This window comes from Mesorhizobium sp. CA15 (genome assembly GCF_020165215.1).
Classification (GTDB): domain Bacteria; phylum Pseudomonadota; class Alphaproteobacteria; order Rhizobiales; family Rhizobiaceae; genus Mesorhizobium.
In genome coordinates this window covers 55678-161723 of sequence record NZ_JAIUHQ010000012.1, presented here as the reverse complement: position 1 = coordinate 161723, position 106046 = coordinate 55678, and the positions used below count along the sequence as shown (strand labels likewise).

The window sequence follows — 106046 nt, the reverse complement described above, 5'->3', positions numbered from 1 at the left end:
TCTCCCCCGATCGACGGGGTAGAGGAAAGGCGCCAAGCTTTTTGCCTCAACGCCCGTCCAGCAACGCTCCTTTCCTTTCCCTCCGGAGGGGGGAAAGGTGGCGCTGCGAAGCAGCGACGGATTGGGGGAACAACGTGGCAATCAAGCCTCGGCCTGATCAGTCGCGCCAGTCACAGAAGATGTGTGCATAGCGTAGCCACATTCTGGAGGGAGGAAACGCCAACCGCCGAGATTGCGGCCTCGAAAAGCCTGGCTTTCCTCTCCGCCATGAACATGGGTGAGAGGTGAACGCGCAGCGGCCGGAGTGGGGGCTGGCGCTGCCATATGCGATTTACCCTGCCCATTTTGGGGGTGCTATCCGCTCACCTTGAAGAAATCCACGAACGCCCTGAGCGCCGGGCGCATCTGCCGGCGGCTAGGATAATAGACGAAGAAGCCGTCGAAGGGCGGGCACCAATCCTCCAGCACGCGGATCAGCCTGCCGTCGGCGAGCGGCGCCCGCACATAGGGCTCGAAGACGAAGGCCAGGCCGGCGCCGTCGACTGCCGCCTGGGCGATAAGATGATCCTCGTCGAGGATCAGCGGTCCTTCCACCGCGATCTCGATTTCCTCGCCGTCCTTCTCGAACTCCCAGCGATAGAGAATGCCGCTGGAAAAACGGAAGCGGATGCAGCGATGGCCTGCGAGATCGCGCGGATGACCTGGCTTCGGCATGGAAGCGAAATAGGACGGCGCTGCGACCACCGCGCCGCGGATGTCGGGCCCGATCCGCACCGCGATCATGTCACGCTGCAGGCTTTCGCCGAGCCTGACGCCGGCGTCGAAGCCGCCCTCGACGACATCGGTGAAGCGATCCTCGATGACGATCTCCAGCACGATGTCGGGATAGGCGGTGGCAAAGGCGCCGAGCCGTGGCGTCAGCACCAGATGCGCGGCGGTGCGCGGCACGCTGAGCCTGAGATTGCCGGCCGGCCGGTCGCGCGCCTCGACCGCCGTTTCCAGCGCGAGATCGATCTCGGACAGGGCCGGCCGCAGCCGTTCCAGAAGCTGCGCGCCTTCCTCGGTCGGCGCGACGCTGCGCGTGCTGCGCGCCAGCAGTCGCACGCCAAGCCGTGCTTCCAGGCTCGACACCGCATGGCTCACCGCCGACGGCGCGATGCCGAGCTCGCGGGCGGCGCCGCGGAAGCTGGCGCATTGGGCGACCGCGGCCAGCACGGCGAGTTGCGAGAGGTTCGTCCGATTCATCGTTCCATTTTATAGAGCAACCCGTACAAAAGAGAAAGAATTATCGAACGCATCGCGAGGCGCTATCTCTCCCCCATCGCAACAAGGAGATGCGCCATGAAAACCCGCAAACTTGGAACTGAACTCGAAGTCTTCCCCGTCGGCCTCGGCTGCATGGGCATGAGCTTCGGCTATGGCGGCCAGCCGGAGGCGGAAGCGATCGCCACGCTGCGCCGCGCCGTCGAGATCGGCGTGACCTTCTTCGATACGGCCGAAGTCTATGGTCCATACGAGAACGAGATCCTGCTCGGCAAGGCGCTGAAGCCGGTGCGCGACAAGGTGACGATCGCCACCAAATTCGGCTTCAAGATTTCCGAGCACGGCGAGGGCACCGACCGCATGGTCGGCGTCGACAGCCGCCCCGAGCACGTCAAGGCGGTGGCCGAGGCTTCGTTGAAGCGGCTGAACACCGACGTGATCGACCTCTATTACCAGCACCGCGTCGATCCGAACGTGCCGATCGAGGACACGGTCGGCGCCATGGCGGAATTGGTGCGCGAAGGCAAGGTCCGGGCGCTGGGCCTGTCGGAGGTGAGCGGCGCGACGCTGCGCCGGGCGCATGCCGTGCACCCGATCGCCGCGGTGCAGAGCGAATATTCGCTGTGGAGCCGCGATCCCGAGGATGAGGTGTTCGACGTCTGCCGCGAGCTCGGCATCGGCTTCGTTCCCTACAGCCCGCTCGGCCGCGGCCTGCTCACCGGCGCGATCGCCAAGCCGGACGCGCTCGGCGCCGGCGACTGGCGCCTCACTCTGCCGCGCTTCCAGGCCGAGGCGATGGAAGCCAACAACGCGGTCATCGCAGTGCTGGAGAAGATGGCGGCGCAGAAGGGCGTGACAGCGGCGCAGCTGGCGCTCGCCTGGGTGCTGCATCAGGGCGATTTCATCGTCCCGATCCCCGGCGCAAGGAAGATACGCCACCTTGAGCAGAACACGGCGGCGGCGAATATCGAGCTGAGCGCGGCCGAGGTCGCGGCGATCGGTGACGCGCTGTCGCCCGACAAGGTGGTCGGCAAGCGCTACACGGGGGAACTGCTGGCGCTGGTGAACGGGTGAGCGACAATGGAAGGGGCGCTTCGGTGCCCTTTTTTTGAGACGTTGGCGCGAGGCACCCCCCTCTGGCCTGCCGGCCATCTCCCCCGCAAGGGGGGAGATCGGATGTCGCGTCCGCTTTCGCCAATCGCCAACGCTACGAGGAGAAGCGCCGGCGCCCAAACTGCCAATCTCCCCCCTTGCGGGGGAGATGCCCGGCAGGGCAGAGGGGGGTGCCTCGCGCCAACTTATCCTACCACGCCACCACACTAACCTCCGGCCAATACTCCTGCGCCCTTCTCCCCTTCGCCTCATGCGTCCGCTGATTGTCCAGCACCCGGTTCGGCGTGATGCGAAACGAAAAAAGATCGTCGAGCCCGAACGGCGCCACCAGCTCCAAAGCTCCGTCGGCGTCGTACCGCACCCCGACCGCATGTGTCTTCGACGCGAAATAGCTCACCGACTCGCTCGCGCTCGCATAACGCGGACATTCCTGCCCGAACTTCACCGGATACCACAAATGCACCCGCGCCTGGTTGCGCACCTCGACCGGCAGCGCCATCCCCGCGAAATGCTCAGCCGCCCGGCGGATCACGGCATCCTCTGCCTCGTAGGAGAGGTCGGCGTCGTCGAAATAGAACAGGTCGACGTCCTTGATGCCGTAGCCCGGCGGCTTGCCGGTTAGGTGATTCCAGACGCTGTTGTAGAGCGCGCCGGAAACCACCAGCCAGCCGGGAAGCGCAAGCTCGCGCACTCGCGCCAGCGTTTCATCCAGCAGCGGATCGGCCGCGATGATGGCGAGGAACGCCGCGCGCTGTTCCTCGAAGGGGAGGCCGGAATAGCGGAGATGGTGCATCGCCCTTTGGAGAGCGATTCGCCATCTCTGCGCAATGCCTTACGCCCTCAGCACGCCGCCCGTCTGTTTGTTGACGTTCTCGACGATGCGTCTTGCGAGGGCCTCGAAGTCCTCGTCGGTCAGCGTCTTTTCGACCGGCTGGATCGACACCTCGATGGCTATCGACTTCTTGGCCGTCCCCAGCGAGGCGCCTTCGAAGACGTCGAACACCGAAACGCCGGTGACCAGCTTCTTGTCGGCCGCGAGCGCTGCCCGCACCAGTGTGCCGGCTTCCACCGACCTGTCGACCACGAAGGCGAAGTCGCGCTTCACCGCCTGGAAGGGCGACAGCTCCAGCTTCGGCTTGGTGCGTGTCGGCTTGGCCTTCGGCTCAGGCACGGCGTCGACGAAAACCTCGAAGCCGCAGATCGGACCTGACGCGTCCAGGCCGTCCAGCGTCCTCGGATGGAACTCGCCGAACGTGCCGAGCACCGTCTTCGGCCCGAGCTTGATCGTGCCGGAGCGTCCCGGATGATACCAAGCCGGGCCGCCGGGCTCGATCTGCAGTCGGTCGACCGGCGCGCCGCAGGCCTCGAGCGCCGCGATCGCGTCCGCCTTGGCGTCGAACACGCCCACCGGCCCGGCATTGCCGGCCCAGCTGCGGCCCGAGCCGTCGAGCTTGGCGGTGCCGCGCCGCACGCCGGCGGCGACGCGCCGCTGCTGGTCGGCGCCATCGCCCTCATAGGTGCCCGATACCTCGAACAGCGCCACATCGCCGATGCCCTTGTCGGCATTGCGCTGCGCGGCCGCGATCAGCCCCGGCAGCAGCGACGGCCGCATGTCGGACATGTCCGCGGCGATCGGGTTGGCGAGCTTGAGCGCCGTCTGGCCGCCGCCGAACAGCTCTGCATGCCTGGCGGGAATGAACGACCATGTGACGGCCTCCATCATGCCGCGCACGGCCAGCGCGCGCTTGGCGGCGCGGGTGCGCACCTGCAGCGTGGTCAGGATCTTGCCGTTAACCGCGTCATGCGAGGTAAGCGGCTGGGCCAAGATGTTATCGACGCCATGGATGCGCATCACCTCCTCGACCAGGTCGGCCTTGCCGTCGACATCCGGCCGCCAGGACGGCACCTCCACCTTGACGACATCGCTCAGTCCTTTCGGCTCGAAGCCGAGCCGGGTCAGGATGCCAAGGGCTTCCTCTCTCGGCACCTCGATGCCGGTCAGCCGTTTCACTTCCGACAGCGGGAAGGAGACGATCTTCGGCTTATGGCCGGCATAGCCGGCAACCTCGATTTCAGAAGGCGTGCCGCCGCAGAAATCGAGCACCAGCTTGATCGCCAGCTCGACGCCCGGCACCATGAATTCGGGATCGACGCCGCGCTCGAAGCGGTAGCGCGCGTCGGTGATAATGCCGAGCGCGCGGCCGGTGCGGGCCGTGGCGATCGGATCCCAGAGCGCCGATTCGATCAGCACGTCGGTGGTGTTCTCGTCGCAGCCCGAATGCTCGCCGCCCATGATGCCGGCGATCGATTCCACGCCATTGTCGTCGGCGATCACGCACATCTCCGGCGTCAGCGTGTATTCGCGCCCGTCAAGCGCCAGCACCTTCTCGCCGTCCTTGGCGCGGCGCACCACGAGATTGCCGGCGACCTTGGCGGCATCGAAGACATGCAGAGGCCGGCCGCGGTCGAAGGTGACATAGTTGGTGATGTCGACCAGCGCGCTGATCGGGCGCAAGCCGATGGCGATCAGCCGCTGCTGCAGCCATTTCGGCGACGGGCCGTTCTTGACGCCCTTCACCAGCGCCAGCGCGAAGCCGGGGCAGAGTTCCGGCGCCTCGATCCTCGCCTTGACCGGGCACAGGCCTTCGCCGGCATGCGGCATGATCCCGCCGCCGGTGAGCCGGCCAAGCCCGCTCGCCGCGAGGTCGCGCGCGATGCCGTAGACGCTGGTCGCATCCGGCCGGTTCGGCGTCAGATTGATTTCGATGACCGGATCGTCGAGATGCGCGTAGGCGGCGAAGCTGGTGCCGACCGGCGCATCCTCAGGCAAATCGATGATGCCGTTATGCTCGTCTGAGATTTCCAGCTCACGCTCCGAGCACATCATGCCGTGGCTCTCGACGCCGCGGATCTTGCCGACCGAGAGCGTCACGTCGATGCCGGGAACGTAGGTGCCGGGCGCGGCGAAGGCGCCGATCATGCCCGCGCGGGCATTGGGCGCGCCGCACACCACCTGCACCGGCGGCTTGCCGTCGCCGGTGTCGACGGTCAGCACGCGCAGCCGGTCGGCGTCCGGATGCTGCACTGCCGTCAACACTTTGGCGATGACGAAGGGTTTCAGGCCGGCCTTGTCATCGACATGCTCGACCTCGAGACCGATCGCGGTCAGCCGCTCAACGATCTCGGCAAGCGAGGCGTCGGTCTCGAGATGGTCCTTGAGCCAGGAGAGGGTGAATTTCATGACTGTGTTTCCGAGGGTCTTTGTTCTTCGGGCCGGGGCACGCTGGTCTTCAGCTCGCGCGGCAGCGCGTCGGGCATGTGCAGGAAGGGCAGTTGCTCGCGCACATGCGCATGCACTGTCGGCCTGAAATAGGCCGGCATGTCCATGGCGCCGAGCATGAAATAAACCTGGTTGTCGAGCCGCTGATCGAGATAGGCGATCGGCGAGCCGCAGATGCCGCAGAACGTGCGCTCCACCGGGCCGTTGCGATAGCTCTTCAGCGATTTGCCGTTGAGCGCGACCTGATCGGCCATGAAGCCGACAAAGGCCGACACCGGCGCGCCGCTGGCGCGCCGGCAATCGCCGCAATGGCAATAGCTGATGTGGTGCGGCTCGGCCGAGGCCTCGAACCGCACCGCGCCGCAGCGACAGCCCCCGGTGTGGGGTGCGGTCATGTCGACAGCCCCCCGAATAGCGTCGGCAGGTCGAGCGGCCGGAAGCCGTAATGCGACAGCCAGCGCACGTCGGCGTCGAAGAAGGCGCGCAGGTCCGGCATGCCATATTTCAGCATAGCGATGCGGTCGATGCCCATGCCCCAGGCAAAGCCCTGATATTCGTCGGGGTCGAGCCCGCCGGCGCGCAGCACGTTGGGATGCACCATGCCGCAGCCCAGTATCTCCATCCAGTCGGAGCCTTCGCCGAAGCGCACTTCGCCGGGACGCGAGCGGTCGCACTGGATATCGACCTCGAGACTGGGCTCGGTGAACGGGAAGAAGGACGGACGGAAGCGCATCTTGACCGACGGCACCTCGAAGAAGGCCTTGCAGAACTCCTCCAGCACCCACTTCATGTTGGCGACGTTGGCTGATTTGTCGACCACCAACCCCTCGACCTGATGGAACATCGGCGAGTGCGTGGCGTCGGAATCCTGCCGGTAGGTCTTGCCGGGGATGACGATGCGGATCGGCGGCTTCTGCTTCTCCATGGTGCGGATCTGCACGGGCGAGGTGTGGGTGCGCAATAGCTTGCGCTCACCCTTCTCGTCCGGCTGGAAGAAGAAGGTGTCGTGCATCTCGCGCGCCGGATGTCCCTCGGGAAAATTCAGCGCGGTGAAATTGTAATAGTCGGTCTCGATATCGGGGCCTTCGGCGATGGCGAAGCCGAGGTCGCCGAAGATCGCCGCGATCTCGTCGATCACCTGGCTGATCGGATGGATGCGGCCGCGCTCGGCCGGCGATTGGCGAACGGGGAGGGTGACGTCGACCTTCTCAGCCGCGAGCCGGGCCGCGATCGCCACATCCTTCAGTTCCGCCTTGCGCTGTGTGAGCGCTTCGGTGACGCGGTTCTTCAGGCCGTTGATCGCCGGCCCCTTCACCTGGCGCTCCTCGGCGCTCATTGCGCCCAGCGTCTTCAGCATTTCGGAGACGGAACCCTTCTTGCCCAGCGCCGAGACGCGCACCGCCTCGATCGCGGCCTCGTCCGCGGCCGCCGCGATTTCGGCGAGCAACGAGCCTTCCAGGGCTTCAAGATTTCCAGCAGTGGCGTTCACGGCGAAGCTCTCTCGGTCGGGCGACTGTCACCATTTCGGTTTCGTCGTCGCCATTTTGGTTACATCAGGCATAAGAAAAACCCGCGCCAGCCGTGCCAGCGCGGGTTCCCCAAATCAGAATTGCGTATGCTTGGGAAGCGCTGGCTTAGGCGACAGCGCTCTCAAAAGCATTCGGCGTGGTGTTCTTCAGATATTCGAGCGCGACCTTGGCCTTGGCGACCAGCGCGGCGAAAGCCTGCGGCTCGTGGATGGCCATGTCCGAAAGGACCTTGCGATCGATTTCGATGCCGGCCTTGTTGAGGCCGTCGATGAAACGGCCATAGGTCAGGCCATGCTCGTGGGTCGCGGCGTTGATGCGCTGGATCCACAGCGCGCGGAACGAGCGCTTGCGGTTCTTGCGGTCGCGGTAGGCGTATTGCAGCGACTTCTCCACCGCCTGCTTGGCGATGCGGATGGTGTTCTTGCGGCGGCCGTAGAAACCCTTGGCGGCCTTCAAAACCTTCTTGTGCTTGGCGTGGGCGGTAACGCCTCTCTTTACGCGTGCCATGTCATGATCTCCTTAAAAACGTTGTCCAAGCCGAGGGATTAGAGGCCGTTCGGCAGAAAATTCTTGATGACCTTCTTGCCGTCCGGTTCAGCCAGAACCATCGTGCCGCGGGCATCGCGAATGAACTTGTTGGAACGCTTGATCATGCCGTGGCGCTTGCCGGCGGCAGCCGACAGCACCTTGCCGGTGGCAGTAATCTTGAACCGCTTCTTGGCGGCCGATTTGGTCTTCATCTTGGGCATTTTGCTACTCCGTATTGGTGGCGCACCATCGCGCTTCTTGTCTCGCTTCGGGCCGACCAAAGCCCGAAAAGCAAATGAAACCGCCACGGCATGCCCTGCCGGGCGGTTTTCTTGGAACGGCGGTCCTATAGATCAAAGATGGCCGGCGTGCAACACCTGAAGCCATGCGACGCGCTGTCCTCGCCGTGCGCCGGCGGGAACGGTTGAGATTCAGGTCAGGCCGAGTCGAAAATGGTGGTTCCGAGAACCGGAGCGGAGCGTACTTAAAGTACGTGAGCACCGGAAGCGCAGGAAGCCGCCATTCGCAGGCCGGCCTCACCTGAATATCAGCCACCCTAAGGCAGCGTGAACCACACCGGCAGCATCCCCGACTGCTGCATGCCGTCGATCAGCTCAAAAGCGGGCAGCGCCACCAGGAAAACCAGGCCGTCGAGCAGCGTGTTCAAGAGCAGGCGCGGCCTGAAGCTGCCGGTATCGCCTTCCTGGTAGAGCGCCAGGTTCGGGAAGAACCGCGGCACCTTGGCCAGATAGGCCTGGTAGGGCGCGCCGAGCAGTTCCTTCAGGTAACGCTCCTCGCGCAGGATGACGATGTGGAAGGCGCCGGCGCAGAGCAGCGAGAACAGGATGATGCCGCTGAACGAGCCGATCTGCGCCCCGACCCCGGCGGCAGCCAAGGTCGAAAACAAATAGAGCGGGTTGCGGGTGATCGAATAGGGTCCGCCGGTGACCACCTCGGCTGATTTGCGCCCGCCGATATAAAGCGTCGACCACAGCCGCCCGACAATGCCGAGAAAGATCAAAAGCACGCCGAACATCTCGATCGACTCGTGCACGGACGTGTCCGGCGGAAAGGAAGACTGGCCGAACAGAAGCGCGCAGAACAGCACCACGATCAGCACCGCCAGCACGATCCGGCGCATGTGCTGGTAGCCGCCCAACCCCTCAGTCTGGTTGTCGGCTGAGACCTTCACTTCATCGACCATGACCCATCCGATCGTCGATTGGTTCGCGATCGGCAAAAGCCGATCGTCGATTGCTCGCGATCGCGAAGGGATCGTCGAGGTGGCTGGCGATCGGGTTGAAAACAGGCGCCCCGCCGATCGTCGGGACGCCGTGCCCGGCAATTCGGGCGGATTTTAGAGCGGGATACAAAGAGCCCGGCAACTCTCGAAACCGTGATGGACGCGACGCTTTGGCGGCCGCGCCATCCCTGGTCAGCGCGGCGCCAGAACCATCATCATCTGGCGGCCTTCGAGCTTCGGCTCCGCCTCGACCTTGGCGATCGTCGCAACTTCCTCGCGCACCTTGTTCAGAAGCTGCATGCCAAGTTCCATATGCGCCATCTCGCGGCCGCGGAAGCGCAGCGTCAGCTTGACCTTGTCGCCTTCCTCGAAGAAGCGCCGCACGGCCTTCATCTTGGTCTCGTAGTCATGGCTGTCGATGTTCGGGCGCATCTTGATCTCCTTGATCTCGATGACCTTCTGGTTCTTGCGCGCTTCGGCCGCCTTCTTCTGGTTGGCGTATTTCAGCTTGCCGAGATCGAGGATCTTGACGACGGGCGGCACCGCATTGGGCGAAATCTCGACGAGATCGAGCCCGGCCTCTTCGGCCAGCAGCAACGCGTCGTTGATGGAAACATCGCCTCGGTTCTGGCCGTCGGCGTCGATAAGCTGGACCCGGGGCACCCGGATGTCTCGGTTGGAGCGCGGCCCGTCCTTGGTGGGTGCCGCTGCTTTGAAAGGTCTGCGAATGGTCGTGGTCTCCTCGGCCGTTTCGTTCTGGGTTCTTTAGACAAAAGTAGGTGGACGCGCCTATGTGGGAAGCGCGGGGCGTGAGTCAATAGCATAGCCGCGCCGCAAAATCACCTGCTGCCTGGTAATTGTCTGCACCAAGCAAAGAAACGCCGCGAGCACTTTTCGTTGAACCACCGCCTGTGCCAAAAGACCGGCGGGAAGGACAAGCTCATGACCGCCAGCGCTCCGGTTTTCATCGATGTGGACGGGTCGGGCATCGCCGTCAGGCAGATGCCGGGCGCGGCGCCCGGCGTGGTCTGGCTCGGCGGCTACAAGTCCGACATGCAGGGCACGAAGGCGCAGACGCTTGCCGCCTGGGCTGCGAGCGAAGGCCACGCCTGTCTGCGCCACGACTATTCTGGCCATGGCGAGTCGGGCGGCGAATTCGCCGACGGCACGATCTCGAAGTGGTTGGCCGAGAGCCTCGCCGTCTTTCGCCGGTTCAGCAAGGGCAAGCAGGTATTGGTCGGCTCCTCGATGGGGGCGTGGATCGCGTTGCGCATGGCGCAGGAACTGCGCAAGGCGGGCGACACGAGGGTTGCCGGCCTGGTGCTGCTCGCTCCGGCGCCTGATTTCACCGTCGAGCTGATCGAGCCGGTTCTGACCGACGCGCAGCGGCAGGATCTGAGGGAAAAAGGCTTCTTCGCCGAGCCGTCCGACTATTCGGACGAGCCTTATATCTACACGCGCGCGCTGATCGAGGACGGCCGCGCAAACCGGGTGATGACCGGGCCGATCGACACCCATTGCCCGGTGCACATCCTGCAGGGCCTGGCCGATCCGGACGTGCCGTCCGGCCATGCCTTGAAGCTCGCATCCATGCTGCCCGCCGACGATGTGACGCTGTCGCTGATCCCGGACGGCGATCATCGCCTGTCCCGCCCCGAGGATCTCGACATGCTCAAGCGGGCCGTCGGCGACATGGTCAAGCGGGCGGCCGGATAATGCGCATCTCCATCCCGATATCCGCCTTCGTCGCGGCGATCGTCGGCTTCGGCGGCACGCTGGCCCTGGTCATTGCCGCCGCCGAGGCGGTCGGCGCCACGCAGATCGAGACCGCGAGCGGCGTGACGGCGATCTGCCTGGCCATGGTCGTTGAATGTCTGTGGCTCTCCTGGCGCACCAAGATGCCGGTCATTACCGCCTGGTCGACGCCCGGCTTGGCGCTGATCGCGGCCTCCAGCGGATTTACGATGCCGCAGGCCGTCGGCGCCTTCATGGTCACCGGCATCCTTCTGGTCGCCACCGGCCTGTTCAAGCCGTTGACCAGGCTGATCGCGAAAATCCCGGCCTCGGTCGCGTCCGGCATGCTGGCCGGCATCCTGGTCAGCTTCGCCGTCAATGCGGTGAAGGCTATTCCGGCCGACCCTTGGCTGATCCTGCCGCTGATCGCCGCCTTCTTCGCCATCCGCCTGTTCAATCCGGCTCTGTCGGTGCTGGTGGTGCTGATCGGCGGCGGCCTCGCCGCTTTCCTCACCGGCCGCGTCGGCAGCCTGCCGGCGCCGGAACTGTCGACGTTGACATTGATTGCGCCGCAATTCACCGCATCGGCGATCATCGGCCTTGCCCTGCCGCTCTATCTGGTCACCATGGCCTCGCAGAACCTTTCCGGTCTCGCGGTGCTGCGCGCCGCGGGCTATCATCCGGAGCCCGGTACGCTGATCGGCGTCACCGGTCTGTTTTCGCTGCTCTCGGCGCCGTTCGGCGCCGCGACCACCAATCTCGCGGCGATCTCGGCCGCTATCTGCACCGGTCCCGATGTCCATCCCGACCCGGCCGAACGCTGGAAGACCGGCCCGTTCTACGCGCTCGCCTATCTCATCTTCGCGATCTTCGGCGCCTCGCTGGTGGCGATCTTCGCCGTCCTGCCGCAAAGCCTGATCGTGCTGGTCGCGGGGCTCGCCTTGACGGCGCCCTTGGCCAACGCGCTGTCGATCGCGCTGAAGGACGAGGCCGAACGCATGCCGGCCACCGTCACCTTCGCCGTGACGGCTTCGGGACTCACGCTCCTTGGCGTCGGCGCGGCATTTTGGGGGCTGGTCGCCGGAATGGCAGTGCTTTTCCTCGAGAAGCTCAAAAAGCGATAATCATTTCAGGTGCTTCGCCGGTTTTGGCGGGGTTTGTCTTGAATCGCCGATTTCGCCTTCCCATTTCGATTCCACGCAGCCGGTTTGGCTGTCTCCAATGGAAGGATTGGGAGAAAATGAACACAAGTGCATTGATCCGTCCGGCCTGGACGCCGGCCACCATCGCGCTGATGGTCATCGGCTTCATGGTGTTCTGGCCGCTCGGCTTCGCCATGCTCGCCTACATCATCTGGGGCGATCGGTTGGAAGGCTTCAAGCGCGACGTCAACCGCGCCACGGACGGCATCTTCGCCGGTTGCCGTCGTCGCTCCGAGAAGGCGGCCCGCTGGGGCCACGGCTCGGCCCGCACCGGCAACGTCGCCTTCGACGATTGGCGCGAGAAGGAGCTGGAGCGCCTCGCTGAAGAGCGCCGCAAGCTCGACGAGATGCTCTCCGAGTTCGACGAGTACGCCCGCGAACTGCGCCGCGCCAAGGACCAGGAAGAGTTCGATCGCTTCATGGCCAACCGCAACAAGTCGACCGCGCCGAGCTCGACCGGCTCGAGCGACAAGGCGGGTCCGGAGGGCGGCAAAGGTACCAACCTGCTCGACGACTGAGATCCGGCGACACGTCTCGGTATGATATGCGGCGTCGCGTTTAGCGGCGCCGTTTCTTTTTTGTTCTCTATGTAGCTTCCCTCCACTGGCCGTTTTTTTCGAATCGCGTATCGTCCAGCCATGACCCTCGGCTTCCTTCGCAATCTGACCAAGCCAAAGCCTACGCCTGTCGTCGAGCGCGAGCATTGCGTCGCCGGCCGCACGCTGCCGCTCAAGATCGTTGAGAGCGCCAGGGCCCGGCGGCTCACGCTGCGCATCGATTCCGGCGGCCAGGGCCTGCGTGTCACCGTGCCCCCCGGCCTGCGCCGCGGCGAGGTGGAGAAATTCCTCGACCGCCACCAGGACTGGCTGGAGCAGCGGCTGGCCAAGGTGCCGACGAGACCGCAGGTGCGCCCAGGCATCCGGATCCCGATCCGGGGGGTGCCTCACCGGATCGTGCACGAGCCTTCTCGGCGCGGCACCGTCACCGTCGCGCGCGACGATCGCGGCCCGCTCCTGATCGTCCATGGCGAGCGTATCCATTTGCCGCGCCGCATCGGGGATTACCTCAAGCGCGAGGCCAAGAAGGAGATCGAGAGGCTAGTGATCAAGCACACCGAAACGATCGGCAAGCGGGCCAAGGCGATAAGGTATAAGGATACCTCCAGCCGCTGGGGGTCATGCACCTCGGAGGGCAATCTCTCCTTCTCGTGGCGCATCATGATGGCGCCGCCGGCGGTGATAAACTACCTTGTGGCGCATGAGGTGGCGCATCTCAAGGAGATGAACCACGGCCCGAAATTCTGGAAGCTGTGCGAAAAACTCTGCCCGGATACCGACCGCTGCAAGGACTGGCTGAAGCGCAACGGCGGCGCCTTGCAGGCGATTGTGTTTGAGTAACTCCTCTGATGTTGCGCGCGGATGCGCGCAACATCTAAACGCCGAGTTTCTCCGCGCCGGGTTCACGGCATAAGCAGTTCAGTCGTCATTCGCCGCGTTCAGCTCCTCCGGCCGCAGTCCTTCCTCGGTATGCGGCCACGGCAAAAAATCCCGGTCGAACGTATCGCTGCCGAAATAGTCCAGAGCCCGATGCGCCTCGGCACCGTTGAAGGCGGCCTTGTCCATCAGATGCGCGATCACCTCGCGCGCCTGCGCGATCTTCTGCTTCAGTTCGGCGACGGTCCGGTCGGCCATGATTATTCTGCTCCCGCCTGTGGTTCCTATATGAAGGTAGTGTTTTCCGCCGGACCGGCAACAGCATGCTTTTTCTCGACTCTTTTCCCGTTTCGTGCCAAGCCCGCGCCATGACGCTCGACATCAAGATCTGCGGATTGAAGACCGACGCTGCGATGGCCGCCGCGCTTGCGGGCGGCGCCAGCCATGTCGGCTTTATTTTCTTCGCCAAGAGCCCGCGTTATGTCGAGCCCGCCGAGGCCGGCCGTTTGCGTCAGGCGGCGCGCGGCAAGGCCCTGGCGGCAGCCGTCAGCGTCGACGCCGATGATGGCTTTCTCGACGAGATCGTCGCGAAAATGCAGCCCGACATGCTGCAAATGCATGGTTCGGAAACGCCTGAGCGCGTGGCCGAGATCAAGGCGCGTTACGGCCTGCCGGTGATGAAGGCGCTGCCCATCAGCGAGGCGGCGGATCTCGACCGCATAAAACCCTTCATCGGCATCGCCGATCGCTTCCTTCTGGATTCCAAGCCGCCGAAGGGGTCGCAATTGCCGGGCGGCAATGGCGTTTCCTTCGACTGGCCCATCCTTGCCGGCCTTGACGCCGGGCTCGATTACATGCTTTCCGGAGGGCTCAACGCCGCCAATATCGGCGATGCCCTGAGACAGGCCGACCCGCCCGGAATAGACGTTTCGTCCGGTGTGGAAAGCGCTCCGGGCGTCAAGGATCCGGCGCTGATCGAGCAGTTTTTCCGGGCCGTCAGGGCCGCGCGCGACGACCGCGCCGCCTGAATACAATTCACATCAGGAGATCGGCGATGAACAAGCCGGCAATGCCCAATTCCTTCCGCACCGGACCCGACGAGCAGGGCATGTTCGGCATTTTCGGCGGCCGCTTCGTCGCCGAGACGCTGATGCCGCTGATCCTCGATCTGGAAGAGCAGTGGAACAAGGCCAAGACCGATCCCGAGTTCAAGGCCGAGCTGCAGAACCTGTCGACCCACTATGCCGGGCGGCCGTCGAAGCTGTATTTCGCCGAGGGCCTGACAAAGCATCTTCGTGAGGTTTCCTCGGCCAAGGGCCTCGGGGGTGGCGCAAAAGTCTATTTCAAGCGCGAGGACCTCAACCACACCGGCTCGCACAAGATCAACAATTGCCTCGGCCAGATCCTGCTCGCCAAGCGCATGGGCAAGAAGCGCATCATCGCCGAGACCGGCGCCGGCCAGCATGGCGTCGCCTCGGCCACCGTCGCGGCGCGCTTCGGCTATCCTTGCGTCGTCTACATGGGCGCCACCGATGTCGCCCGCCAGAGCCCGAATGTCTTCCGCATGAAGCTGCTCGGCGCCGAGGTGCGGCCGGTCACCGCCGGTCACGGCACGCTGAAAGACGCCATGAACGAGGCCCTGCGCGACTGGGTCACCAATGTCGAGGACACCTACTACCTGATCGGTACCGCCGCCGGCCCGCACCCCTATCCGGAGCTGGTGCGCGACTTCCAGTCGGTGATCGGCACGGAAGCCCGCGCCCAGATGCTGGAGCAGGAGGGCCGGCTGCCCGATGTCATCATTGCCGCCGTCGGCGGCGGCTCCAACGCCATCGGCCTGTTCCATCCCTTCCTCGACGACAAGGACGTCCGCATCATCGGCATCGAAGCCGGCGGGCGCGGCCTCGACGGCGTCGAGCATTGCGCCTCGATGAATGCCGGCAAGCCCGGCGTGCTGCACGGCAACCGCACCTATCTGTTGCAGAACTCGGACGGCCAGATCCTCGACGGCCATTCGATCTCGGCCGGCCTCGACTATCCGGGCGTCGGTCCCGAGCATTCCTGGCTGCGCGATTCCGGTCGCGTCCAGTATGAGCCGATCCTCGACGACGAGGCGCTGGAAGCCTTCCAGCTCACCACCCGCGTCGAAGGCATCATCCCGGCGCTGGAATCGGCGCATGCCATCGCGCATGCGATGAAGATCGTGCCCACAATGGACAAGGACCAGATCGTCATCGTCAATCTGTCCGGCCGCGGCGACAAGGACGTGCACACGGTGGCGAACATGCTGGGCATGGAGATCTGACAATGACCACCCGCATCGATCGCCGCATGGTGAAGCTCAAGGCCGAAGGCCGCCCGGCTTTGGTCACCTATTTCATGGGCGGCGACCCCGATTACGACACCTCGCTGTCGATCATGAAGGCGCTGCCGATCGCCGGCGCCGACATTATCGAGATGGGAATGCCCTTCTCCGACCCGATGGCCGACGGCCCGGCGATCCAGGCCGCCGGCTTGCGCGCGCTGAAGGGCGGCCAGACCCTGGTCAAGACGTTGAAGCTGGCGGCCGACTTCCGCGCCGGCGACGACGAGACGCCGATCGTGCTGATGGGCTACTACAATCCGATCTACATCTATGGCGTCGACCGCTTCCTCGCCGACGCCAAGGCGAGCGGCATCGACGGACTGATCGTCGTCGACCTGCCGCCGGAGATGGACGAGGAGCTTTGCATTCCGGCGCTGAAGGCCGGCGTCAACTTCATCCGCCTGGCGACGCCGACCACCGACGACAAGCGCCTGCCCAAGGTTTTGGAAAACACCTCCGGCTTCGTCTACTACGTCTCGATGACCGGCATCACCGGCTCGGCGTTGGCCGACACGGGCAAGGTAGCCGCGGCTGTCAACCGCATCAAGGGCCACACCGACCTGCCGGTCTGCGTCGGCTTCGGCGTCAAGACCGCCGAGCAGGCGCGTGTGATCGGCGCTAATGCCGACGGCGTCGTCGTCGGCACCGCGATTGTCAATGCGGTCGCCAATGTGCTCGGCCCCAAGGGCGACAAAACAGCCGATCCGGCGGAAGCCGTCGCCACTTTGGTCAGCGGGCTTGCCCAGGGCGTCCGCTCGGCCCGCCTTGCTGCTGCCGAATAGCCCGACTATTTGTTCTTGAGCAATTCCGGCCGGAAACCCCCACAGACTTTCCCTGGAATTGCTTGAAGTCCTTTACAGGACAGGAGCCGAAGCCATGAACTGGATCACCAATTACGTCCGCCCGAAGATCAATTCGATGCTCGGCCGGCGCACCGACATGCCGGAAAACCTCTGGATCAAGGATCCCGAGACCGGCGAGATGGTCTTCCACAAGGATCTCGAATCCAACCAGTTCGTCATCCCGGCTTCCGGCCACCACATGAAGATCTCGGCCAAGGAGCGGCTGAAATATTTCTTCGATGACGGCAAATACGAGGTGCTGGAAAACCCGAAGGTCGTCCAGGACCCGCTGAAGTTCCGCGACGAGAAGCGCTACACCGACCGCCTGAAGGAGGCCAAGGCCAAGACCAGCCTCGAGGATGCGATCCTCAACGGCGCCGGCACCATCGACGGGCTGCCCGTCATCGTCACCGTGCAGGACTTCGCCTTCATGGGCGGCTCGCTCGGCATGGCCGCCGGCGAAGCCATCGTGCATGCTTTCGAGGTCGCGCTGCAGCGCAAGCGGCCGCTGATCCTGTTCGCCGCTTCCGGCGGCGCCCGCATGCAGGAAGGCATCCTGTCGCTGATGCAATTGCCGCGCACCACGATCGGCGTCGACCGGCTGAAGGAAGCCGGCCTGCCCTATATCGTGGTGCTGACCAACCCGACCACCGGCGGCGTCACTGCGTCCTACGCCATGCTGGGCGACGTCCACATCGCCGAGCCCGGGGCGCTGATCGGCTTTGCCGGCCCGCGCGTCATCGAGCAGACCATCCGCGAAAAACTGCCCGACGGTTTCCAGCGCGCGGAGTATCTGATGGAACACGGCATGGTCGACATGGTCGTGTCGCGCCTCGAGATGCGCCGGACCATTTCCCGTCTCTTGAAGATGCTGCTCAAGATGCCGGAGGCCGAGAAGCCGCTGGAGCCGGAGATCCTGCCGCCGGCGGTGGTCAATGCCGAGGCGCGCGCGCAAGCCTGAAGCGATATATCGGCTTGGCGCGACATCGCTCGCCGCGAACCGCGAGTTGCGCCGCCTGTTGCGTGCTGTAGCCTCTGATTTGCGCACGGCTCGTTCGAACCGATTCCCGGTTCGGGAACCGCCCGCCAAAGCAATTCCAGGAAAAGTGTGGAACGGTTTCCGTTCGGAATTGCGCCAACAAAAAAGAGAGAGCGGTTCTGCATTCCATGAGATGATGAACCGCTCTAGGATTCCATCATGACAACGCTTTCCGCCGAACGCGAAATCGAACATCTGATGACGCTGCATCCGAAAGGCTTCGACCTTTCGCTGGACCGCGTCACGGGGCTTCTCGAGCGCCTCGGCAATCCGCAGGATCGGCTGCCGCCGGTCATCCACATCGCCGGCACCAACGGCAAGGGCTCCTGCGCCGCCTTCGCGCGCGCGCTGCTGGAGGCCGCCGGCCACCTTGTCCACGTCCACACCTCGCCGCATCTGGTGAACTGGCATGAGCGCTACCGGCTGGCGGCCGAAGGCGGCGGCAAGCTCGTCGAGGACGATATTTTCGCCGAGGCCATCGCGCGTGTCGCCGAGGCCAATGGCGGCCAGAAGATCACTGTCTTCGAGATCCTCACCGCCGTCACTTTCATCCTGTTTTCGGAGCATCCGGCGGAGGCGGCGATCATCGAGGTCGGCCTCGGCGGCCGCTTCGACGCCACCAATGTGATCAAGCAGCCGGCGGTTTCGGTGATCATGCCGATATCGATGGACCACGAAGCCTATCTCGGCGACCGCGTCGAGCTGATCGCCGCCGAGAAGGCCGGCATCATGAAGCGCGGCTGCCCGGTGGTGATCGGCGCCCAGGAAAGCGACACCGCGCTTCAGGTGCTGATCGAGTCGGCCGAGCGGCTGGATTGCCCGACCGTGATCTATGGCCAGGATTTCCTCGCCTTCGAGGAAAACGGCCGCATGGTCTATCAGGACGGGGACGGGCTGATGGACCTGCCTTCGCCGCGCCTGCCGGGGCGCCATCAATACGCCAATGCCGCGGCTGCGATCGCCGCCGTCAAGGCGGCCGGCTTCGAGATCGGCCACCGCGCCGCCGAGCGGGCGATGACCCATGTCGCCTGGCCGGCACGTATGCAGAAGCTGACCCAAGGCAAATTGGTTGACCTGGCGCCGAAGGGCGCCGAGATCTGGCTGGACGGCGGCCACAACCCCGGCGCCGGCATCGTCGTCGCCGAGGCGCTGGCCGAGCAGGAGGAAAAGAACCCGAGGCCGCTGGTCCTGATCTCCGGCATGATCAACACCAAGGACCAGACCGGCTATTTCAGCGCCTTCAAGGGGCTTGCCCGCCACGTCTATACCGTGCCGGTGACCAGCAGCGACGCCGGCGTTCCCAACGACGAGCTGGCCTTGCGTGCCGAAGAGGCCGGCCTGTCGGCCGAGCCGGTCAGCTCCGTCGCCAACGCGCTGATGCTGTTGCGCGACTCTTGGGACGGCCCGGCGCCGCGCATCCTGATCGGCGGCTCGCTCTATTTCGCCGGCGCCGTGCTGGCCGAAAACGGCACGCCGCCGACCTGAGGCGAAACCGGGACAGCATTGCGGATTTCGGCGGGGGCCGAAAGGAACCGGCCATGATCAAGGTGAAGCAGCTCGCTCACGTCTGCATCTTCGCGCACGACCTGGAGGCGACGCGCGACTTCTACCGCGATGTGCTCGGCATGGACACGCGGTTCAATTTCCTGCGCGACGGCAAGATCTTCGGCTTCTACCTCGACTGCGGCGGCCGCAGCCATGTCGAGGTGTTCGAGAAAAGTGAATCCAGCTACAGCGAGGCCAACCAGATCAACCACTTCTGCCTCGAGGTGGAAGACATCGATGCGGCGATCCTTCATATCCGGTCGAAAGGCGTCGCGGTCACGCCAAAGAAGCTCGCCTGCGACGACACATACCAGGCCTGGATCAGCGATCCCAACGGCGTGAGGATCGAACTGTTCGAATACACCGCCAAAAGCGCGCAATTCACCGGCGGCGACCGTGTCGCCGACTGGTAAATTGGAGCGACACGTCGCCCGCATGAGCAGTTGAAGTTAGACGGCAAGGTGCATCGCGGCAGGCAGTGCCAGCGAGAGCCCTGACAGGAAAAGCAGAACAAAGACGATCTTTCGCATTGTCCCTTGCGACAATGACGGTGGCCAGCGGCGTGCCGCATAGGTCATCAGCACTACGGCCGGTATGGCGACGACGAGCGCGACAGGCGACATGGTCGGCAGGTTGCCGCTTGCCGTCACCAGGATAAACCGCACCACCTGCGCGGCGCCGAAAGCGGCGACCAGCGTTTCGCGGACACGTTTGTGCGGCATTGGCTGGCGAAAGAGATGATAAACGAGCGGTGGGCCGCCAGTCGCAAACAGCCCACTCATCAGGCCCGAAACGACACCGAAGCCGACGAAACTCGCGTCCGATGATCGTTTTGCCAAGCCGGCAGGCCTGATGGCCAGTTGCAGGCTGGACATCATGATGACCAGACCGAGTCCGATTTTCAGCAGGTCGGCCCGCGTGTCCGCCAGCCATTCCAGCAGGGCATACCCCAAGAGCAGCGAAGGGAGGCTTGCGACCAGGATAAGCCGCAGCTCCCGGCGCGCAATCTCGCGCCAGCCGCCCTGGATCAGCATCTGCGTGGCATTGACCAGGGTCAGCATGCCGACCATCGCGGCTGCGTCGGGCAGCGGCAGCAAGCCGACAAGCGCAATCGCGCCCATCATCACCAGGCCGAAGGCGAAGCCCGTCAGGGTCTGGACATAAGCGGCCACCGCCGCAAAACCGGCAAAGGCGAGGACAGGCGTTAGACCCACGACATCCCGCACGAGGCCGGAAAGGAAACGTGCAAGCCGGCAATCACGGCCGGCCTACTTCAGCTCGATTTCGATGAAGGCGTATTCGCCGTCATTGGCATTGATGACGTCGTGCTCGACGCCTTCCCGGCGGAAATAGGGCGCGCCTTGCTTCATCTCGGCGAAGGATTCGCCGTCCTTGGTCACCAGCTTCACCTTGCCGTCCATCAGCGGCACGACGACATAGTCGTGGCCATGGCGGTGCCAGCCGGTGTTGGCGCCCGGCGCGAAGCGGTATTCGGTGACGATGACGCGCTCATTGTCGACGTGAACTGTGGCCTTGGCGGTTCCGGTCATGGAGCTCTCCCTTTCCTGCGAACAGAGAACACGGAGTGCCCGCAGGCGAGAGCCAGAGCGCGACGAGCCATGACGCCAAAGAAAAGCCCGGCGCGATGGCCGGGCTTGGATCTTGAAAACTTCAGATTGGCTCAGGCGAGGCTGCCGTTGATCCAGTGCGACAGCGCGGTCTTCGGCGCGGCGCCCACTTTCATGTCGGCCACTTCGCCGCCCTTGAAAATCATCAGCGTCGGGATCGAGCGCACGCCGTACTGCGCGGCAAGCTCCGGGTTCTCGTCGATGTTGAGCTTGGCCACCTTGATCTTCGCGCCGAGTTCGTTGGCGATGTCTTCCAGCGCCGGAGCGATCATCTTGCACGGGCCGCACCATTCCGCCCAGAAATCCACCACGACCGGCTCCTTGGCGTTGAGCACATCGGCCTGGAAATTGCCCTTGTCGACCTTGACGGTGGCCATGCTGAAATCCTTTCGAAAATTCGGGTTGCACCAAATGTGGTGGTTGTGGCGGCGATGTTCAAGCAGTTCTTGTGTCACGCTGCCGTGAGTCGGGCAAGGGCGTCATCCATGGCGGGGGCGGGCAGCTCGATCAGTCGCGGCGCCTCGGTGAACAGCAGCGCCGCCGTCACCTCGCGCCCCGGATAGAGCGGCTGGAGCAGAGCGCGGTAGAGCGCAAGCTGCAGCACATAGGCCGGCGGCACCTCCGCCAGGTCTTTGGGGGCCGGCCGGTTGGTCTTGTAGTCGATGATCGACACCTTTTCGGGCGTGACCGCCAGCCGGTCGATCTTGCCGGAGATCGAGCGCAGCCTGCCCTTCACCTCGAGGCTGCCCATGACGGCGACCTCCGCTCGGGAGGATGGCGAGAACAGCGCGCCGAAGCGGGTGTCGGACAGGATGGAGAGCACGGCGTCCAGCGCCCTGTCGCGCTCGCCATCCGGCCAATCCGCGCCGGCGCGCGCCAGGTAGCGCTCGGCGGCGCCCCGCCTTTCCTCCTCCGCGATGCCGGGCAGCATCTGCAGCAATTTGTGCAGGGCAAGGCCGCGCATGATCGCAAAGCCGGGTTCGGCGGCGGCGTCGAGCACCGGCGAGCGCGTGTCGGGGACGGCTTCTTTCGCCTCGTCGATCAACGCCGAAGCGCCGGAAGGCGAAAGCGGCCGCGGCAGCTCCTCATAGGGCGGGAGCGGCCGGAACAGGTTTTCAGGCAGCGGCGCTGTGTGCTCGAACGGCCCTGCCTCGTCGATGCCGGTCAATGCCACCGGGGGCAGCCTGGTCATGTGGAAGCGATGTACCGCCGCCTCGGCCGTCGCCGGATGCCGGCGCTCGGAGCTCTCGGGCGCGCCGAGCAACGCGCGGCTGACGATCGAATGCCACGTGCCGGGGCTGGGCTGCCGCTTGCCGTGATAGCCGCAGACGACCAGCCGGTCCTCGGCGCGCGTCATGCCGACATAGAGCAGCCGCCGGTATTCGTCGTCGGCCAGCTCGCGCGCCCGGACCGAGGCCGCCTTGGAAACGCCATTGGCGACATCGCTGGCCGAGCGCCACAGATAGCCCTTGCCTTTCCATTGCGCGCCCGAGCTCTCGAACGGCATTAGCCGCGGCAGATGCTGGTCGCTGAACGGCGCCGAGCCGCCATCGACCAGGAAGACCACCGGCGCCTCCAGGCCCTTGGCGGCATGCACGGTCATGACGCGCACCTCGTCGCGCGTCTGGTCCATCTCGCGCTTGATCTCGGGGCCGGCATTTTCGAGCGTCGAGAGGAAGGATTCCAGCCCCGGCAGGCCGGTCCGTTCCTCGGCCAGGCAAAAGCTCAGGAATTCGTCGAGGATGTCGCCGGCTTCGGGTCCTAGCCGCGCCGTCATCTTGCGGCGCAGTCCGTCGCGCGCCAGTGCCGCGGCGTAGAATTCGAACACCGGCTTGAACGCCACTTCGGTTGCCCAGCCGTCGAGCCGGCTAACGACAGCGGCGAGGGAAACATCTTCGGCCGCATGTTGCCTGAGCGAGGCGATCAGCGACTGGCCCTTCGGCCTCGAGCCAGCGAGCGCGAGCAAGCTCTCCTCCGAGACCTCGAAGATCGGGCTACGCAGCACCGCGGCCAGGGGAAGGTCGTCCTCCGGCTGGATCAGGAAATGTCCAAGCGCGATCAGGTCCTGCACGGCGATATGGCCGGGCAGGCTCAGCCGGTCGGCGCCGGCAACCGGGATCTGCCGGTTCTTGAGGCTGCGCGACAGCGCATGGACGAAACGATCGCGCTTGCGCACCAGGACCAGGATGTCGCCGGCGGTCAGCTTCCTGCCCTTGCCTTCGATGACCTCGCCGCTGCGCAGCCAGTTCTGAATGGTCGTTGCCACGTGCTCGGCGACGCGCACCGCGGGCGCGCTGGCATGGTTGACCGGCAAGGTCCAGTCGTCCGGCTCCTCGACCATCTCGGCGCCGACCGAGGGCCACACCTCGACATAGCCCGGCGCGTCATTGCGGATCGCCTTATGGCTCAAAGGGTCTGGATCATGGCTGATGCCGCGCCTGACGCCAGGCTCAGCGAAGACGCGGTCGACCGCGGCCAGCACGTCGTCGCTCGACCGGAACGACCAGGTGAGCTTGAGATTGGCGAAGGCGGCCTCCGCGTCGCGCACGCGGCCGGCAAACAACAGCCGGCTTTCGGCAAAGGAATCCGGCGCCGCGCCCTGGAAGGAATAGATCGACTGCTTCTCGTCGCCGACGGCAAAGACAGTTCGGCGCACCGCTTCGCGCTGGCCGAGCCCGGCAAAGAACTCTTCCGTCAGCTTCTTCACCACTTCCCATTGGTCCGGGCTGGTATCCTGCGCCTCGTCGAGCAGGATATGGTCGATGCCTTGGTCGAGCTTGAACTGCACCCACGGCCCGGCATCCGGTCGCGACAAGAGACTGACCGTGCGGGTGATGAGGTCGTTGAAGTCGAGGAAACCCCGCCCGCGCTTCAACTGCTCATAGCGCGCGATCAGCCAGCCGGCGACGGTGAGCGCTGCCGCTGTCCCTTCCAGCATGCGGAACAGCGCCAGCCGGTCGGTTACGTCGAGGATTGCCTTCGCCACCACGAAATAGCGGTCCGGCAGGTCGGGCAGGCGGTCGACAAGCGCCTTCCTGAAGATTTTGGACGGATCGTAGGGGTCGCCGTCCGCACGCAGGAATGCTTTGGCGAGCAGGCGCAGCCGCCGGATCGGATCGGCCTCGGCAAAGGCGCTCTGCGCATAGGGCAGCACGTTGTTCAAAACCCGCTTGGCGTCGGCGGCCTCGGCGGCACGGGCAAATTCAGCGAGCTGGCCAGGCGAAAAGCCAGGCAGCGGCCACAGCGAAGCAGCGATGTCCTCGGCCGTCTGTCCAGGCCTGAAGCCGAATTCGGCGAACAGCGGCCGGAAGTCCCGATCCTCGCCGAACTTGGCGATGAAACCGCGCAGTTCATCGCGCTTGCCAACAATCTCGGCAAGCAGCGTATCGAGCCCGAACTCGCCGCCGCGTTCCAGCACGGTGGCAAAGGCTTCCGCCAGCCCTTCGACGCCGGCGCCTGCGCCCGAGATCATGTCGCGGCGGGCATCGGCGAACAGCGAGGCCTCCATCTGCGGATCGAGCATCTCGAAATGCGCCGGGATATTGGCTTCGAGCGGGAACTGGTGCAGCACGGATTCGCAGAAGGCATGAATGGTCTGGATTTTCAGTCCGCCCGGCGTCTCGAGCGCCTCGGCAAACAGCCGGCGCGCGCGCCGCATCAGGTCGCGGTCGGCGCCGCGGCCGTCCAGCGCCGCGATCCTGACCGCCAGCTCGGCATCAGGCAGCGCCGTCCATTCCGACAGGGTCGAGAACACGCGGTTCGACATGTTGGCGGCGGCAGCCCGCGTGTAGGTGAGGCACAGGATCTTCGACGGATCGGTGCCGTTGAGCAGGAGCCGGATGACGCGCTGCGCCAGCACATGCGTCTTGCCCGAACCGGCATTGGCCGACACCCAGGCGGAATAGGCGGGATCGGAGGCGCGCGCCTGGCTGGCGGCGGTATCGGAGGGGATCGGATATTTCATCCTTCCGCCTCGTCCTCGCTGGCGCCGCCGGCCGACCATTCGAGCACCCGCGCCAGATGATCGTAGTCGCCGTCGGCCTCGCCCTCGCGGAAGGGCAGCGCGCGCGACAGATAGCCGGTGGTCGGGTCGGCATAGTGGAAGAGCAGCCGTTCCAGCCGCGCCCAGGCCTCCTCGGAAAGATCGTTGGCGGTGCGGAACTTGCGGTTGTAGTCGAGGATCGATTCCTCGAATACCTCGCCATTCGGCTTCAGCCGCACGAAGGCGAGCTGCGAGGGTTCGCGGATGCCGAGGTCCTTGAAGGCGCCGCGCCTGAGCAACGCGCCCTCCAGCGCGAGCTGCGGCGACAGCAGCGTGTGCGCCTGCGCTTTCGAGGGCGAGGATCCTGTCTTGTAGTCGAGGATGTCGGCCATGCCGCCGGCAAGCAGGTCGACGCGGTCGGCATAGCCGGAAAGCGTCACCCCGGTGCGGCCGACCACCGTCTTCTCAGCGCGCTCCTCGGCGTAGCGCCTTGCGACGGCATCGGCGCGGCCATGCTCCCATTCGATGATGTTCTCGGCGAGCTTTTCGAAACGCGGCCACCAGATAGCCTCGATATCAGGCGGAAGCTTTGCGTCGGCAAAGCAGGTACGGCCCGATTCAATGAGGCTGGCCAGCGCGTTCGGCGCCCTTGGATCCTCGACCCGGCGTGAGAACAAATGCAGGATCTCGTGGAACAGCGTGCCGCGTTCGGCGGCGCCCGGATCGCGGATCAGCGGCTCGAGCGGCATTAGGCCGAGGATGCGCCGCGCATAGACCGCATAGGGGTCGCGGCGCAGCGTCTCGATCTCGGTGACCGAGAAATGCTGCGGGCGCAGGCTGAGCGGCGGCTTCGGCTGCGGGCGGGAGGCAAAATCCTTCTTCTCGCCGGCATCGAGCGCGCGCGCCCAGGCAAGCAGCGCGTCGCCGCGGCCGCGAAGTGCTGACGCCGGCTCCTTGCCGAGGAAGGTCAGGATGCGCTGCAGCCAGCGCGACGGCACCGCCGGCGCGTCGCCGGAGCGCGCCGAACGCGTCAGCACGACCTCTTTTGTGCCCATCGCCATCTGGAAGTCATGCGCGGCAAGGCCGATGCGCCGCTCCGGCGGCTCGAGGTCGATGCCGGTCTTCATCAGCCGCGACATGAAGCGGTCGCTCTCGGGCTTGCGCGGCCAAACCCCTTCATTGAGCCCGCCGATGACCAACATGTCGACATGCTGCAGCCGAGCCTCCAGCGCGCCCCAGATGGCGATGTTGCGATCGGTGCCTTGCGCCGGCTTGACCGTCTCCGGCGCGATCAGGGCCTCCATCACGTCGGGCCACTCCAAAGCGGCGAAGGTGAAGGGCGACGACGCCGCCACCAGCCCGCGCAACAGCTCGGCGAGTTTCTCGCCCGCATCGCCGGCATAGAGCTCCGCCAGGCCGTCGTCGACGGCGCGACCGAGACTTTCCAGCGCGACCACGCTCGCGCGCGTCAGCGTCGCAATATCGGCGCCTTTCTCGTCGCGCATCGCGGTGAGCGGCAACAGCGACTTGGTAAGGCGGCTAAGCATATCTTGGGCCTGCTCGATGCCGCGCACGGTCAAGCGCGAGAACCAGAAAGGCTGCCTTGTGTCGCCGCTCAGTTCCGCCAGCCGTGTCTCGAACAGCGCGCCGAGCGATGCGACATCGGGCCGGCCCGTGCCGCCGCGCAGCGCCACCAGCTCGACGAGCTCGGCAGCCTTGCGCATGGCCTGGCGTTCGAGACCGAGCGCGAGTAGCGGATGCTTGAGCAAGGCAAGCAGGCCTACGGGGTCGCCGGGTCGGAACGCAGCGCTCAGCGCGAGCCTGAGCAGGCTGGCGGCCGGTGTGTTGATTAAAGGCGCGCCGCCGGAATCGTCGGCGACGACGCCGAAACGCAAAAGCTCGGCCGAAACCCGCCGGGCCAGCGCGCGGTCACCGGTGACGAGCGCCGCGCGCTTGCCTGGGGCCTCCACGGCGCGCTTCAGCGCGATGGCGATTGCCGCCGCCTCGTCGCGTTCGTTCGCCGCTTCCACCAGCGTCACGCCGGCCAGCGCCTGTTCGATGTCATATGCCGTGAAGCGCGGCCGCGTCTCGGTCCAGTATTCGGTGGTTTCGGCCGGCCGCAGCGCCTCGCCGACCAGGGCCGCGCGCAACGCAAGCGGCGATGGCGCCGCAACAAGGTCCTCGACGTCGCGGCGCGGAATGCCGATGCCGCCGATCAGCTTGGCGAGGCCGTATTGCGGGTGGCCGAGCGTTGCCGGGCGCGCGCCAGGCGCCGTGATCGCCGCGAAGGATGCGTCGTCCAGGTTGCGGTCGAGCCCGGGCAGCACGACGGCGCCGTTGGGCAGGCCGGCGATCACTGCAAGCAGTTCGGCGGTGGCGGGGATGGAGCCGGTCGAACCGGCGGCAATCACCGGTCCGGCCGGCGGAGTGCGCTTCAGCCGCGCCGCCTCCAGCCGGATCAGCGCGCTGCGATGCGCGGCTGGATTGGAGCGGTCCCGCTCCTTGAGAAGTTCCGGCCAGTTGTCGGTGACGATGCCGAGGAAATCGAGCGTCACTTGCCACCAGCCGGCGAGATTGCCGGTGACCAGCGTCGCGAGCTTCGCCCAATCCGTGCCCTCGGTCTCGATCTCATCCATCAGCCGGGCAAGGTCGCGCGCCAGCCAGATGGCGTCGGCGGCCGAGCTCGGCACGACGAATTCCTCGTTGAACCGTGCCCTGACATGGTCCGGCAGGCTTTCCTTCCAGGCACGCACCAGCGGTGCCAGCAACAGCAACCGCTCCTGCGCGGCGATCGGCGGGGCGAGATCTATTGCCGGCGCCGCTTCCGCGTCGAAGGCGACCTCGTCCTCGTCGAATTCGCCAAGCGGCTGCACCGTCGGCAGGATGGCCGAGTGTTTTCCCCCGTCCATTTCGGAGAGCATGTCGACGAAAGCTCCACGCAGCGCACGCGCCGCGCGCCGCGTCGGCACATAGATGGTGGCGTCGGCAAGCGCCAGCGGGTCGCCGTCGAAGCGGAAGCCGGGGATCAGGCGCCCGTCGAGCAACGCCCCCGCCAGCGTCGGCAGGAACGGCGCTCCGGGCGGAATGGAAAAGACGCGGCGCGTGCCGCTCATACCGCCTTCGCTAGGGCGCCGGCCACGGCTGCCTCGGCCGCCGGAATGGCGTCCGGAGTGCCGACGGTGATCCAGCGTCCGTTCATCTTCATGCCGAACAGGCGCCCTGCGGCGATCGCCTTGTCGAAATAGACATTGAGCGAATGCGAGCCCATGGGCGCATCCTTGAAGATGCGCGGATGGATGATGGCGGCGCCGGCATAGATCAGGCCCGCCGGATCGCCCCTCGAGCGCCGTAGGGCTCCATCAGGGGCAACAAGGAAATCCGTGCCGACGCAATGCCCGGTCGCTGAGTCGAGATCGGTAAGCATCAGCAGAATATCCATTCTCGCGGCGTCCCATGCAAGGGCAAGACGCTCTAGGCTGGGCTGGCCACTGTCGATCCAGAAGGTGTCGGCATTGATGATGTAGAAGGGCTCGCCACCCAGAAGCGGCAGCGCCTTGACGATGCCGCCAGCCGATTCCAGCAGCGCCTGGCGCTCGTCGGAGATGACGATCTTCGGTGCGCGCCTATGGGCAACATGCGCGACGATCTGCTCGGGCAGATAGTGCACGTTGACGACGGCCTTGGCGACGCCGGCGGCTTCCAGGCTGTCCAGCCCCCAATCGAGCAAGGTCTTGCCGGCGACCTTCACCAGCGGCTTCGGCATCGTGTCGGTGATCGGCCGCATGCGCTTGCCGAGCCCGGCCGCCAGCACCATCGCGGTCGTCGGCTTCATGGGACCCGTTCCTCGAGCAGGCCGTGGGCCATGTAGAAATCCTTCAGACCGGAAAGCGCCGGATGCGCCAGCGCCCGCCTCAGATAATCGCGGATGCGCGGCAGGTGTTTCAGATAGTAAGGCTTGCCGTCGCGTTTTTCGAGCCGCACGAAGATGCCGAGGATCTTCGAATTGCGCTGCGCGGCCATGATCGCATAGGCCTCGGCGAAGCCGGCTTCGTCGAAAGCGCCGGCGGCGCGCCGCGCCGCGACATAAGCCGCGACGGTGCGCCGCTCGATCTCGGGCGAGACGGTGACGCGCGCATCCATGGCCAAGGAAGCGACGTCATAGGCGGCAGGCCCGATCAGCGCGTCCTGCACATCGACGATGCCCAGCCGGTCGAGGCCGGCGCGCTCGGCCCGCCAGATGATGTTGGGCGAATGGAAGTCGCGCAGCATCAGCGTGTATTCGCTGCCTGCCAGGCGATCGAGGAGCGCGTTCCATACCTCGTGGTAGCCTGCCCGCAACGCGTCGTTTGCCGGTTCGCCGGTGATCCATGGCACATACCAGTCGACCAAAAGGTCGGCCTCGATCAGCATGGCTTCCCGGTCGAAAGGCGGCACGTCGTGAAATAGGCCGGGCGCCGCTTCCAAGCGCGTAGGCCAAGTCTTGCCATGCATCATGGCCAGCAATTCGGCCGCCGCCTCGTAGCGTTTGGCGACGGGCTGGCCGTCGCGACCGAGGAAACCTTCGGAGCCGAGATGCTCGATGAGCAGAAAGCCCTGGTCGAGATCCTGGGCATGGATCGCCGGCACGCTGACGCCGGCCCCAAGCAGCGCCCGGTCGATGGCGACGAAGGCGGCGACGGATTGCGCCGTGTGGGCGATCACCGCATAGGGCTTGCCGTCGCGAACCGGCGGCCCGAGCACGAGCCGCGGCGAGTTCATCAGCACGCGCGGCGCCTTGCCGGGCAGCGAGACGATTTCGTAGGAGCGGGCGGAAGCATCGCCGACGAAGTAGCGGCGGCTGGCTTCGCCCCATCCGGCGGAGGCCAGAAAATCGCGCATCCCGAGCGATCGCGCCACGCGCTCGAAAGCCCGTCCCTGCCCGGAAAGCCGCGCCACGCGCCCTTCGCCCTGCTCGGCAAGATCGACCCACAGCGCCGTTTCCGGCAAACGGTCTCCGGCCCGTTCCGGCCATTCGATGAGCGCCGCGCCTTGGCTTAGCGCGTCGTCGAGGCCGAGCTCGTCGAGCTCGTCCGGCGCGGACAGCCGATAGAGGTCGAAATGCTGCACCGGAACGCGCGTCTCGTAGCTCTGCACCAAGGTGAAGGTCGGGCTCGGCACTTCGAGATTGGCGTCGTCGGCGAGCGCCCGGATCAGCGCGCGGGCCAACGTCGACTTGCCGGCGCCGAGATCGCCTTTCAGCGCGATCGCGTCGCCCGCGCGCAACGCCATGGCGAGGTCCTCGCCAAGCCTTGCCGTGGCCGCCTCGTCGGCGAGAAAACGTTCCAACACTGGTCCAGCCATATAGTCCGCGCTACTCGGCCGCGTCGCGGATGCCCGCCGGCGTATCGGGGATTCCGGAAGGCTTGTCCGGGAAGGTGCAGATTACCGTGGTGCCCCTGTCCTGGCCGGTCTCGATGCGCACGGTTCCACCATGCAGTTCGACGAAGCTCTTGACGATCGAGAGCCCCAGCCCGGCGCCGCGCCTCCGCCCGCCATTGGCGCGCGGCTCGAAGCGGCGGAAGACCGATTCCAGCACGTCCGGCGGCATGCCAGGACCGTCATCATGCACGGAGAACTCGACGCCGTCGGCTAGCCGACGGCAGGTGAGCCGGATCGTGCTTGCCTCCGGTGCGTAGTTGGCCGCGTTGCTGAGCAGGTTGTAGAGGATCTGGCGGATGCGAGTCTCGTCGCCATGGAAGCTCGCCGGCGCCTCCGCCGCATCGATCTCGAGCTTGATTTGATGCTCGTCCAGCCGGTCGGCGACCAGCTCGGCGGCCGCGGCGATCGTCCGGTCGATGTTCATCTCGGAGATGTCGAGCTGCATGATGCCGGCATCGACGGTGGCCAGGTCGAGGATATCGTTGACGATGGTGAGCAGCACCGAGGACGACGAGCCGACATGCTCGACATATTCGCGCTGCTTGGGCGTCAGCGGCCCGGTCGCGGGCAGCGACAGAAGCTCGGTGAAGCCGATGATGTTGGTCAGCGGCGAGCGCAGCTCATAGGACACATGCTGCACGAATTCGTTCTTCAGCTGATCGGATTTCTCCAGCGCCTCGTTCCTGTCCTTCAGCGCCCGCTCGACATTGACGGTGTCAGTGACGTCGACGAAGGTGATCATCACCTGGCCGTTGGGCAGATGGATCACCGCGTAGCTCAGCACCGTCCCGTCGACGAGCTCGATCTGGCCGCGACGGTCGCGGCGCTCGTCGTCGAAGCCGGTGACTGCGGCGACGAAGCCGCCCCAAGGGCTGTTCGCGGCGCGCTGGTCGCACAGGTCGCGGATCGCCGAAACATGGACGTTCGGCTTGACCGCTTCCATCGTCAGCCCCCACAGCGCGACGAAGGCCGGATTGGACAGGCGCAGCCGCCCGTCCGGACCGAACACGACCACGCCTTCGGCGAGATTGTCCAGCGTCTCGCCCTGCACCCGCACGGCGGTCTGGTAGCGGCTTTCGAGGTCCATCTTTTCGGTCAGGTTCTCGAACACCCAGGTGACGCCGCCCTTCGGCTGCGGGTTCGCCACGACGCGGATCGTCTTGCCGTCCGGCAGGTGCCACCAGTGTTCCTGCGATTCGACGGCGCGATAGGCGCTGAGCAGGTTTTCCTTCCAGCGCCGCCATTCCGGTTGCTCGGCGATCCTGCCTTCGCTGCGCAGCCTGTCGAGCAGCAGCGTGTTGGAGGGAGCGCTGAGCAGGAAGCCCGAGTCGAGACCCCACAGCTTCTGAAAGGCCTGGTTGAAGAAGCGCAGCTTTTCCTCGGTGTCGAAGATCGCCACGGCGGTGTTCAACTGGTCGAGCGTGTCGGCATGGCTGCGCACGGTCCGCTCGTATTCGGCGCGGATCGTCTCGGCCGCGCTGGTGTCGCAGGCGAGCCCCGCCGAACCGTCGACGCCGGCGAAGTCGGTGACCGCGAACATGCGGCGATCGCCTTCGATCACGGTGGATAGCGTCTGTTCGAAGACCGGGTGCGACTTATGCTGCTCGGCGATTTGATCGCGCGCCTGGCCGCCAAGGAATTCTGTCGCGTCGCGCACGGCCGCGGCGGCGCTTCCTGCTTCCACGGCCTCCGCATAGGCGCGGTTGACCCATTGCAATCGCCCGTCCGCGCTACGCAGCCATGCCGGCATCTTCAACGCGTCGAGCAGGCCGATCAAGGTGTCGTAGTCGGCGCTGAGCCGCTGGTTCTCGATCTTCAGCCTGGCCTGGTTGCGCAACGTCTCCGACAGCGAGACGAAACGCACCAGCACATGCGCCGCGCTCTTGCGCCCATGCACCTCCAGCGGCACGCCGGCCTGCGTTTCGATGACCAGGTCGAAGGTCTTCGCCTGTTCGCGCAACGCGGCAACCGCGTGCTCCAACGCCGCCGCCGAGCGCGGCATCAGCCAACGGCCGAAAGCGAGGAAGGCGGACCTGTCGTCAGGCGCGCCGCTTTCCAGCGGCAGGCTGCCGATGAGCTCGGGCTTCTTGTTGTCCGTTGTCCACACGATCAGGCGCTGGTCGCGCAGGTTGAGCAGCGCTTCGGAGCGCTGCAGCGCAGCGTTGACGTCCGCGATGCGGGCCCTGAGCTGCAGGTTCTGCGAGGCGGTGCGTGCGCGCTCGCGGATAAGGAATATGGCCGAAACCAGCGCCGCGCCCATGACGCCCACGAACATGGCGAGCTGCATGACCTCGAGCGTGCTGACCGGCGCCGCGGCCTTTGCCGGAATGCCCGTCTCGGCGTGGGCCGCAAAGGCGAGGAGCGGGCCGGCAAGCGTCGAGGTCGCAAGCAGCAAGGCCAGCCGCGAGCCGGCACGAAAACCGCCGCGGCTCACACCGGGGCCGGCATCATTCGAATCCTCATGGCCGCCGGAAACGGCCTTTCCCGCGCGTGGCGGGTAATCCCCCGGCATGTCTTGGTCCTCTTCGCCGCTTGAATGCAAGACCGCCCTGATGCGTCCCCGGCCCAACATGTCCCCGGACCGCGAATCACAACAATAACGCTTGCTGGAATCGGCGTGAAGAATCATTGGCGCAAAAAATAAAGCCGGATGGAAAGTCAACCACCCGGCTTCAATATATGGTAGATAATTTCGCTTTGGTTAATAGCGGTAGTGTTCAGGCTTGTACGGGCCCTGCGGCGTCACGCCGATATAGGCGGCCTGTTCGCCGGACAGCTCGGTCAGCTTGGCGCCGAGCTTGTCGAGATGCAGCCGCGCGACCTTCTCGTCGAGGTGCTTGGGCAGCACATAGACCTGGTTCTCGTACTGGCCGTGCTTGCTGAAAAGCTCGATCTGCGCCAGCACCTGGTTCGTGAACGAGGCCGACATGACAAAGCTCGGATGACCGGTGGCGTTGCCGAGGTTGAGCAGGCGGCCCTCGGACAGAAGGATCATACGCTTGCCGTCCGGGAAGGTGATCAAATCCACCTGCGGCTTGATGTTGGTCCATTTCAGGTTGCGCAGCGCCGCCACCTGGATCTCGTTGTCGAAGTGGCCGATATTGCCGACGATCACCATGTCCTTCATCGACCGCATATGGTCGAGCGTGACGACGTCCTTGTTGCCGGTGGTGGTGATGACGATGTCGGCGGTGGGCGCGGCGTCTTCCAGCGTCACCACCTCATAGCCGTCCATCGCCGCCTGCAGCGCGCAGATCGGGTCGACCTCGGTGACTTTCACACGCGCGCCAGCGCCGCGCAGCGAGGCCGACGAGCCCTTGCCGACATCGCCATAGCCGCAGACCACCGCGACCTTGCCGGCCATCATGGTATCGGTGCCGCGGCGGATGCCGTCGACCAGCGATTCCTTGCAGCCGTATTTGTTGTCGAATTTCGACTTGGTGACGGAATCGTTGACGTTGATCGCCGGGAAGGGCAGCAGACCCTTCTTCTGCAGCTGGTAAAGACGGTTGACACCGGTGGTGGTCTCCTCGGTGACGCCGCGGATCGCTTCCCGCTGCTTGGTGAAGAAGCCTGGCGAAGCCTTCAGGCGCTTCTTGATTTGGGCGAACAGGATCTCTTCCTCCTCGCTGCCAGGATTGGACAGCACGTCCTCGCCGGCCTCGGCGCGCGCGCCGAGCAGGATGTACATGGTGGCGTCGCCGCCATCATCCAGGATCATGTTGGAGGTACCGCCATCGGTCCACTGGAAGATCCGGTCGGTGTAGTCCCAATAGTCTTCCAGCGACTCGCCCTTGATGGCGAAAACCGGAATGCCGGCCTCGGCTATGGCCGCGGCCGCGTGGTCTTGGGTCGAGAAGATGTTGCAGGAGGCCCAGCGGATGTCGGCGCCCAGCGCCTTCAGCGTCTCGATCAGCACCGCCGTCTGGATGGTCATGTGCAGCGAGCCGGTGATGCGCGCTCCCTTCAGCGGCTGCTTGGCGCCGAACTCCTCGCGGCAGGCCATCAGGCCCGGCATTTCGGTTTCGGCGATCTCGATCTCCTTGCGGCCCCAGCCGGCAAGCGAGATGTCGGCGACCACATAGTCCTTGCTACCCGTCATGGCAGTGCTCCGGTGTGATTTTTTCTCAAGGCGCGCCGACGCCGGGAGGCGCATGGGAGGGCGCGGTTGCCGGCTTGACTACCAGATCGGTCGTCGCACGACAATGGGACATAAAGAAATCTTTATGCGCGCATGTCTTGCGTTTCGTCCAAAAGCGCGGAACGATTTTGGGAAGACGACATGTATCCAACAAAAAGCGTGACTAGATTTCCTCGCCGAAACGTGAGGCGATCAGCTGCTCCAACGCGTCCATCGCCGGCACGGCTTCCGGGCCGCTGGCGATGACGCGGATCGAATAGCCTGGGCTCGCCGCCAGCATCATCAGGCCCATGATCGAGGTGCCGCCGACCTTCACGCCGTCCTTCTCGACATGGATGGTGGCGTCGAAGCCGCTGGCGACCTGGACGAACTTGGCCGAAGCGCGCGCATGTAGGCCGCGCTGATTGATGATCGGGAACTCCCGCACCACCTCATCCGTCCGCTGCGCCGATGCGTTCATTTGCTGCTCAGGAGCTGGCTGGCGACGTTGATGTATTTACGGCCCGCCGCTTGCGCTTCGTCGAGCGCGGCTGCCATGTTGTCGCCCTTGCGGATCGAGGAGAGCTTGATCAGCATCGGCAGGTTCATGCCGGCGATGACCTCGGTGCGGCCGGATTCCATCACCGAGATGGCGAGGTTGGAAGGCGTGCCGCCGAACATGTCGGTGAGCACGATGACGCCTGCGCCGGTGTCGACGCGCGCGACTGCGTCGACGATGTCGGCCCGGCGCTGCTCCATGTCGTCGTCGGCGCCGATCGCCACGGTTTCGAAATTGTCTTGCGGCCCGACGACATGCTCTACGGCATGTCGGAACTCGGTAGCGAGTTGACCGTGCGTCACGAGCACGAGTCCGATCATTCTCTGGTGGCTCCCGTCATCGCCGCTTCACAGGCGTATCTTATGTTCGCCAGCCATTCCAGGCGGCGGGAGCGCTATCTTGTCGACGCACGGCCGGTTGACAAGCCCAAAATTGCGGCGGCCCGGGCCATTTTGACGCATCGCAGCAAAAAACCCGGGCCGGATCATGAAAAAGGCTGGATCGACAGCCGCGCCATCAGCATGGGCAACGCGGCGGTGACATTTCGCCGGGCGATGTCGACGCGGGGCAGTCGGCATCCGCCGATCGTCTCCGTGGTCTCGTCCTGCAGACGCGCCATGTCCGCCGGTTCGACAAGCCGCGCCACAAGGTCGATCACGGCGGCCGGTTCGAAAGCCAGCGGCCGCGGTCCGATGCCGTGCACCTCGGCGAGGCCGGCGATGCTCACCGGCGCGCGGCACACCAGCCGGCCGCTGTGCGCGGCCGCAAACAACTGGTCGTCGCCGACCAGCCGGGCAAAAAGGCCCTGCGCGCGGCAATGATCGACAAGCGCCAGCGCCAGCGTCGTCTTGCCGGCGCCGGACGGCCCGGTGATCAGCACGCCGCGCTCGCCGGCCAGTATGGCCGTCCCATGGATGTTGCGGGGCTTTGCGGCGGCGCCTGGCATGTCGGTTCGGCGATCAGCCTTCCGCCGGCAGCGTCACCACGAAACGCGCGCCCTTGATCTCGCCGGGCTTGGTGCCGGGGATGTTCTCGGCCGTCAGCGTGCCGCCATGTGCCTCGACGATCTGACGGCTGATCGACAGCCCGAGGCCGGAGTTCTGGCCGAACGCCTCGCCGGCCGGCCGGTCGGTATAGAAGCGCTCGAAGATGCGGTCGATCTTCTCGGCCCGGATACCCGGGCCGTTGTCGTCGACGGTGATGATGTTGAACTTGCCCCCGCGCGCCAGCGAGATCGCGATGTGGCCATGCTCGTCCGGCACAAAGGAACGCGCGTTCTCGATCAGGTTGGTGATGACCTGGCCGATCCTGAGGTCATGGCCGACGACGAAATAGCCTTTGGCGCCGGCCGGCAGCTTGGCGACCTTGAGGTCGATCTCGACGGCCTTCTTGTTGCGCGTCGTCTCGCGCGAGACGGCGATGAGGTCGGTGATGAACTTCTTCAGGTCGACGGTCGCGGCATCGTCGCGCGCCAGCTCGGCATCGAGGCGGGACGCATCCGAGATATCGGTGATCAAGCGGTCGAGCCGCCTCACGTCGTGCTGGATGATCTCCATCAGGCGTGCGCGAGAAGCATCGTTTTTCGCCAAAGGTAGCGTTTCCACGGCGCTGCGCAGCGACGTCAGCGGGTTCTTCAACTCATGCGACACGTCGGCGGCGAAACTTTCGATCGCCTCGATTCTCGCATACAGCGCATTCGTCATATCGCGCACGGCAATGGACAAATTGCCGATCTCGTCCTGACGATCGGAAAAGTCGGGGATTTCCTCGCGGCTCTTGACGCCGCGCCGCACCCTGACGGCGGCGGCTGAAAGCCGGCGCAGCGGATTGGCGATGGTGGAGGCGAGCAGCATCGACAGGATCGCGGTGACGAGCGCCGCCACCCCGAACACGCGCAGGATCGCCTTGCGCTCGGCCGCGACGATCTTGTCGATGTCGCCGCCTTCGGTGGACAGCATCAAGACGCCGAGCACGGCGCGGAAGCGCTGGATCGGCACCGCGACGGAGACGATCTGTTCGCCCTGCTCGCTCACCCGCACGATGGTCGAAGGGCTGCCGGTCAGCGCCTTGACCACTTCGGGAAAGGCCGCGCCGTTGCCGCCGGGCTGCTCGTGGTAGACCGGCAGGTCCTTGTTGCGGAAGAAGTCGAAGATGAACTTCTCCACTCGCTCCACGAGGCCCGGCTGCTCCTCGTCGACGGGCGGCAGGTCGTAGCGCAGGATCTGGCCGCGCGAATAAAGATGCCGCGAATCGAGCAGCAGGTTGGCGTCGCGGTCATAGATGCGGGCGCGGGTGCGCGTCGGCGAGATCAAGCGTCGCAGCACCGGCGCGACGCGCTCGGGATTGATCGGGAAATCGAGGTTGTCGAGCTGGTCCGACCCCGGCCCCAGGCTTTCGCCCGCTTGCAGCTCCAGCAGCTTTTCCGGGTCGATGCTGATCGAATCGGTCTCGACGGTCGCCGAAGCCGCGATGGCGCCGGCGATGATCTCGCCCTGCGTCATCAGGCTTTCGACGCGCGCGTCGATCAGCCCGTCGCGAAAGGTGTTCAGGTAAAGGATGCCGGTGACCAGCACGGCGAGGCCGGCCAGGTTGAGGAACAGGATGCGCCGCGTCAGGCTGGAGAAGATGTGATGGCCGAGAAACCGGCGCATCGGCACCGTGATTCTCGAAACGAAGGCGGGCACGATCCGCGGCGGACGCCTTGCCGCGCCCGCCCGTCTGCCTCGCTCTACTTCCACTGCCATCGAATAGCAGGCCCTGTTTAGTTAGTGAGTAGTGAGTAGGCAGTAGGGAAGTGGTTGGCTGACTTCGGCTATGGGTGGCCGCCCGCATCATTCAAAACTGACTACTGACTATTCCCTACTGCCTATCTTACGCTTCGCGGAACCGGTACCCGACTCCGTAAAGGGTTTCGATCATCTCAAAGTCGTCGTCGACGGCCTTGAACTTCTTGCGCAGCCGCTTGATGTGGCTGTCGATGGTGCGGTCGTCGACATAGACCTGTTCATCATAGGCTGAATCCATCAGCGCATCACGGCTTTTTACCACACCGGGGCGCTGCGCCAGCGAATGCAGGATGAGGAATTCGGTCACCGTCAGCGTCACCGGCTCGCCCTTCCAGGTGCAGGTGTGCCGCTCCTGGTCCATCACCAGCTGGCCGCGTTCGAGCGAGCGGGCCTGCTGACTGGGCGCCTTGGCCGCCGCCTCGCGGGCGCTGGTGCGGCGCAGCACTGCGCGCACGCGCTCGACAAGCAGGCGCTGCGAGAACGGTTTGCGGATGAAGTCGTCGGCGCCCATCTTGAGACCGAACAACTCGTCGATCTCGTCGTCCTTCGACGTCAGGAAGATGACCGGGAGATCCGACTTCTGGCGCATGCGGCGCAACAGCTCCATGCCGTCCATGCGCGGCATCTTGATGTCGAGAATGGCGAGGTTCGGCGGCCGTGCCGCCAGGCCTTCCAGCGCCGACGCGCCATCGGTGTAGGTTTCGACCCGATAGCCCTCGGATTCGAGCGCGATCGACACCGAGGTCAGAATGTTGCGGTCGTCGTCGACAAGCGCGATTGTTGCCATTTCAAGCGGCTCCCTCATGAGCTGTCCCTTCTGTCGTCGAGAAGGGGCTTTTGCAGGACAAATTGGGTACAAAATGTGGCACGGGCCTTGTCCGAAGTCACGGGCGGCCTGCCGTCACACGCCATCGCACCCATAGTGGGATTGGACGAACCGAGCCTGCCAATCCTTTGGGCAACCTCTACGGTTTTTTGCACATATAAACGATTTAAACAACTTTCAAATTTTTTAAATCGATTAATGATTTGATATCATTCGGCTTTTCTGGTTCTGAACCTGACGGCCCCAGCGCGGGCTCCGGGAAGTAACCCGTCAGATGCGGCCAAATCCAGAGAGGAAATTTGATGTCGGAAGCCGGCAAACGCAACCCCGACTGCGCCATCGACGCGATCGGCCTGAAGACAATGGGCATGGTACGCTATAATTTTGGCGCGGCCGAACTCTACGAGGAAGCGATCCGGCGCGGCGAGGCGAGGTTGACCGCGCAGGGCGCGCTGGTCGCCGAGACCGGCCAGCACACCGGGCGTTCGCCGAAGGATAAATTCGTCGTGCGCGACGAGGCGACCGGCGGCCAGGTCTGGTGGGACAACAACAAGGCGATCTCGCCGGGTGAGTTCGAAGCGCTGCTGGCGGATTTCAAGGCACATGCAGCCGGCAAGGACCTCTACGTGCAGGACCTCGTCGGCGGCGCCGACGCCAATCTGAAGCTGCCGACCCGGGTCATCACCGAATTCGCCTGGCACTCGCTGTTCATCCGCAATCTTTTGATCCGTCCCGAAGCCGCGGAGATCGAGCGTTTCGTGCCGCAGCTGACGATCATCGACCTGCACTCCTTCCGCGCCGATCCGGCGCGTCACGGCACCCGCACCGAAACGGTGATCGCGGTCGACCTCACCCGCAAGATCGTTCTGATTGGCGGCACCTCCTATGCCGGCGAGATGAAGAAGTCGGTTTTCACCATGCTGAACTATCTGCTGCCGGCAAGGGGCGTGATGCCGATGCACTGTTCCGCCAATGAAGGTGCGGACGGCGACGCAGCCGTCTTCTTCGGCCTGTCCGGCACCGGCAAGACGACGCTGTCGGCCGACCCGTCGCGCACGCTGATCGGCGACGACGAGCATGGCTGGGGCCCGCAGGGCATCTTCAATTTCGAGGGCGGCTGCTACGCCAAGACGATCAGGCTGTCGGCGGAGGCCGAACCGGAGATCTTCGCCACCACGCAGCGCTTCGGCACGGTGCTGGAGAACGTGGTGCTCGACGCCGGCCGCGTTCCGGATTTCAACGATGGCAGCCTGACCGAGAACACGCGCTGCGCCTATCCGCTGGATTTCATCCCCAATGCCTCGAAGACCGGCCGCGCCGGGCATCCGAAGAACATCATCATGCTGACGGCAGACGCCTTCGGCGTCATGCCGCCGATCGCCAGGCTGACGCCGGCGCAGGCGATGTACCATTTCCTGTCGGGCTATACCGCCAAGGTTGCCGGCACGGAAAAGGGCGTCACCGAGCCGGAGGCGACGTTCTCGACCTGCTTCGGCGCCCCGTTCATGCCGCGCCATCCGTCCGAATACGGCAATCTGCTGCGCGAGCTGATCGCCGGCCATGGCGTCGACTGCTGGCTGGTCAACACCGGCTGGACCGGCGGCGCCTACGGCACCGGCCGCCGCATGCCGATCAAGGTAACGCGCGCCTTGCTGGGCGCCGCCCTCGACGGTTCGCTGAAGTCGGCCGAGTTCCGCACCGACGCCAATTTCGGCTTCGAGGTGCCGGTGGCGGTCCCGGGTGTCGACGGCGCCATTCTCGACCCGCGCTCGACCTGGGCGGACAAGGCCGGTTACGACCGCCAGGCAGCGAAGCTGGTCAACATGTTCGCCGTCAATTTCGAGAAGTTCGAACGCCATGTCGACGCGACCATCCTCGGCGCGGCGCCGCGGATGCAGGAAGCGGCTGAATAGCAGTCACTGCCAATGTCTTCCTCCAGGGCCTGGCTCGCGCCGGGCCTTTTCTTTTTGCCGCCGTCGCGTCATGAGTGCGTGTATGGCAAGCGACGACGATATCACCATCTCCGGCGAAGCGGTCATCCGTCCTGGCGACCTGCATGAGGACTTCATCCGCTCGTCGGGTCCGGGCGGCCAGAACGTCAACAAGGTGGCCACCGCCGTGCAGCTGCGCTTCGACGCGGCGAACGCGTCCGGCCTGTCCGAGCGCGTGCGCGAGCGCGCCATCAAGCTGGCCGGCCAGCGCGCCACCAAGGACGGCGTCATCGTCATCGAGGCAGGCCGCTTCCGCACCCAGGAGCAGAACCGCGCCGACGCGCGGGCGCGGCTGACTGCATTGATCGCCAAGGCGGCCGAGCCGCCGCCTCCGCCGCGCAAGAAGACCAGGCCGTCCAAAGGCGCCGTCGAGCGCCGCCTCAAGAGCAAGGCAGGCCGGTCGACGGTGAAGAAGCTGCGCGGTCGGGTGGAAAGCGATTGATCCGGCCAAAGCCGCTGCTTTCGGGTCGCCGCCTTCTTTGAAGAATGGCATGGCTTGGGGCATGATGCCGAACAGTGTGAAGCGGTTTGCGGGACATCATGCCCTATCCCTCTGATTTAGAGACGGATTCAGATTTCATGTCGAACAGACCCGAAACCATCCGGCTCTAGAGAGCAACGGATCGATCCATGCTCGTTTTGCCCAAAGGCGTCCGCCATATGCCGGGCTACCTCGCGCGCCCGGCCCAGGAAGCGCTGGTCGAGGAGATCAGGCGCGTCGTACAGGCCGCACCCCTCTACGTGCCGGCCATGCCGCGCAGCGGCAAGGAGATGAGCGTGCGCATGACCAATTGCGGCGCGCTTGGCTGGGTGACCGACAAGGAGCGCGGCTATCGCTATCAGCCGACGCATCCGGTGACCGGCGAGCCCTGGCCGCCGATCCCGGAAGCCCTGCTGGAATTATGGCGCGAGGTCTCGGCCTATCCGCATCCGCCCGAGGCATGCCTGGTCAACTTCTATTCGGCGGATGCAAAAATGGGCCTGCATCAGGACCGCGACGAACAGGATTTCGCCGCGCCCGTGGTGTCGGTCTCGCTGGGCGACGACTGCCTGTTCCGGGTCGGCCAGGACAGGCGCGATGGCGGCACCAAGTCGTTCAGGCTGAAGAGCGGCGACGTCGTCGTGCTTGGCGGCGAAGGCCGCCTCGCCTTCCACGGTGTCGACCGCATCTATCCGGCGACATCGGCGCTGCTGAAGAACGGCGGCCGCATCAATCTGACGCTGCGGCGGGTGACGGTGCCTGGCTGAGCATATTGGGGCAAGACGATCTTAAGGACACCTGGGCTACAATCGCGGTTGCTATAACCGAGATCGCCATGCAACCTGATTGGATTAGGACCAGGAGCCTTTTGGACGTGGCCATTGTCACGGTCGTGTCGATCATCGCCGCATGGATGACTTGGTTCTACCTGAGCTTTCTGTGGACCTTGGACAGCCGAGGCTTTTCCGCGCTGTCGCACAGGCTCCCCTACTGGGATTTCACCAACCTCTGGGCAGGTTCGCGCATGGCCATCGAGGGCCACGTTGCCGTTCTCTTCGACGTGGAGGCCTATCGCGCGGCGCTGCGCGCGATGTTCTCACCCGACCTTCCAAATCAGGAATGGAGCTATCCGCCGAACATCCTCCTGCTCGGCGTTCCGCTTGCCACCTTGCCGATCCTGCCTGCCTATCTGATCTGGACGGTCGGGACCGTGCTGTGCCTGTGGCTGGCGATCCGGCCGCTGAAGCTCGGAGCGGCGCTGGAACTGGCGATTGTCTTGAGCCCGGCGGTTATCTGGAACTCCTTGTTCGGCCAGAACGGCGCGCTGACCGCCGCGCTGTTGATCGGAGGCCTCGCCGTGGCACCAAGGCGTCCGCTGCTGGCCGGAATCCTGTTCGGCTTGCTGACGATCAAACCGCATCTCGGCATTCTCGTGCCCTTCTGCCTGCTCGCCAGCGGCAACTGGCGCGCCATTCTCGCGGCGATCGGCACCAGCGTCGTGATCGCCCTCGCCACCGGCCTGTTCTTTGGCTTCGATGTCTGGCGCCTGTTCCTGACCGAAACCCGCCCCTTGATGACGGCGATCATGGAGGCGCCTTATCCGCAGCCCTATCAGTACAACGCGATAACGGTGTTCTTCACGGCGAGAGCTTTCGGCGCCGGGGTGACCTCCGCCTATGGCGTGCAGGCGGTCGCAACCATCGCGTCCATCGCCGCGGCGATCTGGCTCTGGCGGCCGGGCCGCGTGGTCTCGCATCAGGAACGCGTGGTGCTTACCGCTGTCCTCGCAATCCTTGCCACGCCCTATGGCTATACCTACGACACGATCGGTGTGGCCGTAGCGGTGGCGATGCTCGCCGCGATGGTTTCCAGGCCGCCTCGGCTGATCCTGGCGATTTGCTGGCTCGCGCCTTTCGTCGTGAATTTTTTCACCTGGGGCGGATATTGCGTCGCTGTCCTGATCCCGCTGTTTCTTGCCGCGTGGATGCTGCATTCGATATGGACGAGAGGCCGGAAGGCTGAACTCTCGGGAGAACCGTCCCTAGCCTGAAACAATTCCAAGATACGTGCGCAGCGATAGGCTCGGCGGCTTTGCCGCAGCCTTCCGTTCGCCGCAGGAAGTATGAAGAATGACGGCCATGTCAATTTGAGGCGGTCGCGGGTCCTCGTGCCTGGCTAATTCCTGCGTTGCGCTGTAGCACCCGTACCTCGCCCCGCGCGCACCACGCCATCAATGACATCAGCGGCAGGAAAAGCGCGACGCCGATATGCTCACGCTCGCTGAAACATTGCCGGGAAACAGCACCGGCATCGCATAGGCGGCAGGGGCAAGCGCGAGAAGCGCCGGTCCTTCCCTGAAACGGGCGGCGCACCGCCGCGCGGCCAGCATCAGTCCCGCCAGGGCAGCCAGAAAGGAGATATCCTTTAAGCGCCAATTGATCTCGATCAGCCAGTGCCGTCCTAATTGCGTTCGGCGATATCGCTGCGGATGAACAGGGTTACGGAGGCGTTCTGATAGAGCAGACGATAGTCCTGCAAAGCCTTTGCGATCAAAGGGCTGTCACGCAACGGCGCCGTTGCGTGCGGCTGCGTCAGATGGAGCTTTATCGGTACGTCCGGTCCTGCGGTTCCGTCATCGGCAACGATATCGGGCCGTTTCGTGGCCAACTCACTGGCGATCGCCTGCGTGTAATCCGCGCGCAAGGCTTCGAGCCTGAGGCGGGTCGCGATATCCGGCCCAGACTCGATCAGGACCTGGGCATCATTGACCATCCAGCCGGACGGGTGGCGCCCAACCATGCGAGCGCCGGTCATCCGGACGAGCGGATTGCCGATCTGCAGCGCCGAGCCGATCGATATAAAGGTCGGGTGATCGGCGATCCGGTTGATGGCGGCCGTCGCCGCGTCGAGATCGCCACGCGGTTCGACGAATGCCAGGCCTTGCCGTGGCGCGACGGTCGTTACGAGCAAAAGCAGACCGAACCCGACACCCGCCCTTGCCAGCACAGGCAGGTCGCGCTGTGGCCGCAACCGGATAAACTGGAGCACAAAGGCCAACATGCCGAGCGTCAGGAACGGCATCGCCTGATAGGTCCAGCCTTTGCCCAAGACGACAAACCCAGGGACATAGCCAACACCTGCCAGCAGCAGAACCTTCGCATCGCGATCGGGCCGGTCAGGGTAGGCCATGGCCAACGTTGCCGCGGCCATGGCCACGAAAATCTTCACCGGCAAGAGCATCAACATGTCGACGACCGGCAAGCGCATCGGCAAATAGACCTCGCGCAGCAAAGGCAGGACACCGGTGAAGAAGGGCTGCATAAAGACTACAAGCACGACCAGATAGGCGACGGTCAAAACAGCGCCGAAGACATTCTCGGTCGTCAGCAGAGGCCGCGCCGAGCGTCGCTGCGCGGCAAGGACCAGCACCGGCGCAGCCAGCGCCAGCACGCTGAAGGGCGGTTTGATCATGACGAAAATCGCGGCGCCAATCCCGGCGGCAAGCCGCTCGGCCGTGCTGCCGGCGCGGAAATCCGCTGTCCGGTCGCGTGCCGCAAGCAGCGCCAGCCAAGGCAAAAGGCAGATGACTGCGATTTGTTCGCGCTGACCGAAATCCGCCGGCGACAGCGCAAGCAGAAGAAACACCAGGACCGGAACTGCCCAGACGAATCGCGTCAGCGTTTGGTCGGCACGTACGAGGATTCGAGCTGAAAGCCAGACCGAACCGATTGCCAGCACTACCATGCCGAGCCCCACCCAGAGCTCCGCCGAAAACCCGGTCAACCGCTCAAGAATTAGGAATGGCAGATAGAGCCAGGTCGAAAAGGGCGGATTGGCCTCGGCGACGTCGACATAAAGGCGTTCGCCGCTCAGCACGCGGTCGCCGACGGTCAGCAGCCACGATACGTCGACATTGCCCGGCAAGAGGCGCGAGACGACGATCGCATAGAGGGCGATCAACAATGTTGCGGCAGCCGGCAGGCCAAGGCGAAATGCAGTTCCGGCCTGACGGGGCCGCAGATCGGCCTGCTCGCCTGAAGCAACCAATGGCGCATCCATGCCGGGAGCCTCAATAGCAGTACAGCGTTTGTGGCTTAGTTTCTAACGGACCGGCAGTTAAGCGCGCTTTAACCGGCAGCCACCGTTCAAAATTTCCTCGCGACCTCTCCCGAAAGGACGGCTGCGGATCACTCTGCCTGGGCAGTTCCTGTATTGCGCAGCAACACCTGCACTTCGTCATCCTCGGCAATTTGCTGATAGCGTCGCAGGAAGTTGGTGTAGTCTTGCCACTGGGCAAGCTCCGCATTCCAGTCCCTGTCCTTTTTCTCGACGATTATCATGGCAGGCTTCTGGGTCTCGAGTTCGGCGATCTTGCTCTCGATGTAGCGATCGGCGATCTGCCGGTAGTGGGACGCCGCCTCCTGGTCGCCGTTCCGGCTTGCGATGCCTGAAAGATAACGCGCCGATTCACCCAGCCAGTCGTTGCAATGGCGTGAAATCCATGTCCCGCCGAGCATGCGGGTAAGTGGATGGCCCCCCGAGATGTCGGCGCCGACTAGCGCGACGGTCGGCTGAGGAGCTGCGGCCTTAAGCTTGGCGACAAACTCTGCACTGAGCTTCTGTGTCTGCATGAACGGGATGGCGGCGGCCGCAATGATGACAGCCAGCAGCACCTTGCGCACCAGTTCCATTGCCGTGCCCGGCGACTTGTATGTCGCCGGGGCAGCTTGCGCCATCCTCAGCAGGAGGGCCGCCAGAATCAGACTGAAGGCCGGAAACGCGTGATAGGGCCAGCCTTTTGCCTGGTAGATCAGCGGCACGGTCGCAGCCAGCGAAGCAAGCGTGAACACGGTGACCAGTGGCGACAAAGGCAATCCCGGTCTAAGAAGATATAGCGCGGCAAGAGCGACCACATAGATCGGCACATAGATCTCCAGCAGCGCCTGCATCTTCTGCATCCGCATATAGGTGTCGGCCAGCATCGGATAGACGACGCTCAGGAATTCCGGATAGAAATACTGGACGGCAACGACATAGGCGACGCAGACCAGCCCGATCGCCCAGTTCTCGACGGCGAAAAGCATCCGGATCGACCGGCGGCTCCAGGCCGCGTATAACGCCGGAACGAGCACGACCAGTGCATAGTAGGGCTTCACCAGAACCAGCACGCTGCCGCTAAGCCCGGCAAGAACCGCCATCAGGATACTCGGCACGCGTCCTTCGATAGGCGCCGCGCGCCACGCCGTCAGCACCAGCATCGGCAAAAACAACGCGATCCCCAGTTGCTCCCGTTCGGTGAAAGCATTGCCCGGGAAGATGACAAGCAGGGCCAGGAACAGCGGCAACATTTGAAACAGCGCGCGGTTCTCGGCAAGACCGGCCTGCTTGGCGATCAGCCCGGCAAACCCCAATCCTGCCAGGCAAATCGCATAGCTGTAGGCATGAACCGCCACCTCCGGCGACATGCCGACCTTGTGCGCCAGTGCCACGACCGGCATGAACATCCAAGGCGTGAAAGGCGGATTGACTTCGAACACGTCGACATAGAGCCGTGATCCGGCAAGCATCTTCTCGCACAGCGTGATCACCCAACTTGTGTCTGGTATGACGCCCCATCGCATCTGCCAGGGAATGGCGGCCGCCAGGACCAGCAGGCAAAGTATCACGGTCCATGCCCACATGCTGCGCGCTTCGCCGATAGGCGCGTCTGCTGTCGGTCTGTCGAGCACGGCGGTCATCGGCTCTCTCCTTCGGGGCAGAGGGGGCCGTTGGCGCCCATGGGAGCGCCGAAGACAAACTTGCGTAAGACTGCGAAGTTCAGAACCGGCACTAGAATGGAAGCCAGCGCCACCGGCGCCGACGACAGGTATCCGGCGAGATCGGTGAGAATTGCGGCCAGCCCAACGGAGAGGAGGAATCCGGCCCCGGTTGCACAGGCGAAGCGGAAGATTTCGACGCCAAGCGCACCGTCAGGCATGAACGTCACGCAGCGATGCCCGCAATAGGAAAACGCTGCTCCGGCGCTGGCGTCGAGCTTGTCGAGTTAGGCTCATCCCGCCGGACAAATAGCGGCAGCGCCGCCTCTGCATTGAAGCCCGAAATGACCAGTGAATAGACCGGGGCTCGCGTCCCGCGGCATTGCCCGCATTGATCACCGGTTGCCTCCCGACACCCGCTGGAGTTTGGCTGGCAACGCTAGTCGGGATTGCCTAAGGCGTCGTTAAGAGGTCACAATTTCCTTAACGCCACTTCCTCGATGAGGTGGTTGGTGCCCTTGCGCAGGATGAGGTCGGCCCGCGCCCTGGTCGGCAGGATGTTCTCGCGCAGGTTCTTCAGGTTGATGTTGGCCCACAGCCCCTCGGCGATGGCCCGCGCGGCATCCTCGGAGAGCTGCGAATAGCGGTGGAAGAAGGAATCCGGATTGCGGAAGGCGGTTTCGCGCAGCCGCATGAAACGCTGGATGTACCATTGATGGATCAGCTTCTCGTCGGCATCGATATAGATGGCGAAATCGAAGAAGTCGGACAGGAACGGCACGATCTTGCCATCCTTCGGCAGCTTGCCCGGCTGCAGCACGTTGATGCCTTCGAAGATCAGTATGTCCGGCCGGTCGATGGTGACAAACTCGCCGGGAATCACGTCGTAGGTCAGGTGCGAATAGACCGGCGCCCGGACGCTGCTTTGCGCCGACTTGATGCCGGACAGGAACCTGAGCAGCGCGCCGACGTCGTAGCTCTCGGGAAACCCCTTGCGCTCCATCAGGTTCTCGCGGCGCAGAATCTCGTTGGGCAAGAGGAAGCCGTCGGTGGTGATGAGGTCGACTTTCGGGCTCGACGGCCAGCGCGCCAGAAGTTCCTTCAGCACGCGCGCCGTGGTCGACTTGCCGACCGCGACCGAGCCGGCAATGCCGATGATGAAGGGTGTCTTGACGACGTCCTGCGCGTTGAAAAAGGCCTGGCGCTGCCGGAACAGCAGTTGGCTCGCCTCGACATGGGCCGAAAGCAGCCGGGACAGCGAGAGGTAGATGCGCTTGACCTCTTCGAGGTCGACCGGGTCGTTGAGCGAGCGCAGCCGGTCGATCTCGTCCCCGGTCAGCGTCAGCGGCGTGTCGGCCCGAAACTGCGACCATTGCTCGGCGGAGAAGAATCGATAGGGGGAATACTTCTCGGTCGGAGCCAGCTGGTCCATCGGGTTTCCTGCCCTCCTAGAGCGTGCCGCCGAAAAGTGCGAAGCCGGGCGACATCATGCTCTCTCTTTCGATCAGCCCTGGGGCCGGGACGCCTTTTCGGCGGTACCCGAGCGGCTGGTTCGGCCCTCAAGCTCCTTCAGCACCTCGTCAAGCGGAATGCCCGCGATGCCAAGGACGACCAGCCAATGATATATAAGATCGGCGCTTTCCGAAACGACGGCTTTCTTGTCCCCCTTGACGGCGGCAATCACCGTCTCGACGGCTTCCTCGCCGAGCTTCTGCGCCGCCTTGTCGATGCCTTTGGCGAACAGTTTCGCCGTCCACGAGTCGGCGTCGCCGGAATGGGCGCGCTGATGGATGATCGTTTCTAGCTCGGCGAGCGAAAATTGAGCCATAGCAGCGGTTTAAGTCCGATGGGCGGCCGAGTCCAGCCGCATCGGCAGGCCAGCCCTGGCCATATGCGTCTTGGCTTCGGCGATGGTGTAGGTGCCGAAATGGAAGATCGAGGCGGCAAGCACTGCGCCCGCATGGCCGTCGCGGATACCTTCGACCAGATGATCGAGCGTTCCGACGCCGCCGGAAGCGATCACCGGCACGCGCACGGCGTCGGCAATCGCCCGGGTGAGCGCGATGTCGTAACCGGCCTTGGTGCCGTCGCGGTCCATCGAAGTCAAAAGGATCTCGCCGGCGCCGCGTTCGACCATGCGCTGCGCGAATTCGACCGCGTCGATGCCGGTCTTCTCGCGTCCGCCATGGGTAAAGATCTCCCAGCGGTCGGTCTCGCCTTGCGCCGATACCTTCTTGGCGTCGATCGCCACGACGATGCACTGGTTGCCGAATTTGTCGGCGGCTTCCGCGACGAAATCCGGGTTCTTCACCGCCGCCGTGTTGATCGACACCTTGTCGGCGCCGGCCAGGAGCAGCTTGCGGATGTCGGCCACCTGGCGCACGCCGCCGCCGACGGTGAGCGGCATGAAGCACTGCTCGGCAGTTCGGGCAACCACGTCGAAGATCGTCTCGCGATTGTCGGACGAGGCGGTGATGTCGAGGAAGCAGAGCTCGTCGGCGCCTGCGGCATCATAAGCCTTGGCGGCCTCGACCGGGTCGCCGGCATCGACGAGGTCGACGAAGTTCACGCCCTTGACCACGCGGCCGTTCTTGACGTCGAGGCAGGGGATGAGGCGGGCCTTGAGCATCACTTGCGCTCCAGCGTCGAGAGCAGATCGACCACCAGCGCGCCGACCAGCGGCGGCACGTCGCCCTTGGGGTCGAAGGCCGGATCGTAGGCGGAGATGGTGAGCCCGGCGATGGCGAGCGGCCCGGCGAGGCCGCACATGGCGGTGCGCAGCTGCTCGGGAGCCGGACCGCTGGGCGTGGTGTAGCGATTGGCCTGCAGCTTCTCGGGGTCATGCACGTCAAGGTCGACATGCATGTGAACCTGGCGCGCGCCGTCGGCCTTCAGCCTTTGCACCGCGCTCTTCCAGTCCGGGCATTCGGTCCGGATGATCGGCAGCTTTTCCAGCAGTTCCTTTTCCGCGCTGTCGAGGTCGCGCGCGTTGACCAGAACGCAGCGCGACGGATCGAGGGGCTTGAAGCCGGGGATCTGCGCCGCTATCGATCGCCAGCACAGACCCAGCACGGTGGCCAGCGCCATGCCGTCGAGAAAGCCCGTTGTGGTGGTTTCCGGCGTGTTGAGGTCGCCGTGCTGGTCGGCCCAGATGATGGCGTCGGCACCGGCACCGGCCACGGCGCCGGCGGCGGTCAGGCAGTTGCCGGCCAGCACGATCGGAAACCGCTTCCTGTCCAGCGCCATGCGGACTTCGCCTGAAACGGCGTTGCAGACGGCAAATCCGGTACCGATCTCGCGCTCGGCTTCGTCCTCGACCACTTTGCCGATGTCGCTCACCTCGACATCGTGGCCGGCGAGCTTCAGCGCGTCGGCCAGCCCGCCCGAAATCAGCGCGTCCGGGCCCTGGCCGCAGCCGCCGTGGAAATGGCCGCTGTCATAGGAGGCCAGGATGATCGAAATGTTCACGCTCTTTCCCCCGTCCGCTCGCCGCGCAGGATCGCCAGCGCCTGGGCTGGGTCGATACGTCCGTCATACAGAGCGCGGCCGGAGATCGCGCCTTCGAGTTTTTGCGCGTCGGGCATGGTCATGCGCACGATGTCGGCGATCGAGGCGAGGCCGCCGGAGGCGATCACCGGAATCGACACGGCCTCGGCGAGGTCGATGGTCGAATCCCAGTTGATGCCGGTCAGCACGCCGTCGCGGTCGATGTCGGTGTAGATGATGGCGGCAACGCCGGCGCCCTCAAATTTCTTGGCCAGCTCGATGACGCCGAGTTCGGAGGCCTCGGCCCAGCCCTCGACCGCGACCTTGCCGCCCTTGGCGTCGATGCCGACCGCTATTTTCCCGGGAAAGGCCTTGCAGGCCTCCTTGACCAGGTTGGGTTCGCGCACCGCCACGGTGCCGAGGATAACGCGCGTCAGGCCGCGATCCAGCCAATCCTCGATCTGCGGCAAGGTGCGGATGCCGCCGCCGAGCTGCACGGGATTCTTCGTCGCCTTCAGGATGGCGCCGACCGCCGCCGAATTGACGCTTTGGCCCTTGAAGGCGCCGTTGAGGTCGACGACATGCAGCCACTCGAAGCCCTGCTCCTCGAAGGCCCTGGCCTGCGCGGCGGGATCGTCGTTGTAGATGGTGGCGGTGGCCATGTCGCCGTGCCTCAGGCGCACGCACTTTCCGTCCTTGAGGTCGATGGCGGGAAACAGGATCATCGGTCAGGCGCCCTCGACAATGACGAAATGGCCGGTCGAAGCGGCGAGCCGGAACTTCGAGGCATGCTGATATTCAGGCGAATGATAGCATTCGATCGCCTTGTCGTAGGACTCGAACTCCACCAGCACGTGACGGTTGCCGGTCGGCCCTTCCGGACTCTCGTAGCGTCCTGCGCGGACCGGGAACTTTGCGCCGTATTTCGCGAAGGCGACGGCATTCGCGTCGATATACTGCTTGTAGACGTCCGGATCGCGGACATCGATCATCGCCATCCAATAGCCCTTCTTGCTCATTGTCAGGGCCTCCACTTCAGGAAATTGGTGATCAAGGCCAGGCCGAGCGCTTGGCTCTTCTCGGGGTGGAACTGCGTGCCGGCAAGGTTGTCGCGCGCAACCGCTGCCGTCACCGCGCCGCCATAGTCGGTCGTCGCCAGCACCTCGCCGGAATTCTTCGCGTCCAGATGATAGGAATGGACGAAATAGGCGTGCAGCCCCTTCGGGCCGGTCTCGATTCCGGAAAACAGTGGGTGCTTGCGTTGGAGTTCGATCGTGTTCCAGCCGATCTGCGGGATTTTCAGCGCCGGATCGGAGGGTTGGATCTCCTTGACGTCGCCGGCGATCCAGCCAAGACCTTGGGTGATGGTCTTTTCGAGGCCGCGTCGCGACATCAGCTGCATGCCGACGCAGATACCGAGGAAAGGCCGCCCCTTACGAAGCGCGGCCTCTTCCACCGCCTCCCACATCCCCGACAGCGCATGCAGGCCGGCGGCGCAGTCGGCATAGGCGCCGACGCCCGGCAGCACGATGCGGTCGGCGGAACGCACGCGCTCGGCGTCGGCCGTCAGCTCGATCGTCGCGGCAAGGCCCGCTTCATGCGCGGCGCGCTCGAAGGCCTTGGTGGCCGAGCGCAGATTGCCCGAGCCGTAGTCGATGATTGCCACCCGCATGTCAGGGCCTTCCAGGCGTATGGGTCAGGCCGAGCGCCATGCCTGTCTGCGGCGGACGTGCCTGCGATGCATCCGGCACGATGCGCGGCAGAGGCTGCTCCTCGCTCTCCACGTCGGTTTCCAGCGCATGGCGCGTCTCGGCATCGCCGAGAGTGCCGGCCTCGATCACGCCCCATTCGCGCCAGCCGCGCCGCCGCAGCGAGGCGATCCGCAGGCCCTGGCCTTCGAAGCCGACATAGAGCGAGACCAGCAGCGACAGCAGCGATCCGGCCCCTTCGAGCCCGAGCCTCTCGCCGGCCACCGACAGGATCGCCATGACTATGAAGGTCAGAGCCGCCTCGATCCACATCCGGTGCCAGGCGAGCCAGAGCGGCGCGACGAGGAAACCCAGCCAGGTGAAGCTGTCGCGCACGAAAATTGCGTCCTCGGCTTTGTTGCCGGCCGGCGGCGCCATCACGACATAGATCGCCATAGGGCTATCCTTTCAGGGATCCCTTGGTGGAGGGAACCGCGTCGGGCTGGCGCGGATCGGGCTCCAGCGCTGCGCGCAACGCCCGCGCCACCGCCTTGAAGCAGGTTTCGGCGATATGATGGTTGTTGGCGCCGTAATGGTTGGTCACATGCAGCGTGACGCCGGCATTCTGCGTCAGCGCCTGAAAGAATTCCCGCACCAGCTCGGTGTCGAACGTGCCGATCTTCGGCGACGAAAAGCCCACATTCCAGACCAGGAACGGCCGGCCCGAGACGTCGATCGCCGCCCTGGTCAGCGTCTCGTCCATGGCAAGGTCGATCGAGGCATAGCGCATGATGCCGCGCCGCTCGCCCAGCGCCTTGCTCAGCGCCTGGCCGATCGCGATGCCGGTGTCCTCGACCGTGTGGTGGTCGTCGATATGCAGGTCGCCCTTGGCCTTGACCGTCATGTCGATCAGCGAATGCCGCGACAGCTGGTCAAGCATATGGTCGAAGAAGCCGACGCCGGTCGAAATGTCGGATTTTCCCTTGCCGTCGACATCGACGGAGACCGAAATCTCGGTTTCCTTGGTCTTGCGGCTGACTTCGGCCGAACGCGTCATCGCTTTGTCCTTGTTGCCCTGCTTGGAGGCGCCAGGGCTTGAAAACGAGAGCCTTCTATCAGCATGATCCGGCGATTGCCAGTTGCCATTCCGGCCGCTATCGGCTCGGCCTGAGGCGGTTTGCAATCGTTGGCCCTATGCATACATATGGCCGATCAAACTAACTCGTACCGCGCCAATCGCCTTCTCGGGGGATAGCGCGCATCGGAGCCCAAATGTCGAATGAACTCACCATGCACGCCACGACCATCATCAGCGTGCGCAAGGGCAACAAGGTCGTGATCGCCGGCGACGGCCAGGTCAGCCTTGGCCAGACCATCATGAAGGGCAACGCCCGCAAGGTCCGCCGCATCGGCAAGGACGGCAGCGTCATTGCCGGCTTCGCCGGCGCTACCGCCGACGCCTTCACCCTGCTCGAGCGGCTCGAAGCCAAGCTCGAGCAATATCCGGACCAGCTGACGCGCGCCTGCGTCGAGCTCGCCAAGGACTGGCGCACCGATCGCTATCTGCGCCGGCTGGAAGCCATGATGCTGGTCGCCGACAAGTCGGTCTCGCTGGCGCTGACCGGCAATGGCGACGTGCTGGAGCCCGAGCATGGCGTCATGGCCATCGGCTCCGGCGGCAATTACGCGCTGGCCGCGGCACGCGCGCTGATCGACACCGACAAGGATGCCGAGGAGATCGCCCGCAAGGCCATGCAGATCGCGTCCGACATCTGCGTCTACACCAACAACAATTTTGTCGTCGAAACGCTCGATGCCGCTTGAACGACCATGATCCCGAAGGGTGGCCGCCGGTTTTCGGACAAGATCATGGTCGAACAGGAAGATAGCTATGATTTTCGGCCGGTCACGGAAAAAGACCTGCCGATGATCGCCGGCTGGCTGCGCGAGCCGCATGTCGCCGCATGGTGGGACGATCCGGAAAAGGAAATCGCCGAGATCCGTGAGCATATCGATTCGGTTTCGGTGGAACCGCTGATCGTCGAGCTCGACGGCAGGCCAATCGCCTATCTGCAGAGCTATGATCCGCATATGGAGGACGACCATCCCTATGCCGACCAGCCCTTCGGCACGCTGGGCATCGACCTCACGATCGGCCCGCCGGAACTGGTCGGCATCGGCCATGGCTCGGCCATCCTGCGCCAGTTCGTCGAGGAGCTTTTGGAGGAAGGCGCGCCGCGCGTCATCATCGATCCGCATCCCGACAATGGCCGCGCCATCCGCGCCTATGAGAAGGCCGGCTTCAGGCCGATCGGCCGCAGGCATTCGCAATATGGGGACGTCGTGCTGATGGCCGTCGATTCGGCCAACGACGATGAACATCTGGGGGACTGAGGCAATGACTGCATCCGGAGGGGACAAGACGCTTTCGGCCTATGAAGACAGCTGGCGCATGGGCCTGCTGCTCGTGCTCGCCTTTATCATATTCCAGGCAGGCGCCTTGTACGGCATGGGCCATCCGCCGATCTGCACCTGCGGCTACGTCAAGCTTTGGCATGGCGTGGTCAACAGTTCGGAGAACTCCCAGCACATCGCCGACTGGTACACCTTCTCGCACATCATCCACGGCTTCCTGTTCTATGCGCTGGCCTGGGCGCTGTTCCCGCGCTCGCCGGTGGGCTTAAGGCTCGCCTTCGCCGTCCTCATCGAAGGCGGCTGGGAGATCCTGGAAAACAGCCCCTTCATCATTGACCGCTACCGCGCCGGCACCATCTCGCTCAACTATTACGGCGACTCGATCATCAACTCGGTGTCCGACACGCTGTTCATGGCGCTGGGATTTGTGATGGCGCGAAAGCTACCTATATGGGTGGTCGTGGCCCTGGCGCTCATCTTCGAGTTCGGCACGGGTTACATCATCCGGGACAATCTGACGCTCAACGTGATCATGCTGCTGCATCCGTTCGAGTTTATCAGGCAGTGGCAAAGTGGAATTTGAGTAATATGAGCACATTTTCTCCCCGCGAAATCGTTTCGGAACTCGATCGCTTCATCATCGGCCAGAAGGACGCCAAGCGCGCCGTGGCCATTGCCTTGCGCAACCGCTGGCGCCGCCAGCAGCTGGAAGGCCAGATGCGCGAAGAGGTGATGCCGAAGAACATCCTGATGATCGGCCCGACCGGGGTCGGCAAGACCGAGATCTCGCGGCGCCTGGCGCGGCTCGCCGGCGCGCCCTTCGTCAAGGTCGAGGCCACGAAATTCACCGAGGTCGGTTATGTCGGCCGCGATGTCGAGCAGATCGTGCGCGATCTCGTCGAGGTCGCCATCGGCCTGACGCGCGAAAAGATGCGCGAGGACGTCGCCGCGCGCGCCCAGATCAACGCCGAGGAACGCGTGCTGGAAGCGCTGGTCGGCAAGACGGCGAGCCCGGCGACCCGCGACTCCTTCCGCAAGAAGCTGCGCGACGGCGAGCTCGACGACAAGGAGATCGAGATCGAGGTGGCCGACACCGGCACCGGCGGCATGCCCGGTTTCGAGATCCCCGGCATGCCGGGCGCCAATGTCGGCGTGCTCAACATCAACGACATGCTGTCGAAGGCGATGGGCGGCCGCAGGACCAAGACCCGCAAGACCACGGTGCGCGATTCCTACGCGGTGCTGGTCAACGACGAGTCCGACAAGCTGCTCGACCAGGACGAGGTGGTGCGCAGGGCGCTGGAATCGGCCGAGAATGACGGCATCGTCTTCCTCGACGAGATCGACAAGATCGCCGCCAGGAGCGACATTTCGGGCGGCCCGTCGCGCGAAGGCGTGCAGCGCGACCTGCTGCCGCTGGTCGAAGGCACCACCGTCGCGACCAAATATGGGCCGATCAAGACCGACCATATATTGTTCATCGCTTCGGGCGCCTTCCATGTCTCCAAACCGTCCGACCTGCTGCCCGAGCTGCAGGGCCGCCTGCCCATCCGTGTCGAGCTGCGCGCGCTGGAGAAGGCGGATTTCATCCGCATCCTCACCGAGACCGAGGCTAGCCTCATCAAGCAGTATATCGCGCTGATGAAGACCGAAGGCGTCGAGCTGACCTTCACCGACGACGCCATCGATTCGCTCGCCGGCATCGCCGTCGACCTCAACGCCAGCGTCGAGAATATCGGCGCCCGGCGCCTGCAGACGGTGATGGAGCGTGTGCTGGACGAGATTTCCTACGACGCGCCGGACCGCCACGGCACGGCGGTCACCATCGACGCCGCCTATGTCGAGAAGCATGTCGGCGACCTGTCCAGAAACACCGACCTGTCGCGGTTTATTCTTTAAGCTCTATCTGGGTTTCGGGCTGGCCTTCGAGCCGGCCTGAAACGCCCGCCCAATGCCCCGATTTCGAGCCGGCTCAAGCCGGCCTGAAGCGCCCTTCCAATCCAAAGTGTGGCCAAATGGAAGCATCTGGCCACCATTTTCGCTGGCAGCTCGAAGCCTTCTCTCGACTCTGCCATGCGCTTTACCTAGTTTGCCGCGCATTCGAAGGCGGCGGCGTATGAAGAAACTTATCCTGCTTTTTCTCGGCATGGCCCTGGCGGCGGCGGTGGCGACCGCCGATGCCGCGACCATCGTGCCCCCGGGCAACCGCAACAGCGTGCAGCCGGATATTCCAGGCGCCTCCAGCCGGCGCACTCAGGCCACCAACACCACCTTCCAGGCCAAGTACCGCAAGGTCTACGCGCTGTTGCAGAACGATGCCGAGCTGCGCGGCAAGATCAGGAAGGTGGCGGCAGCCTACGGCATCGACCCCATGCATATCGTCGGCGCCATCGTCGGCGAGCATACCTACAATGTCGACGCTTACGACCGTCTGCAGACCTATTACGTCAAGGCGATCTCCTATTTGTCGAGCAAGCTTTCTTTCGCCTATCGCGGCGAGGACGTCTCGGATTTCATCCAGCGGCCGGAATTCGAGAAATGCGCCGGCATGGACGACAGCTACGACCTTTGGGAATGCCGCGAGCAGGTGTGGAACCGCGCCTTCCGCGGCAAGAGCATCGGCGGCGAGGATTTCCCCAACGATCGCTTCGGCGCCACCTTCTTCCAGCCTTATTATGCCGGCCAGACCTTTGGCCTCGGCCAGTTGAACCCGCTGACTGCGTTGCAGATGAGCGACCTCGTGCACAAGGTCTCGGGCTTGCCGAGACTTGATGTCAATGACCCCAACACGGTCTACAAGACCATCATGGATCCCGACCTGACGCTGCCTTACGTCGCCGCGACCATCAAGAAGTCCATCGACGCCTACCGCGGCATCGCCGGCTTCGACATCTCGAAAAATCCGGGCCTGACCGCCACGCTCTACAATGTCGGCAACCCCGAAGAGCGCGCTTATGCTCTGAAGGCCGAGAACGACAAGCGCCGCGCCGCCGGCGAGCCGGAAAAGCTGCCCGAGGAAAACTATTACGGCTGGTTGGTCAACGACAAGCTGGATGAGCTGAAGGCGCTGTTTTAGGTGCGTCACATTCGCGCTGCCCCTCAAGGCCCGCGACCCCATCCTTTCGTCATTCTAGGGTCTGCGCGCGTCGCTTCGCTCCTTGCTCCGCCCTAGAATGACGAAGGATATGCCGGCAGGCAGATGAGGGGCGGCGCCGCGATCAACAATTGGCGCGCCAGTTCACGCCGCCAGCAGCGACTTCAGCTTGACCGCTTGCGAGCCGAGCGCTTCCGGGGCTGGCGTCGCCCGCTTGGCGATCAGCATTTCCGCCAGCCGGATGTCGCGCGCCACCGCATTGCCGGGGCCGACGCCGCTGGCGGCCACCAGCCTGCCATCCTCGGCCAGATGGAATAGGATGAAGGCGCCGTCGTCGAGGTCGCGCCGCACGATACTCTTGCCTTCGTCCGACAGCCCGGCGATCTGCAGGGTCAGCCCATACTGATCCGACCAGAACCACGGCACGGCGGCATGCGCCTCCCCGGCGCCCAGCATGTTCTTCGCGGCCAAGGCGCCCTGTTCCTGGGCGTTGCGCCAGGCTTCGAGACGCACGCGCCGGCCGCCATAGACGGCGAGCGGGAACGAGCAGCAATCGCCGGCGGCGAAGATGTCCGGGTCGGCGGTGCGCAAATGCTCGTCGACGGCGATGCCGTTGTCGATCGCAAGCCCTGCCTCGGCGGCAAGCGCCGTCACCGGCACGGCGCCGATGCCGATCACCGCGAGATCGGCGACGATGGCCTGCCCGTCGGCCAGCGTGATGCTGACCTCCGCGCCGTCATCGGCAATCGCCGCTATCCCCTGGCCGGTGCGGATCGCAACGCCCTCAGCCTGATGCGCCTTGTGGATGATCTCGGCGATTTCGGCCGGCACGCCGCGCATCAGGATGCGCGGCTGCGCCTCGAGGACAGTGACGGCGGCGCCGAGCTTGCGCGCCGCGGCGGCAAGCTCGAGGCCGATGAAGCCGCCGCCGATGATGGCGACGCGGTTGCCGGCGCTGAGATGAGCGCGAATGGCCAAAGCGTCGTTGAACGTCCTGAGATAGACGCAACGCCCCCCGAGACCCGGCATCGGCAGCGTGCGCGGCACGGATCCGGTCGCCAGCAAAAGCTTTTGATAGGAAAGGGAGGATCCGTCCGACAGTTGCACGACATGCACGGCACGATCGATCGCGACGGCCCGGACGGAATGGATGTGGCGGATCGCGCGCTCGGCGAACAGCGCGTCGGTGGCGATCGCCTTGATCGAAAGCGCCTCGCCAGTCATCGCTTCCTTCGACAGCGGCGGCCGCTCATAGGGCAGATGCGGCTCGTCGCCGACCAGCGTGACCGGCCCTTCGAAGCCGAGATCGCGCAGGGCGAGCGCGGCGCGCCCGCCGCATTCGCCGGCTCCGATGACCACCATTCCTCCCGTCATCAGCGTCACCCGACCTGAACAAGAACTTTGCCGGCGTCGACCTTGACCGGATAGGTCTTGAGGTTGACGCAGACCGGCGCGCCGCGCGCGTCACCGGTCTTGTAATTGAAGCGGCCGTTGTGCTTCGGGCATTCGATGATGTCGTCCATCACCAGCCCGTCGGCCAGATGCACCTTTTCATGCGTGCACAGCCCGTCGGTCGCGAAATATTCGTCGTCCGGGCTGCGGTAGATGGCGAAGGTGCGGCCGGCATGGTCGAACCGCATCACGTCCTCCTCATCGATGTCCCCGGCCGCGCAGGCCTCGACCCAGTCGCTCATCTCGTCCTCCGCGAAAATCGGTTGGTTACGCTACTCGGCCCCGGCCGCCACCGGATTGTCGTTGTGCAGCTCTTCCCGGTAGGGCTTCGCCGTCGGCGGCAGCGCGCGCTTGAGGAAATAATCCTCGTTACGCAGCTGCCGCAGGAAGGCCGGGATCATCTCGCGATAGCCGGCCAGGATCGACGGCGTCGGCGCCGGCAGATCGTGCTTGATCATCTCGTGCAGCTTCGGCAGCGCGTGATAGGGCACCATCGGGAACATGTGGTGCTCCACATGGTAATTCATGTTCCAATAGATGAAGCGGCTGACCGGGTTCATGTAGACGGTCCGGCTGTTGAGCCGATGGTCGATGACATTGTCGGCGAGCCCGCCATGCTGCAGCAGTCCGGTCATGACGTGATGCCAGGCGCCGTAGAGGCGGGGCAGGCCGACCAGCAGCAGCGGCAGCCAGGAATGCAGGTAGAGGGCTAGGGCGATGGTCGCGATATAGATGGCGAGCCATATGCGGGCGACGCGGATGGCCTTCGGTTGTTCCTGTTCGGGGATGAAGGTCTTTTCCGCCGCGCTGATGACGCCGGCGGCGTTGCGCAGCATGTCGGTCATGGCATGCCATGCGTCGAGAATGCCGAAGAAGTTCAAGACGACGCGCAGCAGATCCGGCGGCCGCATGACGGCGATCTCCGGGTCGCGGCCGACGATGATGGTGTCGGTATGGTGGCGTGTATGGCTCCAGCGCCACGTCACCGGATTGCGCATGATCATGAAGCAGGCGAGCTGGTAGACGGCGTCGTTCATCCACTGGGTGCGGAAGGCCGTGCCATGGCCACATTCGTGCCAGCGGGAATCGGTCGAGGAGCCATAGAGCGTGCCATAGACGAAGAAGAATGGCACGCACCACCAGCTGCCCCAGAACCAGGCGCCGCCCGCGCCGCTGAGGATCAGCGCGCCGAGCCAGATGATGGTGTCGCGGATCGCCGGCTGGTCGGAGCGCTGCATCAGCTCCTTCATCTGCTTGCGCGGGATCTCGGTATGGTACCACTCGGCCGCCGCCAGCCCGTTCTCGACCGCGAGCTTGGCGTCGCGGCCGGTCAGGCTGTAGTCGCGTGGCGACGCCGACGAAGACGTCATGGCAGTCATTGAGCTTCCTCCAACAGCGCCTGGCGAACGGTTTGGCAGGTCTGGGCTCGTTCATGGCCGGCTTCCACCTCACCATACCGCCGGCCCATGATAGTCTCAACATCAGGAAGATAGTTTCTATCATTTCCTATCAGAGTGAGATATGCTGAGTCGGACAGGAATGGAGCATTCATGGCAAAGCGGCCGACCATTAGCGATCTCGCGCGCGTCTCGGGCGTCAGCGTCGCCACCGTTGACAGGGTGCTGAACAGCCGCCTGCCGGTGCGCGAGGAGACGGCGCGCCGGGTGTATGAGGCCGCCACCGAAATCGGCTACCACGCGGCGGGGCTGATCAAGCAGCGGATGCGCCAGGAATTGCCGGAATACCGGCTCGGCTTCCTGCTGCTGAGGGGCAATGACGTCTTCTATGGCGATTTTGCCAGGGAGCTCGAGCTGGCGGTTTCGCAGTCGCAACGTTTCCGCGGCACTGCCGCGATCGACTTCGCCACGTCGCTGGCACCCGATGAGATTGCGGGCCAGATGCGCAGGCTGGCGGCCAAGTCGAGAGCCATCGCCGTTGTCGGCCCGGATCACCCGACGCTGACGGCGGTGGTGGAGGCGCTGAAGGCGAGGGGGCAGCCGGTGTTCTCGCTGCTGTCCGATTTTGCCGCCGGCATCCGCGAGGGCTATGTCGGTCTCGACAACCGCAAGGTCGGACGCAGCGCCGCATGGATGATCGCCAAGGCCGCCAGGAAGCCGGGCAAGGTGGCTCTCTTCGTCGGCAGCCACCGCTTCCATGGCCACGAGCTGCGCGAGATCGGCTTTCGCTCCTATTTCCGCGAGCACGCGCCGGATTTCACCGTGATGGAGACGCTGGTCAACCTCGAGGCGAATGACGTGACGCATGACGCCATGCTCGATCTTCTGGCGCGCCATCCCGATCTTGCCGGTTGCTATGTCGCCGGCGGCGGCATGGAAGGCGCCGTCTCGGCGCTGAGAACGGCAAACCCGGCCGATATGCCGGTCGTCATCTGCAACGAGATCAACGCCGTCTCGCGCGCAGCACTTGCCGACAACATCCTCACCATGGTGATCTCGACGCCGCTCGCCGCGCTCTGCCGGGAACTCCTGGGGCTGATGGCCCATGCCATCGAAAGCGGCGCCGCCAATGCGCCGGGGCAGACCTTCCTGCCCTTCGATATCTATCTGCCGGAAAACATCTAGCAGCTCCGCCGCAGGAATTTTGATCGGTCGCCCGTTTGCGTTGGCAGGCGGCACGCGTTGGAGATTGGCCGAAGCGCCCATCGCGTCGATTCGCTCCTTGCTTCGCCATAGTTCGCCCTAGAATGACGAGGTTGGGGCGGCTTCAGACAATTCCCGGCGTTTGCAATGGCGTCGATGTGAAAGAATCCATCAGGCTGATGGATTCTTTCATGGCGATTTGCTTCGATTCGGGCTCGGGTTTCGACGATCGGGACCGAAAAACCGGCCAATCTCGTCGGAATCGCCCTTGACGTTTCCAAAACGAAATGGAATAAATATTTCACTAACTAGGCTTTTTGGTTCTTTCGTTCCGGAACGCCTGTGCGAACGGAGGAAGAGGCGTTCCAGTCGAGTTGGGACGCCGCATGGCCGCAGGGAGAGATTCCCCGGGCAACCGGGGATTCCGGTTCAAATGGGTGCAGCCGGACACCAAGTGGAGGAGAATAAAATGAAGAAACTGCTTTTGGGCGTCGCGCTTTCGGCGCTGATGTGCTCATCCGCCTTCGCCGCCAAGATCGGCGTTTCGATGGCCAAGTTCGACGACAACTTCCTGACCGTGCTGCGCAACGGCATGATCGCGCAGGCCAAGGGCATGAGCGGTGTCGAATTGCAGGTCGAGGATGCGCAGAACGACGTGGCCAAGCAGCTCGACCAGATCAAGAACTTCGCCGCCTCGGGCGTCGACGCGATCATCGTCAATCCGGTCGACACCTCGGCCACCCAGGCAATGTCGGACGCGGCCGCCGCGGCCAAGGTCCCGCTGGTCTATGTCAATCGTCAGCCGGTCAATGTCGACCAGCTGCCGGACAACCAGGCTTTCGTCGCGTCGAACGAGGCGGAATCCGGCACGCTCGAGACCAAGGAAGCCTGCCGCCTGTTCAAGGAAGCCGGCAAGAAGGAAGCCAATGTCTACGTGATCATGGGCGAGCTCTCGAATCAGGCCGCGGTGCAGCGCACCAAGGACATCGAGGAAGTCATCGCCACGCCGGACTGCAGCTTCATCAAGATCATCGACAAGCAGACCTCGAACTGGGATCGTGACCAGGCGCAGAACCTGATGACCAACTGGCTGTCATCGGGCAAGGCGTTCGACGGCGTTATTGCCAACAACGACGAAAGCGCCATCGGCGCCATCCAGGCGATGAAGGCCGCCAATATCGACATGAAGTCGGTGGTCGTCGGCGGCGTCGACGCCACGCAGGATGCGTTGGCCGCGATGCAGGCAGGCGATCTCGACGTGACCGTCTTCCAGGACGCTGCCGGCCAAGGCGCCGGTGCGCTCGACGCCGCGCTGAAGCTCGCCAAGGGCGAAAAGGTGGAACACAAGGTCTATATCCCGTTCCAGCTCGTCACTCCGGCGAACATCGACAAGTTCTTGAAGAAGAACTGAGGCGCGCCGGCGCAATTCCAGGAACGGTTTTCGGTACGGAATTGTGTGAAGACAAACCGCGGGGTGGTGCCGCGACGCATCGGACTGGCTGAAATCGGCTGCTGGCGAAGCGGCGCCGCTCTGTTCCTCTCCCGCCCGACAGGGCGGGAGAACGGGGCGCGGTCATTCGGAGGAAGAAGACGTGTCACAGACATCGCATGGCATTGGCGGGTTGAGCTATGACGCCAAAAAGCGTCCATGGCCGGCCGAGTTCAACGTGTTCCTGGCGCTGGTCATCCTCGTCGTCGCCTTCGAGCTGATCGGCCGCGTCTTCCTCGGCGACAGCTTCCTGTTCAACACGCGCGAGAATGTGTCGGGCCTCTTCAACGAGCAGCGCCTGCAGATCATCATCCTGCAGGTCTCGATCGTCGGCATCATCGCCATCGGCGTCACCCAGGTCATCATCTGCGGCGGCATTGACCTGTCCTCGGGCTCGATCGTCGGCGCCACCGCCATGATCGCCATGAGCTTCGCGCAGGTTGCGACCGTCAACGGCAATCCCAATCCCAAGGCGATGTTCATCGACTATGGCTGGACCGACCTGCCGGTCATCGTGCCGGTGCTGGTCGCGATCGGCTGCGGCCTCATCGCCGGCCTGATCAACGGCCTGTTGATCGCCTATACCCGCATTCCGCCGTTCATCGCCACGCTCGGCATGATGGTTACCGCCCGCGGCATCGCCAAATGGTGGTCGAAGGGCCAGCCGATCTCGTTCCCGACCGACAGCTTCGCGGCCATCGGCAAGGGCCTGATGCCTGTCGTCATCTTCATCTCGCTGGCGCTCCTGTTCCAGCTTATCCTGAGCTATACGAAATACGGCAAGCATTGCTACGCCATCGGCTCCAACGAGGATGCCGCGCGCATGTCGGGCATCAAGATCGCCAACCACAAGGTACTGGTCTACGCCATCGCCGGTATCCTCGCTTCGCTTGCCGCCGTTGTGCTCTGCTCCAAGAACCTCACCGCTCAGGCCGGCATGGGCGTCATGTACGAGCTCGACGCCATCGCCATGGCGGTCATCGGCGGCGTTTCGTTGTCGGGCGGCCGCGGCTCCATCATCGGCACCGTGATCGGCTCGCTGATCTTCGGCGTCATCATTTCCGGCTTCACCTTCCTGCGCCTCGACGCCTACTATCAGGAGATGGTCAAGGGCGTGATCATCGTCGGCGCGGTCGTTCTCGATCAATGGCGCCAGCGCCGCCGCGCGATAGGAGCTTGACCATGTCCGACATCGTTCTGAAGACCGAAAACCTCACCAAGCATTATGGCGGCGTGCACGCGCTGCAGGAGGCGAATTTCGAGCTGCGCAAGGGCGAGCATGTCGCCATCATGGGCGACAACGGCGCCGGCAAATCGACCTTCGTGCGCCAGATCACCGGCGTCGAGCAGCGCACCGACGGCAAAATCTGGTTCGACGGCAAGGAAGTGAACTTCGCCGGCCCGATCGAGGCGCGCGAGGCGGGCATCGAGACCGTGTTCCAGAACCTTGCGCTGGCCGACGATCTCGACGTGCCGTCGAACCTGTTTCTCGGCCGCGAGAAGGTGCTGTTCAACCTCGGGCCGTTCTCGATCCTCGACCGCAAGGCCATGCGCAAGGCGACCGAAGCAGCGCTTGTCCGCACGGCGGTGAAGATACCGAACCTCTCCAGCACCATCCGCCACATGTCCGGCGGCCAGCGCCAATGCGTGGCGATCGCCAGGACCGCGACCTTCGCCTCGAAGCTCATCATCATGGACGAGCCGACGGCAGCGCTCGGCGTGCAGGAAACCGCGCAGGTCGAAAACATCATCCGCACGCTGAAGGAGAATGGCGAACCGCTGATCCTGGTCAGCCACAACATGCGCCAGGTGTTCGATCTGGTCGACCGCATCGTCGTCTTCCGCCGCGGCCGCATCGTCGCCAATTTGCGCAAGCAGGACACCGACGGCAACGACATCGTCGCCTACATCACCGGCGCCAAGACCGGACAGGCGGAACTGCAGGCCGCCTGACGGACGCCGCGACGGGATCAACCAATCATCCGCGCCGCCAGACGCGGGCGAGCCTTTAACATCATCTCAAAGGACATTCCATGACTCTCCGCTTCGCTCTTCTCGGCGCCGGTCGTATCGGCAAGGTGCATGCCCGCGCGGTCGGCTCGAATCCGCAGGCAAAACTGGTTGCCGTGGCGGATGCCTTCGAGAAAGCGGCGACTGACCTCGCCTCCGCCTACGGCGCCGAAGTCCGCACGATCGATGCCATCGAGCAGGCCAAGGACATCGACGCCGTCATCATCTGCACCCCGACCGACACCCATGCCGATCTGATCGAGCGCTTCGCCAAGGCCGGCAAGGCGATCTTCTGCGAGAAGCCGATCGATCTCTCCGTCGAGCGGGTCGAAAAATGCCTGGCCGTTGTCGAGGAGACCAAGGCCACGCTGATGGTCGGCTTCAACCGCCGCTTCGACCCGCATTTCGCCGCCGTGCGCAAGGCGATCGACGACGGCGCCATCGGCACCGTCGAGATGGTCACCATCACCTCGCGCGATCCGGGCGCCCCCCCGCTCGACTACATCGCCCGCTCGGGCGGCATTTTTCGCGACATGACCATCCACGATTTCGACATGGCGCGCTTCCTGCTCGGCGAGGAGCCGGTTGCGGTGAGCGCGCATGCTTCGGTGCTGGTCGACAAGAAAATCGGCGAAGCCGGCGATTTCGATTCGGTCAGCGTCATCCTCGAGACCGCCTCCGGCAAGCAGGCCGTCATTTCCAATTCGCGCCGCGCCACCTATGGCTACGACCAGCGCATCGAGGTGCACGGCTCCAAGGGCATGGTCGCGGCCGAGAACCAGCGGCCGGTGTCGATCGAGCTCGCCAACGACAAGGGCTACACCCGTCCGCCGCTGCACGACTTCTTCATGACCCGCTACATCGACGCCTATGCCAACGAGATCGCCTCCTTCATCGCCGCGGCAACCGCCGGCAAGAAGGCGGCGCCGAGCGGGAAGGACGGGCTGATCGCGCTGAAGCTGGCCGACGCGGCTTTGCAGTCGGCCAAGACGGGCAAGACCGTCCGCGTTGATTGAAATTTGAATACGGATTGAGGAGCAGAGCGATGAACGGTTTGGCCGGTCGCAATTCACAAACGCGCGCCATCGTCACCGGCGGCGCGCAGGGCATCGGCTTCGCGGTTGCGGAAGCGCTTGCCGATGAGGGCTGCCGCGCGCTGGCGCTGATCGGCCGCTCGCAGGAAAAGGGCGACAGAGCGGTCGCGGCGCTGAAGAAGAACGGCGTCGACGCCATCTTCATCAGCGCCGATGTCGCCAAGGTCGCCGACTGCAAGCGCGCCGTCGAGACCGCGATCAAGCATTTCGGAACGCTGAACGCGCTGGTCAACGCCGCCGCCACTTCCGCGCGGGGGTCGCTAGTGGAGACCACCGAGGAACTCTTCGACCAGATCTTCGACACCAACGTGCGCGGCCCCTTCTTCCTGATGCAGGGCCTCGTCGCGCATCTGCTCGAACGCAAGGCGCCGGGCTCGATCGTCAACGTGCTGTCGATGTCGGCGCATGCCGGCCAGTCCTTCCTGACGCCCTATTCGACCAGCAAGGGCGCGCTGATGACGCTGACCAAGAATGTCGCGAGCTCCTATCGCAGGAACCGCATCCGCTGCAATGCGGTGCTGCCGGGATGGATGGACACTGAGGGCGAGACGATCGTGCAGAAGAAATGGCACGGAGCGTCGGATGACTGGTTGGAGAAGGCCGAGGCCGCGCAGCCCATGGGCCAGCTGGTCAAGCCCGCGCAGCTTGCCCGGCTGATCACCTACATGCTGAGCCCGCAGGCGGGCGTCATGACCGGCTCGCTGGTCGACTATGATCAGAATATCGCCGGCGTGGTCGGGGAGTAGTCGCAGGGGAGCCTGGCGGCGACGCAGGTCACTTCGTCATCCACGGGCGGAGCAAGGAGCGAAGCGACGCGGCGCAGACCCGAGGATCCATGCCGCGACTCCGGAGCGTTGCTGCGGTCCAGAATTATGCATCGCCGCGCTCTTCGGCCAAGGTAACGGCATGGATTCCAGGGTCTTCGCGACGGAGCTTCGCTCCTGCTTCGCCCTGGAATGACGAAATCGCGAAGGTTCGGCCCCACCCGAAATTGCCAGCCTCAACAGGCACGTGACAAACGCCCACGCATCGATTATATCAGCCGCATGATCCACCTGACCGCCTCGTTTTGGTACTTTTATTTCAGCTCGCTGGCGGCGGGAGGATTGCGCTCGATCTGAAAACTCCAGATCAAAAAATCCGACAAGCCGCCAGACCTGGCGGCTTTTTTGTTTCAGCCGGCAGGTCTCCTAAACCAGGAGCAGAAAGCCGTGTTGACCACCACAGACGACCTTCGGGTCACCGAAATCAGAGCCTTGAGCACGCCGGACGAGGTGATGCGCGAGATACCGCGCTCGCTCACCGCGACGCGCACCGTCGCTGCCTCGCGCAACGCTATCCATTCGATCCTCTCGGGGGCCGACGATCGACTGCTTGTCATCGTCGGCCCATGTTCCATCCACGATCCGGTCGCGGCCGTTGACTATGCCAGCCGTCTGGCGGCGCTGCGCGAGGCCCTGGCCGACCGGCTCGAGATCGTCATGCGCGTCTATTTTGAAAAGCCGCGCACCACGGTCGGCTGGAAGGGCCTGATCAACGACCCGGACCTCGACGGCAGCTTCAACATCGAAAAGGGGTTGCGCATGGCGCGCAACGTTCTGTCGGCCGTCAACAATCTCGGCCTGCCGGCGGCGACCGAGTTCCTCGACATGACCATCCCGCAATACATCGCCGACCTTGTCGCCTGGGGCGCCATCGGCGCGCGCACCGCCGAAAGCCAGATCCATCGCGAGCTGGCCTCGGGCCTGTCCTGCCCGGTCGGCTTCAAGAACGGCACCGACGGCAATCTCAGGATCGCCGGCGAGGCGGTGAAGTCCGCCACCCAGCCGCATCATTTCATGGCGGTGACCAAGGGCGGCCGCAGCGCCATCGCGGCGACCACCGGCAACGAGGATTGCCATGTCATCCTGCGCGGCGGCGTCGCGCCGAACTATGATGCCGCAAGCGTCGAGGCCGCCGCGGCCGAGCTAGTCCGCATCGGCATCGCGCCGCGGCTGATGATTGATGTCAGCCACGCCAACAGCGCCAAGAAGCCGGAGAACCAGCCGAAGGTCGCGCATGACGTGGCGGGCCAGATTGCCGCGGGCGACGAGCGCATCATCGGCGTCATGATCGAGAGCAATCTCGTCGCCGGCCGGCAGGACGTCGTGCCCGGCAAGCCGCTGGTCTACGGCCAGAGCATCACCGACGGCTGCATCGACTGGGCTACCACGGAAACGGTGCTGCACGGCCTCGCCGGCGCGGTCGAATGGCGCCGGTCGGTGAAGCGCGAGATGCTTGCTAGCCGGCAGGGCGCGGCTTGAGCGAAATGGAGAGGGCGGCGATCACGCCGCCCTCAAACCTTCCCAGGCCGTGAATATCGAAACGGCAAACAGCAGCAGCCCTGCCATGCGCCCGGCGAGAACGGTCGCGCGGGGATTGGCCACAAGCATCTGCCTGCTGCGCCCCGCCGTGACGGCGAGCCCGCCATAGATCGCGGCTTGCGTGGCGACCGTCAGCAATCCCATGATCGTCGCCTGCATCCAGATCGGACCGTAAGCCGGCTTCAGGAATTGCGGATAGACGGCAAGGATGAAGAGATAGGCCTTCGGATTGATCAGGCAGGTGACCAGGCCCTGGCGAAACGCCTTCCAGGCCGAGCGGCTCCCGGTTGGTCCGTTGTCGCCGACGATGATCGAGCTGCGCATCAGCGACATGCCGATATAGGCCATGTAGGCGGCGCCGGCGATCAGCAGCGGCGTGAACAGGATCGGCACGAAATGCATGAGCAGGCCGACGCCGATCGCTCCGTTCAGCGTATGCACTGCACCGCCCAGCATGATGCCGGCAGTCGCGGCCAGGCCCCTGTTGCTGCCGCCGGTCAGCGCATTGGCCAGCACGAACAGCATATCCATGCCCGGAACGGCGATGATGCCGAACAGTAGCACGAAGAACAGCCAGAGATTTTCGCTATAGCTCATGTCAGTTGCCTGTCGCATTATCCGCCTGCACGCAAAGGAATTTGTTGATTTTCAAGCGGGTAGGCGGCCCTATAGGGCATTCCAACTGACGAGGGTGTGTCAGTTGCATTTCAGCCGGGTGAGAAAATGCGCAAGGCCTCGCGCCTGTTCGAGATCATCCAGATCCTGCGGCTGGCCAGGAAGCCGGTAACGGCGGCGACGATCGCCGAGCGGCTGGAAGTGACTGCACGCTCGGTCTATCGCGACATCGCGGCCCTGCAGGCAATGCGCGTGCCCATCGAGGGCGGGCGCGGCATCGGCTACATCCTGCGCCCAGGCTTCGACATGCCGCCGCTGATGTTTTCCATCGAGGAGATGGAAGCGATCGTCCTGTCGCTGGCGTTGCTGGAGCGCACAGGCGACGACGAGCTCAAGCAGGCCGCGAAACGCGTCGGCGCCAAGATCGCCGGCGCCGTGCCGCCGCCTTTGCGGCAGACGCTCGATGCCAACGCCCTCCATGCCTGGGGCTTTGCAGCACCCTCCGCTTCCGCCGTCGACCTCGCTTTGGTCCGCCGCGCCATCCGCGACGAGGAGAAACTCGACCTCTCCTATCGCGACGAGGCGGGACGGCCGACCGGCCGCATCATCCGCCCGGTCGCGCTGATCTATTATGCCGAGACGGCCAACATCGTCGCCTGGTGCGAGTTGCGCCAGGCCATCCGCAATTTCCGCAGCGACCGCATCGAGGATTGCCGGGCGGCCGGCCAATGGTTCAAGGGCGAAGGCGACCGGCTGCGGCAGGTGTGGGTCGACGGCTGGGAGATCAATGTCCCGGTGGCCGCCGGCAACTGACGCGTTGCCGGCTTATGTCTCAGGGAACGATGCCGCGGCAGGCCCAGGCGACATTGGCGAAGGATCGCGGGCCATCCGGCCGGCCGGCTTGATAGGCATCGCGGACGGCGGCCTCGACACGCTCCCGCTCGGCTGCATCCAATGTGGTCATGTATTTGCCGAGCGGGCCTTCGCCGGCGCCGATCGGCACCCAGAAGTCGTCGAAATTCGCGTAGTCCATTCGGATCATCAGCTCGGCCTCGGTGACATCGACGAGACCCTGCTCGACAAAGGTCCGCTTCATCTCGCCCGGCTGCATCATTGGCTGGAAGCAATAGCGGTTGCGCAGCTGACGCCCGCTTTCGCTGAGCGCCGCAGCTGTGTCGATCATCATGCGCATGCCGGTCATGCCGCCGTAATGGTCCCAGACCACGGCCGCGACCACACCGCCCGGCCGCGTCACCCGGCGCATCTCGGCCACCGCCTTGCCGGCCTCCGGCACGAAGTGCAGCACCAGCAGCGCCAGCGCGCGGTCGAACGCATCATCGGCGAACGGCAAGGCGGTGGCATCCGCCTGCTCGATGGTGACGCGCGGATCGGTGTTCCTCTCCTTCGCCGCCGCGACGAAGACCGGCGAGAAGTCGATGGCCTGGATCTCGGTGAGATCGCCTGACTTCGCCAGCTCGAAGGTCAGGCTGCCGGTGCCGCAACCCACGTCGAGGACTTTTTCGCCGCCGGCCAGACCGGCGAAATCGATGAACTTGGGCGCGAGCCTGCGGCTCCAGCGCCCCATCAGTTGCTCATAGCCCGACGCCGCGTGAACGGTGAAACTTGATGTCATCCCGCCCTCCCTTCGCTGATGTCAGCCTAGACTTCCACGGAAGCCATGCCAAGCAGCCAAAGCAGCGGATCGTTCCGTGACCGCACACAAGCGGTGGGCCCTGGCGGCCCGGCACGTTGCCGGGACTGTGCACAGAAGCTAATATGGCGCCGGACCCTCGCGGATATTGGGGGAAGGGGTGAGCAAGATCCTGATTTGCGGTGGAGGCGTAATCGGGTTGTGCACGGCGGCCATGCTTGGCCGCGACGATCATGACGTGACGGTCCTCGAGGCTGATCCGGCGGACCGGCCTTCGAGTTCCAGTCAAGGATGGGACTGGGAGCGCCCCGGCGTTGCGCAGTTCAGGCAGCCCCACAACCTCAGCTCGCGTTTCCGGATGGTCGCCGATCAGGAGTTGCCGGGGCTGACGGATAAATTGCTGCGCGCCGGCTGCGTCTGGATGGATTTCTTCGACCCCCGATCGTTGCCGCCGACGATAACGGACAGGGCGCCCCGCCTGGGCGACGAAGCCATGCGCTTCGTCACCGGCCGGCGGCCGGTGATCGAGTGGGCCGTAGCCGAGATGGCGCAAGCGGCGCCCAATGTGACGGTCCGGCGGGGGATCAAGGTTCGCGAGCTGATCACGGGAGCCTCAGCCCTTCCCGGCGTGCCGCATATTGCGGGCGTTCGCACGACGTCCGGCGAAGAGATTCGCGCCGACCTGGTGATCGACGCGATGGGGCGGCGAAGCCCTGCCTGCGAATGGATCGTTGCCGCCGGAGGCCGCAGTCCGAACGAGGAAGCCGAGGACAGCAATTTCGTCTATTTCACTCGCTATTTCACGGGCAAGCAGCGGCCGCGCCGAAAGGGCCGCCTGCTCACTCCGATGGGACTGTTCTCGATTCTCACGCTGGATGGCGACAACGACACCTGGTCGGTCACCCTGTTCACCTCCGCGGGAAACAAGGCCATGCGCGCTTTGCGCGACACCGCCACCTTCCACCGTGTCGTCATGGCATGTCCGATGCAGGCCCATTGGCTTGACGGCGAGCCGATCACGCACGTCCTGCTGATGGCAGGCGTTCTCGACCGCTACCGGCGGTTTGTCGTCGACGGCCAGCCTGTCGTCACCGGGTTTGCGGCTGTGGCCGATGCCTGGGCCTGCACCAATCCGTCCGCCGGGCGGGGGTTGAGCGTCGGCCTTCTGCACGCGCAGGTGCTCAGGAATATCGCTCGCCGGCACATCGGCGACCCCGCCGAATTCTCGCGGGAATACGATGTCGAGACCGAGCGCCAGGTCGGCCCGTTCTATCGCAACCAGATCGCCGCCGACCGTGCCCGGATCGCGGAGATGAACGCCTTGGCCGAGGGCCTTCCTGTTCCGCCGCCGAATCCGGTCATGGCCCGGCTTTTCGCTGCCGCAAGCGAGGATGCCGACGTGTTTCGCGGCGTGATCGAGATCGCCATGTGCGTTTCGCTGCCGCAGGATGTCGTCGCCAGACCGCATGTCGCGGCAAAACTGGCCGAACTGGACGGTCGACCTTTGCCGCCGAATCCCAACATCATCGATCGCGACCGTATGGCATCCCTGCTTGCCGGCTGATCTTTTCGCCCCAGCGTCGACGCGTGGGCTAAAAGCTCATCGGGGACCGCGACGACGGAGACTTCGCTTACGCAGGCGTCGTTTTGCCGGTCGAGAGAGCCTCGAACACTTCGCTTGTTTCGGCCACGAGCGTTCGTACCAGTTCGCCGGCCGGAAGTTCCCTGTTCAGCGCCGCCGCCTGCCCATAGAGATGAAAGGCGAAATCTTCCTTGGCGTCGCTGAGCGGAGCGCTAAGCGCGACCATTTGCGGGAAGTCCGGAAGGGGCACCCTGCTCTCCTCCATTTCCAGGGCGTAGCGGGTGCGTCTCGCGCGCGCCGCGCGGCCGGTGAAGGCATCGGTGACCATCGTGTCCATGTCGGTCGCCGTGCGGATCAGGGCGCGGCGCGGTGGGTCCGTGCCGGCTTCGTCGCAGGACAGGAAGCCGGTGCCGATCTGCACGCCGCTGGCGCCAAGCGCGAACGCGGCAGCTATGCCGCGGCCGTCGGCGATGCCTCCCGCGGCAATGACCGGGAGTTCGACAGCATCGACGACCTGGGGAACCAGTGCCATCGTTCCAACGCCGTCGCCAGGGCCATTGGGAGCATGCGAACCGCGGTGACCTCCCGCCTCCCAGCCCTGGGCGATGACCGCGTCGGCTCCACCGTCGGCGAGCTTGCGCGCCTCGGCGACATTCGTCGCGGTGCCGATGATTGCGATCCCGGCTTGCTTCAGCCTGCCGATGGCAGCCGCATCCGGAATGCCGAAATGAAAGCTCACGACCGGCGGCTGGATCTCGAGCAGCAGTCCAAGCTTTTCTTCGTCGAAACCTGGTCCGATCGGCGGAAGCCTCCGCGAGGGTTCGCCGAGCGACAGCTCCTCATAGTAGGGCCGCAACCTGTCGATGACTTGGGTCAGCACGGCGTCGCCGGTGTCGGGTCTGGGAAAAACAAAGAAGTTGAGGTTGAAGGGACGCCCGGTCAAGGCGCGCATCTGGCGCGCAACGTTGCGCAGGCCATCCGGCAGCATCGATGCGCATCCGAGCGACCCCAGCCCACCGGCATTGCTCACCGCGGCGGCGAGCTCCGGCGTCGCCGAGCCCGCCATTGGCGCCTGGATGATCGGATGCTCGATCTTGAAAAGATCGCATAAACGGCGGTTCGGCCACATGAGCGTTTTTCCTGTTGGGAAGGAACACACGCTCACTCATCATAAGCCGGTCTCGGGGCCGGGTCATCGGAATTGTTCGGGTACGCTCCCCACGCTCTCCCGCTCCACCAGCGGGCACTCCAGCTTGGTGATGGGATAGCGGCCGCGGCCAGGCGTCGGCGGCGTTTCGAGCTGCTCGATCGCCCATTGGCCCATCGCCAGATGCGGCAAGGTCGCAGCGGCGGGAAGTGATGGCGGGCGATCTCCTCGTCATGCAATGGCCTGCACAACTCGCCTCAAGTTTTCGAGAACAGCGCCTGTATCGTCTCGATCGGCATCAGCATGACGCGCTCGCCCAGCGGAGAAATAGTGAAGCCGTGACGCTGGTAGAAACCAACGGCGTCGTCGTCGATGGCGTGCGCCACCACGGCACGAACCCCGGCAATGTCCGAAACCGCGAGGCAACGCCGGAGCGCATCGGAAAGCAGGTCGCCCCCGAGGCCCATTCCCTGGAACGCCTGATCGATCGCCAGACGGCCTATCAGCAGCAAAGGAACCTGTTCAGGCATGCCCCGGCGTAGCTTGGCGCTTGGCAGCGCGACCCGTTCTTCCATCGCCGTGGAGATCGCGTAGTAACCGACGACACGATTTTTCGTGCCCGCGTCGCAGACGACATAGGTTCGGGCAGACAATCCCTCGCCGGCGAGGGCACGGTTTCGCAGCCAGTCATCAAGGGTGGGATGCCTGCCATTGCGAAATTCTGCGACATCATGACTGATGGTCAGCCGTTCCGGAGCACGGACTCGCGGGCCTTGCGATTGCCCAGCGGGCATCAGCGCTCCCAGGCTGGCTTGCGCGTCATGCGGCCGCGGAGCTCTTGCGACGGCTTGTTCGGAGCATCAAGCAGGTCAAGAAATTTCTCATGCGCGTCGGCATCGAGAAAGAAGGCACGCTGGTCGAGAATGGTCTCCTCAGCCTGCTTGCGCGCACTGTCCAGCATGAACTCCGACAGTTTTTGCCCGCGCAAGCTCGCGGCGCGGTTGAGAATGGCCTTCGTCTCGGCCGAAGCGCGGATCTGAATCACATCATCCTTGCGAACTGCGTTGCGATTGCTGCCAGCATGACTGGACTGCGCCATCGAAATCCTCCTGTGTCAGGGACAGATATCTAGTGATTGTCAGTACAACGTCAATACGTTTCAAGCCTTGAAGTGGCGATCTGGGATATCCTATCCCTTCACGCCTGCCACGCTCTCCCGTTCCACCAGCGGGCACTCCAACTTGGTGATCGGATAGCGGCCGCGGCCGGGCGTCGGCGGCGTCTCCAACTGCTCGATCGCCCATTGGCCCATCGCCAGATGCGGCAGGATGGAGGTCGTCAGCGGCGGGAACAGATGGCGGGCGATCTCCTCATCGTCATAGCCGACCACGGAGATGTCCTGCGGGATATGCAGGCCGGCTTCCTTCAGCGCTTCGTAGCAGCCGATCGCGGTGCGGTCGTTCTGGCAGAAGATGGCGGTGGGCCGGTCCTTGAGCCCGAGCAGCTTGACCATCGCGGCATAGCCGGCGCTGGCCGACCAGTCGCCCTCGACCACCAGTTCCGGGTCGAACGGGATGTCGGCGGTGGCTAGAGCGCGGCGATAGCCCTTGAGCCGATCCTGCGCGGCCTGCATCCACGGCTCGCCGGTGATGGTGGCGATGCGGCGATGGCCATGGCCGATCAGGTGTCTCGTCGCGCTCTGGCCGCCGGCGATCTCGGAGGGAACCACGGCCGGGAAGGCATAATCGGCGGTGTAGCAGTTGAGCAGGATGACCGGCATCTCGAGGCTGTAGAGGAAATCCGGCGCGGCGATCTCGCGGGTGAAGATGGTCATATAGATCAATGCCGTGATGCCGCGCCCCGTCAGCGCCTGGATGGCGCGCGGCTCCATCACCGCGTCGCCCATGGTCTGCGCCACCAGAAGCACGTTGCCGGCGTTCCACGAGGCCTGCCGCGCGCCCTCGATGGCGACCACCGCCTCGGGGCTGGTGGCGAGCTGGTCGACCGCGAAGCCGATGACGCCATCCAGGCCCTCGAATGGCGTCACCGGCGGCCGCAGCGCGGAAAAGACCGGCGGCGAATAGCCCAGCGCTCTGGCCGCCTCGATCACCCGGTCGCGTGTCTGTTGCGACAGCCTGATGCCCGGCGAATTGTTGAGCACGAACGAGACCGTCGCCTGCGAGCAGCCGGCGGCGCGCGCGATGTCGGTCATGGTGACACGTCCTTTGGGCTTGGCGGCCGGCTTGCGGCGCCTGGAAGCCCCGGGAGGATCGCGCAGTTCCGTCGGTTCACTCATGGTCGGTTCCCAAACCCGGCCGGCACCAAAGCAAAGGCCGATTGCAACGGCAAGATGGTCGGCACGCTCATCTGAAACACACTATTGATAATAAGTATTATCAAGCGCGACATGCAAATCGCCGGCCGCGCCGCGTCGCGACGAAATCAGTCCGATAAGGTCAGCAGCGCTGACAATTCCTACGGGTTTCCGTGCGATAGAACGCTTTTGCGCACGTGCTCTCCTCACTCCCGGCGCATCTTTCGACCAGCGTCTCCTCCGCTTCGAAAGCACGCGCCTCAGCCCAAAACTAATACTCTTTACTAATAGCTGTAAGCGTTCTACTGTCAACTCGTCGTAACCGTCCGGGCTTCCGCTCGGTGCCGGCAAAGTGCGAAGGATGCTCGCTCGAAAGCCGGCGGGATCGCCGGTTTGGGCTCGTGTCCATCCTCACGAAAATGTCAGACAAATCGGACTATTTACGAATGCCACATGAGTGTCTAGTGTCTCGACCGCGGCCGGATTGGAACCGTTCTTAAGTCGGCGGACCTTTGCGCCATACCCTTGAGGAGGAGGGTTATCCGCGCCGCAGCCGAGACATCAGCGAAGAGTTCTACAAGGGAGGTTGAACTATGAAATCCATGATACGCAACGCATCTGTCGCCGCGGCGGCCTTGGCTTTAGGCCTGTCGGTAAGCGCCAGCGTGCGCGCCGACGACAAGCCGACGCTGGCCTTCGTCGTCAACGGTGCGTCAGACTTCTGGAAGGCGGCGGAAGCCGGCGTGAAGAAGGCGCAGGGCGAACTGCCCGACTACAATCTCGAGCTCAAATATCCGGAACAGTCGTCGGTCGCCATCCAGCAGCGGCTGATGGATGATCTGGTGACGGCAGGCGTCAAGGGCATCATGGTCTCGGCCGTCGATCCCAAGACCTCGACCGACGGATTGAACAAGATCGCGTCGGAAACCGCGCTGTTCACCACCGACTCGGATGCGCCGCAGACCAAGCGCGTCGCCTATATCGGCTCGTCCAACGTCGATGCCGGCAAACAGGCGGCCGAAATCGCCAAGAAGGCGATGCCCAACGGCGGCAAGTGCCTGGGCTTCGTCGGCCTGCTCGGCGCCGACAACGCCAAGGAGCGCATCCAGGGCATGAAGGACGGGCTCGCCGGCAGCAAGATCGAGCTGGTCGACGTACGCGGCGACGACATCGACCAGGCGCGTGCCAAGAAGAATGTCGAGGACGCGCTGGTCGCCAGCCCCGACATCACCTGCATGGTCGGCTTCTACTCCTACAACACGCCGCGCATCTATGAAGCGCTGCGCGACGCCGGCAAGCTCGGCCAGATCACCGTCGTCGGCTTCGACGACGATCCGATCACGCTGGGCGGCGTCAAGGAAGGCACCGTCGCCGCGACCGTGGTGCAGCAGCCGTTCGAATGGGCCTATCAGGGCATGAAGCTGATGGCTTCCTACCTCAAGGGCGACAAGTCGGGCATCCCGGCCAACAACCTGATCATCATCCCGACCAAGATCATCGGCAAGGATGATGTGGACGCCTACGCCGCCAACCTCAAGGCGATGCAGGGCAAGTAAGCTCAGCACAGTTGCGCCGGCTCAAGGTTCGCCTTGAGCCGGCGTTCGTATTGACGGACCCGCCAAGGCCCGTCAGTCTGTGGCCACCGGCTGTTGCCCCGTGCGGTAAACTATGGCGTGATGACCTCTACCGATTCCACTCAACCGACCACCGCTCCGTTCCTGAGCCTCGAGGCCGTGCGCAAGACCTATCCGGGCGTTGTGGCGCTGGACAGATTCTCGATGGAGGTCCGGCCCGGCGAGGTCATAGGCCTGGTCGGCGAAAACGGCGCCGGCAAATCGACGCTGATGAAGATCCTCGGCGGTGTGACGCGGCCGGACAGCGGCACCATCACCGTCGATGGCGCGGCGCACGACGCGCTGACCGTCGAGCAGAGCATCGGCTCCGGCATCGCCTTCGTGCACCAGGAATTGAACCTCTTCGAAAATCTCGACGTCGCCGCCAACATCTTCTTCGGCCGCGAGCCGCTGCGCGCCGGGCCGCTGAGGCTGGTCGACCGCGCGAAACTGCGCGAGATGGTGGCGCCGCTGCTAAAGCGCGTCGGCGCCAATTTCTCGGCCGACGCGCCGGTGGCGTCGCTGTCGCTCGCGCAGCAGCAGATGGTCGAGATCGCCAAGGCGCTGTCGATCAAGGCGCGCCTTGTCATCCTCGACGAGCCGACTTCAAGCCTGCCGATGGCAGAAACCGAAAAGCTGCTCGACGTCATCAAGGGCCTGAAGGCGCAAGGCATCAGCGTCATCTTCATCTCGCACCGGCTGCATGAGATCGAGCGCGTCGCCGACCGCGTCGTGGTGCTGCGCGACGGCACGCTGGCCGGCACCCTTCCCAAGAGCCACATCAATCACGACGAGATGGTCAGGCTGATGATCGGCCGCATGCTGAAGGAGCGCGAGAAGGCCGGCGAGGCCGCGCGGGCTCCGGGCAGCGTAGCCCTGTCGGCGGATGCGATCCGCACCAGCACCTATCCGGACCGGCCGGTCAGCATCGAACTGAGGCGCGCGGAGATCCTCGGCCTGGCGGGCCTGGTCGGCTCCGGCCGCACGGAACTGGCGCGCGTGCTGTTCGGCATCGAAGAGCGGTTGGCCGGCAGCGTCACGCTCGACGGCAAGCCGCTGAATGTGACATCAGCGGCCGACGCGGTGGCGAATGGCATCTTCCTCGTGCCGGAGGACCGCAAGCTCACCGGCATATTGCTCGATCTCTCGATCGCGCAGAACATTTCATTGCCCAACCTGCCGGCGCATGCCAGGCGCTCGCTGGTATCGGTCGGCGCCGAGCTCGCGACGGCCGAAAAGCAGAAGAAGAACCTCGGCATCAAGGCGCCGTCGGTCTTGACCCGCACTGGGACGCTGTCGGGCGGCAACCAGCAGAAGGTGGTCCTGGCCAAATGGCTGGCGATGAACCCCAAGGTGATGATCCTGGACGAGCCGACGCGCGGCATCGACATCGGCGCCAAGGCCGAGATCTACGGGCTGATGCGGGCTCTCGCCGATGCCGGCGTCGCCGTGCTGATGATCTCCAGCGACATGGAAGAAGTGATCGGCGTGTCGGACCGCATCGCGGTCATGCATGAGGGGCAGATCTCCGGCATCCTCGACAAGGACGATTTCAGCCAGGAAAACGTGCTTTTGCTGGCGGTCGGCAAGAAGCCGAAACTGCTGCAAGCGGCGGGAGGAGCGCAATGAGCAAGAAAGATCTCGGCCTGCTGATCTTGATCCTGGTGGTCGGCGCGGTGGTGACGGCCATCAACCCGCGCTTCCTGTCGGCGATCAACCTCGCCAACACCTCCAATTTGGTCGCTCTGTTCGGCATCCTGTCGATCGGCCAGGCCTTCGTCATCATCACCGGCGGCATCGAATTGTCGGTCGGCTCGGTGATCGCCCTGCTCGGCACGCTGTTCATCGACTTCATCGCGGTGCGCGAGGTGAGCTGGCCGCTGGCCTTTGTGCTGATCCTCGCGCTCGGCGCTGTCATCGGCTTCGTGCATGGCTGGCTGATCACGCGGCTCAAACTGCAGCCTTTCGTGGTGACGCTGTGCGGCCTGCTCATCTATCGCGGCGTGGCGCGCTTCTATACCGCCGACGGCACGGCCGGCTTCGCCTTCGGGCAGAACTTCCCGACGCTCGAGTTCCTGACCGCGGGCCGCTCCTACGGCCTGCCGAACAGCTTCATCGCGCTGATCGTCATCGCCATCGTGATGTGGGTGGTGCTGCACCGCTCGGTCTTCGGCCGCTATCTCTATGCGATCGGCAAGAACGAGGAAGCGGCGAAATATTCCGGCATCCGCACGGGCCGGGTGATCATCGCCGCCTATGTCATCTGCGGCGTGCTGACGGCGCTGTCGGCGATCTATTTCGCCATGTACACGCGCTCGATCTCGCCGGCGAGTCACGGCCAGTTCTATGAGCTTTATGCCATTGCGGCGGCGGTGCTGGGCGGCTTCTCGCTGCGCGGCGGCGAAGGGTCGCTGGTCGGTGCTGTCCTCGGCACCGTGCTGCTGCAGGAGTTGCAGAACCTCGTCAACCTGCTCGGCATTCCTTCCTCGCTCAACTTCGCGGTGATGGGCGGCGTGATCCTGATCGGCGTGCTGGTCGACCAGCAATGGGGCGTCTTCCGCGCCCGGCGCCGGATGCTGGAGGCGTCTCGCAGGGGCGTCGCCGGCGCGCCGGCGGAGTAGTCTCGCTCTTTCGTCCACACCGGACCGGGTTCCGATTGGATCGATGCTCGCGTTGAAGCCGTGGGCAGGTCCCGATTCGCGAACGAATTGCAACAACGCGTGAACCGGAAAACAGCCCTTGTCGCAGAATCGGGGCTGGGCTAAGCAATTGGTATCTGAGGGTTCCAAGAACAAAATATGGGAGAAATTACCGTGACATCATCACGTTGGATCGCGCTCGCCGCGCTGGCGTTGACCTGCTCGACCCCGGCTATGGCCAAGGACTGGAAGACCGTGACGGTCGCGATGGAGGGCTCCTACGCCCCGTGGAACCAGACCGATGCCAGCGGCAAGATCGTCGGCTTTGAGGTGGACATCCTGAACGACGTCTGCGCCCGCGCGAAGCTGGAATGCAGCATCGTCGCGCAGGATTGGGATGGCGTCATTCCCGGGCTAACGGCAGGCAAGTTCGACATCGTCATGGACGGCATGTCGATCACCGAAGAGCGCATGAAGACCATCGACTTCTCGATTCCCTACGCGTCGTCGCCGGTGGCTTTCCTGGCCGACAAGAACGGTCCGCTGGCGCAGATGTCCAACACCGGCAAGATGATCGATCTGTCGAAGGACGACGCCGAATCCAAGGCGGCGCTCGACACGCTGCGCAAGGAGCTCACCGGAAAGAATGTCGGCCTGCAGGTCTCGACCACGGAGGCGACATTCGCCGACAAATATCTCAAGGATGTCGCCAACGTCCATGAATACAAGACCACCGACGAGCACGACCTCGACCTGATGGCGGGCCGCATCGACGTCGCCTTCGCCGACACCACCTATTTCCTCGGCACGCTGGCCAAGCCCGATGCGAAAGACCTGGAATTCGTCGGCCCGCAATTCAAGGGTGGCCCGATCCTCGGACCGGGCATCGGCGCCGCTTTCCGCAAGACCGACAAGGACCTGCAGGACATCTACAACAAGGCGCTCAAGGCCGCGCTCGACGACGGCTCGGTGTCGAAATATTCCATGCAATGGTTCAAGATCGACATTACCAAGTAACGTCGCAACGGGAGCAGCCAAGGCTGCTCCCGTTTTGCATTGAGCGTATACGTCGATGCCTATCTCGGCGCCCGCAGGAGCCGTAAGTGGAGTTTCTCAACGATCTCAAGGATCAGGTTTCGACGGCCTATGAGCTGTTGGCCGCCGGCTGGGGCGTGCAACTGCTGTGGGGCATCGGCTGGACGCTCGCCGTCACCGTCGTCTCGATGCTGATCGGCGCCGTGCTGGGCTCGCTGGTGGCGGCGGCCAAGCTTTCGCATCGCGGCGGATTGAGGTTCATCGGCGAGAGCTACACCACCGTCTTCCGCGGCGAACCGGAACTCCTGATCATCTACCTGTTCTACTATGGCGGCACCCAGGTCCTGACCGGCGTGGCGCGCTCGACCGGATCGATCGGCTCGGCCGATATCTTGAACATGCCGAGCTTCCTCGGCGGCGTTCTCGCGGTCGGCATCATTTCCGGCGCCTATCAGGCCGAGGTTTTTCGCGGCTCGTTCCTGGCGATCCATCGCGGCGAGCTGGAAGCGGCGCGTGCCTACGGCATGTCGGCCTGGCTGCGGTTTCGCCTCGTGATCATGCCGCAGGTCCTGCGTCTCGCGGTGCCGGGGCTGGGCAATGTCTGGCAATTGACCATCAAGGACTCGGCGCTGATCTCGGTCACCGGCGTCGCCGAGCTGATGCTGACGGCCAACAAGGCGGCGCGCTCGACGCATCATTCGCTGCTTTTCTACACACTCGCCGGCATCCTCTATCTGGTGATGACCTCGATCTCGACGCCGATCTTCGACAAAGCCGAGCGCTACACCTCCCGAAGCTTCACACGGCCGAAATAAGAGGTGGCGGTGGATTTCGACTTCTACCTTTCAACCATGTGGAGCGTGCTGAAGGCGCTGCCGCTGACGCTCGAGATCTGGTTCTTCGGCATCGCCTTCGGGCTCATTATCGCCACCGGCCTGACCTGGCTGCGGGCTTCCGGCTACAAATCGGGCGAGTATTTCACCCGCGCCTACGTTTTCGTCTTCCGCGGCTCGCCGTTGCTGGTGCAGCTCTATCTGGTCTATTTCGGGCTCTCCCAGTTCGACTTCGTGCGCCACAGCCCGATCCTGTGGCCGATCCTGCGCGATCCGATGTATTGCACGATCGTCGCCATGGCCTTGAATACTGCGGCCTATGAGAGCGAGATTTTCCGCGGCGCGCTGCGCGCGGTGCCTGTCGGCCAGATCGAGGCGGCCAAGGCGTTCGGCATGTCGGCCTTCACCCGCTTCCGCCTCGTCACGCTGCCGATCGCGCTGCGGCTTGCGTTGCCGGCCTATTCGACGGAAATCATCCTCATGACCAAGGCAACCGCGCTGGCGTCCGTGGTCACCATCATGGAGATGATGGGAACGGCGCAGAAGATCCAGCATGACACGTTCCGGCCGATTGAGGTGCTGACCTGCGCCGGCGTGATCTACCTGCTTCTCAACCTGTCGATCGCCCGGTTGTTCGCCTGGGTCGAACACCGGCTCTCGCCGCATCTGCGTCCCCCGCCCGAGCAGAGCCAGCAAGTCAAACCCGTACCGGAGGTGTTGTGATGTCGGCAAATGTCGCCGCTGCCGCGAAAGCCGCGCCGTCCTCCGAGGAGACGCCCGCCATCAGCGTCAAGAATCTGCGCAAGTGCTTCGGCGATCATGAGGTGCTCAAGGGCATTTCGCTCGAGGCCCACAAGGGCGACGTCATCTCGATTCTCGGCTCCTCCGGGTCCGGCAAGAGCACGATGCTGCGTTGTATCAATCTCCTGGAGACCCCGGATTCCGGCGAAGTGCGGGTCGACGGCGAGCTCATCAAGATGAAGCGGGGTCGCGACGGCCACCAGATGCCCGCCGACATCCGCCAGGTGGAGCGGATCCGCGCCAACCTCGCCATGGTTTTCCAGAGCTTCAATCTATGGTCGCACATGACCGTGCTGGAAAACCTCGTCGCCGCGCCGATGCATGTGCTGAAGCGGCCGCGCGCCGAGTGCCTGGAGCAGGCGGAGGCATTGCTGAAGCGCGTCGGCATATGGGAGCGCCGCAACTACTACCCGCCCCACATGTCTGGCGGCCAGCAGCAGCGCGCGGCAATAGCCCGGGCGCTGGCGATGAATCCCAAGGTGATGCTGTTCGACGAGCCGACATCGGCGCTCGATCCGGAACTGGTCGGCGAGGTGCTGCGCGTCATGCGGTCGCTCGCCGAAGAAGGACGCACCATGCTGGTCGTCACGCATGAGATGGGTTTTGCCCGCGACGTGTCGAGCAAGGTGATGTTCCTGCACAAGGGCGAGGTGGACTCGGCCGGCGAACCGAAGGAGATGTTCGCCAGGCCGCCGACGCCGCAGTTCAAGCAGTTCATCGCCAACTTCAATAAGTGAGGCGCTGCGTTTCACCTTCTCCCCTTGTGAGGACTTTGCACAGAATCGGATCAGTGATTCCATGCGGATATCCCGGCAAGGAGGATTCGCGATGGTCGATCGAGTGCTTGGCCAATTGAGCCTAGCGGACGGTTTTGCGGCGTCGGATGAGACGATCTTCGACCTGATAGCGAAGGAACTGGACTGGGCGCCAATTCGAACCTTGCTTGGTCATCGCAGCGGTCCTGGCTCTGGCAACACCAGCTATCCAGCCGAGCCGCTGGTGCGTTGCTTGCTGCTGGGCGTGTGGCATGGACTGAGCGATCCCGCGCTTGAAGCGCAAATCCGGGACCGGCTGTCGTTCCGCCGCTTTGCTGGCTTCAGCCTTTCGGATCGCACGCCTGATCACTCGACGCTGTGGCGTTTCCGCGAGGAACTGACGCGCGAGCGTCTGATCGACAAGATCTTTGAGGAGATCAATCGCCAACTGGAGGCGAAGAGCTTGATCGTCAAGCGCGGTACCTTGGTCGATGCCACATTCTTGCAGGCCCGCGGCCGCCCGCCCAAGCAGCCCAAGAAGGGCCATCATGGTCCGATCAAGCCGTCGTCCGACAAGGATGCGCGCTGGGGCAAGAAGGGCAAGAAGAGCACCTTCGGCTACAAGATGCACATCGGCGCTGACCAGGCGCACACCATCATCCGGCGCGTCGAGGTGAGCGACGCCTCGCTCACCGACACCGAGCCGGCCGACCAGCTGATCTGCGGCGACGAGAAGGCGGCCTATGGCGATCAGGCCTATTACACCCACGCCAGGCACGATCGGCTAGCCGAGGCCAACATCAAGGATCGGCTGATGCGGCGGGCCAACAAGCATCACCCCGAGCTGCCGCCGCGCCAAAAGCTGCGCAACCGGCTGATCGCCAAGGTGCGCGCGGCGGTCGAGCGGCCGTTCGCCGTATTCAAGGAGCACTATGGCATGCGGCGCGTGCGCTTCTTCAACCTGGCCACCAACCGCACGCAGTGCATGCTGGCGGCCTGCGCCTACAATCTAAGGACCATGATCGGCGCCCTCTTTCCACCTGCTGAGAGACGAGCATGAGGAGGAGTGCGTCCGCAGTCCAGCGGATTGGCCGCCTAACCCGGCAAATGCCCCGCAAAGCCGCCCAAAACCGCTCCCACGGCCTTCAAAAACGCCTCATTAGCCAACAAACAGAATTCACTCTCCCGTGCAAAGCCCTCCTTGTGGGAGAAGGTGGCCGCGAAGCGGCCGGATGAGGGGTGCTGGACGGAGCGAGGCGCTGGCGTTTGGGCACAACGGTGCTGCCAGGCGAAAGCCACCGCCAAGCTGGAGCACCCCTCATCCGTCTCGGCGCTTCGCGCCGATCCACCTTCTCCCACAAGGGGAGAAGGGAAAGCGCTAGATCATGTCCGACAGATCCGAGAACGCCATCGCCTTGCGCAGCACCTCGGCGAAGCGTTCGCCGGCGATTTCCTTGTCGCCGCTGTTGTCGATCGAGGTCACGTCCGGTCCCGTCAGCTTTACGCTGGTGCTGCGCGCCAGGCGGGCAAGCACCTCGCCGCGCGATTCGCGGCCACGCGCCGCCAGCCGCTCGGCGAGGATCTCCGGCGTGGCGGTGATCTCGACCACGGCCAGATTGGCGTAGCGTTCGCGCAGCGCCGGTATGACCGCGCGGGAGACATTCGCCACGGCTACATGACCATTGGCGACCGCCCAGTCGACATCGGCCGGCAGGCCATAGCGCAGGCCATGCGCGTCCCAGCAGAGCGAGAAGGCGCCGTCCGCTTCCGCCTCGGCAAAGGCGGCATCGGCCAACGTGTCGTGGTCCTCGCTTGCCGTGTCGCTCGGCCTGGTGATGACGCGGCGCACGAATTCCAGCCGCGTCTCGCCGGCAAAGCGCTGCTTGGCGTAGCCGATCACCGTGTCCTTGCCGGCGCCGCTCGGCCCCACCACCGCGACGAAGACGCCATTGCGGATCGGCAGGCTGTCGGCCAGTTCGCGCTCGATGAGGGCCGAGACCATCATGCGACCCGGCGGCCCTGGCGCCAAACGGTACGCACGACCGGCACGTGGTCGTCCACGCGCACCCGCACAAGGTCAGCACGGCGGCCGGGCTCGATGACGCCGCGGTCGGCGAGGCCGATCGCTTCGGCCGGGTTCTTCGAGACCATCGCGACCGCCTGCGGCAGCGAGATGCCCTCGACGACATCGCCGAGGAAGAAAGCCGACTGGATCAGGCTGAAGGGGATGTAGTCGGATGACAGGATGTCGAGCAGGCCGTCGGCGGCGAGCGTGCGCGCCGAGACATTGCCGGAATGCGAGGCGCCGCGCATGACGTTTGGCGCGCCCATCAGCACGCCGAGGCCTGCGGCTTTCGAGGCCTTTGCCGCCTCTTGCGTCGTCGGGAACTCGGCGACGCGCACGCCCTGCTCGATCGCTTCGTCGACATGGCCGGCGGTCGCGTCGTCATGGCTCGCCAGCACGATGCCGCGCTCCTGGCAGGCGGCTGAGATGAAGACCCGGTTCGGACCGGAATTGCGGGCCGATTCGGCCATCCGCTTCTCGCAGAATTTCTGGAAGTCGCGGTCCGTCAGCTTCAGTTTGCGCTGGTAGTAGTAGGCATAGGTCTCGAGGTTGACGAACTGGCGCTGTCCGGGCGCGTGATCCATCAGCGAGGCGAGCTTAACCCGCTCGTCGGTCTCGAAATTGGCGAAAGCCTCGAGGCAGTCCGGCGCCGAGACCTCGCAGCGCAGGTGGATGAAATGGTCGGCCCTGAGCCGATCCTGGCGCACGCTGTCCTCGATCGCGTCGGCCAGCTTGCGAACATCGTCGGATTTCAGGTCGGCATCCTCGTCCATGCCGACGCGCAAGGCGTCGAGCACCGTCGTGATACCGGCGGTGGCGACCTGGGCGTCATGGGCAAGCACGGCGGCGATCGGGTTCCAGCGCACTTTCGGACGCGGCGCGTAATGGCCCTCGAGGTGATCGGTGTGCAGCTCGACAAGGCCCGGGATGATGTAGTCGCCGCCCATATCCTCGCCGATGCGGGCAGCACCCGGCTCGACGGCGGCAATCAGGCCGTCGCGCAACAAAAGCGAGCCTTCGACGATTTCCTCGGGCAGCACGATGCGGGCATTGGTGAGAACGGTTTCGGCGGTCATCGAGGGCGGTCCTATATCAATCAAGCTGTTTTGCGGGCGGGGCTACGGCCAAGCGCATGATGGGAAAGCACCATGAACGGGGCGCCGGGCTCGCTTTCGACGAACAATGTCAGCGCATCCACCGGCACCGGCTGCCGCAGCACATCGGCGAACAGGCCGTCGATCGCTGCACGAAGACGTGGGCTTTCCCGTGGCCCGACCCACCCCGACAGCGTCATGTGGAAGCGGAACGTGTCGAAGACGTAAGGGTAACCCCATTGGCAGAGGTTGCGGAACTCGTCCGGCTTCAGCGCATCGGGGCTGCGGCGCTCGATCTCGGCCTCGGTCAGCGGCGCGCGGAACGGATCGAAGGCGCGCACCACCTCGCCGGCGAAATCGTTGAGCGGCGCGAACTGCGTTTCCGGCACCAGCGCGAAGAAGCCGTCGATCTGGCCGACGACGAGACGCGGGATGATCACAGGCGGCGTCGTCTCGGCGAAAGCGTCGAGCGCGGCGCGCAGCGAAGCTTCCGTCTCGTTCGGCGCCAGCCGGAACGGGGCTTTCAGCGTCGCATGGAATCCGTAGCGCCGGGCAGAGGCAGTATGGAAAGCGACTTCCGCGGCCGACAGATCGCCCACGGCCTCGACCGGCCGCGTCGCCGCGCCAAACGGGTCGCGGCCCAGCCAGTTGGCGGCAATGCGCGCCAGCTTCTCGTCCTGTCCCGGGGTGTAGTAGATGGCGTAGCGCATGGGCGTTCCTCGTCAAGCGCGCTGCGCCCCCGAAGGAATATGCGACGCGCTTCAAGTCATTGTCTTGGCAGGTCGTGGCCCAAACGCCGGAGCGCTTGCGGCGACATGCACCGGAACCGCTGCCATAGGTGATTTCCATGACGGATTGACGAAGCTTTCGTGGGTTTTCGAAGGCAAGTCCAGCACGGAGCTCGTTAGCCGACGATTTTTCCGGGCTGGACCAACGGCTTTGCCGGCGTGCCGATCAGGCCTTCATCAGCCATTCATGCTCGGGCGCGTTGTGGAACTTCCACGTCCGCTTCGGTCCGGCCATGACGTTGAGGTAATAGAGGTCGTAGCCGTGGCAGGCGGCGCAAGGGTGATAGCCCTTGGGCACCAGCACGACATCGCCGTCCTCGATCGCCATCGCTTCGTCCAGCTCGCGCACGCCGTTGCGGTCGGCATCGGTGTAGACGCGCTGGAAGGCAAAGCCCTGCGGCGGGTTGAGGCGGTGGTAATAGGTCTCCTCGAGATAGGATTCGGCCGGCAGATTGTCCCGGTCGTGCTTGTGCGGCGGATAGCTCGACGTGTGGCCGCCGGGCGTGATCACCTCGACCACCAGCAGCGAATCAGCCGGCTTGCCCTCGGGCAGGATGTTGGTGACGTAGCGCGTGTTGGTGCCCTTGCCGCGCACCTCCTGGCCGAGATCGTCAGGTCCGATGACGCGCACCGGCAGACGGCCACCGAGGCCAGGCGCCGAGCAGACGGCGAGTTCCAGCTCGGTATCGGCGGTCACCGACCAGTCGGCGCCTTGCGGCACATAGACCGACCACGGCTTGCCTTCGAAGGGCGACATGCGCTCGCCGAGCAGGCCGAGATCCTTGCCGCCGGCCGATGCCTTGCCCTTGCCGGTGACGAACACCAGGCAGACCTCGCGCTCGCCGGTTTTGCCGGACACCGTCTCGCCCGGACGAAGCCGATGCAGGTCGAAACCGACATAGGTCCAGCCGGCGCTTTGCGGCGTGACATGAGCGACATGGCCGTGGCCCTTATCGGCCTTGACGAGCAGTTTCGACATTTTTGGCTCTCCTAATTCTTGGGCGCCCCATTCGCGCAGCTAAGAATCCGATGGACTATCGCGAAAACCTTGGAGATTGGCCGGTTCCCTCGCAACGTCGTCATTCTAGGGCGGAGCTAGGAGCGAAGCGACGCGCGCAGACCCTAGAATCCATGCCGTTACACCTGCCGTAGAATGCAGCCGTGCAGAAAGAGGCTGTCTGGGCCGGCGTTTCGGCGCCATTGTCTGCACCGTCGCGACACGTCAAAGTCATGGCATGGATCCTAGGGTCTGCGCTACGTCGCTGCGCTCCTTGCTCCGCCCTAGGATGACGAAGCGAGGGGCGTTTCGGCTAATCGCCAACGCATGCGATCCGCCATGCACGCAGTATCCGATCCGTAGACGCTTCTGAGCCATGGATTAGTCACTCCTTCGGTCCGGGTTCGGCCTTGTTCTCCTCCTCCGATTTGTAGAGGTAGAAAAACTGCCACACGGCATAGCCGGCGAAGCCCAGCGCGATGACGCCCCAGAACGGCGTGCCGGACGCGAATTCGATCACCGACCAGACCAGGCAGACCGCGACGACCGCCATACGGCGCCACAGCGGCCGGAAGAAGGGATGCTCATAGTCTTTCATCGCGCCAATCCAGGATTTGCCGAAAGCACAACGGATAAACCGGGCGCCCCGACTAATCCACTGCTCAGGCCGGAAAACCCTGCGTCTCGACCGTATAGCCGGCGGCCGTCATCACCCGCATAAGTTCCTTGTGGCCGACTTGGGCCATCTTGAGCGGCGGGTTCTTCTTCGGATCCTGCTCGGCCTCGACCACGAACCAGCCTTCATAGCCATGATCGGCGAAACGCTGGACAATCGCCCCGAAGTCGAGTGAGCCGTCGCCCGGCACGGTGAAGGCGCCGAGCGCCACGGCGTCGAGGAAGGACTGTTTCGTGCGGTCGAGCCTGTCGATCACGCCCATGCGAACATCCTTCACATGGACGTGGTTGATGCGCTTGTGGTGATTGTCAATGGCGCGCAGCACGTCGCCGCCGGCAAAGGCGAGATGGCCGGCATCGAGCAGCAGCGGAATGCCTTCGCCGGAGTTGCGCATGAAGGCGTCGAGCTCCGGCTCGGTCTCGACCACCGCCGCCATGTGGTGATGGTAGGAGAGCGGCATGCCTTGCTCAGCGCACCACTCGCCGAACTCGGTGACGCGCCGGCCGTAAGCCTTCATCTCGTCGGCGGAAAGTTTCGGCTTGGTGGCCAGAGGCTTGGAGCGGTCGCCCTGGATGGACCGGCCGACCTCGCCATAGACGATGCAGGGCGCATCGACCGCCTTGAACAGGTCGATCATCGGCTGGATGCGGTCCTTGTTCCGGGAGATGTCCTCGTTGACAAGCGTGCCTGAGAACCAGCCGCCGCAAAGCGTGACGTCGGCCTCCTTCAGGATCGGCAGCATCACCTTCGGATCATTGGGGAAGCGGCGGCCCATCTCCATACCGGTGAAGCCGGCCGAGCGCGACTGGCGCAGGCATTCTTCCAGCGACACGTCATCGCTCAATTCCACGAGATCGTCATTCCACCATGCGATGGGGGACATGCCCAGTTTGGCTTTCAAGTCGTCACTCCAATGTCGGTTCGTTGCGAGCCGGTTCAGCCCTGACGGCTGCCCACGGCTTCCTCGTATTTCTTGCGCGCGGCATTGACTTCGCGTCGCGACGAGACCTCCGGCACGGCGACATCCCACCAATGGCCGCCCGCCTCGGTCGAGACCAGCGGGTCGGTGTCGATGACCAGCACCGTCGTCTTGTCGTTCTTCTTCGCCTTGGCCAGTGCCGTCTCCAGCTCGGCGATCGACGCTACCTTCTCGGCCACGGCACCTAAGCTTGCCGCGTGCGCGGCGAAGTCGACGTCAGGCATCACCTCGTGGCGGGCGTCCTTCAAGAGGTTGTTGAAGTTGGCGCCGCCGGTCGCCATCTGCAGCCGGTTGATGCAGCCATAGCCGCGATTGTCGAGCAAAACGATGGTGAGCTTCAGGCCAAGCATCACCGAAGTGGCGATCTCGGAATTGAGCATCAGATAGGAGCCGTCGCCGACCATGACGACCACCTCCTGGTCGGGCTTCGCCATCTTGACGCCGAGCCCGCCGGCGATCTCGTAGCCCATGGTCGAGAAGCCGTATTCGGCATGGTAGGAGCCCGGCGCGCCGGCCTGCCAGAGCTTGTGCAATTCGCCGGGCAGACCGCCCGCGGCATGCAGCAGCGTGACGCCCGAGCCCATGGCGCGCTGCACGGCGCCGATCACTTGCGCATCGGACGGATAGGCGGCGTTGGTCGAGGCCGTCACCTTGGCGGCGGCGGCCTGCCACTCCGTCTTGCCCTTCAATGCATTGTCGGTCCACGCGGCCGGCGCTTTCCAGCCCTTCAGCGCGGCGGACAGCTCGGCAAGCCCTTCGGCCGCGTCGGCGACCAGCGGCAGCGCCCAATGCTTGCCGGCGTCGAAGACCTGGGTATTGAGGCCAATAATGGTGCGGCCGGCATTCTTGAACAGCGCCCAGGAGCCGGTGGTGAAATCCTGCAGCCTGGTGCCGACGGCGAGCACGACATCGGCCTCTTCCGCCAGCCGGTTGGCGGCCGACGTGCCGGTGACGCCGACCGCCGCCATGTTGAGCGGATCGTCGTCGGGCAACGAGGATTTGCCGCCCTGTGTCTCGCAGACCGGAATGCCAGCGCCCTGCACCAGCTTGGCGAGCTCGTCCGAAGCCTGCGAATACAGCACCCCGCCGCCCGCGATCACCAGCGGCTTCCTGGCGCCCTTCAGCGCCGCGACGGCTGCCGCCAGCTCGTTGCGGTCCGGGCGCAGCCGGCGCGGTGTCCAGACGCGCTCGGCGAACAGGCTTTCGGGATAATCATAGGCCTCCGCCTGCACGTCTTGGCAGAGCGAGAGCGTCACCGGGCCGCATTCGGCCGGATCGGTCAGCACCTGCATGGCGCGGTTCAGCGCCGGGATGATCTGCTCCGGCCGCGTGATGCGGTCGAAATAGCGCGATACCGGGCGGAAGCAGTCATTGACGGTAGCGGTGCCGTCGGAGAAATCCTCGGCCTGCTGCAGCACCGGGTCCGGCAGGCGGTTGGCGAAGACATCGCCCGGCAAAAACAGGACGGGCAACCGGTTTACATGCGCGAGTGCGGCCGCCGTCACCATGTTGAGCGCGCCGGGACCGATCGAGCTGGTCGCGGCCATGAAGCGGCGGCGGAAATTCGCCTTGCCATAGGCGATCGCCGCGTGAGCCATCGCCTGCTCGTTATGGGCGCGGAAGGTCGGCAGCTCGTCGCGGACCTGGTAGAGCGCCTCGCCGATGCCGGCGACATTGCCATGGCCGAAGATGGCCCAGACGCCGCCGAAGATCGACACCTTCTTCCCGTCGATCTCGGTCATTTGCCGGCTGAGGAAGCGGGTCAGCGCCTGCGCCATCGTCAGGCGGATTGTCTTGCTCATGGTGTCTCCTCCGCAGTCCTTCAGCGGTCTTTGTTATGCGGCCTTGCGGCCGCGCGCGGCAAGCCATGCCTCGGTCAACTGCTCGAAACGCGCGGCCATGTCGGCGATCGCCTCGTCATCCGACATCCTGCCGGCCAGCCATCGTTCGGCGGCGTTGACGAAGATGGTGCGGCCGACGGCAAATCCCTTGACGATCGGCGCATTGGCGGTGGCGGCAAACGCCGCGACCAGCTCGTCCTGCGGCGCTTCCAGCCCGAGCAGCACCACGCCACGGCACCAAGGATCGTTCCTGACGATCACCTGTTCGATTTTCGCCCAGGCGCCTGCGGAAGCCTGCGGCTCGAGCTTCCACCAGTCCGGCTTGACGCCCAGCGCATAGAGCTCTTCAAGCGCGCGCGGAATGGTGGTGTCGTCGAGCTTGCCATGCTTGCCGGCGATGATCTCGACCAGCAGCTCGCGGCCGACCTTCCGCGCCGCCTCGAACAGCGCGCGCAGCTTCTGCTGCTGCTCAACTTTGAGCGCCTCCGGGTCGTCCGGGTGATAGAAGCACAGGCATTTGATGCAATGGTCGACCGGCCATTCGGTGAGCTGCGAGCCGATATCCTGCGAAAACTCGAAACGCAGCGGCCGCGACCCGGGCAATTCGACCGGGCGGCCGAGCCAGGCGAAGGAATGACGGGCGAATTCGAACATGGCGTCGCGGCCATATTTTTCGTCGATCAGCATGCCGTAGCCATCGCGGCCGGCAGCGACCTTTGCCGCCGCCTTGACGGTGAGCACCTTGAAGTCGGGAATACGCGAAACATCTGCGCCGACCTTCGCGGCAACGTCTTCCAACTGCACACGATGATCGCAGGCTAAAGCCATCAGCGAGGGGATGTCGCGCCGCCGCGTCGTTGCCCAGTGGACGTGGTTGATCGCCTCGTCCTTGCGCAGCGCCAGGTGTTTGCTGCCGTTCTTTAAAAAGAACTGCAGCTCCTCGAAGGTCGGATATTCCGGCGCGCAGAGCAGGCGCGAGACGGCGAAGGCGCCGCAGGCATTGGCCCAGGTCGCGGCGGTGGCAAAGCTCTCGCCGCCGAGCCAGCCGCGCAGGAAGCCCGACATGAAGGCGTCGCCGGCTCCGAGCACATTGTAGATCTCGATCGGAAAACCCTTGCCGATGATGCCGTCCTCGAGGTCCTCGCTGATCGGGCCGTCATAGACGATGCAGCCCTTGGCGCCGCGCTTGAGCACGATGGTGGCCGAGGACAGCGCGCGGATCGTCTTCAGCGCGCTCAGGCAATCGTCGGCGCCGGAAGCGATCATGATCTCTTCCTCGGTGCCGACGATGAGATCGCAATCCGGCAGCACGGTCTTGAGTTGCGCCGAGACGCGGTCCGACTTCACGTAGCGCTCGAAGCCCTCGGCGTGACCGGCAAGCCCCCAGAGGTTCGGGCGATAGTCGATGTCGAACACCACCTTGCCACCCCGGGCCTTCATCAGGCGGATGGCCTTGCGCTGGGCGGCATCGGAATTGGGCCGCGAGAAATGCGTGCCGGTGACGACCACCGAGCGCGCCGAGGCGACGAAGGCCTCATCGATATCCTCCTCGGCCAGCGCCATGTCGGCGCAGTCCGAACGATAGAAAATCATCGGCGAGACGCCTTCGCTTTCGACCGAAAGCAGCACCAGCGCCGTCAGCCGCTCCTTGTCGGTCTTCAAGCCGTCGACCGAGACGCCCTCGCGCCGAAGCTGCTCGCGGATGAAGCGGCCCATCTGCTCGTCGCCGACCCGGGTGAGCAGCGCCGAGCGCAGGCCGAGCCTTGCCGTGCCGACGGAAATATTGGCCGGGCAGCCGCCGACCGACTTGGCGAAAGAGGTGATGTCCTCCAGCCGCGAGCCGATCTGCTGGCCATAGAGATCGACCGAGGCGCGGCCGATGGTGATGACGTCGAGCGGTGGGTATTTCCCTTCCACGGCTTCGCCCATTCGAACCTCCCATCGGCCTTGTTGTGCAGAGCAGCGTTTGTTTTGGACAGCACGCGCCGGCGACGGCGTGGTGTCGTCAATATGAAATATTAATTCCAATCTACAGTCAATATGGAATGAGCATTCCCGAACCGAAAAGCGCTCGTCTGGGAGGCTCAGCCCTTGCGTCGGCGCCCGGCTTCGCGGCGCTTCTCGCCCACGGCGACGGTCAGCGCCATGGCCAGCGCCATCGTCGCCGAGATCGAGCGGAAGCCGCCGAAATCGGCCTCGGCGACCTCGAACCAGACCTTGGCGAATTGCGCCAGCGGCGAGAAGGACGAGTCGGTGATCGCCACGATCGGCACGCCCTGCTCGGCGATCGAGCGCGTCTCCTCGATGGTCGCCGGCGCGTAAGGCGAGAAGCTGATGGCGATGACGGCGTCGCGCGGCGTGGCGAAGCCGATCATCTCGGCGTTCAGCCCCGCGGCCGATTCCACCAGCTGGTTGCGGATCTTGAGCTTGCCCAGCGCATAGGCGATGTAGGACGCCACCGGATAGGAGCGGCGCTTGGCCAGCACATAGATCGTCTCGGCCTTAGCCAGGAGCGCCACCGCCTCCTCGAAATGGGCATCGTTGAGCGAGCGTGAGATGTCGCCCAGCGAGGTGCTGGCGGCGGCGACGAAGCCGTCGAAGATCGCCCGGTGCCCGCGGCCTTCCTCGGCCTTGGCGCGCAACGCCGCCAGCCGCTCGTCATAGGAGGAGTTGCGCTCGCGCAGACGCTCGCGGAAAACCTGCTGCAGGCTGGTGAAGCCGTCGAAGCCGAGCTGCTGGGCAAAACGGATCAGCGTCGAGGGCTGCACGCCGGCCGAGGCGGCGATGCTCGCCGCCGTGCCGAAGGCGATGTCGTCGGGATTGTCGAGCGCATAGGCGGCGATCTGCGCGATGCGCTTGGGCAGGCTCGCGCGTCTGTCCAGGATCGTCGCGCGCAGCGTTTCGAAATCGCGAGGCACCCGTTCGTCCATCGTCGCTCCGCCCACGCTCATAAGGTTTGTCTCTCTCCTGCCTCATCATAGCGAGTTCGGGCAAGAACACCATAAAAAATGATTTAGATATTCCATTCTTTATCAAAATAGACTAATTCATCCACGCATACTTTCCTTTATCCTGGAGACAATCGACATGGTCGGAGTGGGCCTCATCGGCACTGGCTTCATGGGCAAGTGCCACGCCATCGCCTGGAACGCGGTGGGCACCGTCTTTCCCGATGTCGACAAGCCGAAACTGGTGCATCTGGGCGAGGTGAATGACGAGCTTGCCAAACGCAAAGCTGCCGAGTTCGGCTTCGCAAAAGGCTCCGGCGACTGGCGCGCCGTGGTCGAGGATCCGGACGTCGAGATCGTCTCGCTGACCACGCCGAACCAGTTCCACCCGGAAATGGCGATCGCCGTCCTCGAAGCCGGCAAGCATCTGTGGTGCGAGAAGCCGATGGCGCCGAGTTTCGCCGAGGCCGAGGCGATGGCGAAGGCCGCGAGGACATCCGGCAAGGTCGCCGTGCTCGGCTACAACTACATCCAGAACCCCGCCATCCGCCATATCGGCGCGCTGCTCGAGGAAAAGATCATCGGCGACGTCAATCTCGTGCGCATCGAGATGGACGAGGATTTCATGGCCGACCCGGAGGCGCTGTTCTTCTGGAAACACGAGGCTTCGTCCGGCTATGGCGCGCTCGATGATTTCGCCGTGCATCCGCTGTCGCTGATCAAGGCGCTGTTCGGCCGCGTCTCGCGCGTCATGTGCGACATGGTCAAACCCTATGCCGATCGCAGGACCGCTTCCGGCGCCCGCCGCGCGGTCGAGACCTATGACATCGCCAGCGTCTTGATGCGTCTCGAGAACGGCGTCGCCGGCACGCTTTTGGTCAACCGCTCGGCCTGGGGCCGCAAGGGCCGCATCGCCATTCAGATCTTCGGCTCGAAGGGCTCGATCCTCTACGACCAGGAGCGGATGAACGAGTTCCAGCTCTACCTCACCGCCGACCGGCCGACCGAGCAGGGCTACCGCACTATCCTGGTGGCGCCGCACCACAAGCCCTACGATTCCTTCCTGCCGGCGCCCGGCCACGGCCTCGGCTTCAACGACCTCAAGATGATCGAATGCCGCGAGCTCCTGATGCGCATCGCCGGCAAGCCGGCCCGCATCATCGACTTCGACGAGGGGCTGGAGATCGAGCGCACCGTGCATGCCATGGCCCGTTCGTTCCAGGAGCAGCGCTGGGTCAATGTGAGATAGGCCTGCCGGCCATCGAGGCCGCCGCAACGGGCGGTGATCACCTACCAATGCAGGACCGGATCTGAGCATTCAGGCCAGGTTGATAGCGACGTTGCGCAGCAGCGCCACGGATTTGCGCATGCCTTCCATTGGTGACAGCATCATGTCCTCGTGCTCGATCGACAGCACGTCGTCGTAGCCGGCCTGCTTCAGCGCCGTGCAGAACTGCCGCCACCAGGTCTCGCCGTGGCCGTAGCCGAGCGTGATGTAATTCCAGGCCCTTTCGGCATAATGATTTGGCGGGCGCGCATCGAGCGTGCCGTCGATGGCCGCCGGTATAGGTTCGATGCGTGTGTCCTTGGCGTGGACATAGTAGATCGCCGAGCCAAGCTTGCGCACGGCGGCAATGGGATCGGCGCCCATCCACATCGGATGGCTCGGATCGTAGTTGGCGCCGACCGTCTCGCCCACCGCATCGCGCAGCCGGAACAGCGTCTGGACATTGTACACGGCCTGATGCCCATGCAGTTCCAGGCAAAGCTTCCTGATGCCCAGATTGTTCGCAAATTCGATGAGATCGCGCCAATACGGGATGATGCAATCGTCCCACTGGTAGCGCTGGATGTCGGCGCATTCGGGCGGCCAGTCGGTGATGATCCAGTTGGGATTGGTGTCGCCGGGTCCGCCCGGCAGCCCGGACATCATCACCACCCGGTCGATGCCCATCAGGCTCGCCAGCCGGATCGTGTCCTCGGTCACTTGGCGATGCTGCTTGCCCTGCGGTCCCGGATGCAGCGGGTTGCCGGAGCAGTTAAGCGCCGCGATCGTCAGCCCGTGGTCGCGAACCTTGGCGACGAATTCGGTTCGGGTCGTCTTGCTGTCCAGCATGGCGGCCAGATCGATGTGCGGCGCCGACGACCAGTTGCCGCAGGCGAACTCCAGCGTCTCCAGTCCGAGATCGGCCGAGGCGCGCAGCATCTCGTCGAAGGACAGGTTGCCGAGGCTGTCGGTGATCATGCCAATCTTCATTTCGGAAACTCCCGCTTATTTCGGACCATCCGCTCACAGCTCTACGAGTTCGAACCTGCCGGACCGGGCCGACGCTAGCGCTGCCTCGCAGAGGATCATGGCCTTGCGCCCATCGCTGGCCGTGACCGCCGGACTCCTGCCCGTCTCGACGCAGGTGATGAAGTGATCGATCTCGGCGGCGTAGGATTCCGCATAGCGTTCGACGAAGAAGTAGTAGGGCTTGTCGCGCGAAATACCTTTGCCGCCGTACATTTCCACAGAGGTCGGCAGCCGGTTGCCGGCCTGCAGCATGCCGTCGGCGCCGTGCACCTCGATGCGCTGGTCGTAGCCGTAGGCGGCCCTGACGCTGTTGTTGATGTGACATTGCCGGCCGGACGCCGTTCGCAGGATGAACATCGCGGTGTCGTAGTCGCCGAGCTTCCTGTATTGCGGCGCAACAAGCGAGGAGCCGGTCGCGAAGAGCTCCACAGGCTCTTCGCCAAGCATGTTCCGCGCCATGTCGAAATCGTGGATGGTCATCTCGCGAAAGACCCCGCCGCCTCCGGCCAGCGCTTCCTCGGTCTCCGGTTCGGGATCGCGGCTGGTGATGATGACCTGCTCGACGGCGCCGATCTCGCCGCCATCGAGGCGCTCCTTCAGCGCCCGGAAGCTCGGATCGAAGCGGCGGTTGAAGCCGATCTGGAACGGCACGCCGGCTTTCGCGACAGCGGCCAGGCATTCATCCGTGCGCTTGAGGTCGAGATCGATCGGCTTCTCGCAGAAGATCGCCTTGCCATGCGCGGCGGCCGCCATGGCAAGCTCCGCGTGCGTGCGCGTGGCCGAGGCGATGAACACCATTTTCACTGCCGGATCGTTCATAACGGTCTCGGTATCCACGATCTCGGCGCCGGTTACGGCGGCGACCTTCTCGGCCGCCTCGCGATTGGGATCGACGACGTAGCGCAGCCGCACCTTCGGGTGGCGCGCGAGATTGCTCGCATGCACGCGGCCGATCAGCCCCACCCCGAACAGACAAACATCCATCATGCGTTCGACTTTCTCATCAGGCCGCTCCAGCGCTGCCCGCCGGTTCGTGTATCCGAGCGGCAATCATTTCACCGCGCCCATGGTCAGCCCGCGTACCAGATGCCGCTGCACCAGGAGTGCGAAGAAGACGATCGGCAACGCGCCGATGACGCCGGCGGCCGCCATCGAGGCCCAGTCGGTATCGATGCGCCCGATGAGTGTGGCGGTGCCGCGCGGCATGGTCATCGCCCGCGGCGTCGCGGTCAGCGCCAGCGCGAAAAGGAATTCGTTGAAGGTGACCAGCACGGCGAAGATCGCGGTGGCCGCGAGCCCCGGTGCCGCCAATGGCAGCGTGATGCGGCGGAAGGCGCCGAAGCGTGAATCGCCGTCCACCATGGCCGCCTCCTCGAGGTCGACCGGGATCTCGCGGAAGAAGCTCTCCATCATCCAGACGCAGAAGGTGACGTTGAAGGCGGTGTAGGTGGCGATCAGTCCGAGCCAGCTGTCGAGCAGCCCGAGGCTCAGCATCAAGAGATAGACGGGTATCAGGATCACCACCGGCGGGATGATGCGCAGTGTCAGGAGGAAGAGCCCGATCTTGCGCTCCGCGGCGAATGGCAGGCGGAACCTAGCGATCGCGTAGGCGCCCATCGCGCCGAAGACCAGCGCTATCGCGACCGAGAAGAAGGTGACCACCACCGAGTTCGTCAGGTAGGAGCCGAACTGCTTTTCGGTGAACAGCCTGACGTAATTGTCGAGCGTCGGCACATGCGGATAGAGCGTGCCTTCCTGCGTGATCTCGCGGTTGGACTTGAGCGAGGTGGACACCAGCCAGTAGATCGGCAGCAGCACCACTGCCAGCACGAAAATGGTGGTGAGGATGCGCGCCAGGCGGGTGCTCATGACGCGTCGATCCTGCGCAGGAGCCTGATGGCGCTGAAGGCGAGCGCGAGCACGACGAGGCCGATCGTCACGAACAACGCCGCCGCGTATCCGGTCTGCTGGAATTTGAAAGCGGTGTCGTAGCCATAGATCGAGATCAGCCTCGTCGCTTCGCCCGGCCCGCCCCGGGTCAGCACGAAAACCTGGTCGAAGGTGCCGAAGGCATCGATGGTGCGGAGCACGATGGCGACCGCCAGCACCGGCCGCATCATCGGGAAGGTGAGATCGGCGAAGACGCGCCAGGACCCGGCGCCGTCGACGCGCGCCGCCTCGAACGGCTCGTGCGGCAGCGACTGCAGGCCGGCGAGCAGGATCAGGAACATCAGCGGCGTCCACTCCCAGACGTCGAGCACGACAAGGCCGATGAAGGCATTGAGCGGGTTTCCGAGGATCTGGACCCCGCCGCCGCCCATGGCCTCCGAGAGCGCCGTCAGCATGCCGGCATCGCTGGCGTAGATCAGCCTGAACAGGATGGCGACGACGACCGGCGTGATCACCATGGGAATGATCAGCACCGTCCTGAGCAGCCGAATGCCGCGGAATTCGTGCAGGCAGAACAAGGCAAGCGCGAAGCCCAGCACCGCCTCGATCGAAACCGACAGCGCCACGAACTTGACGGTGACCCACAGCGAATTCAGGAACTGTGCGTCGCTCCAAAGCTGCACATAGTTCCGGAAGCCGACATGGGCGACCGGCGAGCCGTAGCGGTAAGCCCTGGTGCTGGCGCGCAGCCCGTCCCAGAGCGGGTAGACGAGCACGCCGAGCACGATCGTCAGGCCCGGCGCCAGCATGAGATAGGGGAGGGCGAGGTCGAGCCCCGCCCCCTGCAGGCGATATTTGCGTGCCTGCATGCCGGTTTGCATCAGTAGTACCCGGCCGTGGTCAGATAGTCCTTGACCTGCTTGGCCGCCGTGTCCAGGGCCGCACCGCCGCCGGAGCCGGCCTGCAAAGCCTTGTTGAGCTCGATGCCGAGCAGTTCCTCGACCTTCGCCCAGTCGGGGGTGCGCGGCCGCGGCAGCGCGCCGGCGTCGAGCTGCTGCAGGGCGACCGGTATCAGTCGATTGCCGGGCTTGGCGATGCCGAAGGCGCTGCGCTTGACCGGGATCGAGCCCGCCTCCGAGAGCTTGGCCTGAGTTTCGGCGCTGACATACCACTTCAGGAACTCGATCGAATTCGCCTTGTTGGGCGCTGATTTCGGCACGCCGGCGATGAAGATGCCCATCTGGGCGATCGCCTTTTCCTGCTTGGGCACAACGCCGAAATCGAGCTTGCCGGCCACCTTGGTCTGGGCGGGGTCGTCCGCCTTCAATGCGTTGCCCGAATATTGGATGATCGCCCCTGCCTCCCCGCCGAGGATCGCCGCGCCCTCCTGGTCGGAGTCGAACTCGACCACGCCGCTCGGCGCGTTCTGCTTCATCGTGCCGACGAAGAAATCGGCCGAGGCCTTGCCTTCGGCCGAATTGAAGATCGGGTTCCACTTGTCGTCGAAGAACGAGCCGCCGAACGACAGGAAGACCGGATACCAGCTGGTGACGATCGGGTTGCCGGAAACGCCGCGGAAGACGACCGGGTACTTGATCTTGCCGGCCGCGACGCCTTCCTTGCCCTTGGCGATCACCTCGTCCCATGTCTTGGGCGCACCGCCGGTGAAGACGTCGTTGCGATAGGTCAGCGTCTGCAGGTCGCCGACGAAGGGCACGCAGATCAACGTCGGCTTGGCGTTCTCGAAGCCCTTGACGCGCGGCCCCTTCTGCGGCGGCCAATAGCCCATGTCGATCATCGCGCCGATCCAGTCCTTGTCCGACCCATCGATGCCTCCGGCGCCAAGATCCTCAAGCACGTTGGCGGCGCCGAACTGCGGCACCCATGGGTCGTCGAGCAGGTAAAGGTCATATTGGCCGGCGCCGCTTTGGGCGTCGGCGAACCACTTCTCGAGCGTCACACCGTATTCGTCCTCGAGGAACTGGATGTCGAAGCCCTGCTCCTTGGCCAGCGGGATGATCTTTTCCTTGAACGGCGTCAGGCCGCCATCGGCGAAGGCGCCGATGATCACCTTCTTTCCGGCGGCGCGGGCAGGCATCGGCAGGCCAAGCGTGGTGAGGGCGGTGGTCGCCAAAGCCAGGCCAAGCCCACCCTTGATGACGGAGCGGCGAGTAAGTCTGCTGGAATGCATCATGTCACTCTCCCATTGTTGTTGACCCTGTGGACGGCTGTCAGGCCGTCCGAATTGAAGAAACAGGCGTTCGCCGGGTCGAAGGCGACGCCGATGCTTTCACCCACCACGCCCCTGAAATCGCGGCCGGCCCGGACCGAGACGTTGCCGCCTTCGAGGCGGACATTGACCAGCGTCTCGTTGCCCATCGGTTCGACGACGTAGATTTCGCCGGGCAGGGCATCGGGCGTGCCGACGCCGGCAGCGCTGCAGTTCTCCGGCCGGAGGCCGATTTCGGCGACGGAGGCGGCGCGGCAGGCAGCAAGCCGCGCGGCGTCCAGTGGGACGACCTTGCCGGCCACGATGATGCCTTGCTCGCAAAGCGCTGCCGGCAGAATGTTCATCGGCGGGTTGCCGACGAAGGTGGCGACGAAGCGGTTTGCCGGGCGGTCGTATATCTCGATGGGCGGCGCCATCTGCTGCAGCTCGCCGCCATGCATGACGGCGACGAAGTCGGCCATCGTCAGGGCTTCGACCTGGTCGTGGGTGACATAGATGGTGGTGGCGCTGAGGCGCTGGCAGAGCCGCTTGATCTCGCCGCGCATGGTGAGCCGCAGTCTTGCGTCGAGATTGGACAGCGGCTCGTCCATCAGGAAGGCCGCCGGGTCGCGCACGATGGCGCGGGCCAGCGCGACGCGCTGGCGTTGTCCGCCCGAGAGCTGGCGCGGACGGCGGTCGAGCAGATGGCCGATCTCGAGCACGGCGGCGACCTCGCCGATCTTGGCCTTTCGCCCGGCTTCGGGCGTGCCGCGTATCCACAGCGGATAGCCGATATTTTCGGCGACCGTCATCTGCGGATAAAGCGCGTAGCTCTGGAAGACCATGGCGATGTCGCGGTCGCGCGGCTGCAGCCGGGTGACGTTGCGTTCGCCGATAAAGACCTTGCCGGCGGTCGGCATGTCGAGCCCAGCCAGGATGCGCAGCGCCGTCGTCTTGCCGCAGCCCGACGGGCCGAGCAGGGCGAGGAATTTGTGGTCCGGCACCGCGAGGTCGAGCGATCGCAGCACGTTGAGCGCGCCGAAGCTCTTGACCACCTTCTGGTACAGAACCGAGCTCATTTCCCTCCCCGGCGCCTCATGCTTTCTTCAGGCCTTGCGCTCGTGGACGTAGAAACCCGCGCCCTCGGCCAGCCTCTTCAGATTCCGATACCCCATCGTCGCGTAGGTCAAGGGATGCGCCTTGGCCGGGTCCTGCTCGGCCTCGACCACCAGCCAGCCGGAATAGCCGTGGTCGGCCAGGATCTTTAAGAGCGTCGGATAGTCGATCGCGCCGTCGCCCGGCACGGTGAAGATGCCTTCCATCACCGCGCCCATGAAGCTCATGTCGGCCTCACGCGCCTTCTTTAAGATGGCCGGCCGCACATCCTTGCAATGGACATGCACGACGCGCTCCACGTGCCGGCGCAGCAACTGCTCCGGGTCGCCGCCCGAAAAGGCGCAGTGCCCGGTATCGTAAAGCAGGCTGACCGCCTCGCCGGTGCTGTGCATCAGCCTGTCGATCTCCGCGTCGGTCTCGACGATCGTGCCCATGTGGTGATGGAAGGCCATGCCGACGCCGAAATCGGAAAACCGCTCGGCGAGCCGGGTGATCTTGGCGCCATAGGCCTTCCATTCCCCGTCCATCAGCTTCGGCCGCTGCGAGATCGGATCGTGGATCGCGCCATGCCGGCCGCGCGAGGTATCAGCATAGACGACGCGCCTGGCGCCGAGGTCGCGAAGCAGCGTCAGATGCGGCCGGATCGCCTCGAATTCCTCGTCCACCTCCTTCTCGCAGATGCGCCCGTCATACCAGCCGGAGACCAGCGCCAGCCCGTAATGGTCGAGGATGGGCCTCAGCGCACGGCTCTCGCGCGGGAACTTGCCGCCAAGCTCGGTGCCGGCATAGCCGGCTTCCGCTGTCTCGCTGAGGCAGGTCTCGAGCGGCGTGTCGCCACCCAGTTCCGGCACGTCGTCATTGGTCCAGGTGATCGGGTTGATGCCAAGTCGAACTGTCGTCATTGCTCGCTTTCCGCCCCGCAGCCATGATGGCTGCGGGGTGTCCTGTCTCGGGAGGAGATGGCTGCGGTTGCTGGCGGCGGGACGAGACCCTGCCGTTTCGTTCGGCAAGACGCCCTCCCAGCGCCGCGCCTCACATGTCCCCGTCTTACATGTCCTTGTCGACGTCTTGCCCCAACGTCATTGAGCGAAGTCTACGCCGCTCTGTCTCCATCGCGAGGGCCAGTTTTTTGGAAAATAAAGGAACCAGTTTGTGCGGAGAGGCGGGTGTGGCAGGATGGATAGATGGGCAACCTCGAAATCATTGATCGTCGGCGCAAGGCCCTCCTCTCTGGCCTGCCGGCCATCTCCCCCTCAAGGGAGGAGATCGGATGTCGCGCCGGCTTTCGCCAATCGCCGACGTCGCAAAGAAAAGCGAGACGCCTGAACTGCCAATCTCCCCCCTTGAGGGGGAGATGTCCGGCAGGACAGAGAGGGGGGCGAAGGAACTCGACCTTGCAGCACAAGCGTGTCGCGGCACGCCATTGCCATTGCATCCATGGGGGGGGATAAACGATGCGCTCCCACCCCAAGCCCCAGGTCTTCCCGCTCGACATGCTGGCCGTCAACCGCTCGAGCCCCGAGCATCTCTCTCGCCAGCTCTATCACGGCCTCGTCGCCATCATCCGCAGCCGCGCGCTCCCGCCCGGCTCGGAGCTGCCTTCCACCCGCGCCTTGGCCGCCGAGCTCGGCCTTGGCCGCAACACCATCGTCGCCGCCTACGACCAGCTCGTCACCGAAGGCTATCTCGCCAATCGCCAGGGCGCCCGCCCGGTCATCGTCGACCTGCCCGAAGGCCCGCGCGAGTCACCGGCCGAGGAGCCGCCCGTGCCGCTGCGCCAGCCCTCGCTGCGCGGCCAGCAGCTGCTCAGCCAGCCTTATCACCACGGCCGGCCGGGGCATGTCGCGTTCCACCCCGGCATGCCGGACGCGCAGAGCTTTCCCTTCGGCGTCTGGGGCCGCCTGGTTGCGCGCCGCGCCAGCCATGGCGGCGAGACGCTGTTCGGCACCTATGACGTCACCGGCCATCCAGCGCTCAAGGAAGCGATCGCCGGCTATCTCTATTCCGCGCGCGGCGTGCGCTGTCGTCCCGAGCAGATCGTCATCACCACCGGCGCGCAGGCCGCCTTCGATCTTTTGGCCCGCCTGCTGCTTGATCCCGGCGACACGGTGTGGATGGAGGAGCCAGGCTATTACGGCGCAAAGGCCGCGTTCACCGTGGCCGGCGCAAGGATCCTGCCCATCCCTGTCGACCAGGAGCGCGGCTGGCGTCTCGACGCTCCACACTTCTCGCCCCGCCTCATCTATGCGACGCCGGCCTGCCAGCATCCGCTCGGCATCACCATGCGCATGGAGGAGCGGCTGCGCCTGCTCGACATCGCCGAGACCGCCAATTCATGGGTGATCGAGGACGATTTCGACGGCGAATACCGCTTTCAGGGCCGCCCCGTGCCGGCGATCCAGAGCATGGACCGCTCCGGCCGCGTCATCTATGTCGGCACCTTCGCCAAGCTGCTGTTCCCGGCGCTGCGCCTCGGCTTCATGGTGCTTCCGCCGGAGCTTGCCGGCCGCATCGTCAACGCGCTCTCCACCACCGGCCAGTTCGCGCCGCTGCTGCTGCAGGCCGCCTTGGCCGACTTCATCACCGAAGGCCATATGAGCCGGCATCTGAAGCGCATGCGCCGCATCTACGCCCAGCGCCGCCAGCTTTTTCGCGATATCGTGACCGAGCGCCTGCGCGATGAGATCACACTCTCCCCCGCCGAAGCCGGCATCCAGGTGGTGGGCTATCTCAAGGATGGCATTGACGACATCAAGGTCAGCCAGGCCGCAGCAAAAAGGGCGATCAACGTCTCGCCGCTGTCGAAATATTTCCAGAACACGGCCCCGACGCAAGGCCTGGTGCTGGGCTATGCGGCGTGTGATGCCGCGCAGACGCGGGACGGGGTGGAGCGGCTGGCGCAGGCGATCCGCGAGACGCTGGGGTGAGGGTTTCGCGGCGCCGGTAAATGGCGCACCCGACGTCCTGCTTGGCTAGGTCGCACGAGGCGGCAAGCCTGCCGAGGAACAAATGGCCTCTTCGCGGCCGCTCAACCAAAAAGGTGCATGAGTGCCGCCGCCGCATTGATTGAATCAATTATCCCGATATACAAGCTGATTTCGGGTGCAAATCGCATAGGCTGGCAATCCATTGAGTCGCAATTTTCTGGTGATCGACCCTGAGGAGGGCATGGCCGTTCTTAAGGGCCTTGCCTCTTCGGCGCGCATTTCCATGCTGAGGCTGCTGCATGAGAAGGGCCCGATGAATGTCAACGAAATAGCCTCCGTGCTGTCGCTGCCGCAGTCGACGGTCTCGACCAATATCCAGGTGCTTGAGGATGCGGGCCTGATCCGCACCGAGAACCAGAAGGCGAAGAAAGGCAGCCAGAAGATCTGCTATCCGACCGCCGAGGAAGTGCTCGTGGTCTTCAAGAGCGAGTATCGTGCGGTCAAGAACGACGCGATCGAAGTATCGATGCCGATCGGGCTTTACACCGGCTTCGAGGTCACAGCGCCCTGCGGTCTCTGTTCGCCGGACGGGATCATCGGCCTGCTCGATGTGCCCAACACTTTCCTGGATCCGGACCGTATGAAGGCCGGTTTGTTGTGGTTCACGCGCGGCTTCGTCGAATATCAGTTCCCCAACAATGCCAAGCTCGCCAATACCGAGATTACCGAGCTCGAGCTGGTGGTGGAACTGTCCTCGGAAGTGCCGGGCACCAGCGCCGACTGGCCCTCCGACATCACGCTGACGATCAATGGCGTCGACGTCGGCACCTGGACGTCACCTGGCGATTTCGGCGACAAGCGCGGCGTTTTCACGCCCTCCT

General features: G+C 64.5%; 101 protein-coding genes and 2 pseudogenes (1 of these 103 running past the window's edge). 41 read left to right on the top strand and 62 right to left on the bottom strand.

Features of this window, described 5'->3' with window-relative positions:
- Nucleotides 1–354: 354 nt before the first annotated feature.
- Nucleotides 355–1245 (bottom strand): LysR family transcriptional regulator, encoded by an 891-nt coding sequence (locus tag LB515_RS19695; protein WP_224708695.1) that lies wholly within the window; start codon nucleotides 1243–1245, stop codon nucleotides 355–357.
- A 96-nt stretch (nucleotides 1246–1341) separates the two neighbouring features.
- Between LB515_RS19695 and LB515_RS19690 the strand changes: the two genes are divergently transcribed.
- Nucleotides 1342–2337: an aldo/keto reductase gene (locus LB515_RS19690; protein WP_224708694.1), complete on the top strand. Its 996-nt coding sequence runs from the start codon at nucleotides 1342–1344 to the stop codon at nucleotides 2335–2337.
- Nucleotides 2338–2566: 229 nt separating this feature from the next.
- Here the strand turns inward: LB515_RS19690 and LB515_RS19685 are convergent, their stop codons facing one another.
- From LB515_RS19685 to LB515_RS19655, 7 genes are all read right to left on the bottom strand, one after another.
- Nucleotides 2567–3169: a nucleotidyltransferase family protein gene (locus tag LB515_RS19685; protein WP_224708693.1), complete on the bottom strand. Its 603-nt coding sequence runs from the start codon at nucleotides 3167–3169 to the stop codon at nucleotides 2567–2569.
- Between the two features lie 39 nt (nucleotides 3170–3208).
- Complete coding sequence (pheT, locus tag LB515_RS19680; protein WP_224708692.1) at nucleotides 3209–5617, bottom strand: phenylalanine--tRNA ligase subunit beta; 2409 nt, start codon at nucleotides 5615–5617, stop codon at nucleotides 3209–3211.
- Nucleotides 5614–6051, bottom strand: a complete 438-nt coding sequence (locus LB515_RS19675) for a GFA family protein (protein WP_224708691.1) — start codon at nucleotides 6049–6051, stop codon at nucleotides 5614–5616. Before LB515_RS19675 ends, pheT begins: the two co-directional genes overlap by 4 nt.
- Nucleotides 6048–7145: a phenylalanine--tRNA ligase subunit alpha gene (gene pheS, locus LB515_RS19670; RefSeq protein WP_224526026.1), complete on the bottom strand. Its 1098-nt coding sequence runs from the start codon at nucleotides 7143–7145 to the stop codon at nucleotides 6048–6050. The genes LB515_RS19675 and pheS overlap by 4 nt, the downstream gene beginning before the upstream one ends.
- A gap of 145 nt (nucleotides 7146–7290) precedes the next feature.
- On the bottom strand, nucleotides 7291–7692 hold the full coding sequence (gene rplT, locus LB515_RS19665; RefSeq protein ID WP_042637600.1) for a 50S ribosomal protein L20: 402 nt from the start codon (nucleotides 7690–7692) through the stop codon (nucleotides 7291–7293).
- A gap of 38 nt (nucleotides 7693–7730) precedes the next feature.
- On the bottom strand, nucleotides 7731–7934 hold the full coding sequence (rpmI, locus tag LB515_RS19660) for a 50S ribosomal protein L35 (RefSeq protein WP_027166935.1): 204 nt from the start codon (nucleotides 7932–7934) through the stop codon (nucleotides 7731–7733).
- A gap of 335 nt (nucleotides 7935–8269) precedes the next feature.
- Nucleotides 8270–8917, bottom strand: coding sequence for a methyltransferase family protein (locus tag LB515_RS19655; RefSeq protein WP_140843487.1), 648 nt, complete (start codon nucleotides 8915–8917; stop codon nucleotides 8270–8272).
- On the opposite strand from LB515_RS19655, the gene LB515_RS19650 reads away from it, so the two are divergent.
- Complete coding sequence (locus tag LB515_RS19650; protein ID WP_224546267.1) at nucleotides 8916–9074, top strand: hypothetical protein; 159 nt, start codon at nucleotides 8916–8918, stop codon at nucleotides 9072–9074. The two genes, LB515_RS19655 and LB515_RS19650, sit on opposite strands and share 2 nt — an antisense overlap.
- A gap of 74 nt (nucleotides 9075–9148) precedes the next feature.
- On the opposite strand, the gene infC is transcribed toward LB515_RS19650, so the two are convergent.
- Nucleotides 9149–9685, bottom strand: coding sequence for a translation initiation factor IF-3 (gene infC, locus LB515_RS19645; protein ID WP_095767981.1), 537 nt, complete (start codon nucleotides 9683–9685; stop codon nucleotides 9149–9151).
- A gap of 213 nt (nucleotides 9686–9898) precedes the next feature.
- Between infC and LB515_RS19640 the strand changes: the two genes are divergently transcribed.
- The 4 genes from LB515_RS19640 (at nucleotide 9899) to LB515_RS19625 (ending at nucleotide 13289) form a co-directional block, all read left to right on the top strand.
- Nucleotides 9899–10672, top strand: a complete 774-nt coding sequence (locus LB515_RS19640) for an alpha/beta hydrolase (protein WP_224708690.1) — start codon at nucleotides 9899–9901, stop codon at nucleotides 10670–10672.
- Nucleotides 10672–11814 (top strand): benzoate/H(+) symporter BenE family transporter, encoded by a 1143-nt coding sequence (locus tag LB515_RS19635; RefSeq protein WP_224708689.1) that lies wholly within the window; start codon nucleotides 10672–10674, stop codon nucleotides 11812–11814. The genes LB515_RS19640 and LB515_RS19635 overlap by 1 nt, the downstream gene beginning before the upstream one ends.
- 116 nt (nucleotides 11815–11930) lie before the next feature.
- Nucleotides 11931–12410: a DUF2852 domain-containing protein gene (locus LB515_RS19630; RefSeq protein WP_095767983.1), complete on the top strand. Its 480-nt coding sequence runs from the start codon at nucleotides 11931–11933 to the stop codon at nucleotides 12408–12410.
- A 120-nt stretch (nucleotides 12411–12530) separates the two neighbouring features.
- Nucleotides 12531–13289 carry a M48 family metallopeptidase gene (locus tag LB515_RS19625; protein ID WP_095767984.1) on the top strand — a complete coding sequence of 253 codons (759 nt, stop codon included), beginning with the start codon at nucleotides 12531–12533 and terminating at the stop codon, nucleotides 13287–13289.
- Nucleotides 13290–13367: 78 nt separating this feature from the next.
- Here LB515_RS19625 and LB515_RS19620 read toward each other — a convergent pair whose 3' ends face one another.
- Complete coding sequence (locus tag LB515_RS19620; protein WP_140686825.1) at nucleotides 13368–13583, bottom strand: hypothetical protein; 216 nt, start codon at nucleotides 13581–13583, stop codon at nucleotides 13368–13370.
- Nucleotides 13584–13693: 110 nt separating this feature from the next.
- Between LB515_RS19620 and LB515_RS19615 the strand changes: the two genes are divergently transcribed.
- The 6 genes from LB515_RS19615 to LB515_RS19590 all read left to right on the top strand — a co-directional run bounded on the left by LB515_RS19615 (nucleotide 13694) and on the right by LB515_RS19590 (nucleotide 19529).
- Nucleotides 13694–14353: a phosphoribosylanthranilate isomerase gene (locus tag LB515_RS19615; protein WP_224708688.1), complete on the top strand. Its 660-nt coding sequence runs from the start codon at nucleotides 13694–13696 to the stop codon at nucleotides 14351–14353.
- Between the two features lie 26 nt (nucleotides 14354–14379).
- Nucleotides 14380–15630 carry a tryptophan synthase subunit beta gene (gene trpB, locus LB515_RS19610; RefSeq protein ID WP_224708687.1) on the top strand — a complete coding sequence of 417 codons (1251 nt, stop codon included), beginning with the start codon at nucleotides 14380–14382 and terminating at the stop codon, nucleotides 15628–15630.
- 2 nt (nucleotides 15631–15632) lie between these two features.
- A complete protein-coding gene (gene trpA, locus LB515_RS19605; RefSeq protein WP_224708686.1) occupies nucleotides 15633–16472 on the top strand; it encodes a tryptophan synthase subunit alpha in 840 nt (279 codons plus the stop codon).
- Nucleotides 16473–16566: 94 nt separating this feature from the next.
- Nucleotides 16567–17493, top strand: coding sequence for an acetyl-CoA carboxylase, carboxyltransferase subunit beta (accD, locus tag LB515_RS19600; RefSeq protein ID WP_224708685.1), 927 nt, complete (start codon nucleotides 16567–16569; stop codon nucleotides 17491–17493).
- A gap of 237 nt (nucleotides 17494–17730) precedes the next feature.
- Nucleotides 17731–19056, top strand: coding sequence for a bifunctional folylpolyglutamate synthase/dihydrofolate synthase (locus LB515_RS19595; protein WP_224708684.1), 1326 nt, complete (start codon nucleotides 17731–17733; stop codon nucleotides 19054–19056).
- Between the two features lie 53 nt (nucleotides 19057–19109).
- Complete coding sequence (locus LB515_RS19590) at nucleotides 19110–19529, top strand: VOC family protein (protein WP_224708683.1); 420 nt, start codon at nucleotides 19110–19112, stop codon at nucleotides 19527–19529.
- A gap of 36 nt (nucleotides 19530–19565) precedes the next feature.
- Here the strand turns inward: LB515_RS19590 and LB515_RS19585 are convergent, their stop codons facing one another.
- The 14 genes from LB515_RS19585 to LB515_RS19520 all read right to left on the bottom strand — a co-directional run bounded on the left by LB515_RS19585 (nucleotide 19566) and on the right by LB515_RS19520 (nucleotide 38396).
- Complete coding sequence (locus LB515_RS19585) at nucleotides 19566–20330, bottom strand: TSUP family transporter (protein WP_224708682.1); 765 nt, start codon at nucleotides 20328–20330, stop codon at nucleotides 19566–19568.
- Between the two features lie 54 nt (nucleotides 20331–20384).
- A complete protein-coding gene (locus LB515_RS19580; RefSeq protein WP_027166948.1) occupies nucleotides 20385–20666 on the bottom strand; it encodes a cupin domain-containing protein in 282 nt (93 codons plus the stop codon).
- A gap of 131 nt (nucleotides 20667–20797) precedes the next feature.
- Nucleotides 20798–21121: a thioredoxin gene (gene trxA / locus LB515_RS19575; protein WP_095767992.1), complete on the bottom strand. Its 324-nt coding sequence runs from the start codon at nucleotides 21119–21121 to the stop codon at nucleotides 20798–20800.
- A 74-nt stretch (nucleotides 21122–21195) separates the two neighbouring features.
- Complete coding sequence (addA, locus tag LB515_RS19570) at nucleotides 21196–24708, bottom strand: double-strand break repair helicase AddA (RefSeq protein WP_224708681.1); 3513 nt, start codon at nucleotides 24706–24708, stop codon at nucleotides 21196–21198.
- Nucleotides 24705–27839 (bottom strand): double-strand break repair protein AddB, encoded by a 3135-nt coding sequence (gene addB / locus LB515_RS19565; RefSeq protein WP_224708680.1) that lies wholly within the window; start codon nucleotides 27837–27839, stop codon nucleotides 24705–24707. The genes addA and addB overlap by 4 nt, the downstream gene beginning before the upstream one ends.
- The gene (locus LB515_RS19560; RefSeq protein ID WP_224607135.1) at nucleotides 27836–28558 is read right to left on the bottom strand and encodes a nucleotidyltransferase family protein; all 723 of its coding nucleotides are present in this window, start codon (nucleotides 28556–28558) and stop codon (nucleotides 27836–27838) included. Before LB515_RS19560 ends, addB begins: the two co-directional genes overlap by 4 nt.
- Nucleotides 28555–30066, bottom strand: a complete 1512-nt coding sequence (tsaE, locus tag LB515_RS19555) for a tRNA (adenosine(37)-N6)-threonylcarbamoyltransferase complex ATPase subunit type 1 TsaE (protein WP_224708679.1) — start codon at nucleotides 30064–30066, stop codon at nucleotides 28555–28557. Before tsaE ends, LB515_RS19560 begins: the two co-directional genes overlap by 4 nt.
- 10 nt (nucleotides 30067–30076) lie before the next feature.
- The gene (locus LB515_RS19550) at nucleotides 30077–32656 is read right to left on the bottom strand and encodes a sensor histidine kinase (protein WP_224708678.1); all 2580 of its coding nucleotides are present in this window, start codon (nucleotides 32654–32656) and stop codon (nucleotides 30077–30079) included.
- A 189-nt stretch (nucleotides 32657–32845) separates the two neighbouring features.
- Nucleotides 32846–34246: an adenosylhomocysteinase gene (gene ahcY / locus LB515_RS19545; RefSeq protein ID WP_224607129.1), complete on the bottom strand. Its 1401-nt coding sequence runs from the start codon at nucleotides 34244–34246 to the stop codon at nucleotides 32846–32848.
- Nucleotides 34247–34448: 202 nt separating this feature from the next.
- Entirely contained in the window at nucleotides 34449–34745 is a 297-nt protein-coding gene (locus tag LB515_RS19540) for an HPr family phosphocarrier protein (protein WP_224607126.1), read from the bottom strand.
- Complete coding sequence (locus tag LB515_RS19535) at nucleotides 34742–35143, bottom strand: PTS sugar transporter subunit IIA (RefSeq protein WP_027166957.1); 402 nt, start codon at nucleotides 35141–35143, stop codon at nucleotides 34742–34744. The genes LB515_RS19540 and LB515_RS19535 overlap by 4 nt, the downstream gene beginning before the upstream one ends.
- Before the next feature lie 164 nt (nucleotides 35144–35307).
- Nucleotides 35308–35769, bottom strand: a complete 462-nt coding sequence (locus tag LB515_RS19530; protein ID WP_224607123.1) for an HPr kinase/phosphorylase — start codon at nucleotides 35767–35769, stop codon at nucleotides 35308–35310.
- Between the two features lie 13 nt (nucleotides 35770–35782).
- On the bottom strand, nucleotides 35783–37567 hold the full coding sequence (locus LB515_RS19525) for a sensor histidine kinase (RefSeq protein ID WP_318012633.1): 1785 nt from the start codon (nucleotides 37565–37567) through the stop codon (nucleotides 35783–35785).
- A gap of 127 nt (nucleotides 37568–37694) precedes the next feature.
- Entirely contained in the window at nucleotides 37695–38396 is a 702-nt protein-coding gene (locus LB515_RS19520; RefSeq protein WP_006201274.1) for a response regulator transcription factor, read from the bottom strand.
- A 341-nt stretch (nucleotides 38397–38737) separates the two neighbouring features.
- Here LB515_RS19520 and LB515_RS19515 point away from each other — a divergent pair, with 341 nt between their 5' ends.
- The 4 genes from LB515_RS19515 (at nucleotide 38738) to LB515_RS19500 (ending at nucleotide 42957) form a co-directional block, all read left to right on the top strand.
- A complete protein-coding gene (locus tag LB515_RS19515; RefSeq protein ID WP_224708677.1) occupies nucleotides 38738–40348 on the top strand; it encodes a phosphoenolpyruvate carboxykinase in 1611 nt (536 codons plus the stop codon).
- 82 nt (nucleotides 40349–40430) lie between these two features.
- Nucleotides 40431–40868, top strand: coding sequence for an alternative ribosome rescue aminoacyl-tRNA hydrolase ArfB (arfB, locus tag LB515_RS19510; RefSeq protein ID WP_140843521.1), 438 nt, complete (start codon nucleotides 40431–40433; stop codon nucleotides 40866–40868).
- Between the two features lie 188 nt (nucleotides 40869–41056).
- Nucleotides 41057–41674, top strand: a complete 618-nt coding sequence (locus LB515_RS19505) for an alpha-ketoglutarate-dependent dioxygenase AlkB (RefSeq protein WP_224708676.1) — start codon at nucleotides 41057–41059, stop codon at nucleotides 41672–41674.
- A 107-nt stretch (nucleotides 41675–41781) separates the two neighbouring features.
- Nucleotides 41782–42957, top strand: a complete 1176-nt coding sequence (locus LB515_RS19500) for a glycosyltransferase family 87 protein (RefSeq protein ID WP_224708675.1) — start codon at nucleotides 41782–41784, stop codon at nucleotides 42955–42957.
- Between the two features lie 410 nt (nucleotides 42958–43367).
- Here the strand turns inward: LB515_RS19500 and LB515_RS19495 are convergent, their stop codons facing one another.
- The 12 genes and pseudogenes from LB515_RS19495 to hisB all read right to left on the bottom strand — a co-directional run bounded on the left by LB515_RS19495 (nucleotide 43368) and on the right by hisB (nucleotide 52894).
- Complete coding sequence (locus LB515_RS19495) at nucleotides 43368–44663, bottom strand: hypothetical protein (RefSeq protein ID WP_224708674.1); 1296 nt, start codon at nucleotides 44661–44663, stop codon at nucleotides 43368–43370.
- Nucleotides 44664–45094: 431 nt separating this feature from the next.
- Entirely contained in the window at nucleotides 45095–46645 is a 1551-nt protein-coding gene (locus tag LB515_RS19490) for a hypothetical protein (RefSeq protein ID WP_224708673.1), read from the bottom strand.
- Nucleotides 46642–46917, bottom strand: a pseudogene (locus tag LB515_RS19485) (GtrA family protein); the annotation flags it as partial. The gene LB515_RS19490 and the pseudogene LB515_RS19485, both read right to left, overlap by 4 nt.
- A gap of 218 nt (nucleotides 46918–47135) precedes the next feature.
- Entirely contained in the window at nucleotides 47136–48095 is a 960-nt protein-coding gene (gene coaA, locus LB515_RS19480; protein WP_140843531.1) for a type I pantothenate kinase, read from the bottom strand.
- A 72-nt stretch (nucleotides 48096–48167) separates the two neighbouring features.
- Nucleotides 48168–48491, bottom strand: coding sequence for a phosphoribosyl-ATP diphosphatase (locus LB515_RS19475; protein ID WP_095768008.1), 324 nt, complete (start codon nucleotides 48489–48491; stop codon nucleotides 48168–48170).
- Nucleotides 48492–48500: 9 nt separating this feature from the next.
- A complete protein-coding gene (hisF, locus tag LB515_RS19470; protein ID WP_224708672.1) occupies nucleotides 48501–49292 on the bottom strand; it encodes an imidazole glycerol phosphate synthase subunit HisF in 792 nt (263 codons plus the stop codon).
- Complete coding sequence (locus LB515_RS19465) at nucleotides 49292–50131, bottom strand: arginase family protein (RefSeq protein WP_224708671.1); 840 nt, start codon at nucleotides 50129–50131, stop codon at nucleotides 49292–49294. Before LB515_RS19465 ends, hisF begins: the two co-directional genes overlap by 1 nt.
- Nucleotides 50128–50874: a 1-(5-phosphoribosyl)-5-[(5-phosphoribosylamino)methylideneamino]imidazole-4-carboxamide isomerase gene (gene hisA, locus LB515_RS19460; protein ID WP_224708670.1), complete on the bottom strand. Its 747-nt coding sequence runs from the start codon at nucleotides 50872–50874 to the stop codon at nucleotides 50128–50130. The genes LB515_RS19465 and hisA overlap by 4 nt, the downstream gene beginning before the upstream one ends.
- Nucleotides 50875–50877: 3 nt before the next feature.
- Nucleotides 50878–51168, bottom strand: a complete 291-nt coding sequence (locus LB515_RS19455) for a DUF1330 domain-containing protein (protein WP_095768012.1) — start codon at nucleotides 51166–51168, stop codon at nucleotides 50878–50880.
- A 2-nt stretch (nucleotides 51169–51170) separates the two neighbouring features.
- On the bottom strand, nucleotides 51171–51821 hold the full coding sequence (gene hisH, locus LB515_RS19450) for an imidazole glycerol phosphate synthase subunit HisH (RefSeq protein WP_224708669.1): 651 nt from the start codon (nucleotides 51819–51821) through the stop codon (nucleotides 51171–51173).
- Between the two features lies 1 nt (nucleotide 51822).
- Nucleotides 51823–52293, bottom strand: a complete 471-nt coding sequence (locus LB515_RS19445; protein ID WP_224609751.1) for a DUF2628 domain-containing protein — start codon at nucleotides 52291–52293, stop codon at nucleotides 51823–51825.
- A gap of 4 nt (nucleotides 52294–52297) precedes the next feature.
- Nucleotides 52298–52894, bottom strand: coding sequence for an imidazoleglycerol-phosphate dehydratase HisB (hisB, locus tag LB515_RS19440; RefSeq protein ID WP_224708668.1), 597 nt, complete (start codon nucleotides 52892–52894; stop codon nucleotides 52298–52300).
- Between the two features lie 215 nt (nucleotides 52895–53109).
- Here hisB and hslV point away from each other — a divergent pair, with 215 nt between their 5' ends.
- From hslV to LB515_RS19415, 5 genes are all read left to right on the top strand, one after another.
- A complete protein-coding gene (hslV, locus tag LB515_RS19435; RefSeq protein WP_095768016.1) occupies nucleotides 53110–53661 on the top strand; it encodes an ATP-dependent protease subunit HslV in 552 nt (183 codons plus the stop codon).
- A 45-nt stretch (nucleotides 53662–53706) separates the two neighbouring features.
- Nucleotides 53707–54231 carry a GNAT family N-acetyltransferase gene (locus LB515_RS19430; protein ID WP_224708667.1) on the top strand — a complete coding sequence of 175 codons (525 nt, stop codon included), beginning with the start codon at nucleotides 53707–53709 and terminating at the stop codon, nucleotides 54229–54231.
- A 4-nt stretch (nucleotides 54232–54235) separates the two neighbouring features.
- Complete coding sequence (locus LB515_RS19425) at nucleotides 54236–54835, top strand: DUF2585 domain-containing protein (protein WP_224546351.1); 600 nt, start codon at nucleotides 54236–54238, stop codon at nucleotides 54833–54835.
- A 5-nt stretch (nucleotides 54836–54840) separates the two neighbouring features.
- Nucleotides 54841–56151 (top strand): ATP-dependent protease ATPase subunit HslU, encoded by a 1311-nt coding sequence (gene hslU / locus LB515_RS19420; RefSeq protein WP_224525955.1) that lies wholly within the window; start codon nucleotides 54841–54843, stop codon nucleotides 56149–56151.
- Between the two features lie 142 nt (nucleotides 56152–56293).
- Nucleotides 56294–57328, top strand: a complete 1035-nt coding sequence (locus LB515_RS19415; RefSeq protein ID WP_411969157.1) for a DUF1402 family protein — start codon at nucleotides 56294–56296, stop codon at nucleotides 57326–57328.
- Nucleotides 57329–57490: 162 nt separating this feature from the next.
- On the opposite strand, the gene LB515_RS19410 is transcribed toward LB515_RS19415, so the two are convergent.
- Genes LB515_RS19410 through LB515_RS19400 form a run of 3 tightly spaced genes read right to left on the bottom strand, consistent with a single transcriptional unit; the run spans nucleotide 57491 to nucleotide 60177 of the window.
- Nucleotides 57491–58720 (bottom strand): NAD(P)/FAD-dependent oxidoreductase, encoded by a 1230-nt coding sequence (locus LB515_RS19410; RefSeq protein ID WP_224708665.1) that lies wholly within the window; start codon nucleotides 58718–58720, stop codon nucleotides 57491–57493.
- A 5-nt stretch (nucleotides 58721–58725) separates the two neighbouring features.
- The gene (locus LB515_RS19405; protein ID WP_140674315.1) at nucleotides 58726–59040 is read right to left on the bottom strand and encodes a MocE family 2Fe-2S type ferredoxin; all 315 of its coding nucleotides are present in this window, start codon (nucleotides 59038–59040) and stop codon (nucleotides 58726–58728) included.
- Nucleotides 59041–59070: 30 nt separating this feature from the next.
- Nucleotides 59071–60177, bottom strand: a complete 1107-nt coding sequence (locus LB515_RS19400) for a fatty acid desaturase family protein (protein WP_224708664.1) — start codon at nucleotides 60175–60177, stop codon at nucleotides 59071–59073.
- Nucleotides 60178–60348: 171 nt separating this feature from the next.
- Here LB515_RS19400 and LB515_RS19395 point away from each other — a divergent pair, with 171 nt between their 5' ends.
- The 7 genes from LB515_RS19395 to LB515_RS19365 all read left to right on the top strand — a co-directional run bounded on the left by LB515_RS19395 (nucleotide 60349) and on the right by LB515_RS19365 (nucleotide 68294).
- A complete protein-coding gene (locus tag LB515_RS19395; RefSeq protein WP_095768204.1) occupies nucleotides 60349–61380 on the top strand; it encodes a LacI family DNA-binding transcriptional regulator in 1032 nt (343 codons plus the stop codon).
- 487 nt (nucleotides 61381–61867) lie between these two features.
- Nucleotides 61868–62809 carry a sugar ABC transporter substrate-binding protein gene (locus LB515_RS19390; protein WP_095768205.1) on the top strand — a complete coding sequence of 314 codons (942 nt, stop codon included), beginning with the start codon at nucleotides 61868–61870 and terminating at the stop codon, nucleotides 62807–62809.
- 181 nt (nucleotides 62810–62990) lie between these two features.
- Complete coding sequence (locus tag LB515_RS19385; protein ID WP_095768206.1) at nucleotides 62991–64067, top strand: ABC transporter permease; 1077 nt, start codon at nucleotides 62991–62993, stop codon at nucleotides 64065–64067.
- A 2-nt stretch (nucleotides 64068–64069) separates the two neighbouring features.
- Nucleotides 64070–64840 carry an ATP-binding cassette domain-containing protein gene (locus LB515_RS19380; protein ID WP_095768022.1) on the top strand — a complete coding sequence of 257 codons (771 nt, stop codon included), beginning with the start codon at nucleotides 64070–64072 and terminating at the stop codon, nucleotides 64838–64840.
- Nucleotides 64841–64920: 80 nt separating this feature from the next.
- Entirely contained in the window at nucleotides 64921–65913 is a 993-nt protein-coding gene (gene iolG / locus LB515_RS19375) for an inositol 2-dehydrogenase (protein ID WP_224639537.1), read from the top strand.
- A gap of 29 nt (nucleotides 65914–65942) precedes the next feature.
- Nucleotides 65943–66737, top strand: coding sequence for an SDR family oxidoreductase (locus tag LB515_RS19370; RefSeq protein WP_224708663.1), 795 nt, complete (start codon nucleotides 65943–65945; stop codon nucleotides 66735–66737).
- 465 nt (nucleotides 66738–67202) lie between these two features.
- The gene (locus LB515_RS19365) at nucleotides 67203–68294 is read left to right on the top strand and encodes a 3-deoxy-7-phosphoheptulonate synthase (protein ID WP_224708662.1); all 1092 of its coding nucleotides are present in this window, start codon (nucleotides 67203–67205) and stop codon (nucleotides 68292–68294) included.
- A gap of 21 nt (nucleotides 68295–68315) precedes the next feature.
- Here LB515_RS19365 and LB515_RS19360 read toward each other — a convergent pair whose 3' ends face one another.
- Complete coding sequence (locus LB515_RS19360; protein WP_224708661.1) at nucleotides 68316–68951, bottom strand: LysE family translocator; 636 nt, start codon at nucleotides 68949–68951, stop codon at nucleotides 68316–68318.
- 126 nt (nucleotides 68952–69077) lie between these two features.
- Here LB515_RS19360 and LB515_RS19355 point away from each other — a divergent pair, with 126 nt between their 5' ends.
- Nucleotides 69078–69782: a helix-turn-helix transcriptional regulator gene (locus LB515_RS19355; protein WP_224708660.1), complete on the top strand. Its 705-nt coding sequence runs from the start codon at nucleotides 69078–69080 to the stop codon at nucleotides 69780–69782.
- 19 nt (nucleotides 69783–69801) lie between these two features.
- Here LB515_RS19355 and LB515_RS19350 read toward each other — a convergent pair whose 3' ends face one another.
- Nucleotides 69802–70602 carry a class I SAM-dependent methyltransferase gene (locus tag LB515_RS19350; protein WP_224708659.1) on the bottom strand — a complete coding sequence of 267 codons (801 nt, stop codon included), beginning with the start codon at nucleotides 70600–70602 and terminating at the stop codon, nucleotides 69802–69804.
- 178 nt (nucleotides 70603–70780) lie between these two features.
- Between LB515_RS19350 and LB515_RS19345 the strand changes: the two genes are divergently transcribed.
- Complete coding sequence (locus tag LB515_RS19345) at nucleotides 70781–72184, top strand: FAD-dependent oxidoreductase (protein WP_224708658.1); 1404 nt, start codon at nucleotides 70781–70783, stop codon at nucleotides 72182–72184.
- A gap of 67 nt (nucleotides 72185–72251) precedes the next feature.
- Here LB515_RS19345 and LB515_RS19340 read toward each other — a convergent pair whose 3' ends face one another.
- From LB515_RS19340 to LB515_RS19320, 5 genes and pseudogenes are all read right to left on the bottom strand, one after another.
- Nucleotides 72252–73331, bottom strand: coding sequence for an NAD(P)H-dependent flavin oxidoreductase (locus LB515_RS19340; protein WP_224708657.1), 1080 nt, complete (start codon nucleotides 73329–73331; stop codon nucleotides 72252–72254).
- Between the two features lie 63 nt (nucleotides 73332–73394).
- Nucleotides 73395–73582: pseudogene (locus tag LB515_RS19335) on the bottom strand (LacI family transcriptional regulator); the annotation flags it as partial.
- 24 nt (nucleotides 73583–73606) lie between these two features.
- Nucleotides 73607–74143: a GNAT family N-acetyltransferase gene (locus LB515_RS19330; protein ID WP_224708656.1), complete on the bottom strand. Its 537-nt coding sequence runs from the start codon at nucleotides 74141–74143 to the stop codon at nucleotides 73607–73609.
- Nucleotides 74143–74448 (bottom strand): DUF1778 domain-containing protein, encoded by a 306-nt coding sequence (locus LB515_RS19325; protein WP_224708655.1) that lies wholly within the window; start codon nucleotides 74446–74448, stop codon nucleotides 74143–74145. Before LB515_RS19325 ends, LB515_RS19330 begins: the two co-directional genes overlap by 1 nt.
- A 90-nt stretch (nucleotides 74449–74538) precedes the next feature.
- Nucleotides 74539–75645, bottom strand: a complete 1107-nt coding sequence (locus LB515_RS19320) for a LacI family DNA-binding transcriptional regulator (RefSeq protein ID WP_224708654.1) — start codon at nucleotides 75643–75645, stop codon at nucleotides 74539–74541.
- A gap of 611 nt (nucleotides 75646–76256) precedes the next feature.
- Here LB515_RS19320 and LB515_RS19315 point away from each other — a divergent pair.
- From LB515_RS19315 to LB515_RS19280, 8 genes are all read left to right on the top strand, one after another.
- Nucleotides 76257–77219: a sugar-binding protein gene (locus tag LB515_RS19315; RefSeq protein WP_095768035.1), complete on the top strand. Its 963-nt coding sequence runs from the start codon at nucleotides 76257–76259 to the stop codon at nucleotides 77217–77219.
- Between the two features lie 120 nt (nucleotides 77220–77339).
- Nucleotides 77340–78905 (top strand): sugar ABC transporter ATP-binding protein, encoded by a 1566-nt coding sequence (locus LB515_RS19310; protein ID WP_224546414.1) that lies wholly within the window; start codon nucleotides 77340–77342, stop codon nucleotides 78903–78905.
- The gene (locus LB515_RS19305) at nucleotides 78902–79897 is read left to right on the top strand and encodes an ABC transporter permease (RefSeq protein ID WP_224708653.1); all 996 of its coding nucleotides are present in this window, start codon (nucleotides 78902–78904) and stop codon (nucleotides 79895–79897) included. The genes LB515_RS19310 and LB515_RS19305 overlap by 4 nt, the downstream gene beginning before the upstream one ends.
- A gap of 192 nt (nucleotides 79898–80089) precedes the next feature.
- On the top strand, nucleotides 80090–80932 hold the full coding sequence (locus tag LB515_RS19300) for a transporter substrate-binding domain-containing protein (protein WP_224639526.1): 843 nt from the start codon (nucleotides 80090–80092) through the stop codon (nucleotides 80930–80932).
- 86 nt (nucleotides 80933–81018) lie between these two features.
- Nucleotides 81019–81765, top strand: a complete 747-nt coding sequence (locus tag LB515_RS19295; RefSeq protein ID WP_224546419.1) for an ABC transporter permease — start codon at nucleotides 81019–81021, stop codon at nucleotides 81763–81765.
- A gap of 9 nt (nucleotides 81766–81774) precedes the next feature.
- Entirely contained in the window at nucleotides 81775–82506 is a 732-nt protein-coding gene (locus tag LB515_RS19290) for an ABC transporter permease (protein ID WP_224631606.1), read from the top strand.
- Nucleotides 82506–83321: an ABC transporter ATP-binding protein gene (locus tag LB515_RS19285; RefSeq protein WP_224708652.1), complete on the top strand. Its 816-nt coding sequence runs from the start codon at nucleotides 82506–82508 to the stop codon at nucleotides 83319–83321. The genes LB515_RS19290 and LB515_RS19285 overlap by 1 nt, the downstream gene beginning before the upstream one ends.
- A gap of 91 nt (nucleotides 83322–83412) precedes the next feature.
- The gene (locus LB515_RS19280; RefSeq protein WP_224708651.1) at nucleotides 83413–84399 is read left to right on the top strand and encodes an IS5 family transposase; all 987 of its coding nucleotides are present in this window, start codon (nucleotides 83413–83415) and stop codon (nucleotides 84397–84399) included.
- Between the two features lie 318 nt (nucleotides 84400–84717).
- Here the strand turns inward: LB515_RS19280 and phnN are convergent, their stop codons facing one another.
- From phnN to LB515_RS19235, 9 genes are all read right to left on the bottom strand, one after another.
- Nucleotides 84718–85344, bottom strand: coding sequence for a phosphonate metabolism protein/1,5-bisphosphokinase (PRPP-forming) PhnN (phnN, locus tag LB515_RS19275; RefSeq protein ID WP_224546423.1), 627 nt, complete (start codon nucleotides 85342–85344; stop codon nucleotides 84718–84720).
- The gene (locus LB515_RS19270) at nucleotides 85341–86480 is read right to left on the bottom strand and encodes an alpha-D-ribose 1-methylphosphonate 5-triphosphate diphosphatase (RefSeq protein WP_224708650.1); all 1140 of its coding nucleotides are present in this window, start codon (nucleotides 86478–86480) and stop codon (nucleotides 85341–85343) included. The genes phnN and LB515_RS19270 overlap by 4 nt, the downstream gene beginning before the upstream one ends.
- Nucleotides 86481–86500: 20 nt before the next feature.
- Nucleotides 86501–87208, bottom strand: a complete 708-nt coding sequence (locus tag LB515_RS19265; protein ID WP_224708649.1) for a DUF1045 domain-containing protein — start codon at nucleotides 87206–87208, stop codon at nucleotides 86501–86503.
- Nucleotides 87209–87452: 244 nt separating this feature from the next.
- Nucleotides 87453–88265: a 5-deoxy-glucuronate isomerase gene (iolB, locus tag LB515_RS19260; RefSeq protein ID WP_224708648.1), complete on the bottom strand. Its 813-nt coding sequence runs from the start codon at nucleotides 88263–88265 to the stop codon at nucleotides 87453–87455.
- Nucleotides 88266–88668: 403 nt separating this feature from the next.
- Complete coding sequence (locus tag LB515_RS19255) at nucleotides 88669–88881, bottom strand: DUF3329 domain-containing protein (RefSeq protein WP_224708647.1); 213 nt, start codon at nucleotides 88879–88881, stop codon at nucleotides 88669–88671.
- Between the two features lie 64 nt (nucleotides 88882–88945).
- Entirely contained in the window at nucleotides 88946–89860 is a 915-nt protein-coding gene (gene iolE / locus LB515_RS19250) for a myo-inosose-2 dehydratase (protein ID WP_224525906.1), read from the bottom strand.
- A 35-nt stretch (nucleotides 89861–89895) separates the two neighbouring features.
- Nucleotides 89896–91740 (bottom strand): 3D-(3,5/4)-trihydroxycyclohexane-1,2-dione acylhydrolase (decyclizing), encoded by a 1845-nt coding sequence (gene iolD, locus LB515_RS19245; RefSeq protein ID WP_224708646.1) that lies wholly within the window; start codon nucleotides 91738–91740, stop codon nucleotides 89896–89898.
- A 33-nt stretch (nucleotides 91741–91773) separates the two neighbouring features.
- Complete coding sequence (locus LB515_RS19240) at nucleotides 91774–93708, bottom strand: bifunctional 5-dehydro-2-deoxygluconokinase/5-dehydro-2-deoxyphosphogluconate aldolase (RefSeq protein WP_224708645.1); 1935 nt, start codon at nucleotides 93706–93708, stop codon at nucleotides 91774–91776.
- A 155-nt stretch (nucleotides 93709–93863) separates the two neighbouring features.
- Nucleotides 93864–94709, bottom strand: a complete 846-nt coding sequence (locus LB515_RS19235; RefSeq protein WP_176477064.1) for a MurR/RpiR family transcriptional regulator — start codon at nucleotides 94707–94709, stop codon at nucleotides 93864–93866.
- Nucleotides 94710–94866: 157 nt separating this feature from the next.
- Between LB515_RS19235 and LB515_RS19230 the strand changes: the two genes are divergently transcribed.
- Nucleotides 94867–95976 carry a Gfo/Idh/MocA family protein gene (locus tag LB515_RS19230; RefSeq protein WP_224708644.1) on the top strand — a complete coding sequence of 370 codons (1110 nt, stop codon included), beginning with the start codon at nucleotides 94867–94869 and terminating at the stop codon, nucleotides 95974–95976.
- A 69-nt stretch (nucleotides 95977–96045) separates the two neighbouring features.
- Here the strand turns inward: LB515_RS19230 and LB515_RS19225 are convergent, their stop codons facing one another.
- The 7 genes from LB515_RS19225 to iolE (LB515_RS19195) all read right to left on the bottom strand — a co-directional run bounded on the left by LB515_RS19225 (nucleotide 96046) and on the right by iolE (LB515_RS19195) (nucleotide 103140).
- A complete protein-coding gene (locus LB515_RS19225) occupies nucleotides 96046–96984 on the bottom strand; it encodes a sugar phosphate isomerase/epimerase family protein (protein ID WP_224708643.1) in 939 nt (312 codons plus the stop codon).
- 33 nt (nucleotides 96985–97017) lie between these two features.
- Nucleotides 97018–98010, bottom strand: coding sequence for an inositol 2-dehydrogenase (gene iolG, locus LB515_RS19220; protein ID WP_224708642.1), 993 nt, complete (start codon nucleotides 98008–98010; stop codon nucleotides 97018–97020).
- 63 nt (nucleotides 98011–98073) lie between these two features.
- A complete protein-coding gene (locus tag LB515_RS19215; protein ID WP_095768049.1) occupies nucleotides 98074–98892 on the bottom strand; it encodes a carbohydrate ABC transporter permease in 819 nt (272 codons plus the stop codon).
- Nucleotides 98889–99782, bottom strand: a complete 894-nt coding sequence (locus tag LB515_RS19210) for a carbohydrate ABC transporter permease (RefSeq protein WP_224708641.1) — start codon at nucleotides 99780–99782, stop codon at nucleotides 98889–98891. The genes LB515_RS19215 and LB515_RS19210 overlap by 4 nt, the downstream gene beginning before the upstream one ends.
- An 11-nt stretch (nucleotides 99783–99793) precedes the next feature.
- A complete protein-coding gene (locus tag LB515_RS19205) occupies nucleotides 99794–101107 on the bottom strand; it encodes an extracellular solute-binding protein (protein ID WP_224551448.1) in 1314 nt (437 codons plus the stop codon).
- Nucleotides 101104–102201, bottom strand: a complete 1098-nt coding sequence (locus LB515_RS19200) for an ABC transporter ATP-binding protein (protein WP_224708640.1) — start codon at nucleotides 102199–102201, stop codon at nucleotides 101104–101106. The genes LB515_RS19205 and LB515_RS19200 overlap by 4 nt, the downstream gene beginning before the upstream one ends.
- A 27-nt stretch (nucleotides 102202–102228) precedes the next feature.
- Entirely contained in the window at nucleotides 102229–103140 is a 912-nt protein-coding gene (gene iolE, locus LB515_RS19195; protein ID WP_224708639.1) for a myo-inosose-2 dehydratase, read from the bottom strand.
- A gap of 552 nt (nucleotides 103141–103692) precedes the next feature.
- Here iolE (LB515_RS19195) and LB515_RS19190 point away from each other — a divergent pair.
- Together LB515_RS19190 and LB515_RS19185 are read left to right on the top strand one after the other, a co-directional pair.
- Complete coding sequence (locus LB515_RS19190; RefSeq protein ID WP_224708638.1) at nucleotides 103693–105165, top strand: PLP-dependent aminotransferase family protein; 1473 nt, start codon at nucleotides 103693–103695, stop codon at nucleotides 105163–105165.
- Nucleotides 105166–105367: 202 nt separating this feature from the next.
- Nucleotides 105368–106046, top strand: partial view of an ArsR/SmtB family transcription factor gene (locus tag LB515_RS19185; protein ID WP_140545631.1) — the 5' portion only. It continues 248 nt past the right edge of the window; 679 of the gene's 927 nt are visible here — the first part of the coding sequence; its start codon is at nucleotides 105368–105370; its stop codon lies off the right edge, out of view.

What these genes read in the sequence shown, in the direction of transcription:
- LB515_RS19395 (WP_095768204.1), top strand. Translation starts at nt 60,349, where the DNA reads ATGGCAAAGCGGCCGACCATTAGCGATCTCGCGCGCGTCTCGGGCGTC.
- LB515_RS19285 (WP_224708652.1), top strand. Translation starts at nt 82,506, where the DNA reads ATGTCGGCAAATGTCGCCGCTGCCGCGAAAGCCGCGCCGTCCTCCGAG.
- LB515_RS19475 (WP_095768008.1), bottom strand. Translation starts at nt 48,491, where the DNA reads ATGGCTCAATTTTCGCTCGCCGAGCTAGAAACGATCATCCATCAGCGC.
- LB515_RS19425 (WP_224546351.1), top strand. Translation starts at nt 54,236, where the DNA reads ATGACTGCATCCGGAGGGGACAAGACGCTTTCGGCCTATGAAGACAGC.
- LB515_RS19620 (WP_140686825.1), bottom strand. Translation starts at nt 13,583, where the DNA reads ATGGCCGACCGGACCGTCGCCGAACTGAAGCAGAAGATCGCGCAGGCG.
- LB515_RS19635 (WP_224708689.1), top strand. Translation starts at nt 10,672, where the DNA reads ATGCGCATCTCCATCCCGATATCCGCCTTCGTCGCGGCGATCGTCGGC.
- LB515_RS19355 (WP_224708660.1), top strand. Translation starts at nt 69,078, where the DNA reads ATGCGCAAGGCCTCGCGCCTGTTCGAGATCATCCAGATCCTGCGGCTG.
- iolG (WP_224708642.1), bottom strand. Translation starts at nt 98,010, where the DNA reads ATGATGGATGTTTGTCTGTTCGGGGTGGGGCTGATCGGCCGCGTGCAT.
- LB515_RS19265 (WP_224708649.1), bottom strand. Translation starts at nt 87,208, where the DNA reads ATGCGCTACGCCATCTACTACACCCCGGGACAGGACGAGAAGCTGGCG.
- rpmI (WP_027166935.1), bottom strand. Translation starts at nt 7,934, where the DNA reads ATGCCCAAGATGAAGACCAAATCGGCCGCCAAGAAGCGGTTCAAGATT.
- LB515_RS19535 (WP_027166957.1), bottom strand. Translation starts at nt 35,143, where the DNA reads ATGATCGGACTCGTGCTCGTGACGCACGGTCAACTCGCTACCGAGTTC.
- LB515_RS19350 (WP_224708659.1), bottom strand. Translation starts at nt 70,602, where the DNA reads ATGACATCAAGTTTCACCGTTCACGCGGCGTCGGGCTATGAGCAACTG.
- LB515_RS19490 (WP_224708673.1), bottom strand. Translation starts at nt 46,645, where the DNA reads ATGACCGCCGTGCTCGACAGACCGACAGCAGACGCGCCTATCGGCGAA.
- LB515_RS19520 (WP_006201274.1), bottom strand. Translation starts at nt 38,396, where the DNA reads ATGGCAACAATCGCGCTTGTCGACGACGACCGCAACATTCTGACCTCG.
- LB515_RS19270 (WP_224708650.1), bottom strand. Translation starts at nt 86,480, where the DNA reads ATGACCGCCGAAACCGTTCTCACCAATGCCCGCATCGTGCTGCCCGAG.
- arfB (WP_140843521.1), top strand. Translation starts at nt 40,431, where the DNA reads ATGGCAAGCGACGACGATATCACCATCTCCGGCGAAGCGGTCATCCGT.
- hisA (WP_224708670.1), bottom strand. Translation starts at nt 50,874, where the DNA reads ATGATCCTGTTTCCCGCCATCGACCTCAAGGACGGAAAGTGCGTGCGC.
- trpA (WP_224708686.1), top strand. Translation starts at nt 15,633, where the DNA reads ATGACCACCCGCATCGATCGCCGCATGGTGAAGCTCAAGGCCGAAGGC.
- LB515_RS19190 (WP_224708638.1), top strand. Translation starts at nt 103,693, where the DNA reads ATGCGCTCCCACCCCAAGCCCCAGGTCTTCCCGCTCGACATGCTGGCC.
- LB515_RS19390 (WP_095768205.1), top strand. Translation starts at nt 61,868, where the DNA reads ATGAAGAAACTGCTTTTGGGCGTCGCGCTTTCGGCGCTGATGTGCTCA.
- LB515_RS19580 (WP_027166948.1), bottom strand. Translation starts at nt 20,666, where the DNA reads ATGACCGGAACCGCCAAGGCCACAGTTCACGTCGACAATGAGCGCGTC.
- LB515_RS19405 (WP_140674315.1), bottom strand. Translation starts at nt 59,040, where the DNA reads ATGAGCGACTGGGTCGAGGCCTGCGCGGCCGGGGACATCGATGAGGAG.
- ahcY (WP_224607129.1), bottom strand. Translation starts at nt 34,246, where the DNA reads ATGACGGGTAGCAAGGACTATGTGGTCGCCGACATCTCGCTTGCCGGC.
- hslV (WP_095768016.1), top strand. Translation starts at nt 53,110, where the DNA reads ATGTCGAATGAACTCACCATGCACGCCACGACCATCATCAGCGTGCGC.
- LB515_RS19340 (WP_224708657.1), bottom strand. Translation starts at nt 73,331, where the DNA reads ATGTGGCCGAACCGCCGTTTATGCGATCTTTTCAAGATCGAGCATCCG.
- LB515_RS19205 (WP_224551448.1), bottom strand. Translation starts at nt 101,107, where the DNA reads ATGATGCATTCCAGCAGACTTACTCGCCGCTCCGTCATCAAGGGTGGG.
- LB515_RS19530 (WP_224607123.1), bottom strand. Translation starts at nt 35,769, where the DNA reads ATGCCAGGCGCCGCCGCAAAGCCCCGCAACATCCATGGGACGGCCATA.
- LB515_RS19315 (WP_095768035.1), top strand. Translation starts at nt 76,257, where the DNA reads ATGAAATCCATGATACGCAACGCATCTGTCGCCGCGGCGGCCTTGGCT.
- LB515_RS19695 (WP_224708695.1), bottom strand. Translation starts at nt 1,245, where the DNA reads ATGAATCGGACGAACCTCTCGCAACTCGCCGTGCTGGCCGCGGTCGCC.
- LB515_RS19360 (WP_224708661.1), bottom strand. Translation starts at nt 68,951, where the DNA reads ATGAGCTATAGCGAAAATCTCTGGCTGTTCTTCGTGCTACTGTTCGGC.
- pheT (WP_224708692.1), bottom strand. Translation starts at nt 5,617, where the DNA reads ATGAAATTCACCCTCTCCTGGCTCAAGGACCATCTCGAGACCGACGCC.
- LB515_RS19280 (WP_224708651.1), top strand. Translation starts at nt 83,413, where the DNA reads ATGGTCGATCGAGTGCTTGGCCAATTGAGCCTAGCGGACGGTTTTGCG.
- iolG (WP_224639537.1), top strand. Translation starts at nt 64,921, where the DNA reads ATGACTCTCCGCTTCGCTCTTCTCGGCGCCGGTCGTATCGGCAAGGTG.
- LB515_RS19215 (WP_095768049.1), bottom strand. Translation starts at nt 98,892, where the DNA reads ATGAGCACCCGCCTGGCGCGCATCCTCACCACCATTTTCGTGCTGGCA.
- LB515_RS19430 (WP_224708667.1), top strand. Translation starts at nt 53,707, where the DNA reads ATGGTCGAACAGGAAGATAGCTATGATTTTCGGCCGGTCACGGAAAAA.
- LB515_RS19310 (WP_224546414.1), top strand. Translation starts at nt 77,340, where the DNA reads ATGACCTCTACCGATTCCACTCAACCGACCACCGCTCCGTTCCTGAGC.
- hisH (WP_224708669.1), bottom strand. Translation starts at nt 51,821, where the DNA reads ATGCGGGTGGCAATCATCGACTACGGCTCGGGCAATCTGCGCTCGGCC.
- LB515_RS19225 (WP_224708643.1), bottom strand. Translation starts at nt 96,984, where the DNA reads ATGAAGATTGGCATGATCACCGACAGCCTCGGCAACCTGTCCTTCGAC.
- LB515_RS19655 (WP_140843487.1), bottom strand. Translation starts at nt 8,917, where the DNA reads ATGGTCGATGAAGTGAAGGTCTCAGCCGACAACCAGACTGAGGGGTTG.
- iolB (WP_224708648.1), bottom strand. Translation starts at nt 88,265, where the DNA reads ATGTCGAAACTGCTCGTCAAGGCCGATAAGGGCCACGGCCATGTCGCT.
- LB515_RS19625 (WP_095767984.1), top strand. Translation starts at nt 12,531, where the DNA reads ATGACCCTCGGCTTCCTTCGCAATCTGACCAAGCCAAAGCCTACGCCT.
- LB515_RS19445 (WP_224609751.1), bottom strand. Translation starts at nt 52,293, where the DNA reads ATGGCGATCTATGTCGTGATGGCGCCGCCGGCCGGCAACAAAGCCGAG.
- hisB (WP_224708668.1), bottom strand. Translation starts at nt 52,894, where the DNA reads ATGACGCGTTCGGCCGAAGTCAGCCGCAAGACCAAGGAAACCGAGATT.
- LB515_RS19630 (WP_095767983.1), top strand. Translation starts at nt 11,931, where the DNA reads ATGAACACAAGTGCATTGATCCGTCCGGCCTGGACGCCGGCCACCATC.
- LB515_RS19690 (WP_224708694.1), top strand. Translation starts at nt 1,342, where the DNA reads ATGAAAACCCGCAAACTTGGAACTGAACTCGAAGTCTTCCCCGTCGGC.
- LB515_RS19370 (WP_224708663.1), top strand. Translation starts at nt 65,943, where the DNA reads ATGAACGGTTTGGCCGGTCGCAATTCACAAACGCGCGCCATCGTCACC.
- LB515_RS19515 (WP_224708677.1), top strand. Translation starts at nt 38,738, where the DNA reads ATGTCGGAAGCCGGCAAACGCAACCCCGACTGCGCCATCGACGCGATC.
- LB515_RS19525 (WP_318012633.1), bottom strand. Translation starts at nt 37,567, where the DNA reads ATGGCAGTGGAAGTAGAGCGAGGCAGACGGGCGGGCGCGGCAAGGCGT.
- tsaE (WP_224708679.1), bottom strand. Translation starts at nt 30,066, where the DNA reads ATGGCTGGACCAGTGTTGGAACGTTTTCTCGCCGACGAGGCGGCCACG.
- LB515_RS19235 (WP_176477064.1), bottom strand. Translation starts at nt 94,709, where the DNA reads ATGGACGAACGGGTGCCTCGCGATTTCGAAACGCTGCGCGCGACGATC.
- LB515_RS19255 (WP_224708647.1), bottom strand. Translation starts at nt 88,881, where the DNA reads ATGAAAGACTATGAGCATCCCTTCTTCCGGCCGCTGTGGCGCCGTATG.
- LB515_RS19550 (WP_224708678.1), bottom strand. Translation starts at nt 32,656, where the DNA reads ATGCCGGGGGATTACCCGCCACGCGCGGGAAAGGCCGTTTCCGGCGGC.
- LB515_RS19675 (WP_224708691.1), bottom strand. Translation starts at nt 6,051, where the DNA reads ATGACCGCACCCCACACCGGGGGCTGTCGCTGCGGCGCGGTGCGGTTC.
- hslU (WP_224525955.1), top strand. Translation starts at nt 54,841, where the DNA reads ATGAGCACATTTTCTCCCCGCGAAATCGTTTCGGAACTCGATCGCTTC.
- trxA (WP_095767992.1), bottom strand. Translation starts at nt 21,121, where the DNA reads ATGGCCACCGTCAAGGTCGACAAGGGCAATTTCCAGGCCGATGTGCTC.
- LB515_RS19400 (WP_224708664.1), bottom strand. Translation starts at nt 60,177, where the DNA reads ATGACTGCCATGACGTCTTCGTCGGCGTCGCCACGCGACTACAGCCTG.
- LB515_RS19640 (WP_224708690.1), top strand. Translation starts at nt 9,899, where the DNA reads ATGACCGCCAGCGCTCCGGTTTTCATCGATGTGGACGGGTCGGGCATC.
- LB515_RS19540 (WP_224607126.1), bottom strand. Translation starts at nt 34,745, where the DNA reads ATGAACGCATCGGCGCAGCGGACGGATGAGGTGGTGCGGGAGTTCCCG.
- phnN (WP_224546423.1), bottom strand. Translation starts at nt 85,344, where the DNA reads ATGATGGTCTCGGCCCTCATCGAGCGCGAACTGGCCGACAGCCTGCCG.
- LB515_RS19320 (WP_224708654.1), bottom strand. Translation starts at nt 75,645, where the DNA reads ATGAGTGAACCGACGGAACTGCGCGATCCTCCCGGGGCTTCCAGGCGC.
- rplT (WP_042637600.1), bottom strand. Translation starts at nt 7,692, where the DNA reads ATGGCACGCGTAAAGAGAGGCGTTACCGCCCACGCCAAGCACAAGAAG.
- LB515_RS19685 (WP_224708693.1), bottom strand. Translation starts at nt 3,169, where the DNA reads ATGCACCATCTCCGCTATTCCGGCCTCCCCTTCGAGGAACAGCGCGCG.
- LB515_RS19650 (WP_224546267.1), top strand. Translation starts at nt 8,916, where the DNA reads ATGACCCATCCGATCGTCGATTGGTTCGCGATCGGCAAAAGCCGATCG.
- LB515_RS19615 (WP_224708688.1), top strand. Translation starts at nt 13,694, where the DNA reads ATGACGCTCGACATCAAGATCTGCGGATTGAAGACCGACGCTGCGATG.
- LB515_RS19590 (WP_224708683.1), top strand. Translation starts at nt 19,110, where the DNA reads ATGATCAAGGTGAAGCAGCTCGCTCACGTCTGCATCTTCGCGCACGAC.
- coaA (WP_140843531.1), bottom strand. Translation starts at nt 48,095, where the DNA reads ATGGACCAGCTGGCTCCGACCGAGAAGTATTCCCCCTATCGATTCTTC.
- hisF (WP_224708672.1), bottom strand. Translation starts at nt 49,292, where the DNA reads ATGCTCAAGGCCCGCCTCATCCCCTGCCTCGACGTCAAGAACGGCCGC.
- trpB (WP_224708687.1), top strand. Translation starts at nt 14,380, where the DNA reads ATGAACAAGCCGGCAATGCCCAATTCCTTCCGCACCGGACCCGACGAG.
- LB515_RS19410 (WP_224708665.1), bottom strand. Translation starts at nt 58,720, where the DNA reads ATGACGGGAGGAATGGTGGTCATCGGAGCCGGCGAATGCGGCGGGCGC.
- iolE (WP_224708639.1), bottom strand. Translation starts at nt 103,140, where the DNA reads ATGACGACAGTTCGACTTGGCATCAACCCGATCACCTGGACCAATGAC.
- addA (WP_224708681.1), bottom strand. Translation starts at nt 24,708, where the DNA reads ATGAAATATCCGATCCCCTCCGATACCGCCGCCAGCCAGGCGCGCGCC.
- LB515_RS19305 (WP_224708653.1), top strand. Translation starts at nt 78,902, where the DNA reads ATGAGCAAGAAAGATCTCGGCCTGCTGATCTTGATCCTGGTGGTCGGC.
- LB515_RS19505 (WP_224708676.1), top strand. Translation starts at nt 41,057, where the DNA reads ATGCTCGTTTTGCCCAAAGGCGTCCGCCATATGCCGGGCTACCTCGCG.
- LB515_RS19455 (WP_095768012.1), bottom strand. Translation starts at nt 51,168, where the DNA reads ATGAGCAAGAAGGGCTATTGGATGGCGATGATCGATGTCCGCGATCCG.
- LB515_RS19325 (WP_224708655.1), bottom strand. Translation starts at nt 74,448, where the DNA reads ATGGCGCAGTCCAGTCATGCTGGCAGCAATCGCAACGCAGTTCGCAAG.
- LB515_RS19330 (WP_224708656.1), bottom strand. Translation starts at nt 74,143, where the DNA reads ATGCCCGCTGGGCAATCGCAAGGCCCGCGAGTCCGTGCTCCGGAACGG.
- LB515_RS19380 (WP_095768022.1), top strand. Translation starts at nt 64,070, where the DNA reads ATGTCCGACATCGTTCTGAAGACCGAAAACCTCACCAAGCATTATGGC.
- iolD (WP_224708646.1), bottom strand. Translation starts at nt 91,740, where the DNA reads ATGAGCAAGACAATCCGCCTGACGATGGCGCAGGCGCTGACCCGCTTC.
- LB515_RS19240 (WP_224708645.1), bottom strand. Translation starts at nt 93,708, where the DNA reads ATGGGCGAAGCCGTGGAAGGGAAATACCCACCGCTCGACGTCATCACC.
- LB515_RS19560 (WP_224607135.1), bottom strand. Translation starts at nt 28,558, where the DNA reads ATGAAGCCGACGACCGCGATGGTGCTGGCGGCCGGGCTCGGCAAGCGC.
- LB515_RS19200 (WP_224708640.1), bottom strand. Translation starts at nt 102,201, where the DNA reads ATGAGCTCGGTTCTGTACCAGAAGGTGGTCAAGAGCTTCGGCGCGCTC.
- accD (WP_224708685.1), top strand. Translation starts at nt 16,567, where the DNA reads ATGAACTGGATCACCAATTACGTCCGCCCGAAGATCAATTCGATGCTC.
- addB (WP_224708680.1), bottom strand. Translation starts at nt 27,839, where the DNA reads ATGAGCGGCACGCGCCGCGTCTTTTCCATTCCGCCCGGAGCGCCGTTC.
- LB515_RS19230 (WP_224708644.1), top strand. Translation starts at nt 94,867, where the DNA reads ATGGTCGGAGTGGGCCTCATCGGCACTGGCTTCATGGGCAAGTGCCAC.
- LB515_RS19210 (WP_224708641.1), bottom strand. Translation starts at nt 99,782, where the DNA reads ATGCAGGCACGCAAATATCGCCTGCAGGGGGCGGGGCTCGACCTCGCC.
- LB515_RS19595 (WP_224708684.1), top strand. Translation starts at nt 17,731, where the DNA reads ATGACAACGCTTTCCGCCGAACGCGAAATCGAACATCTGATGACGCTG.